The sequence below is a fragment of the Amycolatopsis mediterranei genome (genome assembly GCF_026017845.1).
GTDB classification, from domain to species: domain Bacteria; phylum Actinomycetota; class Actinomycetes; order Mycobacteriales; family Pseudonocardiaceae; genus Amycolatopsis; species Amycolatopsis mediterranei.
Genome location: NZ_CP100416.1, coordinates 92,722 through 206,005, shown reverse-complemented (window position 1 = coordinate 206,005; position 113,284 = coordinate 92,722). Strand labels below are relative to the sequence as shown.

The following is a 113,284-nucleotide window of genomic DNA, read 5'->3' as shown; positions in this document are numbered from 1 at the left end:
CACCAGGATGGCCGCGACCAGGGCGACCAGGCTGAGCAGAGACGACTCCCACGCGACGTCACGCAGGGTGTGCCAGAACTCGCCCCAGTTGGCCGCCAGCTGCTTCGCCGCGAAGCCGATGACCAGCAGGATCGCCACCCACCGGACGACGTCGAGAATCTTCGCCCGTGCGGACTTCGGCTGCTTGCCCGCAGCCGGCAGGTCCTCAACTGTCGTCATCGACGGCTCTCCTCAGGCCTGCACCGTGACCAGGCGGCTGAACTCGGACAGCAGATCGTAGCCGTCCCACACCGCGGAGAAGGTCAGGGCGGACCCGAACGGCACGATCCGGTCGACGCCGCGGCCGGCGAGCTCGTGCGCGAACGCCGTCAGCTCCTCGGCCGTGAAGCCGAACTGGCTGACCGTCTGGTCCTTGCGGAGCACGATCGGCACCAGGTCGGCCAGCGAGGGCACGCGGGCGTTGGCGAACGTGCCGGCGCCGAGCCACTCGCGCGGCAGCACCGCCGGGTCGGTCAGCTCGAGCGTGGCCAGGCCGTTGCCCTGGAACGCGATCTCCTTGACCAGTCCGTCGGCCGCCGCGCCGTACGCCGAGACGCGCTTCTGGACCGCCATCGCGGGCTCGGTGACGTGCTGCTTCGTCTCCAGCACGGCCGCCAGCAGCTCCCGGAACTCCTGCCCCGCGGCCCGGGCGCCGGGCTCGTCGCCGACCCAGAACACCGCGCGCGGGGACGAGCAGGCGGCCTGGTCGAACCAGTACGAGTCGTTGTAGAAGCCTTCGGCGGCCGCGCGGCGCTCTTCGGAGGAGGCCCGCTGCCAGCCCGCCACCGAGGCGACGGCGAAGGACGAGCGGTCCGGGAACGTCAGGTCACGCGCGTGCGGCGCGAGCGGGTACTGGCGCAGGGCCGCGACCGAGCCGTCGCCGCCCCAGATGACCCGCAGGTCGGCGGCCAGGGACAGGGCGCCGCTCACCTCGTCGCTGCGGTCGTAGGTCACCATGCGCTGCGTGGCCGTGATCGCGGCCGCGGTCGCGGGGTCCACTTCGGACAGTGCCGCATTCAGTGCTTCCAGCACCGCTTCGGCTGCCCCCGCCGAACGCGACGAGACCCGCACGACGTTGTGGTTGCCCGCCAGCGCGGACAGCGCCCACGAGTAGACGAAGATCGTGTCGACGTTCGCCGGCGGCACGTGGAACACCAGCCCGCGCGGGAACCGCAGCGCGGTGCCCGAAGTGTCCAGTGTGGACAGCGCCTTGGCGATTTCGCCCTTGCGCAGGAAGAAACCGAGCGACGCCAGCTCCGGGAACCGGCGCGCGGTGGCCGGGGCCAGCAGCTTGCGGGCGAACTTCGTGACGAATTCGACGATCCGCGGGTCGCCGACCTTCAACCGGCCGCCGGGCGGCTCGGCGCGCAGCTCGCCGACCAAGTCGTTCACGGAAACCGCCGGAGCGGTGGGGAACCGCTGAGTCAAGGACGTCATGCCGCCGCTCCCGAGAACGTGTCCGAACAGCCGCGGGCCTCGGCCTTCGGCAGCCGCCCGAGCACGGAGAAGTGCTTTCCCGGCCAGTCGCCGTCGTCGATGCCGTTGCAGACACCCAGGTCTTCGGTCAGCAGCACGTGCCCGGGGTAGGACCGCGGCAGCGTCGAGACGACCTCGATCACGCCCGGCTCCCCGACCGGCTGTTCTTCCCACGTCTCCGGGTTCCGGATCACGACGTCGGCGAAGTCCGGGCAGTACAGCGAGTTCCCGGACGGTCCTTCGAGGAACACGGTGCCGATCTGCTCGATCATCCCGTAGTAGTTGTGGATCCGGGTGAGCCCGGTGTCCTCTTTGAACCGCCGCCGGAACTCGGTGTTGTCGACCGCGCGGTCGATCAGCTTCTTCCAGCCACCGCTGTGGATCAGGATGCCGTTCGACAGGTCGAGGTCGTGGTCCCGCGCGACCTCGTAGAGATACAGCCACACCATGAAGGTGAAGCCGAAGATCAGGAACGGCTTGTCGCCGTACTCGGCGAGGAACTTCTTGACCGCTTCGACGTCCGGCTGGTCGTTCTCGTCGAGCACGTACGTGTGCTTCCGGCCGAAGTTCGCCATGCCCAGCACGCCCGCGCCACGCGCGGAGAACGAGCGGCGGTTCTTGATGATGCCGATGGTGTCGACCATCAGCATCGGCAGCCGCTCGCCGCCGAGGACCTCCTGCAGCGTCGCGCCCAGCTGCTTGGTCTGCGCGGCCGCCGCCTCCTTGTCCAGGTAGATCCGTGACGCGCCGGCGCCGGTGGTGCCCGACGACGTCAGCGTCTTGAACACCTCGCTGTCCGGGACCGACTTGAGGTCGTGCGTCTTGAACATCCGCACCGGCAGCCACGGCAGGTCGGCGATCGCGCCGAACGACGCGGAAGGCGCGATCCCCAGCGAGGCCAAAATCCGGTCGTACCCCTCGGAGTTCGCCCGGTGGTGGGCGGTCAAGGACACGAGCTCGGGCAGCAGCAAGGCCTCCCGGTCGCTCGTCGACCGAGTGAACACGCTCATACCTTCGCCTCCAATGACCGGTAGTCGATCTTGCCGCTGGCCAGCAGCGGCACGGTGTCGATCGGGCGGACGTCGAACCCGCTGACGTGCAGGTGCAACCGCTCGGACAGCGCCCGCGACGCGTCCTTGCAGATGTCCTTGTCCACCCCTTCGGCGAACAGCACGACCTTGTCGCCGGCGGCCACCGCGGCCACCACGTCGATCCCCACCGCCGCCGTGCGCGCGGCCTGCTCGAGGTCGTCGAGGCTGACGCGGTTGCCGAAGACCTTGCCGATGCGCTTGAGCCGGCCGGTGATGAACAGGTACCCCTCTTGGTCGAGGTACCCGAGGTCACCGGTGGCCAGCACGCCGCCGAATTCGTCGCCCTTGGCCAGTCCGGACTCGTCGTCCGCATAGCCCATCATCACGTTGGGCCCACGGTAGACGACCTCACCGACAATTTTCGGGTGCGTGGTCTCCGAGCCGTCGTCCCGGCGAACCGAGAACTTCCCGCCCGGCAGCGCCGGCCCGGCGGAACCGAGCTTTTCGGCCAGCCGCTCGGCGGGCACCGTCGTCATCCGCGGCGACGCCTCGGTCTGGCCGTACATGACGTACATCCGGCCGCCGACGGCGACCATCTTGTCGTTGAACTCGGCGATCAGCTCGTCGCGCAGCTTCCCGCCGGCCTGCGTCAACGTCCGCAGCGTCGGGTACTTCGCGGGGTCGAACTTGAGCCGCCGCAGCATTTCGTAGTGGTAGGGGACGCCCGAAAGCGACGTGACGCCGTGGGTGTTCACCGCGTCCCAGAAGCCGCGGCCGAGCACGCCCGACGGCTCGATCACGATGGTCGCGTCCCGCACCAGGTGCGAGTTCAGCACCGACAGGCCGTAGCTGTAGTGCAGCGGCAGGCAGGTCGGCGCGACCTCGTCGGCGTCGATGTGCAGCACCTGCGCGATGGCGTCGGCGTTGGTGAGGATCGCCTGGCGCGACAGCCGGACGAGCTTCGGGTTGCCGGTCGACCCGCTGGTCGGGAGCAGGACGGCGAGGTCGGGGTGCGGGACGACACCATCGGCCGAAGAGCGGACCCAGTCGTCGCCCCGGACGAAGTACCCGTCAGGCGCGTCCCCGGAGGCCGAGAGCACGGCCGCCGGGCGGAAGCGCGAGACGAGCCCGGCGAGCACGTCGGCGTCGAGCGCCGGATCGATCAGCGCGATCGCGCGTCCGGACTCGAACGCGCCCAGGTAGGTCAGCACGCTGTCCAGGTCGACCGCCATCCGCGCGAACACGACGCCGGCCGGCAGCGCCGCCAAGGCTTCCCCCGCGCGGCCGACCTCGGCCGACAGTTCCGCGCCCGCCAGCGTGCGGCCCCCGGCCACGTCCACCAGCCGAGCTCCCGCACCCAGCAACGTCACAGCACCAAGCCTCCGTCGATCCCCAGCACCTGACCGGTGATGAACGACGCTTCGTCGCTCACCAGGAACCGGATCGCGTTCGCGACTTCTTCGGGCCGGCCCAGGCGCCCGAGCGGCGTCCGGCTCGAGTTTTCGGCCTTCGCGCCTTCGCTCAGGCCCGCGGTCAGATCGGTCTCGATCACGCCCGGCGCGACCGCGTTGACGCGGATGCCGGACCGGCCGAGCTCCTTCGCCGCCGACCGCGCGATGTTCGCCACCGCCGCCTTCGACGCCGCATACACGGTCTGACCAGCACTTCCGTACTCGCCGACGATCGAAGCGAGCACGACGATCGAGCCGGTCTTCTTCCGCATCATCGCCCGGGCCGCGGCCTGGACGGTGTGCAGCGTGCCGGCGACGTTCGTGCTCAGCGTCGTGTCGACGAGCTCTTCCTTGATCATCCCGAGGAGCGCGTCCTCCATGATCCCGGCGTTCGCGACAACGATGTCCAGCTTGCCGTGCTCCTTGGCAACGCCCCTGACCAGCGAAGACACCGCTTTCGCGTCGGTGACGTCCAGCGCGAGCCCGGAGGCGCCCACCGAGGCAGCCGCTTCCTTGGCGCGAGCCTCGTCACGGCCGGTGAGAACCACCGTCGCGCCCGCCTCCACCAAAACGCGGGCGGTGGCCAGGCCGATCCCCCGCGTCCCGCCGGTGACGAGCGCGACGCGACCGGACAGCGGCAAATCAGTCATTCTTCGACTGCAGCTCGGTCACCATGTCGACGGCGACCTTGAAGCTCGACATGTCGATGACCTGGTCGGTGTCGAACTCGACGTCGAACTCGTCCTCGATGGCCGCGACCAGCGCCATGTGGCCGACCGAGTCCCACGCCTCGATGTCGCGGTACTTCAGGTTCTCGACGTCCACACCGCCGTCGAGGTCCAGCGCCTCGACGAAGACCTCGCGCAGCTTGGGGGCAAGCGGCCCCGCGGCCTGAGCGTTCAATTCAGCCGACATCAGACAGCTCCTACTAGTGCTCTTCGCGCGGGCGGGCGTCCCACGCCTTTACCAAGGTAGAGAGGTCGTGGGGCAGCGTGACGTCCGGGAGACCTTCCTTGCCCTTCAGCCACGGCCCGAGCGCCTCGATCGTCTCCTCGTCGAGGCCGCGGCGGGACAGGCCCACCACGTTGACGCCGGTGACGCGGGCCGGGTTGCCGACGGCGATGGTGAACGCGCCGATCTCGCGCCGCACCGCCGAGCCCATCCCGATCATCGCGCCCGGCCCGATCACGACCTTCTGGTGCAGGATGGCGCCCATGCCCAGGTTCGCGCCGTCCCAGATGTGGCAGTGACCACCGGTGACGGCGTTGGAGGCGATCGTGACGCCGTCGCCGACCAGGCAGTCGTGCGCGATGTGGGAGTTGCGGAGGTAGTAGCCGTCGCTGCCGACCGTCGTTGTCCGCCAGGTCCCTTGGTGGACACTCACGTACTCGCGGATCCGGTTGCGGCTGCCGATGACGACGCCGTGGCCGTCGTGGTCCGGGTCACCGGTCGGGGTGTCTTCCCAGGCCGCCGGGTGGGGGCGGCTGCGGTCCTCGCCGGGCGTGCCGATCGTCACGTGCGGGCCGATCCAGTTCCCGTCGCCGATCCGGACCGGCCCGGCGAGCACGGCGAAGGGCCCGATGACGTTGTCCTCGCCGAGCTCGACGCCTGCGCCGACGACGGCGGTCGGGTGGATGCGGTTGGCCACGGGCGGGTATCCGTTCGTCGGCGGCTGGGTACTGGGCGTGCCGTCGCGCCCGGTAACGTGTGGCCCGCGTTGTTGCAGGGCAGCCGGGCGCAGAACCGGCGGCTCACTGTACCGGACGCGCCGAAATCGCCTGCCGAGAGAGACTGCCCATGATCCCCATCACCGTGGTCGACGTCCGCGACGCGGAGGACCTCGTCGTCGAGGTGCTGCGCTCCGGCGCCATCGCACAGGGACCGATGGTCAAACGCTTCGAAGACGCCTTCGCGGCGGTCTCCGGGACCAAGCACGCGATCGCCGTCAACAACGGGACCACCGCGCTGGTCGCCGCGCTCCAGGTGCTCGACCTGCAGCCGGGCGACGAGGTCATCACCTCGCCGTTCACCTTCGTGGCGACGTTGAACGCGATCCTCGAGGCCGGCGCCACCGTCCGGTTCGCCGACATCCGGCGCGACGACTTCGCGATCGACCCCGACGCCGTGGCGAAGACCGTGACGGACCGCACGAAGGTCCTCATGCCGGTGCACCTCTACGGCCAGACGGCCGACATGGGCAAGCTCGCTCCCCTGGCCGCCGAGCGCGGCCTGCACGTGATCGAGGACTCGGCGCAGGCCGTCGGCGCGTCGTTCGAAGGCAAGCCGGCCGGTTCGTTCGGCATCGGCTGCTTCTCGCTGTACGCGACGAAGAACATCACCACCGCCGAGGGCGGCGTCATCACCACGGACGACGACGCGCTGGCCGACAAGCTGCGCGTGCTGCGCAACCAGGGCATGCGCGCCCGCTACCAGTACGAGGTCGCCGGCCACAACTACCGGATGACCGACCTGCACGCCGCCGTCGGCATCCCGCAGCTGGCCAAGCTCGACCAGCTGACCGCCGCCCGCCAGGCGAACGCGAAGCGCCTGTCGGAAGGCCTCGCGGGCACGCCGGGCCTCGACCTCCCGCAGGTGCTGCCGGGCCGCGAGCACGTGTGGCACCAGTACACGGTGCTGGTCGGGCCGCACGCGTTCCTTTCGCGCGACGAGCTCGCCGCGGCGCTGACCGAGCGCGGCATCGGCAACGGCATCTACTACCCGAAGATCGTCTTCGACTACGACTGCTACGCGGGTCACGACCTGATCCCGGGCGCGCGCGTCGAGGACTTCCCGGTGGCTCGCGCCGTTTCGGAGCAAGCGCTGTCGCTGCCGGTGCACCCGCACCTGACCGAGTCCGACCTGGACACCATCATCGAAACCGTTCGCGAGGTACTGGGCGCATGACGCATCGGATCGCTCTGGTCGGTACCGGGAACATGGGTTCCCTCCACGCCCGCGTGCTCGCCGGCAACGAGCGCGTCGACCTGGTCCGCGTGATCGATCCGCGCGAGGAAGCGGGCAAGGCCGTCGCCGAGCGGTACGAAACGCAGTGGACGCCGGAGATCGGCGAACTGTCCGATGTGGACGCCGTGGTGCTCGCGTCGGCCACCGAGGTGCACTACGACCTGGCGCAGGAGATCTTCCGCCAGGGCAAGCCGATGCTGGTCGAGAAGCCGGTCTGCAACAGCTTCGAGAAGTCCCAGGAAATCGTCGCGCTGTCGGCGAAGAACGACATCCCGCTGATGTGCGGGCTGCTGGAGCGCTACAACCCGGCGGTGATGACCGCGCGGGCGCTGGTGCAGGAGCCGATCCACCTGATGGCCCGCCGCCACGGCCCGTACGCGCCGCGCATCAAGACCGGCGTCGCGTGGGACCTGCTGGTGCACGACGTCGACCTGGCGATCCAGTTCTTCGGCGGCGCGACGCCGTCGCGCGTGACCTCCGGCGCGGGCTACTTCCACCCGCAGTCGGTCGAGGGCGCCGAGGACACCATCGAGACGGTGCTGTCGTTCCCGACCGGGCTGGCCACGGTGTCGGCCTCGCGGCTGGGGCAGCGGAAGGTCCGGTCGCTGATGGTGTCGGAACTCGACCGGCTGATCGAGATCGACCTGCTGCGCCGGGACGTCACGATCTACCGGCACATCTCGCACGACTCCGTCACCCCGGACGGCCTCGGCTACCGGCAGCAGACGGTCATCGAGATCCCGGAGCTCGTCACGGCCCGGGAGCCCCTCGCCACCCAGCTGGACCGCTTCTGCGACCTCCTCGAAGGCAAGATCGACGCCGACACCGAGCGCGACCTGATCCTGCCGTCGCACCACGTCGTCGAGCAGGTCCTGACGCAGGCGGCGGCCTAGCTCACCGGCGCCGGGAACGCGGCCGGGCTGCGGCGCCCGCCGGGGCCCACCGCGCGGACGCCGAAGAAGACGTTGTCCTTCGACAGGTCGATCTTCGCCGTCAGCGCCGGGCCCACGTCGATCGCGTGCGTCCAGTCCGGGGCAGTCGTCTCACGCCAGACGACCTCGTAGCTCGTGGCGCCCGGCGTGGCGTCCCAGAGCAGCTCGGAGTCGTTCGTCAGGGCCGTTGTGCGGATCTTCGCGCCCTTCGGCGTGCCCGGTGCGGTGGCGAGCGACCACAGCGCGGCGCCGTTCACCCGGGCGACCCGGGCGATGAACGGGAAGTCGCAGAACTCCGGCAGATCGCCGTACCGGACGCCGTTTTCGACGCGGACGTCCTGGTGCTGGTGGGCGTAGTCCTCGTTCGGCTCGGTGAACCGCGCCGCCGGATAACCCTGTTCCAGGAAGCCGATGTGGTCGCCGCCGCGGAGGTAGCGGTCGCGGCGGTAGATCACCCGGACGGTCATGCCGGTCGCGTCGTTCTCCGCCACGGCCTTCACGAACCGGGCCAGCTGGCGCGGCGGAGAGTCGTTTTCGCCGCCGATGCTGCGGCGCAGGCTCGCCTCGGCCGGCGTTTCCGCCGTCGGGACGCCCTCGGCGAAGAGGCGGATCGTGAACGGATCACGCGTGCCGTCGTCGGCGCGGCTGGAGCCGACGATGTCGTCGGTGAACATCGCCTGGACGTCGGTGCCGGCCGCCTTGAACTGCTGCGCCATGTACCGCGAGCCGTACAGGCCCTGTTCCTCGCCCGCGACGGCGGCGAAGACGATCGTCGCCGCCGGCTGCCGGGTCGAGAGCACCCGGGCCAGCTCCAGGGCGAGCGCGACGCCCGAAGCGTCGTCGTCCGCGCCCGGAGCGTCCCCGGTGAAGTCCATGACGTCGGTGCGGCGCGAGTCGTAGTGCCCCGAGACGACGTACACGCGGCCGAGATCGGTGGCCCCGCGCAGCGTCGCGACGACGTTGGTGATCTTCGTCGGCACCGGGATCCGGTCGGCGGGCGGCTGGACGTACGACTGCAGCTCGACGCTCAGCCGTCCCCCGGAAGCCGCCGCGACCTGCTGGAACTGTGCGAAGAGCCAGTCGCGCGCGGCACCGGTGCCGCGAACCGGGTCGTCTTGGGCGGACAGCGTGTGCCGGGTGCCGAACGCGGCCAGCCGCCGGACAGTCGCTTCGATCCGCCGTTCGTCGACCTGGCGGAGCAGGGCGCGCAGCTCCGCGTCGGGACGCTGCGGGCGGACCGGGACGCCGGGCCCGCGGTCGCCGAGTTCGGCAGCGCCGGCGGGAACGGCGGCCACCATGCCCAGCGCCGCCGACGCGGTGAGGAACGCTCGTCGAGAGGCCACGATTCACGTCTTACGCCCGCATCGGGTGGGCGGGTACCGCCTACCTGGTGAGCCGCTTGCCGTCGGTGTCGTACGCGACCAGCGGCGTCAGGACGGCGGAGTCGGGGACGGCGGCGGGGTCGAACCAGAAGATGACCACCTTCGGGTCGGCGGTCCACTTGGCCAGGTGCGCCTCGACGGTCTGACCGTGCACCGTGGTCGTGATCTTCGCCGCCGGACCGGCGAAGTAGCCGAAGACCGGGATGAGCTGGTCGCGGATCACCTCGCCGCCGTCGGTGGCGTGGAAGCCGAAGGACCGGTCGGAGCCGCGGACCTCGTTCGTCGCCAGCACGGACTGCAGCGACGTCCCGGACCGGAAGCCGGCCACCAGGCCGAAGCGGATGTCCGGCAGCTCCGGCGCGTCGACGGCCCGCGCGTAGAAGACGAGCTCGCCGGACTGCGTCCGGATCCCGGTGCCGATGACGTCCCCGATCGGCTGCTCCGCGGGCGGCGCAGCCGACGTCGTGGACACGGCCGGTGCCGGCGACGGCGGTTGCGCGACCGGCGCGGACACGGGTTGCCGCAGCTGGATGGCGAGCACCACGACGAGGACGACGGCGGCCGCGGCGGCGATCCCGGCGGTACCGGTCAGCAGGCGGCGGCGACGCCGCAGGCGCGTGCCGTCGGCCATGATCCTGGCCAGGTCGGGCTCGGCGAAGGGCTCGCCGGGCGGCTGCCGGAGGGCGGCGCGGAAGTCGTCGAGGTCGTTCACCGCCCGCTCCTCCCGATCAGCGTGTTCTCCGGGTCCGCGGCCACGAGCCGCAGCTTGGCCAGCGCCCGCGAGTTCGTGCTCTTCACGGTACCCAGGGAAACGCCGAGCTCACGGGCCACGTCGGCTTCCGGCAGGTCGAAGAAGTGCCGGAGCACGACGACCGCGCGTTCGCGGGCGGTGAGCGTCTTGAGCACCGCGGTGAGCCACGCGCGCTGGGTGACGGCCTTGTCGACGTCGAAGCGGTCCGGCCGCTCGGGCATGGCCTCGGTGGCGTACTCGCGGATCGGGCGCCGCCAGCCGTCGATGACGTGGTTGACCAGGACGGTCCGGGCGTAGCCGTAGGCGTCCTTGTGCCGGACGCGCGACCAGGCCGCGTAGGTGCGCGTGAAGGCGGTCTGGGCGGCGTCCTCCGCCTGGTGGCGGTCGCCGGTGAGCAGGAACGCGGCGTGCGTGAGCCGGGCCGACGACGCGCGGACGAACTCCGCGAACTCCTCGTCGCCACGCGCCATGCGTCACCTCGTCTCGTCCTTCCCAGCGACGGCCGACGCGCCGGAAGGTTGCTTCGTGGATCTTGCGAGCGTACGCCGAGGCGACCAAACGTTGTGTAACCGATATCTTGCGCTCGGTCACTGAGTACTAAATTGTCCAGCGTACGGACCGTGCGGATCCGTGCGTGGGACTTCGCCGCCGGGAGGATCGGGCGGTTTCACGACGGCGGCGCCGGCGTCCGGCGCCGGCGCCGCCGTCATCCAACTCAGCTGGCCCCAAGGGGGCTCATTCCGAGAAGTCGCCCGAGGGCGCACCCCAGCCGGACGCATCGGAGCCGCGTTCCTCCGCGATCGCCCGGCGGCGGGCGTTTTCCGCCCGTACCCGGTCCACTTCGGACTGGATGTACTCCTCGTCGTACCGCTGGAAGACCCGCGCCGGATTGCCCGCCACCAGCGTCCGCGGCGGGACGTCCTTCGCCACCACCGAGTTCGGCTGGACCGTCGCGAAGTCGCCGATCGTCACGCCCGCCATGATCACCACCAGGCCGCCGATGAAGCAGCCCTTGCCGATCTTCACCGGCTTGCGCTCGATCAGGTCGCTGCCCGAGTGGTTCTGCAGCGTCATGTTCGCCAGCCAGCTCGAATGCGTGAAGATCAGCGTGTTCAGGCCGATGCTGGTGTGCTCGCCGATCTCCAGGCCGCCGCTCGCGTCGAGGGCCGCGCCCTCGCCGATCCAGCAGTGCTCGCCCATCTTGAGGTTCTCGGGGCTGATGATCTTCACGCGCTCGCGCACGCGGCAGGTCGAAGGCAGCCCGTAGAACTGCGCGCGCTCGGCGTCGTTCATGTACTGCGAGACGAGCTCGGTCAGGATCTGCGGGCGCAGCCGGTGGCTGCGCTCGTCATCGAAGAACATCGGCTTCCGACACCAGCTTCTCGAACGTCCTCAAGTGCTCTTCCGCGACGACGTCGAGGCCGAAGTTCGACCGCACCAGCTCGCTCTCGCGCTGCGCGATCAGGGCCCGGCGAGCCGGGTCGTCGAGCAGCCCGATCACCGTGCGCGCCACGGCTTCCGCGTCGTCCGGGCGCACGAGCAGCACGTTCTCGCCGTTGCGCAGCTCGATGCCCGGGTAGTTGTCCTCGGTGACCGACGCGATCGTCGCCGTGCCGGACAGCATCGCCTCCAGGGACGCCGTGCCGCAGCCACCGTTGAGGTCGTGCGTGACGATGTCCGCCGCCGCGAAGTACGCCGGGACGTCCTCCTTCGGCACCGCGCCCGTGACGACCAGTGCGTCCGAAACCCCCAGCTCCGCGGCCCGCTTCAGGAACGCGTCGTGGTACACGCGGCCGACGACGACCACCCGCACGCCGGGGTGCTTGTCCAAAATGGACGGCAGCGCCTCGATCAGCGGCAGGCGGTTGCGCAGCGGGATGACGTGGCCGAGTGACACGATCAGCGGCGCGTCGCCGACCCCGTGCTCCGCGCGGACGTCCTTCGTCACCGGCTTCGCGAAGTGACCGGTGTCGACGGCGATCGGGAAGTACTCGGAGTTCGCGTCGCTGGTCCCGTAGCGGTCGACGCAGTAGTCGACGCCCAGCTTGTCGAGGATGACGTACCGCGGCTTCATGTAGGCGAGCATCGGCCGCACGAGCACCGCGTCGAGCAGCCGGAACACGCCGCCGTACAGCTTGTTGTCGCTGATCAGCAGCGTGTGGATGGTCAGCAGCGCCGGCACGTCGTGCCGCCGCGCCCAGATGCCGGCCAGCCACGACAGGTCGAAGAACTGGCCGTGCAGGTGGATCGCGTCCGGCTTGAACTCGTCCAGCAGCTTCCACAGCCGCCGCCAGTTGCCTGGCCGCAGCGACGCGAAGCTCATGTCGAAATCGATCGACAGGCCGATCTGCGGCATCTTCACCGCCGGGAGCCGCACGACGCGGTAGCCGTCGCGCTCCTCCTCGGCCGGGGCCTCGCCGTACGCGGCCGTGATCGCCAGGACCTCGTGCCCGGCCGCGGCGAACTGGCCCGCGAGCGAGGCCGCCATGTGCGCGCTGCCACCCACGCGCGGCGGGAAGAAGTTGTTCACCACCGCGATGCGCATCGCCCGCCCCTGGGCCGGCCCCGCGACGGAATTCACTCCGTTTCCCTGACCAGGTCCCGCATGCCGTCCTCGACGGTGATCCGCGGCTCCCAGCCCAGCACGTCCCGCGCCCGGCTGATGTCGGCGGCGCGGCGCGAGACCAGCACGTCACGCTCGTTGAACAGCGGCTCGACGTCGACGCCGACGGCCTCGATGAGGATCTTCGCCAGCGCGGCGATCGACGTGTCGATGCCGGTACCGATGTTGATCGGCAGGTTGGCCCGCTCCGACTCCAGCGCCGCGACGACGGCCTTCGCGAGGTCCGTGACGTGCACGAAGTCCATCGACTGGTCGCCGCGGCCATCGATGATCGGCGGCTGGCCGGCGCGCAGGCGCTGGATGAAGTGGTTGATCACCGACGTGTAGTAGGCCTCGATCTTCTGGCCGGGGCCGTACACGTTGAAGAACCGCAGCGCGTTCCAGGACAGGCCCTTCTGGCGCTCGTAGAAGCCGAGCAGGTCCTCGCCGGCGCGCTTCGAGATGCAGTACGGCGTGAGCGGGCGCAGCTCGTCGTCCTCGTGCATCGGCAGCCGCTTCGGGTCGCCGTATACCGACGCGGTCGAGGCGAACACCAGGCGCTCGACACCCTCGTCGGCGGCCGCGGCGAACACGTTGTGGTTGCCGATCATGTTGATGTCGATCGACTCGTGCGGGTCGGCGATCGACTTGTTGATCGACACCGTCGCGAAGTGGATGACGTGCGTGCAGCCGCGCATCGCCTCGCGCACCGCGCCGCCGTAGCGGACGTCCTTTTCGACCAGCTCGACCTGGCCGGTGGCGACGAACTCGTTGACGCGGGCGCGGTCGCCGCGGGTCATGTTGTCGAAGATCCGGACCGTGTAGCCGCCCTCGAGCAGCAGCGGGATCACGTGCGCGGCGATGAACCCGCCACCCCCGGTGAAGAGCACCTTCTTGTCGGACACCAATTTCTCCTCGGTCGGCGGCTTCAGGACAGGGACTGCACGGCTTCGCGCACGACCTCGGCGACGCGGGTGACTTCCGCGTCGGTCAAGTTGGCGTGCATCGGGATGGCGAGCTGACGCGCGAACGCGTCGGCCGAGACGGGCAGCGGGGCCTGAGGCCCGTAGATCGGCTGCAGGTGCGAGGCGTAGGTGCCGAAGTTGCACTGGACGCCCTGTTCGCGGATGCGCATGGCGACCGTGTCGCGGCTGACCGCGGGCGCCACCGTGAGCAGGTAGGCCTGCCACGGGTGCTCCCGATCGGACAGTGCCACCGGGACGGTCAACGCATCGACGTCGTCGAACGCCTCGTGGTAGCGCTTCGCGACCGAACGGCGGGCGGCGAGGAGGTCGGGGAGGCGGTCGAGCTGGACGTTCATGATCGCGGCCTGGACGTCCGACAGGCGGAAGTTGTAGCCGAGCTCGTGGAACTCCGGGATGGGCAGCGTGTCCGAGCCTTCGCGGCTGATCGCCGGCTCGATGCCGTAGGTGTGCAGCTTGCGGGCGTGCGCGATGAGGTCTTCGCGGTCGGAGACCAGCGCGCCGCCTTCGCCCGCGGTGATGCCCTTGCGGCCGTGGAAGGAGAACGCGGCGAGGTCGGCGAGGCTGCCGGCCGGGCGCGTCTTGTACGTCGCCCCCGCGGCGCAGGCGGCGTCCTCGAAGAGCCAGAGGCCGTGCTTGCCGGCGATCGCGCGGTATTCGTCGAAGTCACCGGGCTGGCCGGCGACGTCGACCGCGAGGATGCCGACCGTCTTCGGGGTGATCAGGGCTTCGACGTGCGCCGGGTCCGCGCTGAAGACGTCCGGGCGGATGTCGGCGAACACCGGCTTCGCGCCCGCCTGGACGACGGCGTGGCCGGTCGCCGGGAAGGTGTAGTCGCCGACGATCACTTCGTCGCCCGGCTGCACGCCGAGGACTTTCAGCCCCAGGAAGAGCGCCGAACCGCAGTTCGCGGTCGTCAAGGCGTGCGCCGTGCCGGTGACCTCGGCGAAGCGCTCCTCGAAGCGGCGGCACGCCGGACCCGCGCCGGCCAGCCAGCCGGACCGGAACACTTCGGCGACGGCAGCGAGCTCCTCTTCGCCCACGGTGGGTTGACCTAGGGCAATGCTCTCGGGCGACATACCTCTCCCATTGCGTGGGGACCCGGCGAAGTGTATAGACGCTCACTCAGGTGATTCACAGCCCCACGCCGAACTCGCATGTGGAGTGACGCTTCCCCCAGGTCGGGGACGTCCTACGCTGGGGTCCATGCGATTCGGGGTGCTGGGGGCCGTCGCCGCGTGGCGCCCGGACGGCACGCAGGTGGCGGTGGGCGGCCCGCGGTCGCGGACGCTGCTGGCGCTGCTCGCGCTCGACGCCGGGCGGTTCGTCCCGGCCGAACGGCTGATCGACGGCATGTACGGCGAACACCCGCCGGACGGCGCCGCGAACGCCCTCCAGTCGCAGGTGTCGCGGCTGCGGACGGCGCTGAAGGACCTCGCGCCGGTCGAGTTCACCGCGGCCGGGTACCGGCTGGCCGTCGCACCGGACGAAGTGGACGTTCACTGCTTCGAACGGCTCACCCGGGCCGGCCGCGCGCTGCTGAAGAACGGCGAGCACGGGCGGGCCGCGGAGGTGCTGGGTGAGGCGCTGGCGTTGTGGCGCGGGCCCGCGTTCACCGACCTGGCGGACGCGCCCTTCGCCGCCACGCAGGCCACCCGGCTCGAGGAGCTGCGCGCGGACGCCGCGGACGACCACGTCGAGGCCCGGCTGGCGCTCGGGCAGGCCGAAGACGTCCTCGCCGGCCTGCGGGAGACCGTCGCCGCGCAGCCGCTGCGGGAACGGCCGCGCGCGCAGCTCGTCCGCGCGCTGGCCGCCGCCGGACGGCCGGCCGACGCGCTCGCCGCGTTCGAAGACGCCCGCCGGACGCTGGCCGACGAACTGGGCGCCGACCCCGGCCCCGAGCTCGCCGAAGCGCACCTCGCGGTGCTTCGGGGCGAAACCGAGAAGCCGGTCTTGCCGGCGCTGCCCGCCCAGCTGACCACCTTCGTCGGCCGCGACGCCGAGCTGCGGCAGGTGACGGAGCTGCTGGCGCGCGCCCGGCTCGTGACGCTGACCGGCCCGGGCGGCACCGGCAAGACCCGGCTGGCGATCGAGGTCGCCGCGGCCCAGGCCGGCCCGGTGGCGTTCGTCGAGCTCGCCCCACACGGCGGCGCCGACGTCGCCGGCGCGGTGCTGGCCGCGCTCGGCCTGCGCGAGAGCTCGCGCGGCGGCCCTCAGGACCCGGTCGAGCGGCTGGTGCCGGCGCTGCGCGACCGCCCGGTGCTGCTGGTGCTCGACAACTGCGAGCACGTCGTCGACGTGGCGGCCCGGCTGGCCGCGCGCCTGCTCGCCGCGTGCCCGGGGCTGCGGGTGCTGGCCACCAGCCGCGAGCCACTCGGCATCACCGGCGAGCAGCTGGCGCCGGTGCCGCGGCTGGCCGTCCCGCCGCCCGGGACGGCGGCCGCGCAGGCCTCGGCGTTCGCGGCCATCCGGCTGTTCGCCGAGCGCGCGGCCGCGAGCGATCCCGCGTTCGCGCTCGACGAATCGACGATCGGCGACGTCCAGCACGTCTGCGCGGCTCTCGACGGCCTCCCGCTGGCCCTGGAGCTGGCGGCGGCCCGCGTCCGGACCCTGGACCTCGGCGAGATCGCGGCCCGGCTCGACGACCGCTTCCGGCTCCTGGCCCGCGGCAGCCGGACGGCCGCGGCCCGGCACCGCTCACTGCGCGGAGTCGTCGAGTGGAGCTGGGACCTGCTGACCGGCGAAGAACGTTCGCTGGCCAGGAGATTCGCGGTGTTCTCCGGCGGCGCGACCGCCGCGGCCGCCGCCGAGGTGTGCGGCGCGGACGTCGACCTGCTGCCGGAGCTGGCCGACAAGTCCCTGGTGGAAGCCGTCGGCGGCCGGTTCCGGATGCTGGAGACGATCCGCGCGTTCGGCGGCGAGAAGCTCGCCGAAGCGGGCGAAGCGGAGAAGTTCCACCGCGCGCACGCCGAGTACTTCCTGCGGTTCGCCGCGGAAGCGGACCCGATGCTGCGGACCGCGGAGCAGCTCGAGTGGCTGGCGCGGATCGACGCCGACTACGACAACATCCTGGCCGCACTGCGCTGGTCGACCGAAAACGACGTCGCGCTGGCGCTGCGGCTGGTGCCGTCGCTGGCGATGTACTGGTGGATGCGCGGGCGGCGGTTCGAGGGCGCCGGGCTGTCGCTGGCCGTGGTCTCGCGGTGCTCGCCCGAGCTGCGCGAGGAGTACGCCGAGGAGTTCCTGGTGTGCGTGCTCGGCGCGCTGGCCGGGCAGCGGCACGAGTCGCTGGAGCAGTACCTGCCGCTGGTCCGCCGGTACGCGACGGACGGTTCGTGGGCGCCCCGCAACCCGATGCTGGTGATGCTGCTGGGGGTGGTGGCGGGGCCGCCGGGCGACGACGCCGAGCGGCTCGGCCACGGCCTTCTGGCCGCCGGTGACGCGTGGGGCTGGGCGCTGCTGCCGATGGGCAAGGGGCTGCGGGCGATGATGTCGGGTGATCTGGCCGGCGCGGAGGAAGGCCTGCGCGAGGGCGCGGCGCAGTTCCGCGCGCTGGGCGAGCGGTGGGGCCTGTCGATGGCCCTCGATCACCTGTCCCAGCTGCTGACCTGGCGCGGCGAGTACGCGGCGGCGTTGCCGCTGATGGACGAGGCGCTGGGCCTGATGCACGAGATCGGCGCGACGGACGACGTCGCGGATCTGGTCTGCCGCCGCGCGTGGACGCACCTGCTGTCGGGAGACCACGCGAGAGCCCGCGCGGACTACGAACTGGCGGCGGCCACGGCCCGCCGTTCGGGCATGCCGGAATCCCGCGCGGCGGCGTACGTCGGCTCGGCGAACCTGGCCCGGCTCTCGGGCGACTTGGCCGCGGCGCGGGAGCTGTGCGAGCGCGCACTGGCGGAATGCCCGGGAGGTTCGTTCTCGTCGGAGACAGTCCGCGCGACGGCGCTGATCGCGCTGGGCTGGCTGGCGCTGGCGGAGGGCGATCGTTCATCGGCGGTCTCGTTGCATCGCTCGGCGGTGCTGATCGGACGCCAGTGGAACGCGAGTGACGTGGTGGCGTTCGCGTTGGAGGGCCTGGCGGGAGCGGCGCAGCCCGCACCGGCGGCGGTGCTGCTGGGCGCGGCGGCCGCGATCCGGGGGACGGAGATCAGCGGCCCGGACGTAACGGCGGTCCGCGGGCGGCTGGTGGCGTCGCTGGGCGTGGACGGGTTCGAGCGGGCGTATCGGACGGGGCTGGGGATGAGCGCGCAGAAGGCGCTGGAGCACTCGATCGAGGGCGAGGTGTCCACGAGTTCGGACACGTAAATTGCCACCATGCCGAAGACGGACACGGTCACCCCGCGCGCACGAACCCTCGCGGCCGCGATCCGCGAGGTCCGTACGGACGCCGGCTGCGGGTTGCGAGAGCTGGCGCGGCGGATCGGGATCCACTTCCAGCTGCTCAGCCAGTGGGAGTACGGCCTGCGTAATCCGCGGTTGGAGGACGTGACAGCCATTCTCGGTGCACTCGGGGTGGTCGGTGACCGGAAGCAGCGGATCCTCGCTCTCACCAGAGGCGCATCGGAGCCGGGCTGGATCACCTATGGCGCGGCCGGCATGCAGCTCGCCGCGGTGATCGAATGCGAGAAGGCGGCGAAGTCCATCGTCGAATGGTCGCCCATGGGCATTCCCGGTTTGCTTCAAACTCCGGGCTACGCCCGCGCAATGTTCACCGCCTACGGCAGGACTGCGGAGGAGGTAGATCGAAAGGTCGCCTTGCGCATGAAGCGCGCGGAGATGCTCGCGGCCGATCGCACCTTCGAGGCGATCATCGGTGAGGCCGCCTTGCGCGACCGGATCGGCACCCCGACCACGATGTTCGACCAGCTGCATTCGTTGATCGAGAAATCCACGCGGTCCGTCACCCTGCGGGTGGTTCCGGCCGCGTGTGGTTGGCATCCCGGCCTGGCCGGACCGTTCCTCCTGTATTCGCTGACCGACGGCACCTCGGTGGTCTACCTTGAACACCTGTCCTGCGGAGCATTCGTTCTCGACGGTCACGATGTGGGGGTGTACCGAGCCGGGCTCAAAAAGCTCCGTGCGCTTGCTATGAGCGCGACCGAATCCACCGCGTTCATCGCCCGGCTCGCCGATGAAATCGAAGGCGTTGAGCTCTCAGCACTGGCCGGCGAATAGCAGCACGCTTGGCGGGCCTTCGTCACGCACCTCGGCCGCTGACCAGCGGGACCGCCCGCCGGTCCCCTGACCGCACCATCGCCAGCAGCGGCTTCACCAACACCCCCAGCACCCGCGCCACCACCGGGCGGCCGTTCTCGCGAGCGAGGTCCGGCCCGAAGCGGTCCATCAACGCCACCAACCCCGGCAACGTCCGCACGAACAGCGTCGCCTCCTCGATCAGGCCGTCGTCGTTCAGCCGCACCAGCGTCGCCTCCTCGATCGGCTCGCCGCCGATGCGGGCGGTGTAGACCACCACCCGGGTCCGCGCGTCGCCGACGTCCGTGTGGAAACTGATGTCCTCCAAGTGCCGGTACGCCACCTCGATCAGCGGCCTCAACTCGGCATGCCCGGTGAAGCGCACCCGGGACGTCAGCGGCGAATGCAGCACCGCGTCCGGCGCGAACGCCGTCATCGCCAGTTCGACGTCGCGCGTTTCGGCCGCGCGGCGGTAGGTCTCCGTGCTCATCGTTCCCCCTTGATCAGCGTGGCGAGCCCGCGCCACAGCAGGTCGACCGTCAGCGCCACCACCTCGTCGCGCGGGATCTCGCGGTGGTCCCACCACCACGTCGCGATCGAGTTGAGGGCGCTCTTGCACGCTTCCGCCAGCACTTCGTCGGCCAGCGGACGCGGGATGCGGGACGTCAGCTCCAGCGGCACCCCGTGGAACAGCGACGCCAGCCGGTCCGTCGCGCGGGCCTGGCCGCGGCGGTGCACCGCAGCCACCGCCGGGTCCGACGGGGCCTCCGCGAAGATCATCCGCCGGCCGCGCTCGTTCGCCTCGATCCACTGGAAGATCGCCGAAACGCGGCTGCGCAGCAGGACCTCCGGATCGTCCGAGGCCGGCAGCGCGGCCCAGCCGGTCAGCAATCCGTCCACTTCGGACTCCAGGAGGGCCGCGTAAAGCTGCGCCTTCGCCGGGAAGTGGTCGTAGAGCACCGGTGTGCTGATCCCGGCGGCCGCCGCGACCTCCCGCATGCCGGCCGCGTCGTAGCCCGACGAAGCGAACACTTCACCGGCCGCCGCGAGGATCCGCTCGCGCCGCGCTTCCCTCGTCAACCGCTTACCTGACATCGGTTAGGTACCTTACCTGACCGACGTTAGGTAACGCCAGGAACACTACCTGCGAAGACTCGCGTAGCCTGATCGACCGTGCGCAACGTCGTAGTCGTCGGGGGCGGGATCGTCGGTCTGGCCGTGGCCTGGGAGCTGACCAGACGCGGGCTGGACGTCACCGTCCTGGAGAAGGAATCCCGCTGGGCGGCACACCAGACCGGGCACAACTCGAACGTCGTGCACGCCGGGCTCTACTACAAGCCCGGCTCCTTCAAGGCGCGGATGTCCGTCGCCGGCAACCGGTCCATCGTGGACTTCGCGCGGCAGTACGGCGTGCCCGTCGAGGTGTGCGGGAAGCTCGTCGTCGCGACCCACGAGCGGGAAATCCCCGCGCTGAACACGCTCGCCGAGCGCGCCGAGGCCAACGGCGTCCCGGCCAAGCAGATCTCGCCCGCCGAAGCGCGCGAGTACGAGCCCGAAGTCGCCTGCGTCGCCGCGTTGCGCGTCGAATCCACCGGGATCATCGACTTCCCGGCCGTCTGCCACGCGCTTGTCCGGCTGCTCGACGAAGCCGGTGTCGACCTCCGGCTGAACTCCCCCGCCGTGGCCATCCGAGCCGGCAGCAACGGCGGGGTCGAGGTCGCGACCGGCGACGACGTCGTCCAGGCCGACGCGCTCGTGAACTGCGCCGGCCTGCACTCCGACCGCGTCGCGCGGCTGGCCGGGCTGACGCCGTCCGCGAAGATCGTGCCGTTCCGCGGGGAGTACTACGAGCTCAAGCCGGACCGGCGGCACCTGGTCAAGGGCCTGATCTACCCCGTGCCGGACCCGACGCTGCCGTTCCTCGGCGTGCACCTCACGCGCATGCTCGACGGCAGCGTGCACGCCGGCCCGAACGCCGTGCTCGCGCTGCGCCGCGAGGGCTACCGCTGGGGCGACTTCTCCGCCAAGGACGTCGCCGAGGTCGCCGCCTTCCCCGGCGTCTGGCGGCTCGCGCGCAAGTACGCGTTCCCGACCGGCCTCGACGAGGTCCGCCGCTCGTTCTCCAAGAAGCGGTTCGCCGCGAGCCTCGCGCGGCTCGTGCCGGCCGTCACCGAGGACGACATCGTCCGCCACGGCTCCGGCGTGCGCGCCCAGGCGATGCGCCGCGACGGCTCGCTCGTCGACGACTTCCTCATCGAGACCGCGCGCGATCAGGTGCACGTCCTGAACGCGCCGTCGCCGGCCGCGACGAGCGCGCTGGAGATCGCGCGCCACATCGCGGACCAGGTTTCCGAGGGCTAACCGGGCAGGTTCGCGGTCACCAGCGGCAGGCCCTGCTTCACGAGGTCACAGGTCTTCGCCTCGTCGCCGATGAACCCGCTGACCACCTGCACCGACGAGGTGTCGGTGATCGCCAGGGTCGCCCCGCAGGTCACCCGCAGGCCGCCCATGTTCGGGAACAGGCCCCACTTGCGGCCGCCGACGTCGACGGTTTCGGCCGGGTTGACGCCCTTCGCGCCCGGCCACTCCCCGACCGGCGTGCTGGGGCCGAACCAGACCTCGAACGCCTTCTGGCCACCGTCGCCGTCGGTGTCGTCCCAGAGGCAGTACGACGCGTTCGGCACCGTGGACGAGGTGTCCTTCTCACCGGTCGGCGAGATGTCCTTGAGCTGGGCCACCTGCTCGGGCTTCAGCGCCGCGCACGGGTCGGCCGACAGCAGCGGGCCGCCCGGCTCGGGCTTCGCCGACGTCGACGGTGTGAGCGGCGGAGCGTCCTGGCCGCCCGGCAGGTGCGCCGCGACCTGCGGGATCACGGTCTTCGCCAGTTCGCACGACCTGTCGAGCTTGCCTGCCGAGACGCTGACGTAGGCGAACGACTTGGCGCCGAGCAGCGCGTAGAACGCGCAGTCGTCGGGCAGGATCGACGCGTACTGCGTCCAGTTCAGCCCGCCGACCGGCTGCGGCTCGGACTTCTTGACGGCGCCGGAGATGTACTCGTTGAAGTCCATGTCCGAGGCGAGGCCGACGTTGAGGACGGCCGACGGCTCGATGTCGTCCTTCGAGTTCCAGAGGCACATCGGCGGCTGGAGCCGCTCCTTGTTCTCCGGCACCGAACGGCCCGGCGACTGGTAGCCGAGGGCGTCGACCTGCGCCTGGTCGAGCAGCGTGCAGGCATCGACGGCCTGGGCGACCGGCCCCTGACCCGGCACCGGCGACGCCGAGCCGCCGACCGTCACCGTGCAGCCGGTCACCACGGTCACGGCCGCCAGCGCCGCCGCGACCTGCCACCTGTTGCGCATGAGTCCTCCCGTTCGGCCCGGACTGTACTGGGACGAACGGAGCAGCACCGCGGATCCAACCGATTCAGCGAGGCGTGAGGACTTCCTTGCCGCCGACGAACGGGCGCAGCGCCTCCGGCACGCGGACCGAGCCGTCCTCCTGCTGGTGGTTCTCGACGATCGCGACGATCCACCGGGTGGTGGCCAGCGTCCCGTTGAGCGTGGCGGCGATCTGCGGCTTGCCGTTGTCGTCGCGGTAGCGGATCGCCAGGCGCCGGGCCTGGAACGTCGTGCAGTTGGACGTCGAGGTCAGCTCGCGGTAGGTCTCCTGGGTCGGGATCCACGCCTCGCAGTCGAACTTGCGGTGCGCGGACGTGCCGAGGTCGCCGGTCGCGGTGTCGATCACCCGGTAGGGCACCTCGATCTTCGCGAGCATCTGCTCTTCCCAGCCGAGCAGCCGCTCGTGCTCGGCCTCGGCGTCCGCCGGCTTGGCGTAGACGAACATCTCGACCTTGTCGAACTGGTGGACGCGGATGATGCCCCGGGTGTCCTTGCCGTACGAGCCGGCCTCGCGGCGGTAGCAGGACGACCAGCCCGCGTAGCGGTTCGGGCCGTCGTTCAGGTCGAGGATCTCGTCGGCGTGGAACCCGGCCAGCGGCACCTCCGACGTGCCGACGAGGTAGAGGTCGTCGTCCGCGAGGTGGTAGATCTCGCTCGAGTGCTGCCCGAGGAAGCCGGTGCCGGCCATGATCTCCGGGCGGACCAGCGACGGCGTGATCATCGGCGTGAAGCCGTTCTCGAGCGCCTGCGCGATGGCCATGTTCAGCAGGCCGAGCTGCAGCTGCGCGCCGACGCCGGTGAGGAAGTAGAACCGCGAGCCCGAGACCTTCGCGCCGCGTTCCATGTCGACGCCGCCGAGCGCTTCGAGCAGCTCGAGGTGGTCCTTCGGGGTGAAGCCGAGCTTCGTCGGCTCGCCGACGTGCTTGACCACGGTGAAGTCGTCTTCGCCGCCGACCGGCGCATCCGGGTGGACCAGGTTCGGCACGGTCCGGAAGAGCTGGTCGAACTCCTCCGACGCGGTGTTCTGCTCCACCTCGGCCGCCTTGACCTGCGCGGCGAGTTCCTTGGCCGTGGCCAGGAGCTGCTGCTTCTCCTCGGGCGGCGCCTTCGGGATCTGCTTGCCCAGGAGCTTCTGCTCGTTGCGCAGCTTGTCGGCGGCCGCGATCGAGGACCGGCGCCGGGCGTCGAGGGAGAGCAGCTTGTCGACCACTCCCTCGTCTTCACCACGAGCGCGCTGCGACGCGCGCACGGCTTCCGGGTCATCGCGCAGAGTCCTGGGGTCAATCACGGGTCAGAGGGTAGTCCGTACAGACTGTGCGGCCCTACTGGGTTATCCCGACAGTCTGATCGTTGAAGCGCTGTTCACGGCGTCCCCATACTCCAGGAAACACGGAGGAGGCGCCCCGATGACCGATGAGCTGCTCGCCCGGCACCGCGCTGTCATGCCGTCCTGGATGTCGCTGCTCTACGAAGAGCCGATCGAGATCGTGCACGCGCACGACCGCCGGATGACCGACTCCCAGGGGCGCACGTACCTGGACTTCTTCGCGGGGGTGCTGACCAACTCGATGGGCTACGACGTCGCCGAGATCGGCGACGCGGTCCGCAAGCAGCTCGACACGGGCATCCTCCACACGTCGACGCTCTACCTGATCCGGTCCCAGGTCGAGCTGGCCGAGCGGATCGCCAAGTTGTCGAACATCCCGGACGCCAAGGTGTTCTTCACGAATTCGGGCAGCGAGGCCAACGACACGGCGCTGATGCTGGCGACGCAGTACCGCCGCAGCAACCAGGTGCTGGCGATGAGAAATTCGTACCACGGGCGCTCGTTCGCCACGGTCGCGATCACCGGCAACCGCGGCTGGTCGGCATCGTCCCTCAGCCCGGTGAAGGTCAGCTACGTCCACGGCGGCTACCGCTATCGCAGCCCGTTCCGCACCATGTCCGACGCGGACTACATCGACGCGTGCGTCGCGGACCTGGTGGACGTCCTGGACACGGCGACGGCGGGCGACGTGGCGTGCTTGATCGCCGAGCCGATCCAGGGGGTGGGCGGCTTCAGCCTGCCGCCGGACGGGCTGTTCCGGGCGATGAAGGAGGTCCTGGACGAGTACGGGGTGCTGTTCATCTCGGACGAGGTCCAGACGGGCTGGGGCCGCACGGGCGAGCACTTCTGGGGCATCGAGGCGCACGGCGTGACCCCGGACATGATGACGTTCGCCAAGGGCCTGGGCAACGGCCTGGCGGTCGGAGGCGTGGTGGCCCGAGGCGACGTGCTCGACTGTTTCCAGGCCCAGTCGTTCTCGACGTTCGGCGGCAACCCGGTCTCGATGGCCGGCGCAACAGCGGTCCTGGACTACATCAAGGACCACGACCTGCAGGCCAATTGCGCGGCCCGGGGAGCTCAGCTGCTGTCGGGCCTGCGGGCGGCGGAGTCGCCGATCGTGGCAGAGGTCCGCGGCAAGGGGCTGATGATCGGGGTAGAGCTGATCAAGCCAGGGACCACCGAGCCGTTCGTGGCCGCGGCGGCGAGGATGCTGGAGGAGACGAAGAAGCGCGGGTTGTTGATCGGAAAGGGCGGCCTGCACGGCAACGTGCTGCGCCTGGGCCCCCCGATGACGCTGACAGCGGAGGAAGCCCAGGAGGGTTTGGACATCCTGGTCGACGCACTGGCGGCAACGCACGCAGCGCTGAGCTGACCCAATAAAGGAGCGGGGTGGTCATCCCGTCGCCTGAGGCCGTGAAATCACTTTGAGCCGGGCCCGCAACACAGAGCGCAAGGCGAGGTGCCAGCGCAGGCTTGCGGGCCCGGCTCAAAGTGATAGGCCTCGATCAGGCGACGGGATGACCACCCAGCGGCCCACCTCGAGAAGGTGAGGGGGCAGCGAGAAGGGGTGGTCATCCCAGAGCCTGCCCGTCCGGCGAGGACAATCTTTTGCTTTTGCCGCGGCAGAAAGCCTGCCGCGGGTTCTAGAACGGCTTCTTCCGCGGCAGAAGCGAGTCCGACTCCCCCGGTAGGAGTCTCAGTCCCTGCTCAGTCAGCCCCGCACGAACCTCGCCACGTGCTCGGCCAGCTCCTCGCCCGCATCTTCCTGCAGGAAGTGGCCCGCCCCGGCGATCACCGGGTGCTCCAGACCCTGCGCGCCCTTCATCGAGCGCTGCAGGATCGGGGCCAGGGCGCCCGTGATCGGGTCGCCGTCGGAAAACGCCACCAGGAACGGGATCTCCAGCTCGGTCAGCGTCTTCCACGCCGCGCGGTTGGCCTCCGTCGCCGGGTTGTCGGGCCGGTAGGGCACCAGCCCCGGCATGGCCCGCGGACCGGCCTTGTACGACTCGTTCGGGAACGGTGCGTCGTAAGCCGCCCGCTCCGCGTCCGACAGCGATGACCGGCACCCCGACTGCACGAACCGGGCGACGTCCAGCACCGGCGCCTTCTCGACGGCCTCGCGAAAGGCGTGCCACACCGCCGGCATGTCGTGGTCGCCGCTCGGCAGGCCGGTGTTGGACGCCACCACCCGCGCGAACCGCGTCGGGTGCTCGGCGACCAGCCGTAGCCCGATCAAGCCGCCCCAGTCCTGGCCGACCAACGTCACGTCGTGCAGGTCCAACGCCTCGAACGCGAACCCGCGCATCCACTCGACGTGCCGGGCGTAGGTGTGGTCGGCCTGGTTCGCCGGCTTGTCGGACCGGCCGAAGCCCACCAGGTCCGGGGCGATCGCGCGCAGCCCGGCCGACGCCAGTACCGGCAGCATCTTGCGGTACAGGAACGACCAGCTCGGCTCGCCGTGCAGCAGCAGGACCACCGGGCCGTCCGCCGGGCCTGCCTCGACGTAGCCGACTCTGATCCGGCCGTCGTGCGGATCGTCGAGTTCGGCGTAATGGGGCTCGAAGGGGAAGTCGGGCAGGTCCGTGAACCGGTCGTCCGGTGTCCTCAGCAGGCGCACGATCCCCACGCTAGTGCGAACGGACGATCACAGCCACGCTCAGGAGATGCCGACCGCCACCACCAGGCCCAGGCCGATGTGCGCCGCCGCGACGACGACGCTCACCGGAGCGAACTTCTCGCTCTCGATGGTCGAGGCCACGTCGATGCGGGTCGCCCACTCCAGGAGCCGGACCGCGATGACCTGGACGGCGATCCCGAGGAGGCCGTAGACCAGCGAGGTGATCAAGCCCTCCGTCAGGTCGCTCGCCGAGTTGAAGATCGCCACGACGACGATGAACGACATCGCGAGCAGTCCGGACGCGGTCACGATCACCGCGTTCGGCAGGCCCGCGTGCACGAGCTTCGACAGCTTGCCCGGCGTGGTCCAGTCGATCGCGTAGAAGCCGGCGAACATCAGCAGCAGGCCGATGACGCCGTACAGCAGGATCGCGCCGATCCCCCGCACGAGGTCGGAGCCGAACGTGTCGGACAGCGCAAGGGTCGTGTTCACGAGTTGTCTCCCAGGGGAAAGAGCTGATCAGCGACGGTGTTGTATCACGACTCGACGATGCGATGTGGGACGAATGCCGCGCCGTCGTCGGTGACCAGGCCGCCGGTCTCGCGGATGCCCAGCCCGGCGGAGCTGTCGCCGACGATCCACGCACCGAGCGCCGGCCGGTAGCCGTCGAACTCGGGCAGCGGGTCGAACGCCTGGTAGACGAAGCCTTCGGCGCCGTAGACGCCGTCGGTCTGGGTCTCGTAGCCGGTCGCGACGATCTGCACGTTCGCGCCCTCGCGGCCCAGCTTCGGCTTGCGGACGTACTCGGTGAGGATGCCGGGGTCGTCGGCGAACGCGGGCAGCAGGTTCGGGTGGCCCGGGTAGTTCTCCCACAGGATCGCCAGCAGCGTCTTGTTCGAGAGGATCATCTTCCAGAGCGGCTCGATCCACAGCGTCCGCGGCAGCGACTCGACGGCGTGGCGGCCGAACTCCTCGTCGACCACCCACTCCCACGGGTACAGCTTCAGCACGGTCGCCATCTGCTGCTCTTCGAGGTCGACGAACCGCTTGAGCACCGGGTCCCAGCCGATCTCCTCGATCGCCAGGCCCACCGTGTCGAGGCCGGCCTCGGCCGCGGTCTCCTGCAGGTACGCCGTGGTGACGTTGTCCTCGCCGCTCGGGTCGGCCGCCGACCAGGTGAAGTGCAGCTCGTTGGACGGCAGCTTGTCCCGCAGGAAAGACCACCGCTCGACGAGCTTCTCGTGGATCGAGTTCCACTGGTCGTCGTCCGGGAAGACGTCGGTCTTCCAGTGCCACTGCAGCAGCGACGCCTCCAGCAGCGTGGTCGGCGTGTCCGCGTTGTACTCGAGCAGCTTCGCCGGCGACTTGCCGTCGTAGCGCAGGTCGAACCGGCCGTAGACGTGCGGGTCCTGCCGCTTCCACGACTCGGCGATGTGCGGCCAGACCCACTCGGGGATGCCGAACCGCTGGTAGCCCTCGGTCGTCACGACGTTGTCGACGGCCTCCAGGCACATCGAGTGCAGCAGCTCGACGTCGGCCTCGAGCGAGAGGACCTCGTCCATGTCGAAGACGTAGTGCACGGACTCGTCCCAGTACGGCCGCACCCGGCCGCTGCTGTCGCGGGCCGGCGTGCCGTAGACGAGTCCCTGCTCTTCGACGATCCGCTGCCAGTCTCGCCGCGGCTCACGCCGGTCGCGATACACCTACGATCCCCCGCTCTTGCCGCTGCCGCCGGTGCCACCGCTCTTGCCGCTGATGCCGAACCCGCCGCGCTGGACGGACTTGCCCGTCTTCGTCGTGACGTTGGCGCGCGTCGACGGCGGGTCGTAGGAACCACCGGACACGCGCTGCCCGATCGTGCCGTAGCCGCCGTAGTTGTAGCGGTAGCTGTTGAAGCCGCCGCCCCCGATCGGGAGGAACAGGAAGCCGCCGCTGACGTGGCCGCCGTGGCTGGTCACGTAGTTCTCGTCGCAGTTGTCGTCGTTCTGGACGACACCGTTCGAGTCGGTGCAGACGGCCGTGACTTCGGTCGGCTTCGCGACGGTGTAGAACGTCGCGACCAGGCCGACGAGCCCGACCGTGACGCCGCTGCCGATCAGGATCTTGCGCCGCGTCGCCGCCTTGGCGTCGGCCTGGCGGGCCAGCTCCTCGTCGCGCTCCTCCTGGACCAGCGCCTGCTGGCGGGCTCGCTGCTCGGCGAGCGAGGGCTCCTTGGGACGGGTGTTCGAGTCCTGGAACCTCATCGAGCCGCGCTTCGGCGGCTCGGGGGGCGGCTGGTCCCCAGTATTGTTGTCCTGCGTCATGTGCGCTCCGTAATCACCGGCCACCGCGAAACCGTGACCACCCTACTGTGCCGATTGTTGCTGATCCGACCACAGTCACGGCCGAACTGCTTTTTCGACCAAAGTTACGTGCCGCCGGAGGGGGGTCGGCCTGCTTTTGGCCGCATCAGCAACACCCGGACCGCGCACGTCATGCGCGGCGCGGGCATCATGGACTGCGATGTCTCCCAGCGCCGATCGGTTCCCCACCGCCACGCAGACGCTGCGCACCCGCGTCGTGATGGGCGGGATCTTCGCGGGCGCGCTCATCGCGCTCGCGCTCAGCGTCGTCTTCTCCTGGAGCGACGGCGTCATCGGCGGGGCCGGCGGCGGCGCCGGCAAGCTGTCCGCCGCGGCCCAGGAGGCGTTCCACTCCCCGCCCGGCAGCTGCCTGACCTGGGACAACCCGGACGCCAGCGACGCGCGCAAGGTGGCCTGCACCCAGCCGCACCTGTTCGAGGTGACCACGCTCGTGGACATCGGCGCCCAGTACCCGGCGGGCGCGCCGGTCCCGTCGCTGGACCAGTGGCAGCAGATCGCGCAGCAGAAGTGCACCGCGGACGTGAAGCCGTACCTCGGGCACAAGCTCGACCCGTACGGCAAGCTCACGACGAACCTGCTCCGCCCGACGCCGTCACAGTGGGAGGACGGCGACCGCCAGCTGCGGTGCGGCCTGCAGTGGGCGGCCCCCGGGGGCAAGCTGCTGCCGACGACCGGGCCGGCCAAGGAGCAGGACCAGTCGCTGGTCTTCGAGCCGGGCACCTGCCTGGCGCTGCGCGGCAAGGGCGTCGGCGATCCGATCGACTGCGCGAAGCCGCACTCGTACGAGATCATCGCGACCCTCGACCTCAAGACGAACTTCAAGGACGGCTACCCCGCCCAGGACAACCAGAAGTCCTGGCTCGACACCGAGTGCACCAAGGCGGCGGCCGACTACACCGGTGGCGCCGACCTCGAGGCGAAGAAAGTGATCCTGACCTGGGACCTGCGGGAGCAGGAGAGCTGGGACGCCGGCTCGACCAAGGTCAACTGCAAGGTGGCTTCGGTGCTGCCGGACAAGAGCGGCCTGCAGGCGGTGACCGGCAGCGTCAAGGCCGCCCCGGCGGCCCCGGACGGCGGCCAGCCCCAGGACGGCGGCCCGCCGTCGGACGGCGGCGGTGGCGCGGCCACGCCGAACCCCGCCCCGTCGACGGCGAAGCAGGGCGGCTGATGCCCGTCGAGATGAGCCGCGAGCAGTTCGAAGAGCTGGTCTCCGAAGCCCTCGACGAGGTGCCGCCCGAGTTCGCGCGCGCGATGGACAACGTCGTCGTGCTCGTCGAGGAGTTCAACGACGAAGCGCCGGACATCCTGGGGCTCTACCACGGGATCGCGCTGACCGAGCGGACGTCGTCGTACGGCGGGGTGCTGCCCGACCGGATCTCGATCTACCGGCAGCCGATCCTCGCCATGTGCGAGGACGAGGACGAGGTCGTCGAGGAGGTCCTGATCACCGTCGTGCACGAGCTGGGTCACCACTTCGGCATCGACGATGCCCGGCTGCACGAGCTCGGCTGGGGCTGAGCTCGCACTAGTAGTAACACCGTTACCACACAATCAGGCGACACCCCCTTATCCTGTTACCCGAAGTCATTGGGTGACTGCGACCTGTGCCGGGGGCCCCGATGGTCAACGCGCGAAGACTCACGTGGCTGCTCACGTCGAGCGCGGCGTCCCACCTGGGGGACGGCATCGGCAAGGTGGCCCTGCCCCTGCTGGCCACGACGCTGACCCGCGATCCGGTGCTCATCGCCGGGCTGTCCGCCACCCAGTTCCTGCCCTGGCTGCTGTTCGCCGCGGTCGCCGGTGCGCTGGTCGACCGGATCGACCGGCGTCGCGCGATGATCGTCGCGAACACCGCCCGGGCCGCCGCGGTCGGCGTGCTGGCCGTGCTCGTCGCCACCGGCGGCATGACGATCTGGCTGGTCTACCTGACCGCGCTGATCATCGGGACGGCCGAGACGATCGCGGACAGCGCGGCGAACGCGCTGATCCCGGCGGTCGTCGGCGACGGTTCGCTCGACGCGGCCAACAGCAAGCTGCAGGCCTGCGAGATCGTCGGCCAGACGTTCCTCGGCGGCCCGGTCGGCAGCCTGACCTTCGCGCTCTTCGCCGCCTTCCCCTTCATCCTCAACTCCGTGGGCTTCGCGATCGCGGCGGCGGTGCTGCTCGGGCTGGCCGGCACCTACCGCGGCCAGGCGGAGGCGCCCGTCGAGCCGGCGAAACTCCGCACCGAGCTCGCCGACGGCCTGCGCTGGCTGCGCCGGCGCCCGCTGCTGCTGCGGCTGGTCGTCGTCGCGGGGCTGCTCAGCCTGGTCAGCGAACTCGCGCAGGCGCAGCTGGTGCTGTACGCGCTGGAGGACCTCCACCTGTCCGACGCGACCTTCGGGTTCTTCGCCTTCGTCGGCGGGATCGGCGGCCTGCTCGGCGCCGGCGTCACCCCGCGGCTGGTGCGGGCGGCCGGCCGACTCGCCGTCGTCACCGGCGGGATCGTCTGCTGCGGCCTCGGCTTCGGCGGGATGGGCCTGGTGCGCTCGCCGGTCGCGGGCGCGGCGCTGTTCGGGCTGTTCGCGGCGGCGGTGGTGGCGGTGAACGTCGTGCTCGCGACGGCCCGGCACACGCTGGTGCCCGGCGAGCTGCTCGGCCGGGTGCTCGGGGTGTGGCGCACGGTGGTCTGGGGCGCGATCCCGCTCGGCGCGCTGCTGGGTGGCGTGCTGACCGAGCGGCTCGGCTCGGCCGCGCGGACGTTCGTCGTGTCCGGCGCGGCGATGCTGGCGATCGCCGCGTTCGCGTTCGGGACGCTGCGGCGCGGCCGGCTCGGTGACGAATCGGACTCAGCCGCGGCGCTGACCCACCACGATCCGGGTTTGTGAGCTGAAATAGCTCCTCACCCAGGTGGTGAGGAGGCAGTCATGCGCACCGTGGACCCGGGGACCGGCACCGACGCCGATCCCGACTTCGACGAGTCTCCGGCCGAGTCCGAGTCCAAACCGCCCCCGCCGGCACGCCGGTTGCTGGTGGTGTGCGCGGTGGCCGGGTTCCTGCTGGGCGGCGGCGTGCTCGGGCTCCTGTGGGGACTGTCCGGAGTGCACGCCGGCGCACTCGAAGACGCCGTCGCGGCGTGCCAGGCGCTCGACCGCGTGGGCGAGCTGCCCGACACGAGCCGGGACGCACAGCCGGCGCTGACACCCGGGCTCAGCTCGGAGCGGCTGCACCGGATGGTGGCCGCGCGCGAGCTGGCCGCGGCCGCCGCCCAGGTGAACGCCAACTACCAGCCGCTGGCCGACCAGATCGACGGCGTCAGCCGGATGGTGCTGAGCCTGCACTTCAACGACATCTCCGGCCAGCGGCACCTGACCGAGGCCAAGGAGATCTGCGGCCGGATCTGACCGGCGGCGGAGCGGGTCCGGGCTAGGCGGGGTGGACGGTCTTCACCGCGAGCTGGTTGCCCGGGATCTTCGTGCCGGCGCAGCCGGTGCCGTCGGCCGGGACGAAGTTCGACGCGGTCTCCTGCGGGAGGTAGATGCGCAGGCCCTTGACCGGCGTCGGCTGGCAGGTGCCCGGGTCGAAGTTGCGCACGTTGACGAACTGGATGTCGGCGGCCGCGGTCTGGCCGGGGTTCAGCTTGACGGCGTTGCCCTTGGTGCCTTCGCGGAAGGCGTCCTTGCCGACCTGGTGCCCGTCCGAACCGGCCACATAGGACACGCCGGGGAACCCCTGGATGGTGCAGGGCTTCCCGCCGGAGTTCGTGATGAGCAGCGGCCGGAACGTCGAGCCGGCGCCCGAATCGCCCTGGCCGAGCGAGAGCTTGACGTCCCCGGACTTGCACAGGCCGTCGTCGGCGGGCTGGGCGGCGGGCGGCGGCGCGACCGGCGTCGAGGTCGGGCTCGGCGTGGCGGTGGTGACCGTGGTGGTGGCGGTCGGCGTCGCCGAAGTCGACGGCGTCGAGCTGTTCGCCGCGTTCGTGGTGCCGCCCCCGCCGCAGGCGGAGAGCGCGAGGGCGCCCGCCGAAGCCGCGACGACCGGGAACAACCGTGAAAGCTTCATGTCCATCGCCTCCCTGGTGTGGTGCTACTGGGTAGACGTACCGGGTCGCGGGCGGGTTGGCTGCTCTCGTAAATTCCCCACCGGACGTGTTCTAAACGTGACAGGATCACACGTTCGGGGTCTTCAGAGCGGTGTGTCGACCCAGGTCAGGCAGCGCCACCGACCGTCCGGCTGCGCCACCAGCTCCACCAGACCGGTGTTCGGGATCAGGGCCGCGTTGGCGACGTCCGCGTGGACGTTCGGCGCCAGCCATTCGGCGGTCAGCCGGATCGCGCCGCCGTGGCTGACCAGGGCGATCACCCCGTCCGGATCGGCCTGCTCGTGCTTGGCGCGCAGCCGGCCGACCGCGTCCAGCATCCGGGTGCGCACGCTCGTGCCGCTCTCGCCGCCGGGCAGCGACGGCGCCAGCTCGCCGAGCGTCCAGCGCCGGACCGTGTCCATGTACGTCCGGATCGACGCGTGGTCCGTCGCCCCTTCGAGGTCACCCGCGACGACCTCGTGCACCCCGTCGACGACCTGCACGTCCACGGAGAACCGCGCCGCCAGCGGCGCCGCCGTCTGCTGGGCGCGCGTCGCCTGCGACGCGTACACCGCGACCAGCGGTTCCTCCGCCAGCCGCGCCGCGAGATCGGTCGCCTGGCGCCGGCCGAGGTCGGTCAGCGGCGGCCCGGGCAGGGCGGTGTCCAGCGCGCCGCGGACGTTCCCGTCGGTCTGCCCGTGCCGGATGAGCAGCAGCCTCACGCCTGGGCCCCCTTGCGGACGGCGTCGGCCCACGCGGCCGCTTCGAGGAAGTCGTCGTTGCCGAAGCCGGGCTCGATCGTGGTGGGGACGCCGTCGGCGCGCGGGTGCGAGCCGAGGAACCGCAGGTTGCGGCAGTGCCGGCGCAACGCCGTCAGCGCGTCGAGGACCCGGGGCTCGGCCACGTGGCCTTCGAAGTCGATGAAGAAGCGGTACTCGCCGAAGTTGCTGCGCGTCGGCCGGGCGTCGAGCCGGGTCAGGTTGATACCCCGGCTGGCCAGCTCGGTGAGCAGTTCGGCGAGCGTGCCGGTGCGGTTCGCGGCCGCGGCGACCACGGACGTGCGGTCCGCGCCCGTCGGCTCCGGCAGCTCGCCCGGTCGGCGGACCAGCAGGAACCGCGTGGCCGCGTCGGTGACGTCGGCGACCTCGGTGGCCAGCACGTCGAGTGCGTAGTGCTCGACCGCGACCGGGGCGCAGACCGCCGCGTCGAAGTCGCCCTCCAGCACGCCGACCGCGGCGGCGGAAGTCGACGACGACGCCACCGCGTTCGCGCCCGGCAGGTTCGCGTCGAGCCACTCGCGGACCTGGGCCAGCGCGTGCGGGTGGCTGGCGACGGTGCGGATCTCCGGGTTCCCGGGCCGGGTCAGCACGCTGAAGTGGATCGGCAGGATGGTCTCGGCGACGGCGACCAGCGGCGCCGACTCGCTGAGCGCGTCGAGCGTGGCGGGCACCACGCCTTCGACGGAGTTCTCGATGGGGACGCAGGCGGCGTCCGCCGCGCCCTCGCGGACGGCCGTCATCGCCTGCCTGATGGTCTCGACCGGGATCAGTTCTTCGCCGGGGGCGAGCACCCGCGCGGCCTGTTCGGTGAAGGTCCCTCGGGGGCCGAAGTATGCGATCCGTGACACAGCCCCCAGGCTACGGGGCCCGGCCGTGGCGACATTCACTCGGACAGCCGGTACGGGAACCGGTTACGCCGGGTGGCATTTTTTGCGATGCTGAGGGCGTGACCGCCGAATCGGGCACGCACGCCGGACGTGAGGGCGCCAAGCCGCAGGTCGCCCCCCGCGCACCCGAGCTGGTGCTGTGCGCCGTCGATGAACCACTCGCCGATGCCTGGACCGCCGCCGCGCAGAAGCTGGCCGGCCGGGTCCGGGTGCACCGCGGGTCGGTGCTCGACGTCGTCGCGCAGGCGGTGGTCAGCCCGGCCAACTCCTACGGCTGGATGCGTGGCGGCATCGACGCCGTCTACGCGCGGGCGTTCCCGGGCGTGGAACAGAGCGTCCGCAGCGCCGTCCTGGCGTTCCACGGCGGCGAGCTGCCGATCGGCGACGCCGTGGTGGTGCCGACCGGCGAAGCCGAACCGGCGTGGTTGATCAGCGCGCCGACCATGCGGGAGCCCGGCGAACTGCTGCCCGCCGACACCGTCCACCCCTACCTCGCCGCCCGCGCGGTGTTCCTCACCTGGCGCGACGGCCGGCTCGACCACGGGCCGGTGCGGGAGTTCGTCCACACGATCGCGATGCCGGGTCTCGGCACCGGCGTCGGCGGCGTCGCCCCCGCGACCTGCGCCCGGCAGGTCGCCGCGGCGTGGGACGAAGTCTTCGGAAATCGTGACGCTCGGTGATCAACCCCTGATGGGGCGTGGACTACGTCACAGCGCTTTAACCGGCCGCAAGCCCTACCGTTGAACACGCAGGTGAAACGCCCCGCCAGCGCAGGCGACGGAGGAGTGTGCGATGACCCGGGTCCGCGAACTCAGCCCGTATGTCGAGCTGCACCGGGAACAATGGAAAGAACTGCGGAGTTCGACTCCGCTGCCGCTGACCGCGGCCGAGCTGCTGCGGCTGCGCGGCCTCGGCGAGCAGGTCGACCTGGCCGAGGTGGCCGACGTCTACCTCCCGCTGTCCCGCCTGATCAACCTGCAGGTCGCCGCGCGCCAGCGGCTCTACGAAGCGACGACGACGTTCCTCGGTGACGATTCCCGCGGCACGAAGGTCCCGTTCGTGATCGGCATCGCCGGGAGCGTGGCGGTCGGCAAGTCGACCACCGCCCGCCTCCTGCGCACGCTGCTCGCCCGCTGGCCGGACCACCCCCGCGTCGACCTGGTCACCACCGACGGCTTCCTGTACCCGCGAGCCGAACTGATGCGGCGCGGGATCATGCACCGCAAGGGCTTCCCGGAGAGCTACGACCGCCGCGCGCTGCTGCGGTTCGTCACCGAGGTCAAGTCGGGCGCCGAGCGCGTCGCCGCGCCGGTGTACTCGCACCTGGCCTACGACATCCTGCCCGGCCAGGAGCAGGTGGTGCAGCAGCCGGACATCCTGATCGTCGAGGGCCTGAACGTGCTGCAGCCGGGGCCGCGGCTGATGGTATCCGACCTCTTCGACTTCTCGATCTACGTCGACGCGCACACCGACGACATCCAGCGCTGGTACGTCGAGCGGTTCCTCGAACTGCGGCACACGGCGTTCGCGGACCCGGCATCGCACTTCCACCACTTCGCCGGCCTGCCCGACGACGAGGCCCGCGCCGAGGCGCGGCACCTGTGGCACTCGATCAACGAACCGAACCTGATGGAGAACATCAAGCCGACCCGGCCGCGGGCGACGCTGGTGCTGCGCAAGGACTGCGACCACGCCATCAACCGGGTCCGCCTGCGCAAGCTCTGACCCGCTCGACTCATCGGGGGCTCCGGGTGGCGGAGCCCCCGGCCTGGGGCGAAGCCCAGAGGTCACAGTCACGCACCGCGTCACCCACATGCCGCGCATTCGCACACTGAGCGAGTGCGCGGCCACGAATTGTCGCGGGCTCGCGACTCTCCGCTCCGGAATCCGGCCGATCGGCCGAGGCGCGCCCGCCAGCCGTAACCGGTTGGCCGATACCCCCGGCCGCTTGTGAAAGCGACCCTGAAGAAGTCAGGAAAACAGCTCTGAGCTGGGGAGGAGGCCCACGATGTTCACGATGATCCTCACGTGGGTCGGTGCGGTGCTCGGTTTGGCCTTGCTGATCGCGATGGCCGCCGGAACGTTCGTCGTCGACTTCGACGACAAGCTGCAAGAGCGCCGTCGCAAGGCGAAGTCAGTCGAACCGGCGGGCCCCCTCCCCTAGCGATCAGAGCTCGGCCAGCGCTTCGACGTAGGCGTCTTCGTCGTATTCGAGGTTTTCCCCGTCCAGCAGGCTGTTTTCCAGCGTGTCGATCAGCTGCTCGAAGATTTCGTCTCGGTCGAGCTCGCCCTCCTGGAGGCGCTCGACGGCCGGCCAGACCTCGGCGGGCTCGTTGTCCCACAGCTGGTCGACGATCGTCGCGCGCAGGATCAGCCGCCGCTCTTCCTCGTCCTCGTCGGCCTCGGCGATGACGAGCGCGCGGCGCTGGTCGGGGTCGGTCGGGTCGAGGTCGACTTCTTCCTCGTCGATTTCCGTGGTCAGCGACGGCACGGCGAACATCCGGCGCTCCAGCGCGTCGGCCAGCTCGGTCGGCGACAGGTCGGCGGTGTCGGCGAAGTAGCGCTCCAGCGGTGAGTCGTCATCGTCGCCGTACTCGCTGAGGTAGTCGGAGACGGCCTCGTCGAGGGCGGCGATCGCGGTCTCGGTCAGGTGCGCCCGCTCGCCCGTCCACTGCACCCAGGCCAGCACGACCGGCTCGACGGCGTCCTCGTGGTCGGCGTCGAGCTCGTACTCCTCGCCGAGCAGGCCCTCGAGGAACCGCGCGATCTTTTCCGGCCCGACGCGCAGGGGGTTGCCCGGGTCGGTGCGCAGGCCGTGTTCGAGCAGCAGGCCACCGATCGCGCGGGCGGCGTCGGCGTCCTCGCCGCTCGCCGCGACGAACTGCTCGACGACGGCGGCGCGCTCGGTGTCGGACCACTCGGCCACCTCGGGCACGAGCGCGGGCTCCGGCAGCGCGCGGCACCACGTCAGCGCGACCGCGTGGAAGCGGGCGTAGTCCTCGCTGACGTCGGCCTCGTCGAGGTGGTCGGTGGCGGCGAGGCCGTCCGCGATCAGGCGGTGGGCCTCGGCGGGGTCGACCGCTTCGAAGAGGACCAGTTCCGGGTCGGCGTCGGACTGCTCCCGCATCTCGGCTATGACGTCGGCGGGCTGGTCGATCACGACGAGGTCCCGCACCCGGCCGCCCTCGGTGAAGTCGAGCAGCGCGAGCAGGCCGTACGCCTGGTCGCCGTGGGAGAAGACGCAGAGCAGGGACGACTCGTCGCCGTAGACGTCACCGGTCCGCCAGCACTCGCCTGCGGTGACCCGGCCCAGCCCGTCGGCCCACGGGGGCGCGGGGATGCCGCGGCCGAGCACGACCTGCAGCCCGGCGTCGGCGGCCTTCCGCTCGACGTCGGTCTCGGCGACGACCTTCAGCGCGGCCAGCAGCGCGGCGGCGCCCGGGGTGATCTTGCGCTGCGCGAAAGCGATGAGTTCCAGGCCGAGCGGCTCTTCGCCGTCCTCGACGGGCAGGTCGTGGAACTGGCCGAGCACCTCGGAGGCGAGCAGTTCGACGTCGGCAGGCGCGGGGTCGGCGCCCAGCGCGGAGAAGTCGTTCAGGACGTCCTTGAACAAGCCGGTCACGCTGTGGGTGACGGGCTGCGGGGCCTTCTTGCGGGCGCGACTGACCGGGCTCATGGCCTCATGGTTTCACTTCCCCCATTTCTTGCGGGGGTCCGGGTGGCGAAGCCCCCGGCCCGGGGCGCGGCCCCGGTTCAACACCGCGAGCCGGTCGCGGTGGCCCTGGCGCGGGTCCCGCCGAAGCTCGGCGGGGAGGCGCCGAGGCGGACGACGGAACTGGGCCACCGCGACGCCTGGCGCGCTCACGATGTCCCGGTGCACGTGTAACACCGGTTCACCTCGCTCAACGAGGGGTGCGCGGCGAGGTTACGGCTTTCGGCATGGCGATCCTGGCGGCCCGGATTTCCGTGATCAGCCGGGTTTTCCGCCGGTGGTTTTCCACCAGCGCGGCCAGGTAAGCGGTGAATTCGTCCGCCGTCTCGGCCCGCTTGTGCAAGGTGCGCAACAGCTTCAGCCGGCGAGCGGCCTCCTGGTAAGCCTGCGGGTCCTTGCGCTCGATGAGTTCGTCGACGTGCTCGCGGAAGACCGGGATCGTCTCGGCCGGGTGCTCGGCGGCCCGTTGTTCGGCCAGCTCGAGCTTGAGCTCCGCCGACGCCCCGAACCGGACACAGGCGCGCCAGGCTTCGTCGGGACGGCCGTCGTCGAGCAGGACCCGGACCAGCTCGTCGGCCTGCTGGACCCCTTCGGCGGCACGTTCGCGCAGGCACGCCAGCGCGTCCCGGCGCTGCACCGTCCACTTCCCGTCGGCCGTCGCGGCCTCGCGCAAGGCGGCGAACGTCTCGCGATCCGGTTTGGCGTCGAATTCCTTGCGACGGCGAGAGGTCTCGCTTTCCGGTTCGGGAGGCGACGGCTGCTTGTCGTGGGTGAGCGCGCGGGCGGCGTGCGCGATGGCCTCACTGTGCCGTCCGGCGGCCCGCAGCACCCGGACGATCTTGAGGCTGACGTCCACGCGCGGCGGCTTGGCCGACAGGATCGCCACCAGCTCGTCGACGTCGCCGAGCACCTCGGCCAGCTGCTCGCGCAGCCGTTCGGCCACGTCGCGGCGGTGGCCCGGCCCGTTCGCCGCCAGCACGTCGTCCACAGTGGACTTGATCCGCTTGAGCCCCGGCTCACCCAGCGCCGTCGCGAACTCGGCGAGGTCGATCACCGGGCGGCCGGGGCCGTCGAACTCGACCTCGAGGATCCAGTCGGCCAGCTTCTCCGGGTCCGGCGGCCGGGCGGCGCACGCGCGGGCGTACAGCTCGACGGCCCGGTCCAGCCGGTCGGCCAGGTCGCCGGCGTGGTCGCCGGACTGCTCCAGCACCTCGCTGATGTCGTCGACCGTGCGCCGGGCCAGCGGGGCGAGGTCGGCGCGGCTGCCGGCGTCGAGCATCCGCTGCAGCGTGTCGAGGACCGCGCCGATCTTGGCGGTGTACTCGACGTTCCCGTCGGTGACCGCGGTGTCCAGCAGCCGGTGCGCCGCCTCGGTGACGTCACCGGATTGGGTGGCCGCGCGCAGTTCGAGCGAGTGCCGCAGCTCGGGATCGCGCTCGGCTTGGGCGTGCAGCAGGTCCGCCAGCGTCTCCGCGTCCAAAGTGCGCAGGTAGGGGCGAAGATCCGAGGGGGGACTCACGCGCACCAGTGTGCCTGACGTCCACCACCACGCGTGTGGGCCAACCGCGTGCTCTTTTCGGAGTAATCCATCACGTTGCGTGAGCGGCTCAGCGGCGGCGCAGGTCGTCGAACACGGCTTTCAGCGGCCAGGGATCCGGGAGGCCCGGCCGTCGTGACCGTGCGTGGCGGGGTCGCGGGATGGCCGCGTGCACGGTCGGCACCATGATCGGGACGACCGGCACCGGAACCCGGGCCACCAGCCGCCGGACCACCACCATCAGCAGCCCGGCGAACAGCAGGAGCGCCGTGCCCGCCGCCAGGGCACCGGCGAGCGTGCGGCGGCCGTCGTCGAGCGTCAGCTGCACGGCGTACTGGCTCTGCTGCGTGTACAGCAGACCGAGCTGCGCGGACACCGCGTAGGAGGAACTGCGCCACGTCGGTTCGGGGACCGGAAGCGGTTCGGCGGCGGTGAACGCGTTCTCGGTGGCCGCCAGCCTGCTCCATTCGGCGCTACGGGTGAGCGAGTCGTACGCCATCCGGCCACTCTCGGTGAGTTGCGGGACGACCCGGGCCAGCTCGGTCCGGTAGGAGGCAACGGCGGAGGTGAATGATCCCCGCGTCACGTTGTCCAGCCCGGCCAGAGCGAGGGAATCGGAGCGATCCATGCCCTCGGCGACGGAAAGCAGCTCCACGGCGGTCGTCTGCTGGCAGGCGGATTCGGCGTCCGGGGCGTGGCGCGCGTAGTCGCGCAGGCCCGCGATGGCGGACTCGATCCGCTGTGTGTAAGTCGCATACGCGGCACTGCGCTGTTCGGGCACGGCCATCGCCGCGCTTCGCTCGGCCTGCAACGCGACCACCGCGCGGGCCGTGCGGTCCGCGGCCGCCGCCGTCTCCACGGCCGTGTCCCGCGTCCGAACCGCTTGGTGGATCAGGAGAATCGCGATCACGAGAGCCACGGCGACGAGCGCGCCACCGGGGATGAACGCGATGCCCAGCATGCGGCCGCGGACGGATCGCAGGTACTTCAAGACGTTCCCTTCCCAGCCTTGGTCCCCGCAAGCATCCCGACGAAGTTCAACCTATTGAGTGAGAGATTCACCGGTCAACGCCAATCCGCCATACGGCTGTTAGCGCAGGGTGACTACGCGGGGAGAATCGCGGCCGTGACTTTCGACGACGTGACCCAGCGCCTGCGCGGTTTCGCCGCGGCCCGCGCCTGGGAGCCGTACCACACCCCGAAGAACCTCGTCATGGCGCTTTCCGGTGAGGTCGGCGAGCTGACCTCGCTGTTCCAGTGGCTGACCCCCGAGGAGTCCGACGCATGGCGCGAGGATCCGGCGCTGGAGGGGAAGGTGCTGGACGAGATCGCGGACGTCACGCTGTACCTGCTGCAGCTGGCCGACCGGCTCGACGTCGACCTGGCCGCCGCGGCCCACGCGAAGATCGACCGCAACGAGGTCCGCTTCCCGCCGCCGGCCTAGCCCCAGAACACCCCGCCGGGGTTGCGGTCGATTTCGGCGAGCAGCGCGGGCGGTGTGCTGGCGACCGGCGCGTCCGGGTAGCTCAGCCACTTCCCGTTCCGGTCGGCCCACCACACCGACCAGATGCCGAACTCGTCGAACCGCAGCTGCGCGATCTTCTGCTCGCTCCAGTCGGGCCCGGCCTGCGGCGACCACGGCGCGCGGAGTTCGACGATGGTCACCGCGCGGCCGCGCGGCCGGCACTCGACGCGGATCCGGTCCTGGAGGTGCTCGGGGACGCGCTGCGCGCACCACCGTTCGATCTGCCGCAGCGCGAGCTCCGGAATTGCCGCCATGGTTCCAGTGAACCGGGTCCCGCTCGAGCCGGCCGCACGGGGGCACCGGACCGGCGACCGGCGCGGCCGACTAGCGCGGCGCGGGCTCGGCCAGCCACCACCCGCCGAGCAGGGCACCCACGCCGAAGACGGCGAGGAAGATCCCGGCGGCCAGCGGAGTTCCCGCGAACATCGCGACCACGACGATGAACATCAGCAGCAGCCCGATCCCCATCAGGACCCGCCCGCCGACGAGCTTCGGCATCCGGGCCGCCGTCGCGGCCGGTGGCGCGGGCGGCGGCTCGAAGCCGAGGGCCACCGGGGCGACGCCGACGTCGAGCAGGACCGCGCCCAGCTCGGCGGCCCGCATCAGCCGGGGCTCGTCCGCGGGCACGGACGCGTCGGCCACGAGGTGGGTGACGCTCGCGGTCAGCTTCTTGGCCAGCTGGACGCCCTCGGCGAGGACCCGGGCCCGCAGCCGGTCCGCCGCCACCGTGGTGCCGAGCACCAGCACCCGCGTCGGTTTCCCGGCCGCGGTGGGCTGCAACTCGCCGGCGTCGGCGACGCCGAGTGCGGTGGCCACCTGCCGCAGCTCGCGCGACTCCGCCGCGGTCACCACGCCGTCCCGTTCCGCGATCTCCCGCAGCGCGGTCACGAGCCGTTCGTGCGTCGCCCGCACGTGCCCTTCGGACATGCCGGCCTCGCTCGCCAACACGGCCAGGGCCGCCACCTCGTCGTGCGCGAGGTGCTGGTCGGCGACGACTCCGGCGAGCAGGTCGAGGTAGGCGTCCCCGGCCCCGCCGCCGGGGATCCGCTCGACGGCCTCGGCCATCCACCCCGGCTCGGCGGGCAACGCCTCGCCGCGGGGCAGCAGCCGGCCGTCGGCGAACCGGGGCAGGCCGGGCAGGACCGGTGGCGAGGCGAACGTCAGGCCGTACCGCCCGAACAAGCCCACCACCAGCTGGGCGACCGTCCGCGCACCGGACAACGCCGACTGCCCGGGCCGGGTGGGCACCCCGAGGGCGTGCGCCACGGTGGCCGGCCGGTAGTTCGGCAGCCGCACCACCGAACGGGCGGCCGCCTGCGTCGAAACGCCCGGCAGCACCGGCATCCGGACCCCGAGTGCCCCGATCTCGCGGTCGAGGAAGGCGCCGGCGGACGCGAGGTCGTGCGCCACGAGCACGCTGCCGGCGCACAGGTCGAGGAACGGCCCCAGCACCTCGCCGAACGACGGCGCACCGTCGAGTTCGCCGCGCGTGATGCCGTGGACGAGCGCCGGACCGGGCGGCACCCCGGGTCCGGGATCGACCAGCGTCGTCAGCTCCCCGCCGAACGAGCCGTCGGCGCTGACCCGCACCGCGGCGAGTTCGACGACGCGTCCGGAGCGCAGCCCGGTGGTCCGGATGTCCACGACGGTGAACTCGAGGCCGGCGGCGGAACAGCCGCCGGCGCCGAGCAGCGGGAGGGATTCGATCACGTCCGCAGGTCGTTTCCCGGCCGGCGCTTGTGACAGCTTTTCGGCGTGCGGCCGTGGTTCGTGACGTGATCGTGACGGCAACATTCCGCCGGATAACGACTGGTGGTCGATCACGAGCCACCGCGTAACGAGGGCGGCCGATTTCCCGAGTACACCCTCGGCACGTCGATCGAGGAACGAGGAAATCCCGCATGCAGCCGAAGAAGCGCTTTCCGAACTGGCTGAAGATCGTCCTGGCCGCCTTCACGGTCCTGTTCGTGCTCGGAGCGGTCTTCGGGAAGGCGCCCGAGCCGAAGCTCACGAGCGCCGCCGCTCCGGCGACCTCGGCACCCCGGCCGACCAGCACAACTGCGTCTCCGGCACCGACGCCGGCGGCCGTCGCCTACACCGTCGGCAGCGTGACGGACGGCGCGACCGTCGTGGTCAACGGCAGCGACGGCACCAGCAAAACGGTGCACGTCCTGGGCGTGATCGCCCCGGTCGCGAGCACCGGCTGCTACGCGGCGGAATCGCTCGCCTGGGCCACCTCGACGCTTTCCGGCAACGCGGTCAAGCTCGGCGCGGAAACTGCGCAAGGCATCGCCTTGACGCTCGCCGACGGGCAGGACTACGCGACTCTGGCGATTCAAAAGGGCTATCTCAAGTACGCGACCACCGCCGCTTTGCCCGCGCTCGCCGCCGGCGAATCCGCGGCGAAGCAAGCCGTCAGCGGGCTGTGGGGACCGCCGTGCCAAGGGACCATCGACGCGCCCGCCCCGGCCCCGGCGCCCACTCCGGCCCCGGCCCCGATCACGACTCCGAAGCCGGCCCCGGCCACCAAGGCCGCTCCCCCGCCGGCGCCCGTCGAGACCACCGAAGACGCCCCGGCGCCCGGCGTCTACTACGCGAACTGCTCGGCGGCGAAGGCCGCCCACGCGGCGCCGCTCCACCGCGGCGAACCCGGCTACCGGCCCGCGCTCGACCGCGACGGCGACGGCATCGCCTGCGAACGGTGATCTAGCCTGGGCCGATGACGACCGCCGACGAACTGCTCGGCAGGCTCGCGGGCCTGGACACGGCTGCCCTCGCGAAGGTGCTGGCCCACCGGCCGGACGTGCTGCAGGACCCGTGGCCGCGACGGCTGGACGTCGTGGCCGCCCGGCTCGCGGCCGCCGAGTCGATCGATGCCGCGCTGCTTGGCCTGCCGACGCCGCTGGTGCAGGTCATGCGGGCCGTCCAGCTGTGTTACGCGCTCGGGCAGCGGCCGGCACCCGTCGCGGAGGTCGCCCGGTTGCTCGGCACGGACGCCGGAGCCGTCGAGTCCATTGTGGACGACCTGGCCGAGCGTGCCCTGCTGTGGCCGGCCGCGGACGGCGTCGTCCTGCCGGAGCTGCTGCACCGCAACAGCTTCGCCGCCGAAGGGCTCGGCCAGCCCGTCGGCGGCCTGCTCGGCGAGCTCGGCACGAGCCGGCTGGCGAAGCTGTCGCGGGCTCTCGGGCTGCCCGACACCGAACGGAAGCCGCAGCTCCTGCTCGGGCTCGTGCAGTTCTTCCGGGACGGCGATGCCGTCCGCGACCTCTTCGCCACCGCGCCCGAGGAGACGCAGAAGCTGTTGCGGGACATGGCCGAGGGCGTTCCCGAGGTGCAGGGCCTGGCCCCCGCGGGCTGGGCGTTCGACCACGGCTTCCTGTACGGGACCTACTACGGCACGGTGGCCATGCCGATCGAGGTGTCGCTCGCGCTGCGCGGCCCGGACCACCAGCTGCCGTTCACGCCCGGGGAACCCGCGTACGCCGTGACCCACACCGGTGCCGAAGCGGCCGAAGCGGCGTCGGCGGCGGCGGCACTGCGGTTGCTCGACCGCGTGTCGGCGGTCCTCGACCTGGCCGCCGCGGAACCGTTGCCGCTGCTCAAGGACGGCTCGATCGGGACCCGGCTGGTCAAGAAGCTCGCCAAGGACACCGGGGCCACCCCGGCGGAGATCGAGCTGGCCATCGACCTCGCCGCGCAGGCCGGGCTGCTGGTGGCCGACGAGCCACCGCCGCCGCGTCGCGGGCAGAAGGCACCCGCGCCCACGCTCGCGCCGGATCCGGACCTCGCGCGCCCGGCGCCGGCGCTGTTGTACCGCTTGCTGCTGACGACCTGGTGGGACCCGGCGCCACCGGAGTTCGAGACCGACGTCGACGCGCTGATGCGGCGGCTGGTCCTGCGGCTGCTGGCGCGGCTCGCTCCCGGCGACGCGCTCGACATCGACGCGCTGATCCGGCTCGCCGAGTGGCACGCGCCGCTGCTGCCGACCGACGACATCGCCGGACACGTCCGGGACGCGCTCGGCGACGGCGAACTGCTCGGCGTCGTCGCGCACGGTGCCGTGACCGCGGCCGGACGCGCCCTGCTCGCCCCGGACAGGCTCGTCGAAGTCACCGGTGAACTGGTCTCCCGGGCCCGCACCACGGCGTTGTTCGGCACCGACCTGACGGCGATCGTGCCCGGCTCACCCGACGCCCGGCTCGCGGCGCTGCTCGACCGCGTCGCCGACCGCGAAGCGCAGGGCACCGCGACCAGCTGGCGGTTCTCCCCGGCGTCCGTGCGGCGGGCGTTCGACCAGGGCGCGACGACGGCCGGACTGCTCGACGACCTGCGGGCGATCGCCGCGGGCGACCTGCCGCAGCCGCTGGTGTACCTGGTCAACGACGTCGCGCGGAGGCACGGCGAGGCGCAGGTGTACGACGTCGCGAGCGTCGTCGTCGGCGAACCCGCCGTGCTGGCCGAGCTCGCCGCGCACCGGAAGCTCGCCAAACTCGGCCTGCGCCCGGTGGCGCCGACCGTGTTGACGTCCACTGTGGACGCCGCACGCACGCTGGAGGCGTTGCGCGACGCGGGTTACGCGCCGACCCGCCACGCCGCGGACGGCAGCATCGTGCTGCCCGCGCGTGACCAGGCCGAGCCGACGCTGGCCGTCCGCGACCCCGAACCCGGCGAGTTGCCACCCGATCCCGCCGGCCATGCCGAGCGGTTGCTGGCCGCCCCGGCGAGCGGCCCGGCCCTGCTGCGCGGGCAGCTCGCGCGGGCGATGAGCGACCGCTACGCGGGCCGGCTCACGCCGAAGCAGCAGCAGCTCTGCTGGCAGCTCGAAGCCGGGCTGCCGGTCGACATCGCGTACGGCGGCGAGCACCTGGTCATCGCCTACCCCGAGCTCGACGGCGACGTCCTGGACGTCTGGTCCCTCCGGGAGCGCACCTACCGGCGGCTCGAACTGAGCCGGATCGACCTGGCTCAGGCTTCGACGGCGGTGAGCCTCGCGTAGGCCACGACGTTGTCGAGGTAGTTGCCGCTCGCCCGGTCGAACGCCCCGCCGCAGGTGATGAGCCGCAGCTCGGGGTCCGGTGTGTCGCCGTAGACCTGGTCGGTCGGGAACGTGGCCTTCGGGTAGTGGTCGACGCGGTAGACGGTGAAGACCGCGACCCGGCCGTCCGCGCGGCCGACCTTGGCCTGCTCGCCGGGACGCAGTTCCTTCAGGCGGGAGAAGGCGCCGGGCACGTGCTTGTAGTCGACGTGCGCGGCCAGCACCGCCGGGCCGGCCTCCCCGGGCGACGGCGCGCCGGTGAACCAGCCCACCGTGGTGGCGTCGCCCGGGACTTCCAGCGCGCCCTCCGGCGTGAGGCCGAGGTCCTTGATCTCCTCGGCCCGCACGCCGATCGCCGGGATGGTCAGTGACGCCGGTTTCGCCGCGGGGAGGCCGTCGGCGGCCGTTGGCGAGGGATGCGCGAGGCTCGCGGTGCCCGCCGGGTTCGTGGCGGCCGGGCTCGGCGGGGCGATCTCCTGCGGCGCTTTCGGCGACAGGACGAGGACGAGGGCCACGGCCAGGACCACGCCGAACGCGGCGGCGACCGCCGCGACCGCCGGCCACAGGCGTGGGTGCCTCAACTCGGGCGCCGGCGCAGGTAGAGCACCATGCCGCCGGACACCGTCGCGGCGAGCAGCGTGCCGCTGAGCACGAGGAAGCCGGGGACCTCGTCGTCCGGCTCACCGCCGCCGGTGGCGACGCCGCCGGCCGGCTTGACCTTCACCTGGCCGCCGGTGGCGGGTTTCTTGGTGGTCGTCTTCGGTGCGGAATGCTTTGTGGTGGCCGGCTTCTCCGCCGTCGACGTGGTAGTGCTCGGCTGTTTCGGACGGTGCGGGAGCGTTTCGCAGGCGATGCCGTTCTTGTCGCGGTCCAGGTCGTTGGGGTCACCCGGCGTGGCGTCGAGAACTGCCTGGGCTTCCTCCTGGTACTGGAAGTTCTTGCAGTCCAGGTCGCCGACGAGGGGCGTCGCGAGCTGCGCGGAGGCGAAGGGGACGGGGCCGAGGAGAGCCAACCCGGCGACGGCGGCGGCCGTCGTCAAGGCACGACGAAACAGGGACAACGGAATTCCTTCCGAACGGAATCTGGGGCGATTGCGTGGTTACTATCGCCGCCTCGGCGGTGCCGTTACGGACTATTCCGGAATTCCGGAAATGCCAGCGTCCCACGAAGAACGGGCTGACTGGTGATTCTTCGCCGATTGCGCTTCGACCTGCGGTTTTGTGCCTCAGGAATGCCTACCGGGCGGAATGTTACGGGGTACGCGGTCACACCTTTGAGGTAATTCACGTGTGACGGTGCCGACCGGCCGCCACCGCGGGCTCCACGCACCCCGTAACCTCGGGGTATGCCGATCCAGGTACTGCTCGTCGACGACCACGAACTGGTCCGCCGCGGGCTCCGCGACCTCCTCGGCGACGAGCCCGACATCGAGGTCGTCGCCGAAGCGAGCAGCGTCGAAGAGGCCCTGGCGGTGGCGATGCACGTCGAGCCGGAGGTCGCGGTGGTCGACGTCCGCCTCGGCGACGGCGACGGCATCACGCTCTGCCGCGAGCTGCGGTCGAAGCCGAACCCACCGGCCTGCCTGATGCTCACCGCGTTCGACGACGAAGAGGCGATGGTCGGCGCGATCATGGCCGGCGCCGCGGGCTACCTGCTGAAGCAGGTGCGGGGGCAGGACGTGGTGAACGCGGTCCGCGAGGTGGCGGCCGGCCGGTCGCTGCTGGACCCGGTGAGCACCGCGCGCGTGCTGGACAAGATGCGGCACCCGCCGACGGACGAGCTGGCGACGCTCACCGAGCGCGAACGCGACGTGCTCGAGCTGATCGGCCAGGGCCTGTCGAACCGCGAGATCGCCGAGCGGTTGTTCCTCGCGGAGAAGACGGTCAAGAACTACGTCACGTCGGTGCTGGCGAAGCTCGGCATGCAGCGCCGGACGCAGGCCGCCGCCTGGATCGTGCGGCGCGAGAAGTAGCCGCTCGTCCGCAATCCGCCGTTCGCTGCAACCTTTCTCCGTCCGGTCACGGACCGCCATGTCGATCAGGCCGTTTCGGCCACAGATTCACTCGAACGTGAGTCGAATATATGTTCGACCAGCCGGTAAGATCAACGACGAGGGCGTGGAAGGGAGGACTGGATGACCCGAGAAGGGTGAGTCACAGGAGCAGGGGTCAGTCGAGAGGCAGATCGAACGCGACGAGCGTGCCGAGGCTGGGTGAGGAGTTCAGGAAGAACTTCCCGCCCGCGGCGTCCGCGCGTTCGGCGAGATGACGCAGGCCACGGGTGGCAACGCCTTGGGGAACGCCGGAACCGTTGTCCCGGACGCGGAGTTTCACTCCGCCGGAGTCCCTGGTCAGCGTCACGCGGGTTTCGCTGGCGCCGGAATGTCTGACCACATTGGACAGTGCCTCGCGCAGGGCGGCCCGGATGTGGTCGGCGCGTTCCGCGGGGACGTCGGCGAATTCGCCGGAAAGCTCCAGGGTCGGCGGGTAGCCGAGCAGCTCGCCGGCGATGCGGACCTCGCCGCGCGCCGACTCGGCAAGGTCGGCGGGCGTGCCGGTGTCGTGGCGAGGCTCCGGTGAGCGCAGCGCGCGCACCGTGCCGCGGATTTCTTCGATCGTCTGGTCGAGCTGGTCGATGGCGTCGGAGAGCCGGGCCCCGTCGGCTTGGGCGAACCGCTTGCGCATGTTGCGCCGGACGCGGTCCAGCTGCATCCCGGCACCGTAGAGCCGCTGGACGATGACGTCGTGCAGCTCACGGGCAATGCGCTCGCGCTCTTCGTAGAGAGCCACCCGGTGGCGGGCGTTGGCGCCCTCGGCGAGCGCGAGGACAACGCCGGCTTGCGCGGCGAAGGCCACGAGCATCTCGACGGTCCCGGCAGAGAAGGGCTCACGACCCCGCTTCCGGTAGACGGTGAGCGACCCGAGAACCCGCCCCCCGGACCCGAACGGCGCGGCCGCGAAGGGCCCGTAGCCATGAAGTTCGGCGGGCACATAGGGCGCGGTCCGCGGGTCGACGGTGAAGTCCGCGCTGGAGACGGGTTCGCCACCACGGGCCACCTGCCCGGCCGCGGAGTCGGCGGGAAGAGCCAGGCCGCGCAAGGAGTCTCCGGCGGAGGCTGGGCCAGGAAGTGGCTCCGGGCTGCCGGATGGCTGGGGGGAGTCGCCGCGTGCATCGCCCGCCGGTGCGCTGGGGGCGGTGGAAGCGGTCGCCTCACCGGCTGCCGAGGCTGTGGCTGCGGTGTCACGCCGGCCGCCGGTCGTCGGAACTGCTCCGGTGCCACTCGCGCCGTCGGCCAGCTTGCCGCCGCGGTCGGTATCCAACGCCGGGCCACTAACCGGACCATCGCCCGCCTGTCGGGCGGGGGCGAGCGGGTGGGCTATGCCCTCACTTGCCGGGTGGGCTGTAGCGTAGTGGGCGGCCTCGACCACCACTCGGCCGTCCTCGGTACTGACCATGGCCAGGCCCAGGTCGGCGTCGGCCAGCTCCGCCGCTCTTGCCACGACCGTGTCCAGCACCGCTCCCGGGTCGTCGCCGGACAGGGCGGTGCTCGTTATCTCGGTGGCTGCGGACAGTGCGCGCGCGGCAAGCGTCGGATCCATGAGTTCCGTCATTATCGCGCGGTGCGGGGGCGGCGCGGCAAGGACACAGCGGGAATCGATCACGACACCGGCACCCGGGTGACGACCCGGCCGTCGCGGATCTCGAGGACCACGTCCGCTCCGTCCGCTTCGTCCGCCCGGTGCGTCACGTGCACCACCGTGCGACCCGCCAGTGCCTCCCGCAAGTGCGCCCGTACCGCCTGAGCCGTCGCCTCGTCCAGGTGCGCGGTGGGCTCGTCCAGCAGCACGAGCCCCGCCGACGGCGCCCCGAGCAGCGCCCGCGCCAGCGCCACCCGCTGCGCCTGGCCGCCGGACAGTCCGGTGCCGCCGCTGGCGAGCACCGTCTCCGGTGAAACATCAGTCAGCGCCGCGCCGTGCAACGCCGACCGCAGCTCCTCCTCCGTCGCCGTCGGGCGGGCCAGCCGGAGGTTCTCGGCGATCGTCGTCGCCGCGAGCATCGGCTCCTGCGGGGCCCACGCCACCCCCTCCGGGACGGCGACCACCCCACGCCGCGGCGGGAGGAACCCCAGCAACGCGGCGACGAGCGTCGACTTGCCCGCTCCGCTCGGGCCGACCACCGCCGTGTACGTGCCCGGTGCGAGATCGACGTCGACGTCGTGCAGCACCACCGGTCCGCCCGGCCAGCCGAGGTCCGCTCCCCGCAGCTCGACGCGGTCCCCGCGCGAAGTGAGCACAGGCGCTTCCGGCACGTCGGCGAGACGGCGACGCGCGCGTTGCAACGTGTCCCAGTGCTGCGCCACCGGCGGCAGGAGCGCCAGGACCTCCGCCAGCGCGAGCGGCACCAGGGCCAGCAGTGGCGCCAGGACGGGGTCGAGCCGTCCGCCCGCGACCGCAGCCGCGGCGAGCGCCGTGCTGACGACCGCCGCCGCTCCGCACACCAGCGTGACCAGCGCTTCCGCCGCGCCTACGCCGAAGGCCTGCCGACGCGCTTGCGTGACCAGCCGCGTGTCGGCGGCCGCGAGCGCGCGGCGATGGTTCCCCTCGGCGCCGAACGCGAGCAGCTCGGCCGCCGCTTCGAACGTCACCAAGACTCGCGCCGCCACCTCGCGTCGGCCCGCCGCCAGCGCGGACGTCGCCCGGCGCTCGGCGCGCAGGGCGACCCACGGCGCGCACAGCCCGAGTGCCACGGCCGCCGCCAGCGTCACCCCCGCGGCCGGCAGCACCCACGTCTGGACGGCGATCGCCCCGGCCGCGACCAGCGCGACCACCAGCGGCGGCGACACCACGCGCGGCAGGAGGTCGCGCACGGTGTCGACGTCGCCGACCAGCCGGCGCTGCCCCTCGCCCGCGCGCAGGCTGCGCGCCGGCCCGAGCCGGACCAGGGAGTTCCACAGCCGCACCCGGACGCGGCCGGCGATGCGGAACGCGGCGTCGTGCGTGACCAGCCGTTCGACGTACCGGAGCCCCGCGCGGCCGAGCCCGAACGCGCGGACGCCGACGACCGCCACCGTCAAGGTCAGGATCGGCGGCTGCTGGGACGCCTTGGCGATGAGCCAGCCCGACGTCGCCGTCAGCGCGACCCCGGCGAGCAGTGCGAGCGCGCCCAGCGCGGCCCCGCCGAAGAGCCGGCCGTCGAGGAGCGCGCGCCACCTGAGCGGCGCAGCCGAAGAGTCCACTGTGGACGTCTCGGCAGGGGCCGCGGGCGAGGACGGCAGGTCGACCGCCGGGGTGCGCTCGTGGGCCGCGATGACGGCCGCCGCGCCGTGGTCGACAGCCCGCTCGACCGCGTCGAGCACCAGGCGTGCGCTCGCTTCGTCGAGGTGGGCCGTCGGCTCGTCGAGCAGCAGCAACCAGGCACCGCCCTGCACCCGGTGCAACGCCCGGGCGACGGCGACCCGCTGACGCTGGCCCAGTGACAGCTGGGAAACCGGCCGGTCGGCCAGCCCGGCCAGCCCGAGATCGGCGAGCACCGCACCGGCGGACCCCACCTCCTCGCGGACCGTGCCGCCGGTGAACACCGGCGACTGCGGCACCCACGCGACCTGTTCGCGCCAGCGCGCGAGGTCGGCGTCGGCGAGGTCCGTCGAGCCGACCGTGATGGCGCCGTCGTGCGCCGGGACGAAGCCGAGCAGGGCCGAGAGCGTCGTCGACTTGCCGCCGCCGCTCGGGGCGCGGAGCCAGACCGTCTCGCCGGGCCGGACCACGAATGACTCGCCGTCCGGAGCGAAGCCGCCGCGACGCGCGACGCGCAGGGACGACACGCGCAGCTCGCCGCGAGCCGGGATCGCGGTCCCCGCCGAGGGCACCGGCAGAGCCAGCAGGTCGGCGACCCGCCGGACCGCTTCGACGCCGTCCTCGCTGGCGTGGAACGCGGCGCCGACCGCGCGCAGCGGCTGGTAGCACTCCGGCGCGAGGATCAGCACGCCGAGCCCGATGGCCAGCGGCAGGTGACCGCCGGCGAGCCGGACGCCGATCACGACCGCGACGAGCGCCACCGACAGCGTCGCGAGCAGTTCGAGCACGAACGCCGAGGAAAAGGCGACTTTCAACGTCTTGAGCGTCGCGCGGCGGTGGCGCTCGGACAGCCGCCGGACGGTCTCGGCCTGCGCCGCGGCCCGGCGGAACGCGGTCAGCACCGGCAGCACGCGCACGAGTTCCAGCAGCCGGCCGGACATCCGGTGCGTCGCGTCGGTCGCGCCGGCGACCCGGTCGGCGGTGTACTTGCCGACGAGGATGGCGAACACCGGCAGCAGCGGCACGGTCAGCGCGACGATCACGCCGGACGGCCAATCGGCGAACAGGATCGCCGCGCCGGCGCCGAGGGGCACGACGGCCGCCGTCACCAGGGCGGGGAGGTATTCGCGGAAGTAGGCGTCGAGCGCGTCGAGGCCGCGGGTGGTGAGCGCGGTCAGCTCACCGTGGCCACGCTGGGCGATCCACTCGGGACCCAGGCGCAGCGCGTGGTCAACGGCCTTGGCGCGAAGCTCGCGTTGCGCGGTCGCGGCGGCGCGGGCGGAGACCGTGCGCACCGCCCAGCCGGTCAGCGCGCGCGTCGCGACGAGCGCGAGCAGCGCGGCCAGCTGGGCGGTGCGCCCCCCGGAACCTGCTCCGACGATCGTCGCGAGGACGCCGGCGAGCAGGAATGCCTGTGCCACCAGGGCGGCGGCGTTGACGAACGACAGGAAGCCCACCAGGGCCAGCGCTCGGCGCACGGCCGGCACGAGGGCCGGCAATGCGCCGAGCGGGCCCTTTCCCGGCCGCGCCGAGTCCATTGTGGACTCCGAGGCGGGAAGAGGAGCGCGGCCAGGAAGCTGTGACAACCGGGGACTCCGCCACCGGGAGCCCCCGAAATGTTTTGTCATGGCGCGTGGACCGCCGGGATGTGCTGGGTGCCGATACGCTTGCGGAACACCCAGTACGTCCAGCCCTGGTAGATCAGCACGGCCGGGGCGCCGAAGACGGCGACCCACGTCATCACGGTCAGCGTGTACGGGCTCGAGGCGGCACCCTCGATGGTGAGCGTGTTGGCGGTGTCGAGGGTCGAGGGCAGGACGTTCGGGAAGAGCGAGCCGAACATGACCACCGCGGCCCCGGCGATGACGACGCCAAGCGCGGCGAAGGCCTGACCGTCGCGGTCGGCGCGCAGCCGCAGCCAGGCGACCACCGCGGCGACCGCGCTGATCCCGAACGCGAGGAGCGTCCACAACGTGCCCGCGCGCCATTGGACGACCGAGAGGAAGGCGACCACCGGCACCATGGCAATCGGCAGCAGCCTCAGCGCCAGTGTGCGGGCACGTTCCCGCAGGTCACCGCTGGTCTTGAGGGCGAGGAACGCGGCGCCGTGGGTGATCGAGAAGGCGGCGATCGCGACCGCGCCGAGCAGGGTGTCCCAGCGGATGGCGGCGAACGCGGAGCCGACGCGGTTGCCCTCGGCGTCCAGCGGCAGGCCGAGGACGGTGGTGGCGAGGATGAGGCCGACGCCCAGCGGCGGGATCCACGAGCCGATCATGATGACGCGGTCCCAGGTGCGCCGCCAGCGGTCGGAGTCGACCTTCCCGCGGTACTCGAAGGCGACGCCGCGGCCGATCAGGGCTAGCAGCACCAGCAGGAGCGGCAGGTAGGCGGCCGAGAACAGGCCCGCGTACCAGGCGGGGAAGGCGGCGAACATCGCCCCGCCGGCGACGATGAGCCAGACCTCGTTGCCGTCCCAGACGGGCCCGATGGTGTTGACCATGACGCGGCGCTCGGTGTTGTCGCGCCCGAGCACCGGCAGCAGCATGCCGACGCCGAAGTCGAAGCCTTCGAGGAAGAGGTAGCCGAGCCAGAAGAAGGCGATGACGACGAACCAGGCGATTTCGAGGCTCATCGCGTTCCTCCGGTCAGCCGGTGGCTGTGAGTTATCCACAAGGAGTCGAGTTGTCCACAGACGAACTGTGGGTAACTCGCGAGAGTGGTCGCGTTGACACTCATCGTCAGCACCTCAGTAGGCGAAGGCGAGGGTGTCCTCGCCCGGTTTGTCGGAGTCGTCCGGCTTCTTCGGGGGCATCACCGCATCGACGCCGCCGCGGACGTACTTGCGCATCAGGTACAGCTCGACCACGCCGAGGGCCGCGTACACCGTGGTCAGGGCGATCAGGGAGGTCCACACCTCCCCCGTCGTCAACCGCGACACGGCTTGGGCGGTGAACATCCACACGCCGTCCACCCCGGTCGGGTTGGGGACGACCACGAACGGCTGACGGCCCATCTCGGTGAAGATCCAGCCCGCGCTGTTGCCCAGGAACGGCGTGGCGACGCCACCGAGGACCAGCCAGGGGAACCAGCGGCTGCCCGGGACGCGGCCCCGCCGGGTCAGCCACAGAGCCAGGACGCCGATGCCCGCCGAGACCGCGCCGAAGCCGATCATCATGCGGAAGCCCCAGTACGTCACCGGCAGGTTGGGCACGTAGTCGATCGGCTTGCCCGCCAGCGAACCCAGCGCCGGGTCGTCCGGGTAGTTCGTGCCGTACTTGGCCTGGTACTCGGTGATCAGGTCCTCGACGCCCTTGACCTCGGTCTTGAAGTCGTTGTGCGCCAGGAACGACAGCAATGCAGGCACGTTGAACGTCTTGACGTCCTCGCAGTTCGACCCCGCGACGTCACCGATGGCGATGATCGAGAAGCTCGCCGGCTGTTCCGTATGGCATAACGCTTCCGCGGAGGCCATCTTCATCGGCTGCTGCTCGAACATCAGCTTGCCCTGCGTGTCGCCGGTGATCGCGAGGACCGCGAACGCCGCCACGCCGACCCAGCCGCCCAGCCGCAGCGAGGAGCGCCACACGTCGGCATGGTCACCGCGGCGCCACAGGTGCCAGCCCGCGACGCCGACCAGGAAGGCCGCCGCCACCGAGAACGCGCCGGCCAGGGTGTGCGGGATCGCGGCCAGCGCCGTGTTGTTCGTCAGCACCGCCCAGATCGAGTTCATGGTCGGCTTGCCGTTCTCGAACGTCACGCCCACCGGGTGCTGCATCCACGAGTTCGCGGCCAGGATGAAGTACGCCGACGCCATCGTGGCCAGCGAGAACGCCCACGCGCACGCCAGGTGGACCTTCTTCGGCAGCCGGTCCCAGCCGAAGATCCACAGGCCGAGGAACGTCGACTCGACGAAGAACGCGACGAGGCCTTCCATCGCCAGCGGCGCGCCGAAGACGTCGCCGACGAAGCGGGAGTACGCGCTCCAGTTCATCCCGAACTGGAACTCCTGCACGATCCCGGTCACCACGCCCATGGCGAAGTTGACCAGCAGCAGCTTGCCCCAGAACTTGGTCATCTTCAGGTGCCGCAGCTCGCCGGTGCGGACCCAGCGGGTCTGCATCGCCGCGACCAGGATCGACAGCCCGATGGTCAGCGGGACCATCAGGAAGTGGTAGACGGTGGTGATGCCGAACTGCCACCGCGCTAGCTCAAGGACCTCCACGTGGTCCAGCCTGCTCCGGGGGCCCGGCCGCGGCCAGATCAACTGGTCCCGTCCGGGCCGGGACCAACGTCCTGGGTGACTACAGCTCGTCGAGCGCCGCCCGCGCCTCGTCCGCCACGACCCGCCGCGGGCCCGCGTCGCCGAGCTCGAGGACGTGCCGCAGGGCCAGCTCGTACGCGGTGTCGAACGCCTTGTCCGCGGCGACCGGGATGTCCGGCCGCACGCCGATGCCCTCCCAGTTCTCCCCCGACTTCGGGTCGTACGAGCGGGCGATCGACACCGTCACGTCCAGATAGATGTCCACTTTGTACTGTTCACGCGGGTGGGCGCCGCCCCGGGTGGACTCGCCGACGGTCTTCGCGCGCCCCTGCCGCTGCAGCGAGAAGGCGAGGTCTTCGCCGCCGGAGAACGTCGCCGGGCCGGTGAGCACCCAGATCGGCTTGGTGCCGCCGAACTTCGGGCCCGGGACGTACGGCAGCGTCCACATCTGGGTGACGAGGTCGCCCTCGCGCTCGTAGATGTCGAGGTAGTGGGTCCGCTCGTCGACGAGGTAGCTCTGCAGGAACGCACTCGTGTCGGGGGTGCCGCCCCGGTTGCGGCGCACGTCGAGCAGCAGCGCGTCGGCCGGCGCGACCAGCGTCATCGCCGCCGAGACCGCCGCCGCCGCGAGGTCGAGGGGGTAGAGCAGGGTCGTGTCGACGTAGCCGACGTTGCCCGGGAGCCGCCGCGCCGACGCGATCCCGAAGTTCTCCAGCTCGGCCGTCTGCCGGAAGTCCTCCGACGCGTGTTCCGCGTCACCGTCCTCGGCCACCGGGCCGGCGTGGTGGCGCAGCCGCAGGTGCTTGTCGTCGTTCACCGACTGGAGGTCCGCTGTGACGGCCGTCGCGAAGTCCGCGTCGCCGAGGTCGGCGTACGTGCCTTCGCCGAGGCGTGCGCGAAGGACCTCCGCGAGCTTGGCGGCGACGTCCGGGAAAACGTAGTGAGCTTCCAACCGGCGGATGACCTCTTCGACCTGCGCAGCACGCGCCTGTGACCCCATGCCGGTGAACCTACCGCAGGCCACAACCGGAAATTCGGCACACCGAAAAAATATGTGCGACTCCCCTGGATGCCAAATTCATGGCCGCCGATCAGGCAATTTCGCGCTCGCCATCAGCTTGCGGCTTTCCTGATCGCCCCTTTATCGTTGCAGTGAAAGGGGCGAAAAGTACTCATGACTCCCGCTGTGGTGACGCTGATCAGTGCGTTCGGCCTGGTCCTCGCCGTGGAACTGCCGGACAAGACGCTCGTCGCGACCCTGGTGCTGACCACCCGTTTCCGCGGCTGGCCGGTTTTCGCCGGGGTGTGCGCCGCGTTCGCCGTGCAATGCGTCATAGCGGTCGCGTTCGGCAGCGTGTTGACGCTGTTACCGGACGTGGTCCTTTCGCTGGTCGTCGCCGCGATGTTCGGCCTCGGCTCTTTCATGCTCCTTCGCGAGGGATTCAGCAAAGCCGACGAAGCGGGCGACGACGCGTCGCGTGTCGGGCCGGCACCGAAGTCCTTCCTCCGCTCCGCGATGACGTCGTTCGGCGTGCTGTTCGCCGCCGAGTGGGGCGATGCCTCCCAGCTCGCGACGGCGAGTCTCGCCGCCCGGATCGGCAACCCCTTCGCGGTCGGTGTGGGCGCCTTCACCGCGCTCGTCGTGGTGGCCGGGCTCGCCGTGTTCATCGGCGCCAAGATCCGCAGCCGGATCAAGCCGAAGCTGATCCAGCGCTGCGCCGGGTTCGCGTTTGCCGGTTTCGCGGCGTTCGCCTTGGTGCAACTGGCCTTCTGACCGATCTTTCACAGGTTCACCCGGTAACCTTTCGGAAACGAAAGGGAGAGCACCAGGTGAACAAGCCCTCGAACGCGGTCTCGCCGCTGCACGGCCGGGTCGCGCTCGGCGGCATCGGCCTCGCCGTGACCATCTCGATCGACCTGCACCTGCGGCTGTCCGCCCAGGTCAGCCCGATCTGGCAGACGCTCTCCGAGTACGTCTACGGCAAGCTCGGCACCTCCTCGGCCGCTCCCCTGTTCAGCGTGATGTGCCTGGCGCTGTCCCTCGGCTCGGTCGCCCTGCTCGCCGGGATCGCCAAGGCCCACCGCCCGGGCACCACCGCCGTCTGCGTGCTGCTCGGCGTCTGGTCGGCCGGGCTGCTGGTCTGCGGGCTGGTGCCCGTCGACCCGGACGGGCAGGCGCGTTCGCTCGCCGGGCAGGTCCACAACATCGCCGCCCTGACGGCGTTCATCACGCTGCCCGCGGCCGCGTTCGTGCTGACGAAGAAGGACCGCGAGCGCTGCCCGTGGGAACCCCGCCGGACGACGATCCGGCGCCTGGCCACGGCGAGCTTCGCCAGCGTCGGCGTGGTGCTCGGCGGGTTCGTGCTGACGCTCGTCCTCGGGCCGGCCCAGCAGGACATCACGCTGGGCCTCTTCGAGCGCCTCCTGTTCACCGTCGACGTCGCCCTGCTGCTGACGATGGTTCGGCCGCTGCTGGCGGTCTCGCGGCGCTAGGGGGCGTCCGTCTTCAGGATGTCGGCCAGCCGGGTGGCGGCCGCGACGACCTGCGGACCCACTTCGGCGGCCTTCAGCGGCTCCATCGAGACGACGCCGACGCTCGCCCGCAGCCCCGGCACCCCGCGCACGGGCGCCGCGACGCCGGACGCGCCCGCTTGGAGCTCGCCCGCCGACGTCACCCAGCCGTCGCCGCCGGGACGCAGGGTCATCGCCTTGCCCGCCGCACCGGCGGTCAGCTGGTGCCGGCTGCCGACGCGGTAGGCGACGTGAAAACTCGTCCACGACGGCTCGACGACGGCCACCGCAAGCGCTTGCGTCCCCTGGGCGACCGACAGGTGCGCGGTCGCGCCGACCTTCTCGGCCAGCTCGCGCAGCACCGGGCCCGCCGCGTCCCGCAGCTGCGGGAGCACCTGCCCGGCCAGCCGGAGCAGCCCGACGCCGAGCCGGACCTTCGTGCCGTCCCGCCAGACCAGGCCGCGTTCGGACAGCGGCACGAGCAGCCGGTAGACGGCCGCGCGGCTGGCCCCGATGGCCACCGCCAGCTCGGAGATGGTCGCCGCGTCGCCGCCGGCGTCGGCCACTGCCTGCAGCAGCGCCAAGCCGCGGTCGAGCGTCAGCGACCCCTCCCGGCTGGTCACAGCAAGCCGAGTTCGCCCATGTCGGCGACGGGCTGCTCGAACGACGCCGCCGCGTAGGACGCGAAGAGCGCCCGCACGGCTTTCGCGGCCGGCTCGGACAGCGCCCGGGCCTCGTCGGCCAGCGCCTGGGCGTCGGTCGACTCCAGCGCCGCCCGGACGTCGCCACCGGCCAGGCTGCGCGCCGAGGCGACGAGCAGGTTGAGGAAGCCGTGGTGCACGAAGCCGGTGCCCGGGTCGGTGTGCCGGACCGCGCGGTGCAGGCTGTTGGTCGCCTTGAACGACGCCCCGGCGGACCCGCTGACGACGGCGAGGAAGTCCGCCACCTCGTCGACGCTGGGGAAGTTCTCACCGGCCTGCCCGCCGCAGCGGATCTTCGGCCAGCTGCCGTGCTCGATCACCTTCCGGACGCCCTCGAGCCAGCCGACGCCGCGCCGCGGCTCGACCACCCGGATGACGTCCTCGGGGACGAACTCGGAGACGCGCTCCAGCCACACCTCGTCGACGTCCGAGGGCGCGGGCATCTCGACCATCCGCAACGCGAGCAGCTCACTGCGCGACTCGACGATCGAGATGGCCTTCGGGACACCGCCGAGGCCGGTGTCGATGATCAGCGAAAGCGGCAGCGGCTGCTTCGGTTTGATCTTGATCAGCTCGGTGATGAGCTCGGGCAGCCGCGACGCCTGGCAGAGGAAAACCCCCAGTACACCGGCGTGTTCGGAGTCCCGGCCGGCGAAGTGCGCGCGCAGCGCTTCGGGCATGGCCGCATCGCCTGGAGGGAAGAGCGCCGAGTCGTCGACGAGCCTCGCGAACAGGGGAGGAATTCCACGGGGGCCGGGGGGCGTGAGTTCCACAGCGCTTGACACGACTGACACGCTAGTAGCGTACGACATCAGGACAAAATCGTTCGCACAACGGACACGCCAGAAGGGGACGTCGATGCCTTACTACCGGCGAGTAGGCGAGCTCCCGCGCAAGCGGCACACCGCGTTCCGGAAGCCGGACGGCGGCCTCTACGCCGAAGAGCTGATGGGCGTCGAGGGCTTCTCCGCCGACTCCGCGCTGCTCTACCACCGCGGCCTGCCGACGGCGATCGTCGACGCCGTCGCGGTCGAGGAGGACCGCGGCTCGCTCACCCCGAACCACCCGCTCAAGCCGCGGGCGTTCCAGACCCGGGACCTCAAGTTCGGCGGCGAAGCCGACGCGGTGACCGACCGGCGCCGGCTGTTCGGCAACTCCGACGTCACCATCGGGTTCGTCACGGCGACCGCGCCCAGCCCGCTGTACCGCAACGCGGCCGGCGACGAGCTGTTCTACGTCCACGGCGGCTCCGCGACCTTCGAGACGATCTACGGCAGGCTGGAGGTCGGCGACGGCGACTACGTCGTCATCCCGACGTCCTGCACCTACCGGGTCGTCCCCCACGGCGAGGTCAACCTCTTCACCCTCGAAGCGCGCGGCCACATCGGGCCGCCCAAGCGCTACCTGTCGGCGAAGGGCCAGTTCCTGGAGCACTCGCCGTACTGCGAGCGCGACATCCGCGGGCCGTCGGAGCCGCTACTGGAAGACGGCGAGGACGTCGAGGTGCTCGTGCGCCACCGCGCCGGGCTGACCCGCTACACGTACGCGACGCACCCCTTCGACGTCGTCGGCTGGGACGGCTGCCTCTACCCGTGGGTGTTCAACATCGACGACTTCGAGCCGATCACCGGCCGCGTCCACCAGCCGCCGCCGGTGCACCAGACGTTCGAGGGCCCGAACTTCGTCGTCTGCTCCTTCTGCCCGCGGAAGGTCGACTACCACGAGGGCGCGATCCCGGTGCCGTACAACCACGCGAACGTCGACTCCGACGAGCTGATGTTCTACGTCCGCGGCAACTACGAGGCCCGGAAGGGCTCGGGGATCGGGATCGGCTCGCTCTCGCTGCACCCGTCCGGCTTCACGCACGGCCCGCAGCCGGGCGCGGCGGAGGCGTCGATCGGCGCGGAGTTCTTCGACGAGACCGCGGTCATGGTCGACACGTTCGCGCCGCTGGAGCTCGGCGAGGCCGCCGACGCGTCCGAAGACCCCGGTTACGCGTGGACGTGGTCCCGCCGCGGCCCTAAGACATAGTCAAGTTTCGGCAACGCGGCCCCGGCCCCGTTCCGCCGACCGGATAATGGCACTCCGGGTGGCGGAACGGGGAGGATTCGATGATCAATTCCCAACCAGCACGGCGCCGGAGAAAAATCCTCCCCTTCCTGGCCGCGATCGTGGTCGCCATCGCGCTGATCATCGGAATCCGGTACTGGACCAGCGGTTCGAGCGACGACGCCGACGCGCCGAAATGCTCGGGCGCGGACGCGATCGCGCTCAACGTCGCTTCTTCACCGGAAAAGGTCGGCATCGTCCAAGAAGCCGCGAAGGCCTACTCCGGGCGGTCCGTCGCCGGCCACTGCGTCGACGTGATCGTGAAGTCGAAGTCTTCGGGCGTGGCGATGCAGGCACTGGCGAACGGCTGGAACGAGGCCACGGACGGGCCGCGCCCCGATGTCTGGACGCCGGCCGCGAGCGGCTGGGTCAACCTGCTGCGCGTCAACGCCAAGGGCGATTCGGCGTCGATCGTGCCGGACGGCGACCCGCAGTCGATCGCGAACTCGCCGCTGACCATCGCCATGCCGAAGCCGATGGCCGAAGCGCTGGGCTGGCCGGCGAAGCCGCTCGGCTGGAAGGACATCACGGCGCTGGCCACCGACCCGGCGGGCTGGGCGAAGTACGGCCACCCGGAGTGGGGCAAGTTCCGGCTCGGCAAGACGAACCCGAACATCTCGACCGCGGGGCTGAACGCCACCATCGGCGCGTACTACGCGGCCACCGGCACGTCGTCCGACCTCACCGCGGCCGCGCTCGAGAAGCCCGAGGCCAAGCAATTCGTCTCGAACATCGAGCAGGCGATCGTGCACTACGGCGACAACACGCTGACCTTCTTGACCAACCTGCAGAAGGCCGACGACCGCGGTGCGGCGCTGTCCTACATCTCGGCGGTGACCGTCGAGGAGAGCTCGCTGATCGGCTACAACCAGGGCAACCCGACGAACGACCCGGCGAAGGTCGGCCAGCACGCGCCGCCGAAGGTGCCGATCGTCGCGATCTACCCGGCGGACGGCACGCTCAACTCTGATCACCCGTTCGTCACGCTGAACTGGGCCGACCCGACGCGCAAGCAGATCGCCGCGGACTTCCTCGGCTACCTGCGCGGGCCGGAGACGCAGCAGCGGTTCGCCGCGCTGGGCTTCCGGTCGTTCGACGGGAAGCCGGGTCCGCAGGCGAGCACCGCGAACGGCGTCCAGCCGGACGCGAAGATCAGCTTCCTGCAGCCGCCGTCGCCGACGGTGCTGGCGAAGCTGCTGACGACGTGGACCGACCTGCGCAAGAAGGCGAACGTGCTACTGGTCGTGGACGTCTCGGGCTCGATGGGCGACGAGGTGAAGGGCACCGGCAAGAGCAAGATCGACCTGGCCAAGCAGGCCGCGATCGACTCGCTCGGCCAGTTCGTGCCCCGGGACCAGGTCGGGCTCTGGCAGTTCGCCACCCACCTCGACGGCGACAAGGACTACCAGGAACTGCTCCCGGTGCAGCCGCTCGGCAGCAACGGCAAGGAGACGCTGGCGTCGCGGCTGAGCGGGCTGACGCCCCAGTCCGGCACGGGGCTGTACGACTCGTCGCTGGCCGCGTACGAGTACCTGAAGGCGCACCTCGACCCGTCGGCGATCAACGCGGTCGTGGTGCTCACCGACGGCCGCAACGAGGACCCCGGCGGCGTCGACCTCGACCACCTGGTGCCGCAGCTGCGGCCGGAGGGCAACGCGGAGTCGGTCCGGCTGTTCACGATCGCCTACGGCGGCGACGCCGATCAGAACGTGCTGAAGCAGATCGCCGAAGCGACCGCGGGATCGGAGTACGATTCGTCCAAACCGGACTCGATCAACCAGGTGTTCACCTCCGTGATTTCCAATTTCTGATGAAGTTCGCCCGTGAGCTCGCCGAACCGTGGGGGCTGCTGCTCGCCGCCACGTCGGCCGGGGTGGCGTGGGCCGTGCAGCTGCCGGTCGTCGCCGCCGTCGGGGTCGGGGTGGCGGTGCTCGCCGCGCGGGCGGGCGTGGCGGTGCTGGGCGGCGAAAAGGAAGAGCCTCCTGCGCGGGAAGCACGGGTGCTGGACGTCGCGCCCGGGTCGGCCGAGGAGAACTGGCTGCGCCGGGCCGAGAGCGCGGCCGAGGGATTCGGCTCGCTGAGCGCCTCCCTCGCCGCCGGCCCGCTCGCCGAGCGCGTCGCGGACATGGAGCCGGTGGTCCGGGAGACGCTCTCGACGCTGCGCCGGTTGGCCGGCCGCGCGTCCGCGACCGGCCAGGCGCTGGCCAGGGTCGACCTCGACGCCGTCGCGCACGAACGACGTCGGCTGCAGCGCGACTTGCGCACGGCGAATCCCGACGTCCGCGGCGACCTCGAGCAGGCACTGACGGCGGTCCAGGCCCAGGCGGACGTGCACGCCCGCCTGTCCGGCGCCCGGGACAAGCTGCTGGCCCAGCTGCAGTCCGGCGCGCTCGGCTTGGACAGCCTGGTGGCCAGGGTCGCGGAGCTGACAGCGGCGACGACGGACGTCACCGTGGACACCGGCGCGGTCCGGGAGCTGAGCGACCAGCTGGAGGGCATCCGGCAGGGCGTGCTGGAGACCGAACAGGCGACGCGCAAGTCGCTGGGTTAGGCGGCCACCGGCGTCCGGTCGCGGCGGGGCAGCAGCAGCGGCGTCGCCAGCACGAGGACCCCGGCGACGCCGATCGCCACCCGCGGGCCGGTGAGGCCGGCGAGCAGACCCCAGACCGCGGTCAGCGTGGCGATCGCCGCTTTCGTGCTGACCGACCACGCCGAGAGCGTCCGGGCGATGCGGTCCGGCGGGAGCTGCTCGAGCCGGTAGGTCGCGAGCACCGGGTTGAAGACGCTGCAGCTGACGATCACGCCGAGTTCGACGACCATGACGTACACCAGTCCGCCGGGGCCGGCCGGGATGAAGGCCAGCGCGAGCAGCCAGCCCGCCCGGACCGCGCCGGACGTCAGCAGGACGGGGTGTCTGCCGAACCGCTCGACGAGCCGCGGGGTCAGCCGCGAGCCGGCGAGCCCGCCGAGGCACGGGACGGCGAACGCGAGCCCGTACTGCCACGGCGTGAACCCGAGCTGGTTCAGCATCAGCACGGCCAGCAGCGGATCGATCGCCATGACCAGGCCGTTGAACACCATGGCGTTGAAGAGCAGCGGCCGCAGTCCCGGGTGGGCCAGCAGGAAGCGCCACCCGTCGGCGAGGTCGCGCAGGCGAGGCCGGCCGGCGGTGCGCGGACGCGGCTCGTCGTCCCCGCCGATCGCGCGGATCCCGAGCGCGGAGAGCAGGAAGCTGACGGCGTTGGCGACCACCGACGTCACCGGCCCGAACAGCGCGAACGCGGCCCCGCCGAGCGGCGGCCCGAGCGCGGTGGCGGTCCAGTTCGTGGACTCGAACCGGCCGTTCGCGACGAGCAGGTCTTCGGGCGGCACCAGCCCCTTGAGGAAGGCACCGCTGGCGGAGGTGAAGGTGATGTCCGCGGCCGCGACGACCACCGAGACGGCCAGGAGCTGGCCGAAGCTCAGCACGCCGAGGGCGTAGGCGGCCGGAACGCTGACCAGCGCGCCGAACCGGACCAGATCCATGCCCACCATGACCGGCCGCTTCCGCCGCCGATCGACCCACGGCCCCAGCGGCACGGCAACGAGCGCACCGACGGCCGGCCCGACGGCGGCGAGCGCCGAGACGCCCGCGGGCCCGGTGTGCAGGATGAGGATGGCGAGCATCGGGAAGGCCCCGAAGCCGAGCCACGTCCCGAACGCGCTCACGGCGTAAGCCGACCAGAGCCACCTGAACCGCGGCCCCAGCGACCGCCCGCGCATCACCGGGAGATCAAAGCGGCCAACGGCCACGCAGGGCAACCGACATGCCGCGACGCACCCCATATGCCGCGGCGCACCACAGTTGTCCACACGTGCCACCGGATGTGGACAACGTTGCTTGCGGAGTCGGCTTTTCGGCCTTCCGTCGGTATCCGCCGATAGACTGGACTTGGGGACGCCCCCCTGGGAGTGGCGGGGGATGTCTGGACCCTCTGAGGGCCGACTGGCGCAGCTGCTCGAGCCGCTCGCCGCCCGGCCGTTGGGTGATGCGCTGATCTACGCCCGCGAACTGCTGTCCGCCGAGCTGCGCGCGCTCGCCTCGGTGCGCGGCGGGCCGCTCCGGGTCGACGTCATCGGCCGGCGGCTGTGCCCGGCCACGCTGCTGCGTGGCTTCCACGAGACGCACCCGGCCGTCCCGTTGGAGGTCGCGACGCTCTTCGGCACCGCGATCGCCGCGCTCCGGAAGGCTCGATCGATGCCTCCTTCCGCGCGGTCGTCGCGGTGCCGGAGGACCTCGATGCCCAGTGGGTGCTCGACGAGCCGATCCAGCTGTTGTGCGGCTCCCGGCATCCGCGGGCCGGAGCGCCTTCGGTGGCTCCGGCCGAGCTCGCCGGGCATCGGATCCGGCTGCCCGGCGTGATGCCCGGGACCGAGTGGGGCGCCTGCTACGCCGCATTCGCGGCCGCGTTCGACCTGGGGATCGACGCGGCCAGGCCGAACTTCGGCACCGAGGTCGTGCTGGAGCGGAAGTGTGACCTTGGTCGGAGCGGGCAGCCGGGTGTGGTGGCCGCCCGGGCACGACCTGCGGCGCGTGCCGATCGAGGCGCCTGTGCCGGTGTACCCGCATTCCCTGCTGTGGCGCCGGGGCAACGCGCACCCCGGCCTCGCCGCCCTCGGCGGCACCTCGCGACGAGCGAGCGCGTCTCCGGCGCGTGGCAGCCGGGCTGGGCCGCTCAGCCGAGCCAGACCGTGCCCAGCACCGGGTAGCCCGGCAGGCCCGTCTTGGCCGCGCCCGGCCGCGGGGCACCCGCGATCCACAGGCGGCCCGTCGCCGCGATGTTCGCCGCCATCGACGGGTCCGCCTTGGGGAGGCGGAACGGGACCACGCGGCCGTCGGCCAGCATGGTCAAGCCGCTCAGCCTCGCCGCGCCGTGGCGGCTCATGCGGACCGGGCCGTCGAGGACCGCGCGCAGCTCCGTCCAGTGGTCCGCCGGGAGCGGACGGCGGTAGGCGATCGCGCGGAACGCGGTCACCGACGCACCGAGCAGCACGCCCACCCCGAACGGCCACGCGACCCAGCCCACGACCGGGAAGTCGAGCCCGACCCAGGCCGCGAACGCGGCCAGGACCAGCAGGAACGCCGCTGTCAGACGCAGGTCGCGGGCGAGCTGGTGGCGGTGGGCGGTCAGCACCGGATCGAGCCTCGGGGAACCGGAGCCGGCCGGTTCCGGGATCGGCGCCGCGCCCGGTGGCGGCCCGTCGTGGATGGCGGCGCGGCGCAGCCGCACCACGCCGGGGAAGCCGACGAACACCTTCGGGCCTCGCCCCAGCAGCCAGACCCGCCGGTGCCCGGCCACCAGCAGCCGGTGCGCTTCGTCGAGCCGGACGCGCAGCCACCGGCCGTCCGGTAGGCGCACGCCGACCGTCCGGCCGGCCGCGACCAGGCCGTCGGCGGTGACGTCCACCTGCCGGAAGGCTTCGCGCTTCAGCCGCCTCTCGGGCACCCGGTCGTACGCCCGGTAGAGCCACCACCCTTCGATCGCGCCGGCCAGCGCGAACGTGCCGACCGGCAGGGCGACTCCCGCGCCGGCGACGAACTGGGCGATGCCGAACACCAGGAAGAACCCGGCCACCAGCCGCCGGTTCGCGGTGTCGCCGAGGCGGTCGAGGTACTCGCCGAAGATCGGCAGCGCGCCGGACGGCATGGCGGGGTCGAGTTCGAACGCGCGCACGCGTTCGGGAAGCGGGACGATCGGCACGCTGAGCCCCCACCCGGGTCGGCACTGATACCCGCCTTTTCGACGAAGTGGGCACCGGCGTTACCAAATGCGCCGATCAGCGGAAAGGACGCGATCGCCACGACTATCCAGACCGGTTGATTCAGGTTAGGCTCACCTAAGTAGGAGGTGAGCCGTGACCGAGGCCCCCACATCCGTCCGCCGCCCGCCGGCACCGAACCCCGCCGAGCGCGCCAAGACGATCGCGACCCGCAACGGCCCCGCGTCGTTGCTGCCCACCTGCGACCGCGCCGACCTCAACGGCGAGCGCGTCGTCCCCGTCCTGCACCACGTGCACCGCAGTGGCAGCGTCAGCGTGCTGCTGGCCGACGACCACCCGATGGTCCGCGCGGCGAAGCAGGCCCAGCGCGGGGAGCTGGCCGTGATGGTCGAGGTCGCCGACCAGGCGCCGGTCGACCTGCGGGAACCGATCCGCGGGCTGTTGTGGATCACCGGCTGGCTGCGGCCGCTCTCGCCGGTTTCGGCCCGCGCGCGGGCCGTGGCGATCGCCGAGACGCGGCCGGACGAGCGGCTCCTCGACGTCGGCCACGGCGTCACGCTGCTGCGGCTCACCCCGGCTTCGCTCGTGCTCGCCGACGCCGAAGGAACGCACTCGCTGCGCCCGCACATGTTCAGCGCCGCGCCGCCCGACCCGTTCCACGACTACGAAGCCGGGTGGCTGCGGCACCTGGAGAGCGACCACTCCGACGTCGTCGAGCAGCTGGCGAAGCACCTGCCGTCGGCGTTGCGCGGCGGCCGGATCCGCCCGCTCGGGCTCGACCGGTTCGGGCTGCGGCTGCGCGTCGAATCCGACACGGGCGACCACGACGTGCGGCTGGCGTTCTCGAAGTCCGTCGAAAGCCCGGCGCAGCTCGCGTCGGAACTGCGCCGGCTGGTCGGCTGCCCGTTCCTGCGCGGGCGGTCAGGCTAGTTCGGCGGGGAAGCCACCCTTCGCGATCGGCCCCCAGCTCTCGATGGTGACGCGGATGATGCTCTTGCCCTGCTTGACCATGGCCTCGCGGTATTCGTCCCAGTCCGGGTGTTCGCCCGAAATGCTGCGGAAGTAGTCCACGAGCGGCTCGACCGAATCCGGGACGTCCAGCACCTCCGCGGTGCCGTTCAGCTGCACCCACTGGCCGTTCCACTCGTCGGACAGGATGCAGGCGGAGACGTCCGGGTTGCGCTTGACGTTCACGACCTTCGCGCGCTTCGGGTAGGTCGAGACGACCAGCCTGCCCTCGGCGTCCACGCCGCAGGTGACCGGCGAGAGCTGCGGGCCGCCGTCGGCCTTCGTGGTCAGCAGGATCGCGCGGTGGCGGGTCGACAGGAACTCGACCAGCGCGGCGCGGTCGACGGTTTCGTTGGTGGCGATGCTCCTCGGCATACCCCGAAGGTAGCGTGCGTCCATGACGTTCACCGCGCGATCGTGGCTGGCGCCGGACCGCCCCGAGTTCCCCGCCACGGTCGAGGACCCGGCCGAGCGCCGCGCGATCAAGCTCGAGCTGCTGATCGTCTTCGGCATCACGCTCGGCCTGTCCGGGGTGCGCAGCCTGCTGTCCCTTGTGGACTCGCTGCTGCAGCCGGTGCCGCTGGCCCAGCAGCAGGCGCAGCTGAACGTGCCGCAGGCCGCGGCCAGCCTGATCGACCTGCTCAAGCAGCTGCTGTCGGCGGCGCAGCTGGTCGGCTGGGGCGCGCTGGGGCTGTACCTGCTGTGGCGCGCGGGCATCAAGATCAGCCGGCTGGGGCTGGACCGCCGGTCGGCGGGCTACGACACGCTCCTGACGCTCGGGCTGGCCGCGGCGATCGGGATCCCCGGCCTCGCGCTCTACTTCGTCTCCTACCACCTCGGGTTCAGCCTGGCGGTACAACCGTCCACTTTGGGCGATACGTGGTGGCGGCCGATCACGCTGACCTTGTCGGCGTTCGGCAACGCCTTCGCCGAGGAAGTCCTGGTCATCGGCTACCTGCTGACGCGGCTGCGCCAGCTCGGCGTCCGGGAGAACAACGCCGTGTTCGGCGCGGCCGTGCTGCGCGGGTCGTACCACCTGTACCAGGGGTTCGGCGGGTTCGTCGGCAACTTCATCATGGGCCTGGTGTTCGGCCGGCTGTGGCAGAAGACGAACCGGCTGTGGCCGCTGATCGCCGCGCACACGCTGTTCGACTTCGTGTCCTTCGTCGGATATGCCCTGCTGAAGGGGCACGTTTCCTGGCTTCCCTGACTAAGATCCGGGGGGTGATCGACGAAACGGCACCTCCCCGGGTGGACAGCGAAGTCGGACCCCTGCGCGCGGTGCTGCTGCACCGGCCCGGCAACGAGCTCAAAAGGCTGACGCCCCGCAACAACGACCAGCTCCTGTTCGATTCGATCCCGTGGGTCGGCCGCGCCCAAGCCGAGCACGATGCGTTCGCCGAGGTGCTGCGCAACCGCGGCGTCGAGGTCCTGCTGCTGGCCGACGCGCTGCGGACGGCCCTGGACGACGACCGGGCGCACGCGGCGGGCGTGCACGCGGCGGTCGACGACCGGCGGCTCGGCGGGGACCTGGCCGACTCCCTGCGTTCGCACCTGTCGAGCGTCGACGCGGCCGGCCTCGCCGAGGTGCTGATGGCCGGGATGACGTTCGAGGAGCTGCCGTCGGCGGAGGGCGCGTCGCTGGTGCGGATGATGAACCACCCGCACGACTTCGCCGTCGATCCGCTGCCGAACCTGCTGTTCACCCGCGACTCGTCGGTGTGGATCGCCGACCGGGTGGCGATTTCGTCCCTGACCATGCCCGCACGCCGCCGCGAAACCGCGGTGCTCGACCTGGTCTACGCCTATCACCCGCAGTTCCGCCACGCGGCCCGCGCGTACGGCGCCCATTCCGCGCCGATCGAAGGCGGCGACGTGATGCTGCTGGCGCCGGGCGTGCTCGCCATCGGCGTCGGCGAGCGGACGACGGCGGCCGGCGCGGAGTCGCTCGCCCGGTCGGTGTTCGCCGACGGCATCGCGCACACCGTGCTGGCGGTGCCGATCGAGCAGTCCCGCGCGACCATGCACCTCGACACCGTGTGCACGATGGTCGACGCCGACGCGGTGGTGATGTACCCGCTCGCCCGCGACTCGCTGACGGCGTTCACGCTGCGCCCGACCGGCGACGGCGGGGTGAAGGTGGCCGGCCCGGCGCCGTTCCTGGTGGCCGCGGCCGAAGCGATGGAGATCGACCGGCTGCGCGTCATCGACACCGGGCTCGACCCCGTGACGGCCGAACGCGAGCAGTGGGACGACGGCAACAACACCCTCGCATTGGCGCCCGGCGTGGTCGTCGGCTACGAGCGGAACGCCGAGACGAACGAGCGGCTGGAAGCGGCGGGCATCGAGGTGCTGCCGATCGCGGGCTCCGAACTCGGCTCCGGCCGGGGCGGGCCGCGGTGCATGTCCTGCCCGGTCCGCCGCGATCCGCTGTAATGGGAGCCTTCCCTAAAGAGCGCAGGCTTTTAGGGAAGGCTTACTTAAATTAGGTGAGTCTTCTTTAGGAATGGTAAACCTAATAGGGGGAAGATCACCAGCCGGAAGTGGTCGGAAATCGAATTCTGCCGTATCGTGGTGGTCATGGCCCTCACCAAGAAGAAAGAGCCGCGCTCGAAGTTCTTCGAACTGCTGCAGGCGCAGATCCACAACGAGTTCAACGCGTCCCAGCAGTACATCGCGCTCGCGGTGTGGTTCGACGCCGAGGACCTGCCGCAGCTGGCGAAGCACTTCTACAAGCAGTCCGTCGAGGAGCGCAACCACGCGATGGCGCTCGTGCAGTACATGCTCGACCGCGATCACCACGTCGAGATCCCCGGCACCGGGGAGGTGCGCAACGACTTCTCCGGCGTCACCGAGCTCATCGAGCTCGCGCTGAACCAGGAGAAGGAGGTCGCCGCCGACATCTCCGCGATGGTCAAGGCGGCGCGCGCCGAAGAGGACTACATCAGCGAGCAGTTCACGCAGTGGTTCCTCAAGGAGCAGGTCGAAGAGATCTCGCAGATGAACACGCTGCTGAACGTCGTCAAGCGCGCGAACGGCAACCTGTTCGAGGTCGAGAACCACCTGGCCCGCGAGTCCGTCGGCGACAGCGGCACCGACTCCCAGATGCCGCCGGTGGCCGGCGGCAAGCTCTGACACACGAAGCACGAAACCCGGGCTCTCCCCCTGTGGACAGCCCGGGTTTCTGCATGCGGCCGGCTCTCAGCCGGCGCAGTCCTGGGTGAGGCTCGTCAGGCTCGTCTGCACGACGCCGGTCTGGTCGAGCCGGAAGTGGTATTCGGCGGCAGGGCCGGCCGGGGCGACCACGCCGCCGGTTTCTTCCTCGGCCGCGGGGTAGACGGCGAGGATCTGGTCCTTGGTGGACCTGGCGCCGATGCCCTCGGCGGTGTGCGCGGCCACGTCCGGGGTGACGACGACGAGCCCGGCCGCCTTCGAAATGACGACGCTCGCGGACGCGGGAAGCCCGCTGCCCTGTGCTTTGTAGACGGTGCAGCCGGCTCCGGCCTGCGCGTCGCTGAGCGTGATGGTCTGCGCGGCCACGTCGGCCTCGGACATGCCGAGCTTGAGCCTGCCGAAGCCGTCGGCCGCGAGCAGCGGTCCGCTGGTCACGGCGGCGAGCGTGGACGGCGACGGGGCGGACGACGGCCGCTTCGGCGGCGGAGACGACGTCGACGCTCCCGGCGGTGCGGAAGCCTGGATGCTCTGAGTTCCGGTCGGGCCGGGCGCCGAAGGCTCCGGCGGCCGGCCCTGCGTGAGGTTTTCGGGTGGCTTGGAGTCGGCTCCGGTGCCCGGGACGGAGATCACGGCGGTGCCGTCCTCGGTGTGGAGCCGGAACATGGTCAGCCCACCGGCGACGGCGACCACGGCGGCCGCCACCCCGGCCACGGCCTGCACGGTGTGGCGGCGGCGCCGACGGCGCCGCGCACCGGTGACGATGACGGTGCCGGCGTCCGGCGGCGGGGGCAAGTCCAGCCGCTCGTCGGCGAACAGCGCGCGCAGGCGCTGCTCCAGTTCGTCCTCGGAGATGTTCAACCCGCACCACTCCCTTCGCCTTCGCCGTCGACCGACTTCAGCTTCATCCGCAACGACGCGATCGCCTTGCTGGCCTGGCTCTTCACGGTGCCCTGGGTGATTCCGAGGACCCCGGCGATCTCCGCTTCCGAGAGACCTTCGTAGTAACGCAGCACCATCACGGCCCGTTGTCTCGGCGGCAGCGTTCGTAACGCACGCCACAGCGGCTCGTGCTCGAACGGGTCCGCCGGCACGTGCGGGCTGGTGTCCGGCAGGTCCGCGACGAGGTTCTCGCGGCGCGTCCGGCGCCAGCGGCTCACGTGCGCGTTCGCCATCGACCGGCGGACGTAGGCCAGCGGGTCGCCCGTCTTTTCGTGGACGTAGGTCCACCGCGAACCGATCTTCTCCAGCACGGTCTGCACCAGATCCGCCGCGTCGTGCGGGTTTCCGGTGAGCGCGTGGCCGTACCGCAGCAAGCCCGGCAAGGTGGCCTGCACGAAGTCGCCGAAGTCGACGAACTCGCCAGGCAACGTCGCGGCCCTCCCTCGGCCTGCGCTGGTCACCGGGGTGACGATCCGGCCGAAAGCAGGCGGACACGGCCCGGCGTCAATCCACTCACCGGTACCCGTTCCGCCGTGGCTGCCGGTCGGATCGTCACCGGTCGACACAGCATCTCCCCCGGTGAAGACGGGTGCCGCAGCGGTCACCGTATCGCCTCCCATCGGGGTCGGGTAGCCGGAAGCCGAACCGCTTTCCTCCCCAACACGCATCACAGCCCCCTCAGGTTGCCCGCGTTCCCAGCCGAGTTCGTGATCGCTCGGCCGGGTGATTGTCTGCCCACGTCAGCGGTGGGCGAGCGAGTCGGGCAGCCGGAAACCGCCGCCTTCGGACTCACGGAATTCGTGCACGCCGACGACCGCCGCGTGCGGGATCGGGCCGTAGACGTGCGGGAACCAGATCCCCTCCGGATGCGGCGGAACGCCGTCTTCCCAGCGGACCGGCGAGCCGACCTTCGCCGGGTCGATCTCGAGGAGTACCAGGTCGGTGCGACCCCGGTAGCGGATGTTGGCCGGCAGGTTGGCTGTGCCGAAGTCGGAACAGTGGATGAACCCGACTTCCCCCAGTGAAGACGGCCGGTACTCGCCGTCTTCAGCCACTTCGGCCCACTCGGCCGCCCCACAGATGTGAAGTATCACGCAGAGAATCGTCCCACCGCCGCGATCCGGCGGCGGTGTCTCGTGCGCCACATAATGCCTGGTTGAACGCTCATCGAGCGGGCGGAGGACCGCGGCGTGCACCGACGATCCGACGCTCGCCGACGGCGGCCAACGCGTTCGTCCGGCACCACCGACAGCGAGTCAGCCCGGTGGTCCGGCGCTCGCCGACGGCGGTCAGCGCAGGGTCAGCCGCGCGCCGGCAGCGGTCAACGCAAGGCCAGCCGCTCGCCAACGGCGGCTGGCGCGAGGCCAGCCGCTCGCCGGGGCGGTCAGCGCAGGGTCAGCTGCCGGCCGATGAGGCCGTCCCGCGCCCGGCGCTCGGTCGCGTTCAGCGGCTCGTCGTCGAGCGACTTCAACGCCGTCTCGAGCCGGGCGCCGAGGGCGTCCTTCGCCTCCGCCCACTCGCGGGCGTGGGCCTCGGGGTCGAGGTCCCAGACCGGGACGAGCAGACCGTGCGCCCGGAACGAGCCCGCGTAGCGCGAGCCCTCGCCGAGGCCGAGCTCGCCGGCCGCGGACAGCCGGGCGAGGGCCTGGAGCAGCAGGTTCTCCGGCTCCGGCCGGACCCAGCGCAGGTGCGCCTTCTCGCCGGCGAGGACCCAGTAGGCAGCCGAGCCGAGCCGTTCGGTGGGCATGATCGCGGCGTTGGCGCGCTCGAGGGAGACGGCGACGTCACCGGTGGCGTCCGCGTCCTCCGGCAGCCACCAGCCGAAGTCCTGGTGCAGCGTGACGTCGAGCTCGGCGCCCGGGGTCAGCAGGTCCTGGAGCCGCGCGTGCTCGTCGGCGGACGGCGGGGTGGTGGTGTCCGGCACGCCGAGGACGTCGCCTTCCTTGGCGTCGAGCAGCCACTTCAGCGACCGGCCGAGGTCCCGGCTGATGTCGGACGAACGGGTCTGCACCTGCAGGCCGAGGTAGCGCCGGCCGTCCGAGCGGACGAACGCGGCCGCCGCCATGGGCAGCACGGTCCCGAGGGTGACGTCACCGCCGTCGGCCAGGGTGAGCTGGGCCGTCGCGGACGGCACGAACTCGCGCAGCGCGATCAGCTCGGGCTCCGCCGCCAGCCCTTCGAACGGCTGGCCGACGAAGACGTCGCGCACCTTCGGCTTGCGGTCCGATGCCTGCTTGGGACCCTTCTTGCGCGCGCCCTTGCCCACTGCTGCCTCCTCTGGCTCGGCTTCAGACGCTATCGAAGGGTTAGTCTCCCGACGTGTTCGACCCCCGCGATCCCGCGTTCCTCGAAAACCCGTACCCGGCGTTCGCCGCACTCCGCTCACGTGGCGAGGTTCATTTCCACGACGGGCTCGGCCTCGCTATCGCGGTGTCGCACGCCGCGTCGTCGGCGGTGCTGCGCCACCGCGGCCTCGGCCGGATCTGGCAGGACGCCCAGCCGCTCGAGCGGTTCGCTTCGTTCAACCTGCTGCACCGCAATTCCCTCCTGGAGAACGAGCCGCCGGCGCACACCCGCCTGCGTCGCCTGATCGCGGGCGCCTTCGGCCGCGGCCACGTGCAACGGCTGCGTCCGATGGTCGCGACGCTCGCCGCCCACATGGTCGACGACTTGGCGGCCGCCATCGCCGCCGACGGCAGTGCCGACCTCCTCGAGCACCTGGCCCAGCCGCTGCCGGTCGCGGTGATCGCCGAGCTGCTGGGTGTCCCCGGCACCGACGGACCGCGGATGGTCCAGCTGTCCAACGCCATCGTGAAGATGTACGAGTTCGACCTGCCGGAGGAAGGACGCGACGCCGCCGAGCAGGCCGCGGCCGAGTTCGTCGACTACGTCCGCTCGGTCGCCGCGACCCGCGCGGACGCACCGGGCGACGACATCATCAGCGACCTCCTCCGCAGCGAGCTGACGCCGGACGAGCTGGTGGCCACCGCGGTGCTGCTGCTGATGGCCGGCCACGAGGCGACGGTCAACGTGCTCGGCAACGGCATCACGGCCCTGCTGACGCACCGGGATCAGTGGGAGCGCCTGCTGGCCTCACCTGCCCTTCTGGATTCGTGTGTCGAGGAGCTGATCCGGTTCGACGCGCCCCTCCAGCTGTTCGAGCGCACGGCGACCGAGGACGTGTCGATTGGCGGATATGTCGTTTCGCGTGGCGAGAAGATCGGCGCACTCCTGGGTGCCGCGGCCCGCGACCCGAAGGTGTTCGACGAGCCGGACCGTCTGGACATCGGCCGGACGCCGAACGCCCACCTCGGGTTCGGCCTGGGGATCCACTACTGCGTGGGTGCTCCTCTCGCTCGGGTGGAGATCGCCGCCGCGCTGAGTGCGCTGGCGGAGAAGCTGCCGGGGTTGCGCCTGGCCGGCCCTCCGCCGAGGCGGCCGGAGTTCGTGATCCGTGGGTTGCGGGAGCTTCGGGTCACCGTGTGACGGGGGCCGGCTCCGGTTTCGCGTGATTCCGGACGGCTCTCGCTTGATGCGGAGTGGAACTGGCGTGATCGAAGGCGGAAGTCACGTGATTGGGCGCGGATCTCGCGTGACTGGAGGGGCATCTCACGTGATTGGCGGGGCATTACGGGTGGTTGGTGGAGTGGCGGGGGTTTTATGGAGTTACTCCGGTGAAGAGGTCTTCTTCGAGGTGGGGGCCTGGGGCGGGGTGGGCGAGGTGGTAGTCCTCGTGGGGCCAGACTTGGCGCTCGATTTCGCGTGAGTGGGCGAAAAACGGGTGGGCCGGGTCTACCTGGGTGGCGTGGGCCAAGAGGGCTCGGTCGCGCGTGGCGAAGTGGGCCTCGCAGCGGATTTTGGTCGTTACCGGGAATTTGTCGGGTGGGAGTTCGTTCAAGACCTCGGCCATTGAGGATTCCAGGCCGGCGGCCAGGGTTGCCTCGTGCAGGGCCTGGAACCAGGCGCGGCTCAGAGTGGCCTGGTAGTACAGCTTTTGCGGCTGCCACGGCTCGCCCGTGCCGGGATAGCGGGCGGGGTCGGCGGCCGCGGTGAAAGCCTCGACCGTCACCTCGTGGGTGCGGATGTGGTCCGGGTGGGGGTAGCCGCCCGTTTCGTCGTACGTGATCACCACGTGCGGGCGGAACTCGCGGATCAGCGCCACCAGCGGCGCCGCCGCTTCCGAGAGCGGCAGGGCCGCGAAGCAGCCCTCGGGCAAGGGCTCGCCCTCGGCGGGGAGGCCGGAATCGACCAGTCCGAGGAAACGCTGGCGGACGCCCAAGATCTCGGCGGCCGCGGCCATCTCGCGACGGCGGATCGCCGGGAGGTCCGCCCACGTCTCGGGCGTGTCGAGGGCCGGGTTCAGGACGTCGCCGCGTTCGCCGCCGGTGCAGGTGGCGACCAGGACCTCGACGCCTTCAGCCGCATAGCGCGCCAGGGTGGCCGCGCACTTGCTGGACTCGTCGTCCGGGTGGGCGTGGACGCTCAACAGGCGGTAAGTCACCGGGTGCTCCTCTGGGGGAAGAAAAGTGCGGGGATCAAGGTCAGCGCCGAAAGCGCCAGTGCCCACGTGAACGTGGTGCCGAACGCCGCCGGGGCCGGGGCGGCCGTGAGTTCACTGTGGAGGATCGCGGCCAGCAGAGCGGTGCCCAGCGAGCCGCCGATCCGGTTGACCACGTTGAACGCGCTCGCCGCCCGGGGGATGTGGGACCGCTCCAGCGAGCCGTACAGCGTGGTCATGCCGGGTGCCGTCGCCGCGCCCAGCCCGGCGCCGCGGATCAGGAGGGACAGCGTCAGCAGGGCACCGCCGGGGGCCGAGCCAAGCTGGGTGAACGCGATCGTGCCCAGCAGGGACAGCGCGATCCCGGCCAGCATCGTGCGCCGCGGCCCGAAGCGGGCCAAGAGCCGGCCGCTCGCCAGCATGACTGCCGCCGAGCCGAGTGCCTGAGGCGCCAGCAGCAGGCCGGCCCGCAACGCGCTCGCCTGCTCGACCTGCTCGTAGTACAGCGGAAGCAGCAGCATCGAGCTGTACAGCGACGCTCCCAGCAGGAACGTGCTCGCGCTCGCGACCGCGAACCCCTTGTTCCGGAACAGCGCCAGCTCGAGCACCGGCGAAGCCACTCGGGACGCGTGGACGCCGTACGCCAGCAGCAGCGCGGCCCCGGCCACCCAGGCGACGACCACACCCTCGGCCAAGCCGTAGACGAACGCGCCGAGGCCGGGCGAGAGCAACGCGAGCCCCCGGACGTCCAACGCGGCAGGCACGCCGCCCGGCGCCGGAGCCGGGAGGAGCCGCCGGGCGCAGAGGAACGTCGCCACGCCCAGCGGGACGATGCCGAAGAACATCCAGCGCCACCCCAAGCCCGCCACCAGCGCACCGCCGAGCATCGGGCCCAGCACCGGGGCCACCGTGGCCGGCAGGGTGATCACGCCGATCATCCGGCCCAGCGCCGGACCCGCCGCCTGTGCGAACACCGCCTGCCCGACCGGCTGCATCAGCCCGCCGCCCAGCCCGTGCAGCACCCGGAACGCGATCAACGCCGGCGCGGACCAGGCGAAGCCGCACAGCAGCGTGCCCGCGGTGAAGATCGCCACCGCCGCCAGCCAGACCGCGCGGCCGCCGAAGCGGTCGGTCAGCCAGCCCGACAGCGGGATCGCCGCCGAGGCCGCGAGCAGGTACGCACTCGCCACCCACTGCACCGTGGTCAGCGGGCTGTCCAGGTCGTGGGCGATCGAGCCGATCCCGACGGTCACGATCGTCGCGTCGAGGATCGACAGCACCGCGCCCATGATCAGCACACCGCCGAGCCGCCACAGCGCCGCATCCGGCCGGACTGCCGTTGTCATGCACACCCCCAGGTGATTAGGTCGAACCTCAGATTAGGTCCGACCCACTCGTTGGGTCAAGCACAATCTTGGGTCCGACCCAGTAGAGTGACGCCATGAGCGAGGGACTCCGCGACCGGAAGAAGCACGAGACCAGGAGAACCATCTCCGCCGTGGCCACGCGGCTGTTCATCCGCAACGGCTTCGAGGACGTGACGATCGCGGACATCGCCGCCGAGGCGCGGGTCGCCAAGATGACCGTGACGAACCACTTCCCGCGCAAGGAAGACCTGGTCTTCGACATCCGGGAAGACTTCACCTCCTGGCCCGCCGCCCTGATCCGCGACAGCGTCTTCCACGACACGCGCGAGCTCTACTTCGAAGCGCTGGGCGCCGAACACGCGCTGGTCGGTTTCTCCGGCCCCGGCTTCGTGCGGATGATCAAGGAGAGCCCGATCCTGACGAACGCGCTGCACGAGATGCACCGCGAGCGCGAGACGGCGCTCGTCGACCTCCTCATCCGCCGCCACCCCGAAGAAGAACTCAGCCCCACGCTCGCCGCCGCCCACCTGGCGACGGTCCTGCGCGTGCTCTTCCAGGAGGTCTTCGACCGGACCCTCGAGAACGAAAAAGCGATCGTCGAGGAGCTCTGGCCGATCGCGGAACAGGCGTTCGACCAGCTGGAACCGGCCTACGGCGGCTACTAGCGCGCCGCGCCGGCCGGCCGCGAAGCCCGCAGCTCCGGCTCAGGCGCACCCCGGACCTTCAGCACGCGCATCTCGCGCACGGCAAGGGCCTCCGACGGCGCCAGCAGCGCGGAGAACCGCTGCACCACCAAGGCCGTCATCACCGCCAGCGCGGCCGCGGAAAGGTCGGTCACCGCGACCAGGACGACGCTGTCGGCCATCGACTGCACGTCGTCGCGGAAACGCCAGCAGATCGACACCCCCAGCAGAACCCAGTTGAGCAGCCAGGCGCCCCACCACACGAGCACCCGGCGCGACGGCTTCGGCCGGACGTCCCGCGAGCGGCCCAGCACCGCGTGCTCGAGTTCGCCGACGACCGACAGCGCCAGCGGCAGGTTCGCCACCGGCACGAGGACGCCGACCAGCACCTGCCACACCGGGCGGGGCGGGTCGTCGCCCGACACGTCCGCCGCCGCCTGGCGCGCGACCAGCAACCACCAGAGCGACAGCCCGGCGGGCAGCAGCGCGAGGATCGAGGCGAGCAGGCCCGCGGTGAGCACGAAGCCGTCGGAGAACGCCACCACCGAGCGGGACAGCGCGGATTCGCGGCCCTGGACGAGCAGCACGTACCGCCAGATCTCCGCGCTCGCCGCGGCCACGGCGAGCGCCGCGAACGCGAACAGGACGACGACCACGCTGCGGCTGAGCACCGGCACCCGGTCGATCGGGCGGACCTCGTCGGACGCCGTGCCGGGCACCGACGTCGGACGGCGCCAGACCAGGTTCGGGAACCCCCAGCGCGGCGGCACCGGGTACGACGGCGGGCCCAGGTACGGCTCGGGCGCCACGACGCGGCGGCGCGGCCACGCTCCGGGCGGCGGGGTGGCCACCCAGCGCAGCTTCGGCCGGTGCACCGGACGGCGGTGGTAGGGGTACGGCTCCGGCTGGGCGGCCAGCGTCCGGCCCTGCAGCTGCTGGGCCGTCGGCGGCGGCGCCTGGCGCGGCCAGTACCCGGGCGGGTACGGCTGCCCGGCGGGAGGCTGCCCCGGGTGCAAGGCTAGATCACTTCGGGTTCGATGCCGGGGTGCTCGCCGACCATCGGACGGCCTTCGCGCTGCCACGCGCCCATGCCGCCGGCGACGTTCACCGCGTCCCAGCCGCTCTGGTTGAGCCAGGCGGCCGCCCGCGCGGACCGGCCGCCGCTGCGGCAGATCACGTGGATCGGCTGGTCGTCGGGCAGATCGGCCAGCTCGTCGACGCGGACGGGCAGCTCTCCCATCGGGATGTGCACCGCGCCGGGCGCGTGCCCGGCGGCCCACTCGTCGTCTTCGCGGACGTCGAGCAGCACGAGGCCGTCCTTGGGCAGGTCGCGGACCTCGGCGGTCGGCAGTTCAGCAGGGCTCACCACGATTCCCATGCTGCCATGTGCACCCGTTGCCCGCGCGTGAGGTCGAGGTGTGAACACCGGATTCGGGCATCTCCCGTGATCAGAAAGGCATCACGCGTGATTGGGAGGGCATCTCGCGTGATCAGGAGGACGACACGGGGTTACTTGCGGTGCCGGCCGCGGCCGGCGATGCGGGTCTTTTCCTCGGCCTGGCCGAACCGGGCGACCGCCCTGTCCCGCATGAAGCCGAGCGGGTCCGGTGCGTGCAGCCGCAGCATGATGTCGTGGACGTGCTCCGGGCGGCCGTAGCCGGTCACGCGGCTGACCAGGTACGTCGTCACGAAGGCGGCCGGGACGGTGATCAGCGCGGGCTGGTTGACGAACCAGGGTGCCCAGCCGCCGGTGTAGCCGCTCACGACGTTGACGATCAGCGCGGCCAGCACCAGGCCGCCGCCGACGAACATCCCGGCCAGCGCGCCCGGCCAGGACAGCTTGCGCCACCAGATGCCCAGCACGAGCAGCGGGCTGAACGTCGACGCGGCGAGCGCGAACGTCAGCCCGATCGAGAGCGAGATGTCCTCCGGCCGCAACGCGACCGCCAGCCCGATCGGGAACAGCGCGACCAGCCCGGCCGCCACCCGGAAGTCGCGCACCCGGCCGGGCAGCAGGTCGGTCGACACCACCCCGGCCACGCTCACCAGCAGCCCGGACGTGCTGGACAGGAACGCGGCGAACGCGCCGGCCGCGGTGACCGCGCCGAGGAGCTGGCCGCCGACCCCGGGCAGGATCGCCGACGGCAGCTGCAGGATCGCCGCGTCCGTCTTCCCGGTCACCAGCAGCTCGGGGACGTACATCCGCGACAGCGCGCCCAGCAGCGTCGGGAACAGGTAGAACAGCCCCAGCAGCAGCAGGACGTGCACGGTCGTGCGGCGCGCGGCCTTGCCGTCGGGGTTGGTGTAGAAGCGCACCAGCACGTGGGGCAGGCCCATCGTGCCGAGGAACGTCGCGAACATCAGCGAGTACGTCTGGAGCAGGTCGGTGAGGCTGCCCGATGCCGGGTGCAGCCAGTTCGCGTTGTCCGCGCTCGCGTCACTGACCACCGGGACCGGCGTGCCGGCCACGAACTTCAGCTTGGTGCCTTCGGAAACCGTGTGCGGCGCCAGCGGGGTCCAGTGTGTCGGCCCGGCCGCCGGGCCGTTGTCGGTGCGGCCGTAGGCGTAGAGGTAGGTGTCCGAGGTGACGTGCAGCGTGACGTCGGTCTGCACGTCCACCGTGGTGTCGTTGATGAACACCGGCGGCGCGGGCGCACCGAGCGGCCGGAACCCGTCCGGGCCGCCGCCGGTGAAGAAGACCATGCACAGCACGAAGGCGGGCACCGCGATCGCGAACAGCTTGAGCCAGTACTGGAACGCCTGGACCACGGTGATCGCGCGCATCCCGCCGGAGATCACGTTGAAGGCCACGAGGATCATGACCACGATGGCGCCCGCCCACGCCGGCACCGGCACGACCGTCGCCAGGGTCAGGCCGGCGCCCTGCAGCTGCGGGGCCATGTACAGGATCCCGATGAACACGACGAACGCCGTGGAGAACCGGCGCAGGCCCTGCGAGCCGAGCCGCATTTCGACGAAGTCGGGCAGCGTGTAGGCCCCGGACCGGCGCAGCGGCGCCGCCACGAACAGCATCAGGGCGAGGTACCCCGCGGTGAAGCCGATCGGGAACCACAGCGCGTCGGCGCCGTCCTTGAGCACGATTCCGGCGATGCCGAGGAACGAGGCCGCGGACAGGTATTCGCCGGAGATCGCGGCGGCGTTGCGGCGGGACCGCACGGTGCGCCGCGCGACCAGGAAGTCGTGCGTGCTCGTCGCCGACCGCGAGGAGCGGTGACCGAGGTAGGGCGTCACCACCGCGACCAGCACGATGCCGGTCAAGGCCCACGGGTTCAACTGCACGGGAGGAATCCTCGCACGAGTCAGTGCGAAACTAGTTTTCGATCATGTCCACGAACGCGCGTTCGTTGCGTTCGGCCAGCCGGTTGTACCAGATTCCGACACCGAACAGGAATGGGAACGGCAGCACGCCGAGAATCAGCCAGGCCACCGGGATGCCGAGCAGGCTGGCCTGGGAGAACCCCGGCACCAGGTAGAACAGCACGGGCAGCGAGCCGAAGACGCCGACGACGAGCAACGCGAGCAGCAACGCCGTCCGCAGCTGCACCTTCACCAGGTGGTCGCGTACGAGCAGCTTCCCCCAGCTGGTCTGCTCCTCCAGCTCGACCCGGGCGCGCAGGCTGCCGGCGCCACGGCGCGGGTCGGCGAGGATCACGCGCTCCCGCTTGGGTTTCGCGTGGTGTTCCGGCTTCGGCGGCGGCTCGTTCTCCGGCGCCGGCGGCAGGGACTCGACGACGGCCCGGTCGGCCGGCTGCGGCAGCGGCCGGTGCCGGGCGCGCCTGCCGAGGGTCGGATCCGGTTCGCGGACGCCGTTCGAGCGGCGCTCGTAGAAGTCGTCGGTCATGGCCGGCCCCGGCTCAGCCGTTCCGGCCCGAACCGACCAGCCGGTCCTTCAGCGCACGGGTGTGCCGCCGGCTCACCGGCAGCACCTTCTCCTCGTTGCCGATGACGACCTGGTAGCCGCCCTGGCCCATGCGCAGCTCGGTGATCAGCGGCAAGGCGACCAGGAACGACCGGTGGATGCGGACGAAGCCGGCTTTCTCCCAGCGCTCTTCGAGCTGGGCGAGCGGGATCCGGACCAGGTGGCTGCCTTCGGTGGTGAACAGCCGCGCATAGTCGCCCTGCGCTTCGACCCAGCGGACCGAGGAGCGCGGGATGAGCTTGGTGGTGCCGGCCAGCTCGACCGGGATGACCTCGTCGTCGTTCTTGACCGGCTCACCGCCCAGCGCGCCGGGCGGGGGCGCCGCGGCGGCAGCCAGCTTTTCCAGCACGCGCGAGATGGCGCGATCGAGGCGATCCTGCTGGTACGGCTTGAGCACGTAGTCGAGGGCGCCGAGGTCGAAGGCGTTGACGGCTTCTTCGGCGTGCCCGGTGACGAACACCAGCGCGGGCGAGGGCCGCAGCGCGGCGAACACGCGCGACATCTCCATCCCGGACAGGCCGGGCATGTCGATGTCCGCGAAGACGGCGTCGACGATCGGCAGGCCACGGTCCTTGCGCTCGCGCAGCCGCGGGTCGTCGGTGGACAGCAACCGCAGCGCCTCGGAGGCGTCGATCGCCGGGAACACCTTCGCCACGTGCGGGCTGTTGCGCAGGCAGTGGACGAGTTCGTCAAGACCGTTGGGCTCGTCGTCCACAGCCAGGACCACGAGCTTCCGGGTGTCATCGTGAGCACTCACAGTGAAACGCATCCTGCCCATTGCCGAGTGCAATGTCCAGCCCCCGTCCGCCTTAAGTGAGGAGACCCGCGACCGGAGCCGCGGGCCTCCTGCTCTCAATGCACGAACGTGAACCAGTTGAGGTTCACGAAGTCGGCCGGCTGGCCGCTGGTGAAGGTCAGGTAGACGTCGTGCACGCCGGTGACCGCGCCGATGTTCGCCGGGACGGTCCGCCAGCTCTGCCAGCCGCCGGTGTTCGCCACCGCGAAGCTGCCGATGGGCGCGTTGGACCGGCTGTCGAGCCGCACCTCGACCAGCCCGCTGACCCCGCCCGCGGCCCCGGACGCCACGCGCGCCTGGAAGTTCGTCGCCGCGCTGCCGCCGAAGTCGACTCCCGGATAGAGGGCCCAGTCGCCGTTGGCCACCGCGGCGACGTTCTGGCCGCCGCCGGTGTCCGTGGTGGCCTCCGTGATCAGACCGGATTGCCGGCTGTACGACTCCGCCTGGATGGTGCGGTAGGCGCTGCTGCCACCGGACGGCGGAGTGGTGGTCGTGGTCGGCGGGGTCGTCGTGCCGCCGCCGCCGCGGGTGGTCACCGTGACGTAGTCGACGACCATCGGGTGCCCGGGCACGATCCCCGGCCCCGGCGTGGTCGTGCCGGAGTTGTTGTTGGGGAAGGCGCCGCCGATGGCGACGTTCAGCAGCACGAAGTAGCCCTGGTGCGTGGTCATGTTCGCCCAGGTCGTCGCGTCGAGCTGGTTCTGGCTCACCGAGTGGAACTGCTGCCCGTCGACGAGCCAGCGCAGGACCTGCGGGCTGCTGCTCGCGTCCCATTCGAAGCGGTAGGTGTGGAAGGCCGACTGGCAGCTGCTCCCGGGGCACGCCCGGTTGTTCGGCAGGCCGGTGGTCTCGTTGCACGGACCGCCCGGGTTGACGCCGCAGTGCAGGACGCCCCAGACGGAGTTGAGCCCGTTGACGTTCTCCATGATGTCGAACTCGCCGATGGCGGGCCAGTTCCACCAGTTGCCGCGGTAGGGGCCGCCGAGGGCCCAGAACGCGGGCCAGTAGCCGAGCGCGGCCGCCCCGGTCACGTTCGGCATCTGGATCCGGCTTTCGATCCGCATGACGCCGCCCGCCGGGGGCTTGAAGTCGGTGCGCTGGGTCTCGATCCGCGCCGACGTCCAGTTACCCGCGCCGTCGCGCAACGGCGTGATGCGGAGGTTGCCGCTGCCGTCCTGCGCGAGGTTGCCGCTGCTCGCCGTGTAGTTCTGGATCTCCCCGGTCCCCCAGTTGCCGGGGCCGCCGGGGTAGCTGTGGCCGGTGTCGACGATCCAGTTCGCGCTCGAGGGGAGCGAGCCGGCGCCGCCGGTGAAGTCGTCGGCGAACACCGTCGTCCAGCCCGGCTCGGGTGGCGGGATCGACGCGGCGGCGGGGATGGTCAGCGGGATGGCGATGAGCGCGGCACCCAGCACGGCACCGAGGGCGAGTCTGCGGGAGTGGGGCATCGGGGACGACCTCCTTGTCGACCGGATTTGTTGCCGTTCACAACAAAGCCCGTCGACAAGGAGACCTGACGCCCTGCGCCGATTCCAGAGGCGTTACACGAGATGAGTGATCCAGGTCACAAACTCTGCCCGGAAGTACCCGAACCGGACATCGACGTCAGAGGCCGAAGCGCGCCCAGGCCGCCTTCTGCGTCACCGCGTCCAGCACCGCCGACGCCGCCGCCGGTGCCCCGAGGCCGAGGCGCGCGAGCAGCGGCTTCTTCGGCTCGGCCACCGAGATCTCGGCGTCCGGGTAGCGCTCGGTGATGATCTGCCGGAGGCTGCCGAGACCGTCGATCAGGCCCAGGTCGAGCGCCTTCGCGCCGAGCCAGACGTCGCCGGTGAACAGGTCCTCCGTGTCGGTCAGCCGATCGCCGCGGCGCTCCTTCACCCAGTTCACGAACAGCTCGTGGAGCTGGGTGTGCATCTTCTTCAGCCACTCGACGTCTTCGGGCTTCTCCGGCGAGAACGGGTCCAGCCGCGACTTGTTCGCGCCCGCCGTGTGCAGCCGGCGCTCGATGCCGAAGCGCTCCAGCAGGCCGGTGAACCCGAAGCCGCCGCTGATCACGCCGATCGAGCCGACCATCGACGTGCGGTGCGCGTAGATCTCGTCGGCGGCGCAGGCCAGCCAGTACCCGCCCGACGCGGCGACGTCCTCGCAGAACGCCAGCACCGGCACGCCCTTCTCGTCGGCCAGCTGCCGGATCCGCTCGGCCACCAACCCCGACTGCGTCGGCGCGCCGCCCGGCGAATTCACCAGCAACGCGACCGCCTTGAGCCGATCGTGCCCGAACGCCCTGGTCAGCGCCGTTTCCACGGCGGCGAGGTTGATCGCGCCCCTGGCCAGCGGCGACGGCGACGGCGTGATCACGCCGTGCAGCTTCACCACGGCCACGACGTCCTTGCGCTCGACCCGGTCGGCGAGCACCGGGATCCGCGAAGCCAGTTTGTCCGTAACGCTCATGAAGCCAGGCTAGCCGGATTCAGCTCATGGGGAGGATGCCGGAGCGCGTGCCGTTGACGCCGTTCACCTCGGTGCCGTTCAGCTGAGCAGGGCCGCCCTGGGGCGGGACGTCGGCCTCGCCGGCGTCGGTCTCGGAGCTGTAGTCCGGCATGTTCGGCCGGACGCCCGGGACGAACTTCGGCACCCGCAGCGTGACCTTCATGCCGGCGCCGGGCGCGGTCTCGACCATCACCGCGTAGTCGCTGCCGAAGACCTGCTGCATGCGCTGGCTGATGTTGCCGAGCCCGACGTGCGCGCCGGTGCTGTGCGCGTTCTTGACGTCCTTCAGCCGCCGCGGGTCCATGCCGATGCCGTCGTCCTCGACGCTGATCAGCGCTTCGGTGCCGTAGTCCTGCGCGATCACCGTGACGCAGCCGCCGCTGGGCTTGCTCGCGAGGCCGTGCTTGACCGCGTTCTCCACCAGCGGCTGGATGATCAGGAACGGCACGACGACGCTGAGCACCTCGGGCGCGATCTTCATCCGCACCTCGAGCCGGCCGCCGAAGCGGGCGTTCTCGATGGTCAGGTAGCGGTCGATGTTGCGCAGCTCCTCGGCGAGCGAGGTGAACATGCCCGACGTCCGGAACGAGTAGCGCGTGAAGTCGGCGAAGTCCTGAAGCAGCTCTCGGGCCTCTTCGGGATCCGTGCGGATCAGCGCGGAGATCGTGTTGAGCGCGTTGTAGACGAAGTGCGGCGAGATCTGCGCGCGCAGCGCCTTGATCTCGGCCTGCTGGAGCTGCTGCTTCGACTCGTCGAGCCGGGACAGCTCGAACTGGGTGCAGACGAACTGGGCGACGGCGTCGGCCATCTGCACCAGCCGCCCGCGGGTGCGGCCGACGACGATCAGCGCCGCCTCGGTCTCGCCCTCCACCAGCAGCGGCACGATGACCGCGGTCTTCATCCGGCAGGTGCCGCGGTGGTTGCACGGCATCCGGTCGTGCGCCACGACCTCGCGGCGGTGCTTGCGGATCGCGTTGCCGATCGCGTCGACGAGGTCGACGTAGTGCTCGTTGGCCTCGCCGTCCCAGGACAGCAGCGTGCCCTCGCTGTCGGTGATGCCCACGGCGACGCAGTCGAGCATCTGCAGCAGCTGCGTGGTGATCTTGTCGGCGGCATCCTCGTCGAGGCCGGCGCGCAGGTTCGGCGCCGCCTTCGACATCCGGTGCACCGCCTGCAGCATGGCGTCCTCCACCACGCTGGCCGGCTTGCGCTGCCGCACCAGCAGCACGATCATCGCGGCGACGAGCAGCACCACAAGACCCCACGGGACGATCTGCGCAAGCGGGAACCCGGACACGGCGTCCATGCTCTGCGCTCGACCAACCGGGTGCAAGGCCTGTTCCCACTTTCTGTCCAACTGTGCTGACCGAGGGTTGGGACAACCCTACCGAGAGTCGGATTTACTCCTCTTCCGGCTACTGTGTGCTACCTCCGGGCAGCCGCTGCGTGACGCCGAGAGGCGCTACTTCAGCAGCCGCGACATCCGGCGGTCGGCGAGCGGCTTGCCGCCCGTCTGGCAGGTCGGGCAGTACTGGAACGACTTGTCGGCGAAGGATATTTCGCGGATCGTGTCGCCGCAGACGGGGCACGGCAGCCCGGTGCGCGCGTGGACCCGCAGGCCCGACCGCTTCTCCCCCTTCAGCCGGGCCGCCTTCTGCCCCACCGACCGCTCGACGGCGTCGGTCTCGATGTCGTGGATCGCCTCGGCGAGCGTCTCCAGGGCCCCCTCGTCGAGCTTGCCGATCGTGGCGTACGGCGAGAGCTTCGCGCGGTGCATGATCTCGTCGGAGTAGGCGTTGCCGATCCCGGCGAGGAGCGACTGGTCGGTGAGCGCCCACTTCAGCCGGGTGTTCTTGCCGGCGAACAGCTCACGCAGCTGGGCGGCGTCCACGGCGAGCGCGTCCGGACCCAGCCGCGCCACGCTCGCGATCTCCTGCGGGTCCTTGACGACCCACACCGCCAAGCCCTTCTTCGTGCCCGCTTCGGTGAGGTCGAAGCCCGGCCCGGTGGCGGACTCGAGGTGCACCCGCAGCGAGATCGGGCCCTTGCCCGGCTTCAGCGGGGCCGCGGCGAGACCGTCGGACCAGCGCAGCCAGCCCGCCCGCGCCAGGTGGACGACCAGGTGCAGGTCACCGGCCACGACGTCGAGGTGCTTGCCGTGCCGGGTCGCGCCGGTGATCTCGCGGCCGTGCAGCTCGGTCCACGGCGGGGTGGCCGTCTTCAAGACGCTCAGCGATGCGACATCGATGCGGAAGATCGTCCGGCCCACGGCGTTCTCGCGCAGGTGGTGAGCCAGTGCTTCGACCTCGGGTAGCTCGGGCATGGCACCAGTGTCCTACTCGACCGGGTGGAGTGGCCCGTCGAAGTCCGGCAGCGAATGCCGCTGGATGGTCTTGGAGATCTTCTTGACCTCGCCCTGCACCGTGAACATGCCGCGGATCGTGCCGACCCAGCGCTCGGACGGCCGATCGCCGGTCACGTCGCCCTCGGTCTCCGCGACCACGGTCCACGGACGGCGCAGGATCCACCGCAGCGGGAAGAACAAGACCACGAGCAGCAGCGCCAGCAGCACCCACGCGGGCACGTTGACCTGGTCGGGCGTCCACACGACGAGGATCACCGCCAGCAGCGTGGTGACGACGATCATCGCGATCCCGGGCCCGTAACTGCCCGCGACGTCGTGCTCGAAGTCGTCGGCCGTCGCCGGTGCGCGCCATTCCATCTGGGCACGGACCACCCAGTCGCGGCCGTCTTCGCCGCGTACCAGCCGGTTCATTCAGTTGCCTCCCGGGCGCCCGCAGGGTGAGCACCTCAACGTTACCGTGCCCGGGCTCACCCGCGCGAGGGATGAGCCGGGCCACTCGCCCGCCGGAACCCGATCACCGCTGATCAAGAACCCGATGGCGCGGCCGGAGCCGGATCCGCCGGTTCGCCCGACCCGGTGTCGGACGACGCGCTGCTCGGGCACGGCTTCTCCGAAGTGGGCGTCACCGTGGTCGACGGCTCGGTCGTTGACGGCTCGGTCGCCGGCGGCTCGGTCGCCGGCGGCTCCGTCGTCGAGGCGTCCGTCGGTGAGGTGTCGGTCGGCGAGGCGTCCGTCGGTGTCTCCGTGGCGCCGGTCTCGTCGTCCTTCGGCGCCGGCTTCTTCGGCTGGTCCGTGGGCCGGCCCGACGGCGGGACCGGCTTGCCGCCGGTCGGCGACAGCTCGGGCGCGCCGGCGTCCTCCGGCGCGGGTGCGTCGGTGGACTCGGTCGTCATCGTCATGGCGGGCCGCGACGAGTCCAGCCGCGGCGCCGACGCCGGGTGCTCGGACGCGACGAACGGCGAGGAGGCGAGGTCTTCGCGCGGGGCAGGCCGGTCACCGGCACCGCCGCCAACGGCCGCGACCGGGACGTCCCCGGCGACCGGCAGTCCGGGCACCTCGTTCGCGGCGACCTGCTGCTCGCCGCTCCGCGCGCGAGGCGGCACCGCGACCCCGGTGCCGCGGCCGTTGAGCACGCCGATGCCGATCCGCGGCTCCGGCGGCTCCTGCGGCGGCGGCTGGTGGTGCGTTTCGGACGGCGGCACCACGACGAGCTCGGGCGCCCCACCGGGCAACCCGATGTCCTGCACCGGCCCCGACCCGAACAGCACCGGCCCGGCCGCGACGCCGACGGCACCCACCGCGGCGGTCGACGCCAGCGCCAGCCCGATCTTCACCTTCGAACCGACCAGGACGCCCTTGACCGTCGCGCCCAGCCCGGCCAGCACCCCGCTGCCGCCCAGCGACGCGGCGGCCGGCACCAGCAGCACCAGCACGCCGGCGTGCGCCCGCAGCGACGAGCAGACGTCGCGAAGCTCGTCCTGCGTCGCCCGGCACGACGAGCAGCCGAGCAGGTGCGCCTTGATCCGCTCCGCCTCGGCGCCGGTGACGCTGCCCGCGGTGAACCCACCGAGCTTCTCGACGACCGCCCGGCACGAATCCGGCCCGCGGTTCACCGAAAGGTGGGCCTGCAGGTACGCCGCCCGCAGCCCCTGCCGGGCCCGGCGGGCCAGCGCCGCGGTGGCGTTCGCGCTCAACCCGAAGTGGGGAGCGACCATCGCGGGCTGCTCGCCCTCGACCTCGGTCTGCCACAACACCGTCCGCCACCGCTCCGGCAAGCTCGTGAACGCCGTCGTGATCAACGTGTGCTCGGCCGTGCGGGCGTGCGTGTCGGCCCCCGCCCCGGCGCGGAAAGTCAGTTCGTCGTCGGACACCGGCACGTCCCGGCGTGCCCCGTGCCACTCCCACGACACCCGGCGGGCGACGGTCAGCAGGTAGGCGCGAACGTAGTCACGGGGACCGGCGCCCCGGCGGAGAGCCTGCAACACGCGGAAGAACGTCTCCGCGGTGATGTCCTCGGCCTCGGACCGATCGGCCGCCAGGCTCTGCGCGAGCCGCCGGACCGCGGCGGCGTGCCGCTCGAACAGCTCCCCGAACGCGGCGTCCTCGCCGTTGCGAAGCCGTTGCAGCAGTGCCTGCTCGTCGGATTCCGAGGCCGCTGGTGGCGGCACCGTGCCCAGCTCGGTCATCCGGCCCGGCACCTCCTCCCCGAAGGTCTCCCCATTCGGTCGAATGGAGACACCATACGGAGGGAATCAGCCGTCGTCACCCCTTGTACGCCAGCTGTGACACCGAAGCACCGGTCCGGGCACAGGGGGACCCGGTCACCGGACCCCTCAGGGGTGGGTATAGAGTTCTCCCCATCAGCAAGGCAATGCGGATGTAGCGCAGCTGGTAGCGCATCACCTTGCCAAGGTGAGGGTCGCGGGTTCGAATCCCGTCATCCGCTCGGGGTTGAAGGGGTCATGTCGGCGGAAAGCGCCGACATGACCCCTTCGCCATTTCACCCGGGGGGCCGAGCCCCCCGGACCCCCACGGTGCCTTTGCCAGACCTTTGGGGGGTTCCCCGCCCTGCTCCGGCCAGACTTTTGCTGGTGCCCCGGCTTTGCCTGAATCAGACGTTGGTTGGGGCGGGGGTTGGGGTTGGGGAGAGAGCTGGGGTTGGGTCAGAGCTCGTAGGTGTCGAGGATTGTGGGGGCCACCGGGGTCAGGTGGGTGTCTTCGCGCTCGGTTACCTGGCCGCGGGCCATTCGGTAGACGCGGAAGTTGTTGTCGTTCTCCGTGTCCTGGTCGTCCCACGTGTGCAGCAGGCCGTACGAGCCTGGGGCCAATTCGCCCGCACGGGTGAACAAGTCCAGGATTTCGGGGGCCAGGTGGCCGCCGTGCTTGTCGAAACCGCCGAAGTGGAGCATGGGCATTCCCGCGCTCCAGCGGAGGTCGACCAGGTCGAAGTCGCCCGCGTCGCGGATTGCGCGGTGTACGCGGTCGACCAGGCGCTCCAGGAGCGCCGCGTCGTCATCGCCGCTCGCGGTCGCCTGGATGGTCACCCAGCCGTGATATTCGAACACCCGCAGAACGGTAGCAAGCGCTCGGCGGGCGGCTCAGCGGGCCAGCGCGGACGGCTTCCCGTCGCGTCGCAGCACGTTCGACAGCACGCCCTCACCCAGCCGCTCGAACGCCGGCACCAGCTTCTCGCCGAACACGCACAACGTCCGCTCCCACGGGTGCCCGAGCGTGCCGTAGGAGAAGTCCGCCGCCAGGAACAGGTGGTAGTCCGCGCGCGGGAACACCGGCACCGGCCACCGGGCGCTCCCGGACATCAGGTGCGGGCGGACGCGGTAGGACTGGTGCTGCCAGTGCAACGCCCACATCCAGTCGTCCGGACCGCAGACCTCGCGGAACGCGGCCAGCGCGATCGTCGCGACCTGGTGCTCCTCGACCGCGTACGGGCCGAGGCGGAACTCCGCCGAAGCGCGGTCCAGGTTCCCGGGCGAAAGGTCCCAGGTCCGCGACGGCGCCGGCTCCCGGAACCCCGGCCAGGCGTGCGCGTAGGTGCTCGGCCAGAACGCCAGCTTGTCGTACACCCAGTACCAGGCGGGCTCGTCGACAACGCGGGAGACGGCTTCCCAAGCAGCATTCACGGTTTGAGACCTCGAGTCGGCCAAGCGCGGAAGAACACGCGAAAGCTTCGTGTTCGGCCTCCGGTTTGTCCAGTCCCCGTCCGCCGACCGCGAACTGTGTCACTCATCCGGGTGGGTTCTGCCAAGTTGTCACCATGCGGGTCCTCTTCGTCCACGGCGCGTTCGTCCGCGACGGCGCGTGGTGGTGGCAACCGACGGCCGACGTACTCGCCGGGCACGGTCTGCGCAGCTCAGCGGCGGTGCTGCCCAGCTGCGAGAGCCAGCCGCGCGGCGACCTCCACGCCGACGCGGAAGCCGTCCGCGTCCTGCTCGACGCCTCCGACGAGCCCGCGCTGGTCGTCGGACACTCCTACGGCGGCATGGTGATCACCACACTCGGCGCCCACCCCGCGATCCACCGGCTCGTCTACGTGACGTCGTTCCTGCCGGACGTCGGCGAGGCGCTCGCGGACTTCGGGACCGGCGAGCCCCCGGTGCACATCAGCCACGGAGACGGGACCGCGAGCGTCCGGGAGGAGCTGGTGCGGCCGCGGTTCGCCCAGGACTTCGACGACGCCACGTACGCCGCGGCCGCCGGCCGGCTCGCCCGCCAGAACGAGGCGGTGTTCGGCCAGCCGGCGACCCGGGCGGCGTGGCGGGACGTCCCGTCGACCTACGTCGTCTGCGGCGAGGACCGCGCGACGCTGCCCGGAACCCAGCGGGCCCAGGCGGCGCGCGCCACCGACGTCGTCGAACTGCCGGTGGCGCACCACCCCTTCGTCACCCGGCCGGACCTGGTGGCCGGGGTGCTGCTCAGGCCGCGTCCCACAGGGTGAGGAACGCCGACGCTTCGCTGCGGGCCCAGGGCCGCAGCCGGGCGCGGTCCCGGGCGGAGAGCTGGTACTCCTTCCCCCGGCGGACGTCGATCACCAGCGCCTCGCCGCCGGGCAGGATGTCGGGCATCGCCTGCTCCAGCACCCACAGCGCGAGCTGGGCCGACGCCTTCGCCAACGGCTCCTCCTTGAAGTAGAGCCAGGTCGCGTACCGGCGCCCGTCGCTCTTGCGCAGCCCCATCTGCGGGCTGACGCCGATCTCGAGCTCGCCGATCCGGCACCGGCCGCGGCCCACTTCGACCAGCTTCGGCGACTTGCGGCCGAGGTACCGCAGCCAGCCCTCGGCGATCGCCGCGTAGTGCGGTTTCGTCCGCTCGTCGGCGGCGTTGACGAGCGCGCGCAGCGCCACCTCGTCCTGGTTCGCCGCCCGGCCGGAACGCACCGCGTTGGCCGCCCGCCGGTAGTAGTTGAACGCCGCCCGCGCCGGATCTTCGTACTGACGGCGCTGCCGCCGGACGAACGACGACCGCGACGGCCCGGAACTCGCGCTGTAGCCCACGAATGTGGACAGGGTGATGTAGGCCATGGCCCTGCCTTCCTCCATCACGCCACCCACCGACGCGGGCGGCATCTCCCCTGGACAACGCCCATTTTAGAACATATGTACGACAGTTTCCGGGGCCTGACGGGTGACTAGCGCAGGGTGAAGGTGACGAGGTCCGCCGATTCGGAACGGGTGAGCGGCAGCCCGTCGAGCTGCCGGGTGAGCGCCGCCTCGTACGGCGTGCCGGTGGCGCCGACCTTCAGCACCAGCACCTGCTGGATGCCGTACTTGCGCAGCACGTCGACGCTGTGCGCGTCCGGGAAGGTGGTGGCCGCCGCGAGGATTTCGCCGTACTGCGGGGGCAGGAGCCCGTTGTGGCCGTTGGCCAGCGGCGGGAAGCCGTCGGTCGACCAGAACTGGTAGACGAACTCGCTGAACGGCGTGACCTCCTGGCTGATCGGCAGGATCAGCGCCGGCTTCGGGTCGTGTTCGAAGGCCTTGGCGACGTCCGGCGGGATGCCCGGCGGCGACGGGTGGGGCTGGTCGGGAATGCCCTCCAGCAACGCGAACAGCACCGGCACCACGAGCAGGACCTGGAGGAACCGGCCCTGGTCGTAGGTCGTGTCGCGGGTGCGCAGCCACTCGGCCGTGCGGGTGAGCGCACCGGCGGCCAGCACGGCCAGCAGCAGGAGCACCCAGAGCATCAGGCGGCCGGGCGTGCGCAGGGCGTCCCAGCCCGGGAGGTACCGCCACAGCACGTAGTAGGTGTAGTCGCCGCCGAAGAACTCCGAGCCGAGGGCGAACACCGTCACCACGACCGTCGCGATGCCGAGGCCCACCCGGGCCCGGACCGACCAGACGCTGAAGAACAGCCCCGCGAGCGCGACGAGCAGCAACGCCAGCCCGGGGAACAGCAGCTTCTCCGACGCGCCCGGCAGCGACACCCAGGCCGGGTCGGCGAAGGCACCGCTCCACAGGTTGAAGGGTCCCTTCTGCCAGAGCCAGGTCGAGTCGGGCGCGGCCAGCAGGCCCTGCGGCGGCGGCGAGTAGAGCTGCACCTCCTTCCAGGCGCGGGTGAAGCCGTACTCGTCGACGACGCGGCGGTAGGGGATCGTCATCAGGTACGTGACGGCGAGGAAGACCGCGATGCCGGCGCCGTCGGCCACGGCCAGCCGCGTACCGAACCGCGGCCACCGCCGCACGGCGGTGATCAGGATGAGCAGGCCGGCCACGCCGAGCAGGTAGATGAACGGCATGCCCACCGCGAAGCCGAGGGAGACCTGCCAGGCCGCCACCACCCAGCCGACGAACGCCCACCACGGCCTCGACAGCTCCGGGCGACGACCGTGCCGCAGCGAATAGCCGTGCCCGCGGGCGATCGCGAACAGCGCCAGCGCGATCCCGCCCGCCGACAGGATGTTGAGGTGGCTGGCGTGGGTCAGCCGCCAGGGCGCCCAGGCGAACGCGGTCCCGGCGAGGGCCGCCGCCTGCCAGTTGCCACCGAGCTGCCGGATGAGGACGTACGCCCCGGCGAACGCGAGCGCGAAGGAAATCAGGAAGACGGCGTTGTACCGCATGATCGCGGTGTACGGGCCGTCGCCGAACAGCCCCAGCGGCAGGTAACCGAGCAGGGAGTCCGAGAAGGCGTAGCTGTCGGGCGCCGGGTACAGGGTGTTGCCCGTCCACAAAGCACCCCCGGACGTCACGAAGTGGTGCTGCCACGCCAACTGCCAGGCCTGCAGGAGCGGGTCACCCAGGTCGCCGGTGACCAACGACTTCGGGTGCAGCACGACGGGGTAGTTGAACAGCCCCGAAATGACGAAACCGGCGAGCAGCGCGAACAGGCCCTCGCGGGCCTTCGGTGTCGGGCGAAGACGACCGAGCGCTCGTTCCGGCCTGGGTGGTGCTTCGGTGCTCAAGCGGGCTCCCCTCATGAACGCCGGTCCGGCTCTCTCCCACCGCCGTGACCAGGGCAGCCGGACCCTACCGGACCGTCCCCACGGCCCGGCGGCACGTTGTTCACCGCGAAGGACTCCCGAAACCGCGGCACTTGCGCTACGTTGCCGATCAACCTCAAACCGCAACCTCGCAGGTCGGCCGTACGTGCCAGACTGATGCCCCGAACGGCTGGATGGGGGTCGAAGGATGAGCTGGCAGGAAGATCTGCGTCGACTCGACGCGGACCTGGCGGCCGGCCGGATCGAGCCGGCTGCGCACCGGAAACAGCGTGACGAGCTGCTCGCGCAGGCGTCGGGCTCGACCGTGCCCTCGCCCGTCGCCTCCCCGCTCCGGCGCCCGGCCGCCTGGCACAGCACCAATCCCGCCAACCGTGCCAATTCCGCCAATCCCGCCAACGCCACCGATCCCACCCGCCCCGCCATCCAGCCGGTCGACCCGCGGACGGCGCCGCCCCAGCGCGTCGACACGCCGTCCTCCGGCCACCCCACGCGGGCCCCGCACCCGGCGCCGCCGTGGCAGCGGACCGACTCGGGAACGCAGAAAACGCTCTCCCACCCCGTCGTGCCGCCGGTCCCCGACCACCTCACGACCGCGCCCAGTCCCGCCGACATCAACCCGACCCGGTACCTGCGGGTCGAAGGACGGGTCCCGGGCGGCCAGGTCAGCCGGTTCCCGGAGGTCTGGCCCACCGGCGACCGGCCCGAGCCGCCCCGGCCGGAGGAGAACCCGGAGCCGGCGGGACGGCACCGCGACGGCGACGGCTCGCGACGACGGCCCACCTGGTTGTTCCTGGCCGCGGGCGTGCTGGTGGTACTGGTGATGATCGTCGGCGGGACGATGTGGCTGGGCTCCGGCACGGACAACCCGCCCCAGGCCGGGCCCCCGCCGGGCGCGCCGTCGACCGCGGCCGGGGCGCGGTCGGACCCGCTCGAGGAGCGGCTGCCCGCCCTCCCCGGCGTCCCCAACCCGAACAACTCGACGATGTCCGTCGCGAAGGGCCGCGACCTGGGGCTCTACCTGCCGAAGACGGCGGAGCTGTTCACCGGCAACGGCGCGACGCAGGTGATCTTCCGCGGTTCCGGCGACGGCGCGGTGTCCTACCTGGTCGTGGTGGTGCCGACGACGAGCGCCCCCAACGCCCAGTCCGTCGTCGAAACCCTGTACCAGCAGGCGCTGGACGCCGGGTTCAAGCCGGTCCAGTCGCCGGTCCGGACGGTCTCCGGCAGCGACGGCGCGAAGTTCCTGAACACCACGTGGTACGGCTCGGGCAACAACGTCGTGATCGTCGGGACCGCCCAGCCCTACCGCAGCCAGCTGGGCCTGAGCGGCGAGCAGGACCGGGCCGTGAAGGCGTTCGAAGACGTGCTGCCGGCGGGCTGAGCGGCAAGTCACGAATCGACCCTCTGGACTTCGGCGAGGGGCCCTGAGTGCACAATGATGCGTGAGCTGGCTCGGCCGGCAACGCTGACGAGAAGGGGGCCGGGTTTGTCCTGGCAGGAGGAACTGCGTCGGTTGGACGAAGAGCTGGCCGCCGGCCAGATCTCGGCGGACGACTACCGGGTGCGCCGGGACAGTGTCCTGTCCGCGGCAGTCAACGCCGAACCCCAGGCCGCACCGCCCGCGGACAATCCGGCGGAGAGCACCCAGATCATCGCCCCGGTGACCCCGCCGCCCGGGCAGCCGCAGGCGGGCGGGACGCCGTCGGCCGAGCAGACCCAGATCGTGAACGCCTCGTTCGGCGACGCCGAACGCACGCAGGCGGTCAACCAGGGCGGAGCGCCGCAGGGGTGGGCGCCGGCGGGCCAGGGTGACGCGGAGCGGACCCAGGTCGTGCCCGGCGTTCCCCCGCAGTCGGTCTCCGGCGCGTACCGGCGGCAGGGCCAGGGTTCCGGCGGGTTCCCGGCCCAGCAGCCGCAGTACCAGCACCCGCAGGGCCAGCAGATGCCGTGGGCCGTGCCGAGCCAGGACACCAGCACGCCGTGGGGTGGCTCCGAATTCCCGGCCGACACCAACTGGGTCGGCCAGGGCCCGGAGCCGTCGTTCGAGACGACGTCCCGGAAGGGCGGCGGCGGCAAGAAGATCGTCGCGATCGTCGTCGCGGTGGTCGTCCTCGCCGGTCTCGGCGTCGGTGGCTACTTCCTGTTCTCGGGCAACGACTCCGGCAACCCGACGCCGCCGGCCGCCTCGTCCGGCCCGGCTCCGACCCCGCAGAAGCCGAAGGACGACCGGGAGATCGCGAAGCTGCCGGGCACCGTGCAGTGGAACACCGACTTCCCGACCTTCGACGACCTGAAGGCGGCGAAGGTCCTCACCGACGAGGAGTACGACGCCCTCGCCGGCGCCAACCCGACCGTGTCCCGCGGATCCGCGTCGACGCTGCCCTCCGGGGCGACGATCGTGGTCATGACCGTCAAGACCGCCGGCAGCTCCGCCGCGAGCGAGGCGGTCGACAAGCTCGTCAACCTGCAGGCGAAGTACAAGCTGACGAAGTACACCGGCACCACGCCGCCCGGCGTCGAGGTGATGCAGCTCGTCCGCGAAGACGGCAAGGCTCTCGTGCGCGCGCACTACGTGCACAAGCAGACTGTCGTCCGGGTGCACGTGGACGGCGGCGACATGGCCAGCGTGTCCCAGGTGTTCGACGAAATCCTCGCGAAGCAGCTGGCCGAGCTGCCCGCCAACGGCTGACATGCCGGGTCGCCGTCCCGGGCGGCCGGGGCCCCGCTCGGCCGCCTGCACCGTCGTCACCCGGGATCGGCTGGCCGCGGCCGAGGTGCTCGCCGCGTCGTACCGCGCCCACCACCCGGGGCACGACTTCGTCCTGCTGGTCGCCGACGGCGACACCGCGGCCGGCGACCTCGGCCTCGACCCCGACGAGTACTTCCGGCTGGTCACCTGCCACGCCGGCGCGGACCTCGCCGACGTCCTGCGCCCGCTGCTGCTCGCGAAGCTGCTCGACCGCTTCGACGTGGTCGTCCTGCTCGACCCGGACATCGAGGTCCACGCGCCGTTCGAGGACGTGAGCCTGCTCGCGGGCGACCACGGCCTGGTCGCCGCCGCGGCCCTGCTCGCCCCGCTGCCGCAGGACGGCCTCGAACCCGAAGACGTCCCCGGTGTGTTCGACGGCTTCCTCGCCGCCGGGCAGGCCGCGCGGCCGTTCCTCGAGCACTGGGCCGGGCACGCCCGCCGCCGTCCGCCGCACCGGACCGGCCCCGACCGGCGGTGGCCCGAACTCGCGGGCGGCCTGTTCGACCTGTTCGTCGTGCGTGATCCCGGGCTCGCGGTCGGCTACTGGAACCTGCACGAACGGCGCCTGGCCGGTGACCCGCCTGCCGTGTCGGGGCAGCCGCTGCGGTTCTTCGCCTTCCGCGGCTTCGACCCCGGACGGCCGTGGCTGCTGACCGGCGACTACCCCGAGCGGCCGCGCGTGCGGCTGTCCGCCGAACCGGTCCTGCGCCGCCTGTGCGAGGCGTACCGCGAACGCCTCGGCTCGGCGAAGCCCGTCGAGAACCGGTTCGCCGCCCTGCCGGACGGCTCACCGCTGACTGTCCCAATGCGACAGCTCTACCACGAGGCGTGGCTGCGCACCGAGCGTGCGCAGCACACCCCCGGCTCGCTCGACGTCGTGGCCGACAAGGTGCCGCCCCACCCCTTCGGCGACGACGACGGCCGCGCGTTCCGCCAGTGGCTGGCCGAACCCGCGTCCCCGCTCGACGCCGCCGCCGGCCTGACCCGGCTGGCGGCCGCGGTGTGGCTCTCCCGCGTCGACCTGCAGGCGGTGTTCCCGCACCCGCGCGGCGAGAACGCGGCCGGCTTCCGTGAGTGGTGCTCGACCCACGGCGTCCAGGAAGGACTGCTGCCGGCCTGGGCACTGCCGGCCGCCCCGCCGCCACCGGTCCCCCCGGTCCGCGACTTCGGCGTCAACGTCGTCGGCTACCTGACGGCCGGGCTCGGGCTCGGCGAGATGGCCCGGGTCGTGCGGCGGGCGATAGCGGCCGCCGGGGTGCCGATGGTGTCGGTCGTCGAGGAGCATTCGCTGGCCGGCTCGGCCCCCACCGGCCTGGCCACCCCGGACGACGTGGGGGCGCCGCGGTTCGGCGTCAGCCTGCTGACCGTGAACTCCGACTTCACCCGGCTGATCCTCGACAGCCACCCGGACGCCGGCGCCGGCCGCTACCGGATCGGCCTGTGGGCGTGGGAGCTGGAAGACTTCCCCGTCGCGATGCACGACGGGTTCGCCCTGGTCGACGAGGTCTGGACGCCGAGCGAGTTCGCGACGAGGGCGATCGCCGCGCACTCCCCCGTCCCGGTCCGGACCATTCCCGTGCCGGTGCCCGATCCCGGCCCGGTGGCGCGCGAGCCGGGTGCCACGACGCAGTTCCTGTTCATCTTCGACTTCAACTCCACCGGCGGCCGGAAGAACCCCTGGGGAGTTGTCGACGCGTTCCACCGCGCCTTCCCGGACCGCGACGACGTCCGGCTCGTGCTCAAGGCCACGGGCGGGCACCGCAACGTCCCGGCGGTCGAGCGGCTGCGCCGGGTGATCGGCGACGACCCGCGGATCGAGCTGCTGGAGCGGTACCTCACCGTCGCCGAACTCGACGACCTGTATGCCAGGACCGATGCCTACGTGTCACTCCACCGCAGCGAAGGGTTCGGGCTCACGGTCGCGGAGGCGATGGCCAGGGGGTTGCCGGTGATCGCGACGGACTACTCGAGCACGACCGAGTTCTTCGGGCCCGGGCACGGCTGGCCGATCCCGTGCACGATGACCGACGTCGGCCCGGACTGGCCGCCCTACCACCCCGGCGGGCGCTGGGCCGAGCCCGACCTCGACGCCGCCGCGGCCGCGATGCGCGCCGTCGCGGACGACCCCGCCGAAGCTCGCCGTCGTGGCCAGGCGGCCCGCGAGCACGTGCTCCGGACCCGCTCGACCGAGGTGGCCGCGTCATGGATGCGGGACCGGCTGGCCTCCGCACACCGGACGTGGCTGGCCAGCCAGTCCGCCGGACCGCCGCCCCGGCATCCGCTGGTCGCGCGCGCCCGTCGCCTGCTGCGCCCGGTGCGGGCCGCGGCGCGCAAGTTCCGGGGGGCGACGTGACCACGACCGGACGAGGACCCCGGCCGGCGCTGCCGCCGGTCTACGAGGCGTTCCTCCCGCGCGAACACGCCTTGTACCGGCCGCGCCACGGCCGCAGCCAGCTCGTCGCGCTGATCTGCGCGATCGTCTTCCTCGCGACGCCCGGCCTGTCGGCCGTGGCCGGCGCGCGCCCGAGCCAGTTCGAAAACCGGGCACTGACGCCGTTCCCGAGCTTCGGGCAGGGCTGGTCGTTCTTCCCGCAGTTCACCCGGTGGGCGACCGACCACCTGGTGTTCCGCGAGCAGGCGGTGCACGCGGCCGACGGCATCAGCCGTGGCGTGTTCGGCGAGCCGCCACCGCTGAACCAGGAGAACCAGCAGAACCCGCTCCAGGTCCCGGTGCCCGCCCCGGACAGCCCGAAGTACGACCGGCGGCAGTTCCCCAACGTGATCGAGGGCAAGAGCGGCTGGCTGTACCTCGGCGACGAGGTCACCAGCCACTGCGTGCAGGCGTCCAACCTCGACACGACGTTCGCCCAGCTGCGCAGCTTCCGCGACGGCATCGAGGCGTCGGGACGGCAGCTGGTCGTGGTGGTCGCGCCGGACAAGGTGGGCATGGTCCCCCAGTACCTGCCCGACAACTACGTCGGCAAGGACTGCCACGACGCGATCGAAGGCGACTTCTGGCGCCGCGTCGACGCCGAGAACTTCATGATCGACCCCCGCCGTCCGATCCAGGACTGGGCGAACCGCAAGGGCGCGCCGGTGTACGGGCCGCAGGACGCGCACTGGAGCGACGAAGGCGCGATCAGCGCGGTGCGGGCCGTCGTCGAGAAGCTGCGGCCGGGCATCAGCGCGGGCTGGCGGATCCAGCCCAAGGAAGACTGGCAGGTGCCGGCCGACCTGCCACCGCTGATCGGCCGGACCGGGCAGACCGAAGGCACCCACTACGCGCTCATGCCGGATGGCACGACCGACCGCACCCGGCCGATGCCCGCCGACTACATCCCGCCGGTGCACACCGACACCGCCACCGGCGAGGGCACCTACGGCCTGCGGACGGCCTGGCTCGGGGACTCGTTCACCATCCGGACCCTGCCGTACCTGGCCGCGACCTTCCGCGATCTGACCGCCCTGCACACCAGCACGGCCGACCACGACGGCGGCGCCGCGGCCGCGGACCTGCTGCAGCGCAGCGACGTCGTCGTCATCGAGCTCGCCGAGCGCGGGCTGGTCGTCGGCTCGGTTTCGATGCTGTCGCCCGCCGTGCAGCAGAACATCTTCACCAAGCTCGCCCGCTGACCGCACCGACCGGGGGAACGACGAATGGCTCCTGACCGCTTGGCCGCCGCACTGGCTCGCCTCGACGAACACCGCGAGCTGCACCTGCCGCTGCGCCGGACCGACCTGCTCGGCCGCCTGGCCCTGCGGTTCCTCTGGAAGCGCCAGGTGAAGTGGCAGGTCGAGGCCAACCTCGCCGTCCGCGACGCGCTGGTGGCCGTGCACGAGCTGGTCCGCGCGCACCACGAGCAGCTGGGCGAAGCCGGTGGCCACGGTGTCGTCCGCGTCGACCACCTGGCCCGCGAGCTCGACCAGCTCCGGCAGCAGGACCAGACGATGACGGCCGGGCTGAACCAGCGGCTGTACTCCGGGCTCGGCCGGCTCGAAACCCAGCTCAGCGACCTGCGGCTGCAGCAGGCGCAAACGGCCGAAGCCGAAACGGACGCCGAGCAGCGCCTGAAGTCGCTGGAGGCCCAGGTCGCGGCCCTCAGCTCGACGGCGGCCGACGTCCGGCTGCGGCACGCCCAGCTGGACGTGGCGCTCGACCGGATCCGCGCCGGGCAGCCGGTGCCCGAGGTCGCCCCGGCGGTCGCCGACCGCGAGTCGTTCCTCGAGCTCGCGCTGTCCGAGCTGCTCGACGGCCCGGCCGACCACGTCCGGACCGCCCGCCGGGCCCACCTGCCGCTGGTTTCGGCGGCGCGGGAGGCCGGCGCGACCGGGCCGGTGTTCGACGCCGCACCCGCCCGCGGGGAGTGGCTCGAGGTCCTGCGGTCCGCCGGTCTGCCGTACCGGGCGGCGTCGGGCAACTCGCTCGTCCGGCAGCACTGCGCGGGACTCGGCCTCGACGTCGAACCCGCGGAGCCGCTCGCCGCGCTCGCCGCTGTTCCGCAGCGTTCGCTGGGCGCGGTCACCGCGTTCCGGTTCGCCGAGCGGCTCACGCCCGGCGCCTTCGCCCGCTTCGCCGACCTGGCCGCGACGGCGCTGCAGCCGGGCGGGGTGCTCCTCGTCGAGCTGCCGGGCGACGGCGAAGCCGGGCTGGACCCGTTCGCCGTCACCCCGCCCCACCCGATCTACCTGCGGTTCGTCGCCGAGTCGGCGGGCTTCGGCGACGTCGAAGTCCGGGCGTCGGAGCCGGTCGGCGGGCTCGGCGAGCGCCGCTGCCTGATCGCCCGCCGATGACGGGCTCGCGCGCGCACGTCGCGATGTGGACCCCGCTGCCCCCGCAGACCAGCGGCATCGCCGACTACAGCTACCGGCTGCTCGCCGCGCTGGCCGAGCTCACCGACGTCGTCGCGGTGACCGACGGTCCCGGCGCCCGCTCGCCCCGCGGCGTGTCCATCGTCAGCCGGGACGAGGTCCAGGCCGACCTGCACATCTACCACATGGGCAACCACGCGGGCGTGCACGAGTGGATCTACCGCCGGGCACTCGCCGTGCCCGGGCTGGTCGTCCTGCACGACCCGTCCCTGCTCGACTTCCACGACGGCATCTTCGGCGGTTTCCACACGCCCGGATTCGAAGCCGAGGTGCGCTACGCCCACGGCCCGATCCACGGCCGCAAGGACGATCCCACCCTGCTGCACGGCATGCCCGTGCTCGAGGTCGACGGCGTGCCGACCCTGGACCGCGCGACACTGACGATGGAACGCCGGCTCGTGACGGCCAGCCGTGGCGTCCTGGTGCACGACCCGCACACGGCGGAGTTCCTGAACGCGCGCTACCCGGGTGTCCCGGTGTTCGCGGTACCGCTCGGCGCGACCCTGCTCGACACCTCCCGGCGGGACGAGATCCGGACCGGCCTCGGCTGGACCGACGACCAGGTCGTCTTCGGCGTGTTCGGGGGCCTGGGCGGGCACAAGCGGGTGCCGGCCGCGGTGCTGGCCTTCGGCGAGCTGCGGCGCCGCTGGCCGAACGCCCGGATGATCATCGCCGGGCACGCCGCCACCCCGGCGCTGCTGGCCGACCTGCGCCGGACGATCCAGGAGACCGGGGCCGCCGGGTCCGTGCACCTCGAGCTGTCCCCGGACGAGGACCGGTTCGACGAGCTGATCCTCGCCTCGGACGCCGTGATCAGCTTGCGCTGGCCGACGGCAGGCGAGACGAGCGCGACGATGATGCAGGCACTCGGCGCGGGGCGCGCGGTGATCACGAGCGACCTGCCGCAGCACCGGCACTTCGACCCGGCGTTCTGCTTCACCGTGCCCACCGATCCGATCGGCGAGGCGAAGGGGCTGTACCGGATCCTCGAACGCGGGATGTGCTGGCCGGAGGAGCTGCGCGCGGCCGGCGAGCTGGCCCGCAAGTGGGCGGCCGACCACGCCGACTGGCCGATCGCGGCGCGGGGGTACGCGGCCGCGGTCGAGGGGACGCTGGCGGCCCCGACGCCGTCCTCGCCTCCCGAACGGCACGGCGTCAACGTGTTCGCCGACGTCCGGGCCACCACGGGGCTGGCGGAATCCGCACGGCGGCTGACCAAGGTGCTCGCCGCGTCGGGCACCGGGCTGACGCTGACCGAGGTCGACAGCCACGCCCCCTACCGCACGGTCCCGGTCCCGCCGGAGCTCGCCGGGCTGCGGCGCGGCAAGGAGTTCGACGTCGACCTGTGGCTGCTCAACGTCAACGAGTGGCAGCTGATCCCCGAGCACGCGCTGGACCGCTACACGATCGGGCTGTGGGCGTGGGAACTGCCGTCACCCCCGGCCCAGGCGCGCCCGCACCTGCCGGGGATCGACGAGCTGTGGGTGGTCTCGTCGTTCGTCGCGGACGCCTTCCGGACCATCACGGACAAGCCGATCACGGTCGTGCCCAACGTCGTGCCGCCGGCCCCGGACGCGGCCGGCGACCGCGCGCGGTTCGGCCTGCCTGAGGACGGCTTGATCGTGCTGTTCACCTTCAGCGCGTCATCGAGCGACGCCCGGAAGAACCCGTGGGCGGTGCTCGAGGCGTTCCGGCGGGCGTTCCCGCCCGGCGACCGCGGCCCGCGAGCCCACCTGGTGCTCAAGGCGAACAACCTGGAGCTGTTCCCGGAGCTGGACGCGGCGCTGAGCGAAGCGGTCGCCGGGGTCGGCGGCACGCTGATCCGGCGCGAGATGTCCCGCGCCGACATGGACACCCTGCTGGCCACGTGCGACGTGTACGCGTCGCTGCACCGCTCGGAAGGCTTCGGGCTCGGCATGGCCGAAGCGATGGCCATGGGCAAGGCCGTGGTGGCGACCGGTTTCGGCGGCAACACGGACTTCATGCCACCGGGTTCGGCCGCGGTGGTCGGCTACGACGTCCGTCCGATCACCGCCACCGACCACCGGTACGGCGGCGCCGGCTTCGGCGACTGGTACCCGGTGGGCGGGCTGTGGGCGGAACCGGACGTCGATCAGGCCGCCCGCTGGCTGCGGACGCTCGCCGGCTCCCCGCGGCTGCGTGCCGAAATGGGGCGCCGTGCGGTCCGCGCGATCGAGGAGTGGTCCGGTCCGGAAGCCGTCGGCCGGATCGTGACGGCCAGGCTCGCGCAGCTGGCCCGGGAGCGTCACTGACGCTGCCGGGCCTCCAGCTCGGTGACGCGGTGTTCGAGGGCGGCGGCCCAGCGCCGGGTCTCCTCGGTGGTGCGGCGCGCCCGCTCCAGCTCGCGCCGCGCCTCCTCGAGCTGCTCGCCCAGCTCGACGCGGGACTGCTGGACCTGCGCCACCGTCTCCTCGAGGCGGCGGATGTACCCGACCTCGCCCGGGCGGGCGGCTTCCGAAGCGGTGAACTGCGCACGCAGCTTGGCCAGCGCATACGGCTCGAAGTCGTCGAAGACGTTGGCCGGCGCCGAAAGCAGCTTCAGGCCCTCGGCGTCGTCGGCCTGGGCGTAGAAGCGGTTGAGCCCGTCGAACAACCCGCACCGGTAGCCGGCGTCGAGGAGCATCGGCTCCCATTCGTGGTGGGTCGGCGTCGGCGAGCCGGGCGCGGTCGCCTCGATCACGAGCACGCGCGGGCGGTGCCGCCGCCAGTCCGCGCCCTCGATCACCGCGCATTCGGCGCCCTCGACGTCGATCTTGAGGAAGTCGAGCTCGCCCGGGTGCTCGTCGAGGAGCGCGGCCAGCGTCGTGACCTCGACCTCGATGTCCCGGATCGCCCAGTCCTCGCGGTACTGCGCGGCGAGCGAGCCCTCGATCGTCGACCGTCCCCATTGGCCGTCGACCGCGTGCAGCACGGTCGTCCCCGGCTTCGCCCCGACGGCGACCCGCAGGTTGACGTCTTCCGGGCGGTCGCGGTCGAGCTCGGCGGCGAGCGTCGGTTCCGGCTCGACGTTGATCCCGCGCCAGCCCAGGTCGTAGAAGTGCTTGGTGACCGAGTCCAACGTCGGGTACCCGGCACCGAGGTCGACGTAGCGACCGGTCGACTGGCCGGCGAAGACCCGGGCCAGGACGACGTCCTCCCCGTTCTGCGCGTAGGAGATCACGGCAGCGGGATCCCGGCTTTTCCGGCTTCGAACCGGACGTCGTGGTCGACCATCATGGCCACCAGGTCCTCGAACCCGACCTCCGGCTTCCAGCCGAGCTCGGTGTGGGCCTTGGTGGCGTCGCCGACCAGGAGGTCCACTTCGGCGGGCCGGAAGAAGCGCGGGTCCTGCTCGACGAACCGCTCCCAGTCGTCGAGGCCGGCGTGCTTGAACGCGAGGTCGACGAAGTTGCGGACGCTGTGCGTGCGGCCGGTCGCGACGACGTAGTCCTGCGGCTCGTCCTGCTGCAGCATCTGCCACATGGCGCGGACGTAGTCGCCGGCGAAGCCCCAGTCGCGGCGCGGGTCGAGGTTGCCCAGCACCAGCTTTTCCTGCAGCCCCAGCTTGATCCGCGCGACCGCGTTGGTCACCTTGCGGGTGACGAACTCGATGCCGCGGCGCGGGCTCTCGTGGTTGAAGAGGATGCCCGAGCAGGCGTAGAGGCCGTAGCTGTCGCGGTAGTTCACCGTGATGTCGTGCCCGAACACCTTCGCGACGCCGTAGGGCGAGCGCGGGTAGAAGGGCGTGGCTTCGGTCTGCGGCGATTCGCGGACCTTGCCGAACATTTCGGAGCTCGAGGCCTGGTAGAAGCGGATGGGGTTGTTCTGGCTGCCGCCGACCATCCGGATGGCTTCCAGGATCCGGAGCACGCCGAGCCCGGTGACGTTCGCGGTGAGTTCGGCCTGCTTGAAGCTCAAGGCGACGAAGGAAATGGCGCCGAGGTTGTACACCTCGTCCGGCTGCACCTGCTCCAGAACCCCGACCAGGCTGGACAGGTCCTGCAGGTCGCCCTCGACGATCTCGACGAACGGGTACCCCGCGCGGATCATGTCGATCCGGGGATTGTTCTGCCCCTTGACCAGGCCGAAGACCTCGTACTGCTTCTCATGGAGGAGCTCGGCGAGGTATTGGCCATCTTGACCGGTGATACCGGTGATCAACGCACGACGCACCCGCTGAGGATAGCCGGGTGACCATGCGTCCGAGCAGGTTAGCCCGAAGGTGTGACTTCCGCCGTGTCGGTGAACGCCTTCCCCCTCCCGGACGCCCTCTGAGCAGAGCATCGGCCGGGAGAGGAGGCGCCGTGATCTGGATCGGCCTGGTCGGCGTCCTCGCCGTCGTGTTCCTGGTGCGGGCGGTCCGCGTGGTGCGCCGGGTCAGGCGGGGCGACGCGGTGTGACGAGCCCGGACTCGTAGGCCAGCACCACCAGCTGGGCGCGGTCGCGCGCGCCGATCTTCGTCATGATGCGGCTGACGTGGGTGCGGGCCGTCGCCGTCGAGATCACCAGGTGGGCGGCGATTTCGTCGTTCGACATCCCGCCCGCCACCAGGCCGAGCACCTCGCGCTCGCGGTCGGTGATCTCCCGGACGGCGCTGGTGTCGATGCGCCGGTTTTCGGGACGGCCGACGAACTCCTGGATCAGCCGGCGCGTGACGGTCGGCGCCAGCAGCGCTTCGCCGTTCGCGACGACCCGCAGCGCGCGCAGCAGCTCGACCGGCTCGGTGTCCTTCAGCAGGAACCCGCTGGCGCCCGCACGCAGAGCTTCGTAGACGTACTCGTCGACGTCGAACGTGGTCAGCACCAGCACTTTCGTTCCGGCGAGGTCCGGGTTCGCGGTGATCCGGCGGGTGGCTTCGAGGCCGTCGACGCCGGGCATCCGGACGTCCATCACGACGATGTCGGGGTGGTGCTCGATCGCTCCGGCGACCGCTTGCTCGCCGTCGCCCGCCTCGCCGACGACCTCGAAGCCGTCTTCGGTCTCCAGCAGCACGCGGAACCCGGCGCGGACCAGCACCTGGTCGTCGGCCAGCAGGACGCGGATCATGCTTCCCCCTCGATCGGTAGCTCGACGCACACTTCGAAACCGCCGTCGACCGGCCCGGCGGTGCACCGGCCGCCGAGCGCCGCGGCGCGTTCGCCCATGCCCCGCAGGCCGTGGCCCGGGGTCGGCTGGGCGGTGCCACGGCCGTCGTCGCGGACCCGGAGCGTGACGGCCCCCGGTCGCCGCTCGAACCGGACGTCGACGCGGTGGGGCTGGTCGGCGTGCCGGACGACGTTGGTCAGCGACTCCTGCAGGATCCGGTAGGCGGCGGCGTCGACCGGGGCCGGGAGGTCGCCGGGTTCGCCGTGGACCTCGACCGTGAGCCCGGCGTCGCGGGCGTGGTCCAGCAGCTCGCCGGCCTGCGCGAGACTCGGGGCGGGCGCCTTGTCCTCCCCGGACCGCAGCACGGCCAGGGTGGCGCGCAGGTCCTTCAGCGCGGACGCGCTCGCCGCCTTGATGTTCAGCAACGCCTCTTTCGCCTGCTCGGGCCGCCGGTCGGCGACGTGCGCGGCGACCCCCGCCTGGACGTTGATCATCGCCAGGCTGTGCGCGACGACGTCGTGCACCTCGCGGGCGATGCGCAGCCGTTCCTGCTCGGCGAGCCGGTGGCGGTGCTCGTCGGCCTGGCCGCGGCGGGCGGCGAGCGCGTCGAGCTGGTACCGGACGGCGGTCCCGACCCCGATCACGGCGGTCAGCCAGACGACGAGGAACGCGGCCCCGGTTTCCAACGCGAAAGACCTGGTCGTGATGACGTGCACGACGTAGGCGGCGGCGAGGGCCGAGGCACCGGTGATGCCCGCGGTGAGGGGTCCGCGCTGCCGGGTCAGCACGAACAACGCGATGGTCGGGACCACGATGACCGGGCCGCCGGGCAGGCCGGAGGTGTAGTAGCCGAACGCGGAGGCGGCCGCGACCAGGAAGAGCGTCAGCGGGAAGCGGTGGACGAGCAGCAGCGTGAGGACGGTCGCGGCGAGCCACGCGAAACCGATCGGCGTCAGCGGCGACGCCCCGGGCTGCCACCGCGACGACGCACTGGTCGCCCCGATCACGAAGACCCCGACGACGACGGCGCGCGCCACGCGTCCTGCCCACGGAGGCCTTCTCATGCCGCGAAACTACCTGCCGCGGCCAGGCTGCGCGTCCGTCTCGAAGCGCACTGCGGACGTACGCCGTCAGTCGAACACCAACGGCAGCTTCGCCGCCGTTTCCTCGTCGGCCGGGGTGTAGGTCGACACGGTGATCTCGGACCGGCGGCCGTAGTAGAGGTAGGTGAAGTTGAACTGCAGCAGCCCGACGTCCGGGTGCAGGTACCGCTTGGTGCGGATCGGCTCCGAGTTGACGTCGTGGTGCGGCCACAGCTCGGCGAACAGCGGCGACTCCGCCTTGAGCCGCTTCACCAGCTGTTTCCACGCCGGCTCCGCGACGTGGTCGGCCATCGCCGCGCGGAAGGACGCGATCACGCGCGGGATGTTCGCCTCCCAGTCGAGCATCCGCTTGCGCCACTCGGGGTTGAGCAGGCACTGGACCAGGGTGTTCCGATCGCCGAACGGGATGGCGTCGACGTCGCCCATCAGCCAGGTGTACCCGCGGTTGTAGGCCAGCAGGTCGCAGCGGGCGTTGCGGACCGCGACCGGGTACGGCTCGAGCTTCTTCAGCATCAGCTCCATCGCCGGCGTGATGACCTGGTTGTCCTTTTCGTTCTCCGGATCGGGCGCGCCGGCCAGCCGGAAGAGGTGCGTGTGCTCGTGCGGGTCGAGCCGCAGCGTGCGGGCGATCGCCTGCAGGACCTGCTCGGACGCGTTGATGTCGCGACCCTGCTCGAGCCACGTGTACCAGGTGACCCCCACGCCGGCGAGCTGCGCGACCTCTTCGCGGCGCAGTCCCGGCGTCCGCCGGCGTCCCACGATCGGGAGGCCGACCTGCTCGGGCGTGATCCGTTCACGCCGGCTCCGCAGGAACCTCGCCAGCTCCTGGCGACGGAGTCCGGATTCGACAACGGTGGTCATGGTGCCAGGATGGCACGCTCTCGAACCTGGTACCAGGTAGTGACAGTACCCGGATAAACAACAACTGGTACCAGGTTAAAGCCGGGTCGATCGTAGTACCCATGAGCACGACTGAACTTGCGCCGAGCACCCCCGGCGCCGAATTCCGGCCGGGACTGACCCCCGCCGGCCTGGTCACGGTGCTGCTGGGGGCGGCACTGCCGATCATCGACTTCTTCATCGTCAACGTCGCGCTGCCGACGATCGACGCCGACCTCCACGCGTCCACCGCCACCCTGGAGCTGGTGGTGGCCGCCTACGGCATCGCGTACGCGGTGCTGCTGGTGGTCGGCGGGCGCCTCGGCGACTCCTTCGGCAGGCGGCGGCTGTTCTTCGCGGGCCTCTGGCTGTTCACGCTGACGTCCCTGGCCTGCGGCATCGCCCCGACGGCCGGCACGCTGGTGGTGGCCCGCGCCGCGCAGGGGGCGGCGTCGGCCCTGCTGCTGCCGCAGGTGCTTTCGATCATCCAGGCGACCACGTCCGGCGAAGAGCGTTCGCGGGCGCTGGGGCTGTTCGGCGCGACCGGCGGCCTCTCGACGGTGGTCGGCCAGCTCCTCGGCGGCGGCCTGGTGGCCGCGGACCTGTTCGGCACCGGGTGGCGGCCGATCTTCCTGGTGAACGTGCCCATCGGCCTGGTGGTGCTCCTGCTGGCCCGCCGCCTGCCGGAGAGCCGCGCGCACAACCCGCTGGGCGTCGACCGCCTCGGCACGCTGCTCCTGGCGGTCACGCTGCTGTCGCTGCTGGTCCCGCTGATGGAAGGCCGGGCGCTGGGGTGGCCGGCGTGGACGATCGCGCTGCTGGCCCTGTTCCCGGTTTCCGCCGCGGCCCTGGTCCACGTCGAACGGCGCCTGGAGCGGACCGGCGGCACGCCGCTGCTGCCGCCGTCGGTGCTGCGGCTGCCGAGCGTGCGGCGCGGGCTGATGGTGGCCGTGCCGTTCTTCGGGGCGTTCGGCTCGTTCATGTTCGTGTTCGCGATGACGCTGCAGGAAGGCCTGCACTTCGGCCCGCTGGGCGCGGGTGGGGCGCTGACGCCGCTGGCGGTCGCGTACTTCACGGTGTCGATGCTGAGCAGCCGCCTGGTGACCCGCTACGGCCAGAAGGTCGTCCCGCTCGGTGGCGCGATCACGGCGGTGGGCATGGTGGCGCTGCTCTGCACGACGTTGTCCACCTGGCCGCACGTGACGATCCTCGACCTGGCGCCGTCGATGGTGGCGATCGGCGTGGGCAACGCCCTGGCGATGACGACGCTGTTCCGGATCGTGCTCTCCCACGTGCCGACGGACCTGGCCGGCGTCGGCTCCGGCGTGATGACGACCAACCAGCAGACGTCGCTGGCGCTCGGCGTCGCGACGCTGGGGAGCCTGTACGCGGCACTTTCGGGTTCGCTGGGGAGCCGGGACGCGTTCGCGCTGGTGATCGGCCTGGTGGCGGTGCTGGCGGCGATCGTCGCGATCACCGGCCGGCGGCTGCCGGATCCGCGCGCGTAGAAATCCGGGATTCACCCGTCGGAAAAACCGGGCGCCGGACGACTATGGAGGTGTGACGGAACCTCGGGTACGACCGGACCCGGCCTTCGCGCTGCTCGGGCTGTACGAGACGGCCCTGCCGGAGGTCTACGGGTACCTGCTGTCCCGCTGCGGCGACCGCACGCTCGCCGAGGAGCTGACGTCCGAGACGTTCCTCGGGGCGGTCGCCGCCTGTCGCAAGGAGTACGCACCTCCAGTGAGCACCGGGTGGCTGATCGGCGTCGCCCGGCACAAGCTCGCCGACCACTGGCGGCGCAAAGAACGTGAGGAACGCGGACTGCGGCTCGTCCACCACAGCGAGCCGGACATCGAGGACCCGTGGGACGAGCAGCTCGACGCCCTGCGCGCGAGACAGGTGCTCGAGTCGCTGGGGCCGCACCACCGGGCGGCACTGACCCTGCGTTACGTCGACGGCCTCGGCGTCCCCGAGGTCGCCGGCCACCTGGGGCGCAGCGTGCACGCCACGGAGGCGTTGCTCGTGCGGGCCCGCGCCGCGTTCCGGCGCGCTTACGAGGAGAAGGAGGGTCGCGATGCCTGAGCCTTTCGACGCGCTTCGCCGTCCCTCCGAGCGGGTCGCCCCCGACCCGGACTTCGCCGCCGAACTACGCGACGACCTGCGTCGCGCGATCTTGAACGGAGCCGATATGACGACCACCGCAGTCCCAGCCACTGCTGCCTCCCTGCGTTCGCTGACGCCCTACCTGGCGGTTTCCGACGCCCGCGCGGCACTCGACTTCTACGTGGAGGTGTTCGGCGCGGTCCGCCGCGGCGACCCGATCCTGATGGACGACGGCCGCGTCGGGCACGCGGAGCTGGCCATCGGCGACGCGGTGCTGATGCTCGCCGAGGAGTACCCGGAGATCGGCCACGTGGCCCCGCGCGAGGGTGGCGCGTCGGTGCGGGTCGAGGTCCCGGACGTGGACGGTTCGGTGGCTCGCGCGCTGGAGCTGGGCGCAACGCTGATCCGCGCGGTGAGCGATTCGCCGTACGGCAGGGGCGGCTCGTTCCGCGACCCGTTCGGCCAGCGCTGGCTGGTGTCCCAGGCGGCGACGGCGGCTGCCGGCCCGCGGCCGGCCCGCCACGGCGAGGCCATGTACTTCACGTTCCAGGTCCCGGAGGCTTCGCCCGCGAAGGCGTTTTACGGCGCGGTGCTGGGCTGGCAGTTCACCCCGGGCTCGACGACGGACTCGTGGGGCTTCTCGGGGCCGGGTCTCGAAGGCGGGCTGTGGGCCGGGGACCGGCAGGTGGGCTGGAAGCTGATGTACGCGGTCGACGACCTCGAGTCGGCGATGGCGCGGGTGCGGGAGCAGGGTGGGCGGGCTGGGGAGGTCGAGCACCACCCGTACGGGAACACTGCTGACTGCACGGACAACCAGGGGATCGAGTTCTGGCTGTGGGAAAAGCCGGGCCAGTAGCGCCCCTTGCCCCAGCTGTGGCGGCCTGTCTGGGTCACCTCTCAAGCCCCCACCCTCTCCGGCACGGCTCCGGCAAAGTCTTTGTGCTGGTCAGGTGGGTATTCCGAGCAGGGTGAGGGCTCGGGTGGTGTTGCGGGCGGTGTGGCGGAGTGCTTGGGCGATGTTGGTGTGCCCGGCTTGTCGGTGTGTGCTGGTGGCGAGGTTGCGGAGGCTGGCCATGACTCGGGGTGCGGTGCCTGTGCGGGTTCGGGATTGGTCTTCTTTGTCGGTGACGTCGCGGACCCAGTGGAGTTTGTTTTCGATGTGCCAGTGGCTGCGGACGTAGCCTCCGATGTGGGCGGGGTGGGCGTAGCGGCCGGTGAGGCTGGTGAGGCCGAGAGCGGCGTGGGCGGAGCGTTTCTGGCTGGTGTGGTGGGTGGTGTAGCGCTCGATGAGGAACGCGTGCGTGGCGTGCGGGAAGTCGATGGCCGGGTAGCCGAGGAAATCGCCCAGGGGTGCGAGCTGGACGGTGCGGCGTTCGCTGCGGCCGTGCCCGCTGCCGCTGGTGATGTGGGCGGGAATCTCGTGCCAGGGCAGGGTGTCGAGCAGGCCGTGGAGCCGGTGTTGGTTCTCCTTGACGGTGAACACGTAGTATGCGCCGCGTTGATGCAGGTAGCGGGCGTGTTCGACGGTGGTGTGCAGGGCGTCGGCGGTGACCACCCGCCCGGTCAGGTCGATGGTGTCCAGCAGCGGTTGGAACCAGGTG

108 protein-coding genes and 1 tRNA gene (1 of these 109 cut by a window edge) are annotated in these 113,284 nt (G+C 71.4%); 40 read left to right on the top strand and 69 right to left on the bottom strand.

Annotation, left to right across the window (positions count from 1 at the left end; translation table 11 throughout):
• The 7 genes in view from ISP_RS01005 to ISP_RS00975 are tightly spaced (at most 13 nt apart) and all read right to left on the bottom strand, a layout consistent with a single transcriptional unit that may run on beyond the window.
• Positions 1-219, bottom strand: the 5' portion of a protein-coding gene (locus ISP_RS01005) for a lysylphosphatidylglycerol synthase transmembrane domain-containing protein (protein ID WP_013222165.1). 750 nt of this gene lie to the left of the window's left edge; the window shows 219 of its 969 coding nt (coding positions 1-219); it begins with the start codon at positions 217-219; its stop codon lies off the left edge, out of view.
• A 12-nt stretch (positions 220-231) separates the two neighbouring features.
• The gene (locus ISP_RS01000) at positions 232-1,476 is read right to left on the bottom strand and encodes an acyl-CoA reductase (RefSeq protein WP_013222164.1); all 1,245 of its coding nucleotides are present in this window, start codon (positions 1,474-1,476) and stop codon (positions 232-234) included.
• The gene (locus ISP_RS00995) at positions 1,473-2,525 is read right to left on the bottom strand and encodes a LuxE/PaaK family acyltransferase (protein ID WP_013222163.1); all 1,053 of its coding nucleotides are present in this window, start codon (positions 2,523-2,525) and stop codon (positions 1,473-1,475) included. Before ISP_RS00995 ends, ISP_RS01000 begins: the two co-directional genes overlap by 4 nt.
• Positions 2,522-3,916 (bottom strand): AMP-binding protein, encoded by a 1,395-nt coding sequence (locus tag ISP_RS00990; protein ID WP_037374226.1) that lies wholly within the window; start codon positions 3,914-3,916, stop codon positions 2,522-2,524. The genes ISP_RS00995 and ISP_RS00990 overlap by 4 nt, the downstream gene beginning before the upstream one ends.
• Positions 3,913-4,647, bottom strand: a complete 735-nt coding sequence (locus tag ISP_RS00985; protein ID WP_034284930.1) for an SDR family NAD(P)-dependent oxidoreductase — start codon at positions 4,645-4,647, stop codon at positions 3,913-3,915. The genes ISP_RS00990 and ISP_RS00985 overlap by 4 nt, the downstream gene beginning before the upstream one ends.
• Positions 4,640-4,912 (bottom strand): acyl carrier protein, encoded by a 273-nt coding sequence (locus ISP_RS00980; protein ID WP_013222160.1) that lies wholly within the window; start codon positions 4,910-4,912, stop codon positions 4,640-4,642. Before ISP_RS00980 ends, ISP_RS00985 begins: the two co-directional genes overlap by 8 nt.
• Positions 4,913-4,925: 13 nt before the next feature.
• Positions 4,926-5,645 (bottom strand): acyl-ACP--UDP-N-acetylglucosamine O-acyltransferase family protein, encoded by a 720-nt coding sequence (locus ISP_RS00975; protein WP_013222159.1) that lies wholly within the window; start codon positions 5,643-5,645, stop codon positions 4,926-4,928.
• 149 nt (positions 5,646-5,794) lie between these two features.
• Between ISP_RS00975 and ISP_RS00970 the strand changes: the two genes are divergently transcribed.
• On the top strand, positions 5,795-6,901 hold the full coding sequence (locus ISP_RS00970; RefSeq protein ID WP_013222158.1) for a DegT/DnrJ/EryC1/StrS family aminotransferase: 1,107 nt from the start codon (positions 5,795-5,797) through the stop codon (positions 6,899-6,901).
• Positions 6,898-7,854, top strand: coding sequence for a Gfo/Idh/MocA family protein (locus ISP_RS00965; RefSeq protein ID WP_013222157.1), 957 nt, complete (start codon positions 6,898-6,900; stop codon positions 7,852-7,854). The genes ISP_RS00970 and ISP_RS00965 overlap by 4 nt, the downstream gene beginning before the upstream one ends.
• On the opposite strand, the gene ISP_RS00960 is transcribed toward ISP_RS00965, so the two are convergent.
• The 7 genes from ISP_RS00960 to ISP_RS00930 all read right to left on the bottom strand — a co-directional run bounded on the left by ISP_RS00960 (position 7,851) and on the right by ISP_RS00930 (position 14,690).
• Positions 7,851-9,191: a M20/M25/M40 family metallo-hydrolase gene (locus tag ISP_RS00960; RefSeq protein ID WP_014466519.1), complete on the bottom strand. Its 1,341-nt coding sequence runs from the start codon at positions 9,189-9,191 to the stop codon at positions 7,851-7,853. The two genes, ISP_RS00965 and ISP_RS00960, sit on opposite strands and share 4 nt — an antisense overlap.
• A gap of 85 nt (positions 9,192-9,276) precedes the next feature.
• On the bottom strand, positions 9,277-9,987 hold the full coding sequence (locus ISP_RS00955) for a hypothetical protein (protein ID WP_013222155.1): 711 nt from the start codon (positions 9,985-9,987) through the stop codon (positions 9,277-9,279).
• Positions 9,984-10,496: a SigE family RNA polymerase sigma factor gene (locus ISP_RS00950; RefSeq protein ID WP_013222154.1), complete on the bottom strand. Its 513-nt coding sequence runs from the start codon at positions 10,494-10,496 to the stop codon at positions 9,984-9,986. The genes ISP_RS00955 and ISP_RS00950 overlap by 4 nt, the downstream gene beginning before the upstream one ends.
• A 265-nt stretch (positions 10,497-10,761) precedes the next feature.
• Positions 10,762-11,388 (bottom strand): acyltransferase, encoded by a 627-nt coding sequence (locus ISP_RS00945; protein ID WP_013222153.1) that lies wholly within the window; start codon positions 11,386-11,388, stop codon positions 10,762-10,764.
• Positions 11,375-12,571 carry a glycosyltransferase family 4 protein gene (locus tag ISP_RS00940; protein ID WP_013222152.1) on the bottom strand — a complete coding sequence of 399 codons (1,197 nt, stop codon included), beginning with the start codon at positions 12,569-12,571 and terminating at the stop codon, positions 11,375-11,377. The genes ISP_RS00945 and ISP_RS00940 overlap by 14 nt, the downstream gene beginning before the upstream one ends.
• 32 nt (positions 12,572-12,603) lie before the next feature.
• The gene (locus ISP_RS00935; RefSeq protein WP_013222151.1) at positions 12,604-13,533 is read right to left on the bottom strand and encodes an NAD-dependent epimerase/dehydratase family protein; all 930 of its coding nucleotides are present in this window, start codon (positions 13,531-13,533) and stop codon (positions 12,604-12,606) included.
• A gap of 23 nt (positions 13,534-13,556) precedes the next feature.
• Positions 13,557-14,690: a DegT/DnrJ/EryC1/StrS family aminotransferase gene (locus ISP_RS00930; RefSeq protein WP_049878081.1), complete on the bottom strand. Its 1,134-nt coding sequence runs from the start codon at positions 14,688-14,690 to the stop codon at positions 13,557-13,559.
• 127 nt (positions 14,691-14,817) lie between these two features.
• Between ISP_RS00930 and ISP_RS00925 the strand changes: the two genes are divergently transcribed.
• On the top strand, positions 14,818-17,919 hold the full coding sequence (locus tag ISP_RS00925; protein WP_013222149.1) for a BTAD domain-containing putative transcriptional regulator: 3,102 nt from the start codon (positions 14,818-14,820) through the stop codon (positions 17,917-17,919).
• 9 nt (positions 17,920-17,928) lie between these two features.
• Positions 17,929-18,789: a helix-turn-helix domain-containing protein gene (locus ISP_RS00920; protein WP_037374223.1), complete on the top strand. Its 861-nt coding sequence runs from the start codon at positions 17,929-17,931 to the stop codon at positions 18,787-18,789.
• A gap of 22 nt (positions 18,790-18,811) precedes the next feature.
• On the opposite strand, the gene ISP_RS00915 is transcribed toward ISP_RS00920, so the two are convergent.
• Both ISP_RS00915 and ISP_RS00910 read right to left on the bottom strand, forming a co-directional pair.
• On the bottom strand, positions 18,812-19,297 hold the full coding sequence (locus ISP_RS00915; protein WP_013222147.1) for a nuclear transport factor 2 family protein: 486 nt from the start codon (positions 19,295-19,297) through the stop codon (positions 18,812-18,814).
• Positions 19,294-19,902: a TetR/AcrR family transcriptional regulator gene (locus ISP_RS00910; protein WP_013222146.1), complete on the bottom strand. Its 609-nt coding sequence runs from the start codon at positions 19,900-19,902 to the stop codon at positions 19,294-19,296. The genes ISP_RS00915 and ISP_RS00910 overlap by 4 nt, the downstream gene beginning before the upstream one ends.
• 78 nt (positions 19,903-19,980) lie before the next feature.
• Here ISP_RS00910 and lhgO point away from each other — a divergent pair, with 78 nt between their 5' ends.
• On the top strand, positions 19,981-21,168 hold the full coding sequence (gene lhgO / locus ISP_RS00905) for an L-2-hydroxyglutarate oxidase (protein WP_013222145.1): 1,188 nt from the start codon (positions 19,981-19,983) through the stop codon (positions 21,166-21,168).
• Here lhgO and ISP_RS00900 read toward each other — a convergent pair.
• Together ISP_RS00900 and serS are read right to left on the bottom strand one after the other, a co-directional pair.
• Positions 21,165-22,166, bottom strand: coding sequence for a DUF3558 family protein (locus ISP_RS00900; RefSeq protein ID WP_013222144.1), 1,002 nt, complete (start codon positions 22,164-22,166; stop codon positions 21,165-21,167). The two genes, lhgO and ISP_RS00900, sit on opposite strands and share 4 nt — an antisense overlap.
• A 64-nt stretch (positions 22,167-22,230) precedes the next feature.
• The gene (serS, locus tag ISP_RS00895) at positions 22,231-23,493 is read right to left on the bottom strand and encodes a serine--tRNA ligase (RefSeq protein WP_071831496.1); all 1,263 of its coding nucleotides are present in this window, start codon (positions 23,491-23,493) and stop codon (positions 22,231-22,233) included.
• A gap of 118 nt (positions 23,494-23,611) precedes the next feature.
• Here serS and ISP_RS00890 point away from each other — a divergent pair, with 118 nt between their 5' ends.
• Entirely contained in the window at positions 23,612-24,904 is a 1,293-nt protein-coding gene (locus ISP_RS00890; RefSeq protein WP_013222142.1) for an aspartate aminotransferase family protein, read from the top strand.
• A gap of 339 nt (positions 24,905-25,243) precedes the next feature.
• Here the strand turns inward: ISP_RS00890 and ISP_RS00885 are convergent, their stop codons facing one another.
• From ISP_RS00885 to ISP_RS00870, 4 genes are read right to left on the bottom strand one after another with little or no spacing between them, the layout of a single operon-like run.
• On the bottom strand, positions 25,244-26,149 hold the full coding sequence (locus ISP_RS00885; RefSeq protein ID WP_014466516.1) for a haloalkane dehalogenase: 906 nt from the start codon (positions 26,147-26,149) through the stop codon (positions 25,244-25,246).
• Positions 26,150-26,188: 39 nt separating this feature from the next.
• The gene (locus ISP_RS00880) at positions 26,189-26,641 is read right to left on the bottom strand and encodes a DUF350 domain-containing protein (RefSeq protein ID WP_013222140.1); all 453 of its coding nucleotides are present in this window, start codon (positions 26,639-26,641) and stop codon (positions 26,189-26,191) included.
• A gap of 44 nt (positions 26,642-26,685) precedes the next feature.
• The gene (locus ISP_RS00875; protein ID WP_013222139.1) at positions 26,686-27,852 is read right to left on the bottom strand and encodes a glutathionylspermidine synthase family protein; all 1,167 of its coding nucleotides are present in this window, start codon (positions 27,850-27,852) and stop codon (positions 26,686-26,688) included.
• The gene (locus tag ISP_RS00870; protein ID WP_230468674.1) at positions 27,853-28,452 is read right to left on the bottom strand and encodes a hypothetical protein; all 600 of its coding nucleotides are present in this window, start codon (positions 28,450-28,452) and stop codon (positions 27,853-27,855) included.
• A 199-nt stretch (positions 28,453-28,651) separates the two neighbouring features.
• Here ISP_RS00870 and ISP_RS00865 point away from each other — a divergent pair, with 199 nt between their 5' ends.
• From ISP_RS00865 to ISP_RS00850, 4 genes are all read left to right on the top strand, one after another.
• The gene (locus ISP_RS00865) at positions 28,652-29,680 is read left to right on the top strand and encodes a septum formation family protein (RefSeq protein ID WP_013222137.1); all 1,029 of its coding nucleotides are present in this window, start codon (positions 28,652-28,654) and stop codon (positions 29,678-29,680) included.
• Positions 29,680-30,030, top strand: a complete 351-nt coding sequence (locus ISP_RS00860) for a metallopeptidase family protein (protein WP_013222136.1) — start codon at positions 29,680-29,682, stop codon at positions 30,028-30,030. Before ISP_RS00865 ends, ISP_RS00860 begins: the two co-directional genes overlap by 1 nt.
• Positions 30,031-30,131: 101 nt before the next feature.
• On the top strand, positions 30,132-31,379 hold the full coding sequence (locus tag ISP_RS00855) for an MFS transporter (protein WP_013222135.1): 1,248 nt from the start codon (positions 30,132-30,134) through the stop codon (positions 31,377-31,379).
• A 39-nt stretch (positions 31,380-31,418) separates the two neighbouring features.
• A complete protein-coding gene (locus ISP_RS00850; protein ID WP_013222134.1) occupies positions 31,419-31,895 on the top strand; it encodes a hypothetical protein in 477 nt (158 codons plus the stop codon).
• 22 nt (positions 31,896-31,917) lie between these two features.
• Here the strand turns inward: ISP_RS00850 and ISP_RS00845 are convergent, their stop codons facing one another.
• The 3 genes from ISP_RS00845 to pheA form a co-directional block, all read right to left on the bottom strand.
• Positions 31,918-32,559, bottom strand: coding sequence for a DUF4232 domain-containing protein (locus ISP_RS00845; protein WP_013222133.1), 642 nt, complete (start codon positions 32,557-32,559; stop codon positions 31,918-31,920).
• Positions 32,560-32,676: 117 nt separating this feature from the next.
• On the bottom strand, positions 32,677-33,294 hold the full coding sequence (locus ISP_RS00840) for a histidine phosphatase family protein (RefSeq protein WP_013222132.1): 618 nt from the start codon (positions 33,292-33,294) through the stop codon (positions 32,677-32,679).
• Positions 33,291-34,199, bottom strand: coding sequence for a prephenate dehydratase (gene pheA / locus ISP_RS00835; protein ID WP_013222131.1), 909 nt, complete (start codon positions 34,197-34,199; stop codon positions 33,291-33,293). The genes ISP_RS00840 and pheA overlap by 4 nt, the downstream gene beginning before the upstream one ends.
• Positions 34,200-34,297: 98 nt before the next feature.
• Between pheA and ISP_RS00830 the strand changes: the two genes are divergently transcribed.
• From ISP_RS00830 to ISP_RS00820, 3 genes are all read left to right on the top strand, one after another.
• Positions 34,298-34,918 (top strand): macro domain-containing protein, encoded by a 621-nt coding sequence (locus ISP_RS00830; protein ID WP_013222130.1) that lies wholly within the window; start codon positions 34,298-34,300, stop codon positions 34,916-34,918.
• Positions 34,919-35,030: 112 nt separating this feature from the next.
• Positions 35,031-35,963 carry a type I pantothenate kinase gene (gene coaA, locus ISP_RS00825; protein WP_013222129.1) on the top strand — a complete coding sequence of 311 codons (933 nt, stop codon included), beginning with the start codon at positions 35,031-35,033 and terminating at the stop codon, positions 35,961-35,963.
• 283 nt (positions 35,964-36,246) lie between these two features.
• Entirely contained in the window at positions 36,247-36,402 is a 156-nt protein-coding gene (locus ISP_RS00820) for a hypothetical protein (RefSeq protein ID WP_014466515.1), read from the top strand.
• Between the two features lie 3 nt (positions 36,403-36,405).
• Here ISP_RS00820 and ISP_RS00815 read toward each other — a convergent pair whose 3' ends face one another.
• From ISP_RS00815 to ISP_RS00805, 3 genes are all read right to left on the bottom strand, one after another.
• Positions 36,406-37,914, bottom strand: coding sequence for a hypothetical protein (locus ISP_RS00815; RefSeq protein WP_013222128.1), 1,509 nt, complete (start codon positions 37,912-37,914; stop codon positions 36,406-36,408).
• 226 nt (positions 37,915-38,140) lie between these two features.
• Positions 38,141-39,469: a DUF6880 family protein gene (locus ISP_RS00810; RefSeq protein WP_338000726.1), complete on the bottom strand. Its 1,329-nt coding sequence runs from the start codon at positions 39,467-39,469 to the stop codon at positions 38,141-38,143.
• A gap of 88 nt (positions 39,470-39,557) precedes the next feature.
• Complete coding sequence (locus tag ISP_RS00805; protein WP_013222126.1) at positions 39,558-40,478, bottom strand: nitrate- and nitrite sensing domain-containing protein; 921 nt, start codon at positions 40,476-40,478, stop codon at positions 39,558-39,560.
• A 135-nt stretch (positions 40,479-40,613) separates the two neighbouring features.
• Here ISP_RS00805 and ISP_RS00800 point away from each other — a divergent pair, with 135 nt between their 5' ends.
• On the top strand, positions 40,614-40,931 hold the full coding sequence (locus tag ISP_RS00800; RefSeq protein ID WP_013222125.1) for a nucleotide pyrophosphohydrolase: 318 nt from the start codon (positions 40,614-40,616) through the stop codon (positions 40,929-40,931).
• On the opposite strand, the gene ISP_RS00795 is transcribed toward ISP_RS00800, so the two are convergent.
• Complete coding sequence (locus ISP_RS00795) at positions 40,928-41,266, bottom strand: DUF3024 domain-containing protein (protein WP_013222124.1); 339 nt, start codon at positions 41,264-41,266, stop codon at positions 40,928-40,930. The two genes, ISP_RS00800 and ISP_RS00795, sit on opposite strands and share 4 nt — an antisense overlap.
• A 70-nt stretch (positions 41,267-41,336) precedes the next feature.
• Positions 41,337-42,722, bottom strand: coding sequence for a 3'-5' exonuclease (locus ISP_RS00790; RefSeq protein WP_265049894.1), 1,386 nt, complete (start codon positions 42,720-42,722; stop codon positions 41,337-41,339).
• Between the two features lie 191 nt (positions 42,723-42,913).
• On the opposite strand from ISP_RS00790, the gene ISP_RS00785 reads away from it, so the two are divergent.
• Together ISP_RS00785 and ISP_RS00780 are read left to right on the top strand one after the other, a co-directional pair.
• Positions 42,914-43,717, top strand: a complete 804-nt coding sequence (locus ISP_RS00785; protein ID WP_013222122.1) for a thermonuclease family protein — start codon at positions 42,914-42,916, stop codon at positions 43,715-43,717.
• 14 nt (positions 43,718-43,731) lie between these two features.
• Positions 43,732-46,008, top strand: a complete 2,277-nt coding sequence (locus ISP_RS00780) for a helicase-associated domain-containing protein (RefSeq protein WP_013222121.1) — start codon at positions 43,732-43,734, stop codon at positions 46,006-46,008.
• Here the strand turns inward: ISP_RS00780 and ISP_RS00775 are convergent.
• Entirely contained in the window at positions 45,978-46,628 is a 651-nt protein-coding gene (locus ISP_RS00775) for a class F sortase (protein ID WP_013222120.1), read from the bottom strand. The two genes, ISP_RS00780 and ISP_RS00775, sit on opposite strands and share 31 nt — an antisense overlap.
• Entirely contained in the window at positions 46,625-47,107 is a 483-nt protein-coding gene (locus ISP_RS00770) for an excalibur calcium-binding domain-containing protein (protein WP_013222119.1), read from the bottom strand. Before ISP_RS00770 ends, ISP_RS00775 begins: the two co-directional genes overlap by 4 nt.
• A gap of 285 nt (positions 47,108-47,392) precedes the next feature.
• Between ISP_RS00770 and ISP_RS00765 the strand changes: the two genes are divergently transcribed.
• Positions 47,393-48,019: a response regulator gene (locus ISP_RS00765; protein ID WP_013222118.1), complete on the top strand. Its 627-nt coding sequence runs from the start codon at positions 47,393-47,395 to the stop codon at positions 48,017-48,019.
• 196 nt (positions 48,020-48,215) lie between these two features.
• On the opposite strand, the gene ISP_RS00760 is transcribed toward ISP_RS00765, so the two are convergent.
• From ISP_RS00760 to ISP_RS00740, 5 genes are all read right to left on the bottom strand, one after another.
• Entirely contained in the window at positions 48,216-49,658 is a 1,443-nt protein-coding gene (locus ISP_RS00760) for a GAF domain-containing sensor histidine kinase (protein ID WP_230468673.1), read from the bottom strand.
• Between the two features lie 47 nt (positions 49,659-49,705).
• Positions 49,706-52,879, bottom strand: coding sequence for a thiol reductant ABC exporter subunit CydC (gene cydC / locus ISP_RS00755; RefSeq protein ID WP_013222116.1), 3,174 nt, complete (start codon positions 52,877-52,879; stop codon positions 49,706-49,708).
• A gap of 86 nt (positions 52,880-52,965) precedes the next feature.
• Entirely contained in the window at positions 52,966-53,973 is a 1,008-nt protein-coding gene (gene cydB / locus ISP_RS00750) for a cytochrome d ubiquinol oxidase subunit II (RefSeq protein ID WP_013222115.1), read from the bottom strand.
• 114 nt (positions 53,974-54,087) lie between these two features.
• Complete coding sequence (locus tag ISP_RS00745) at positions 54,088-55,563, bottom strand: cytochrome ubiquinol oxidase subunit I (protein WP_013222114.1); 1,476 nt, start codon at positions 55,561-55,563, stop codon at positions 54,088-54,090.
• Positions 55,564-55,642: 79 nt separating this feature from the next.
• The gene (locus tag ISP_RS00740) at positions 55,643-56,602 is read right to left on the bottom strand and encodes a S41 family peptidase (protein WP_013222113.1); all 960 of its coding nucleotides are present in this window, start codon (positions 56,600-56,602) and stop codon (positions 55,643-55,645) included.
• Positions 56,603-56,788: 186 nt separating this feature from the next.
• On the opposite strand from ISP_RS00740, the gene ISP_RS00735 reads away from it, so the two are divergent.
• Positions 56,789-57,376 carry a TMEM165/GDT1 family protein gene (locus ISP_RS00735; RefSeq protein WP_013222112.1) on the top strand — a complete coding sequence of 196 codons (588 nt, stop codon included), beginning with the start codon at positions 56,789-56,791 and terminating at the stop codon, positions 57,374-57,376.
• A 56-nt stretch (positions 57,377-57,432) separates the two neighbouring features.
• Positions 57,433-58,095 (top strand): DUF998 domain-containing protein, encoded by a 663-nt coding sequence (locus tag ISP_RS00730; RefSeq protein ID WP_013222111.1) that lies wholly within the window; start codon positions 57,433-57,435, stop codon positions 58,093-58,095.
• Here the strand turns inward: ISP_RS00730 and ISP_RS00725 are convergent.
• The gene (locus ISP_RS00725) at positions 58,092-58,736 is read right to left on the bottom strand and encodes an IclR family transcriptional regulator (RefSeq protein ID WP_013222110.1); all 645 of its coding nucleotides are present in this window, start codon (positions 58,734-58,736) and stop codon (positions 58,092-58,094) included. The genes ISP_RS00730 and ISP_RS00725 overlap by 4 nt on opposite strands.
• The gene (locus ISP_RS00720) at positions 58,733-59,587 is read right to left on the bottom strand and encodes a hypothetical protein (protein WP_063606955.1); all 855 of its coding nucleotides are present in this window, start codon (positions 59,585-59,587) and stop codon (positions 58,733-58,735) included. Before ISP_RS00720 ends, ISP_RS00725 begins: the two co-directional genes overlap by 4 nt.
• Positions 59,588-59,672: 85 nt before the next feature.
• Here ISP_RS00720 and ISP_RS00715 point away from each other — a divergent pair, with 85 nt between their 5' ends.
• The 3 genes from ISP_RS00715 (at position 59,673) to ISP_RS00705 (ending at position 63,474) form a co-directional block, all read left to right on the top strand.
• Positions 59,673-60,845, top strand: coding sequence for a homogentisate 1,2-dioxygenase (locus tag ISP_RS00715; RefSeq protein WP_013222108.1), 1,173 nt, complete (start codon positions 59,673-59,675; stop codon positions 60,843-60,845).
• A gap of 80 nt (positions 60,846-60,925) precedes the next feature.
• Positions 60,926-62,734, top strand: coding sequence for a substrate-binding and VWA domain-containing protein (locus ISP_RS00710; protein ID WP_013222107.1), 1,809 nt, complete (start codon positions 60,926-60,928; stop codon positions 62,732-62,734).
• On the top strand, positions 62,734-63,474 hold the full coding sequence (locus ISP_RS00705) for a hypothetical protein (protein ID WP_013222106.1): 741 nt from the start codon (positions 62,734-62,736) through the stop codon (positions 63,472-63,474). The genes ISP_RS00710 and ISP_RS00705 overlap by 1 nt, the downstream gene beginning before the upstream one ends.
• Here the strand turns inward: ISP_RS00705 and ISP_RS00700 are convergent.
• On the bottom strand, positions 63,471-64,688 hold the full coding sequence (locus ISP_RS00700; protein ID WP_013222105.1) for an MFS transporter: 1,218 nt from the start codon (positions 64,686-64,688) through the stop codon (positions 63,471-63,473). The two genes, ISP_RS00705 and ISP_RS00700, sit on opposite strands and share 4 nt — an antisense overlap.
• A 196-nt stretch (positions 64,689-64,884) precedes the next feature.
• Between ISP_RS00700 and ISP_RS00695 the strand changes: the two genes are divergently transcribed.
• Positions 64,885-65,325 (top strand): hypothetical protein, encoded by a 441-nt coding sequence (locus ISP_RS00695; RefSeq protein WP_161790924.1) that lies wholly within the window; start codon positions 64,885-64,887, stop codon positions 65,323-65,325.
• A gap of 313 nt (positions 65,326-65,638) precedes the next feature.
• Here ISP_RS00695 and ISP_RS00690 read toward each other — a convergent pair whose 3' ends face one another.
• On the bottom strand, positions 65,639-66,664 hold the full coding sequence (locus ISP_RS00690) for a hypothetical protein (protein WP_013222103.1): 1,026 nt from the start codon (positions 66,662-66,664) through the stop codon (positions 65,639-65,641).
• Positions 66,665-66,818: 154 nt separating this feature from the next.
• Here ISP_RS00690 and ISP_RS00685 point away from each other — a divergent pair, with 154 nt between their 5' ends.
• A complete protein-coding gene (locus ISP_RS00685; RefSeq protein WP_013222102.1) occupies positions 66,819-67,613 on the top strand; it encodes a DUF2470 domain-containing protein in 795 nt (264 codons plus the stop codon).
• Here ISP_RS00685 and ISP_RS00680 read toward each other — a convergent pair.
• On the bottom strand, positions 67,605-68,066 hold the full coding sequence (locus ISP_RS00680; RefSeq protein WP_013222101.1) for a PPOX class F420-dependent oxidoreductase: 462 nt from the start codon (positions 68,064-68,066) through the stop codon (positions 67,605-67,607). The two genes, ISP_RS00685 and ISP_RS00680, sit on opposite strands and share 9 nt — an antisense overlap.
• A gap of 22 nt (positions 68,067-68,088) precedes the next feature.
• On the opposite strand from ISP_RS00680, the gene ISP_RS00675 reads away from it, so the two are divergent.
• The 3 genes from ISP_RS00675 (at position 68,089) to ISP_RS00665 (ending at position 70,826) form a co-directional block, all read left to right on the top strand.
• On the top strand, positions 68,089-68,901 hold the full coding sequence (locus tag ISP_RS00675; protein WP_013222100.1) for a CPBP family intramembrane glutamic endopeptidase: 813 nt from the start codon (positions 68,089-68,091) through the stop codon (positions 68,899-68,901).
• 41 nt (positions 68,902-68,942) lie between these two features.
• Complete coding sequence (locus tag ISP_RS00670) at positions 68,943-70,127, top strand: arginine deiminase (protein WP_014466510.1); 1,185 nt, start codon at positions 68,943-68,945, stop codon at positions 70,125-70,127.
• Positions 70,128-70,271: 144 nt separating this feature from the next.
• On the top strand, positions 70,272-70,826 hold the full coding sequence (locus tag ISP_RS00665; RefSeq protein ID WP_034284940.1) for a ferritin: 555 nt from the start codon (positions 70,272-70,274) through the stop codon (positions 70,824-70,826).
• A gap of 66 nt (positions 70,827-70,892) precedes the next feature.
• Here the strand turns inward: ISP_RS00665 and ISP_RS00660 are convergent, their stop codons facing one another.
• The 4 genes from ISP_RS00660 to ISP_RS00645 form a co-directional block, all read right to left on the bottom strand.
• Positions 70,893-71,723 (bottom strand): hypothetical protein, encoded by an 831-nt coding sequence (locus tag ISP_RS00660; protein ID WP_013222097.1) that lies wholly within the window; start codon positions 71,721-71,723, stop codon positions 70,893-70,895.
• On the bottom strand, positions 71,720-72,232 hold the full coding sequence (locus ISP_RS00655; RefSeq protein ID WP_013222096.1) for a SigE family RNA polymerase sigma factor: 513 nt from the start codon (positions 72,230-72,232) through the stop codon (positions 71,720-71,722). The genes ISP_RS00660 and ISP_RS00655 overlap by 4 nt, the downstream gene beginning before the upstream one ends.
• 312 nt (positions 72,233-72,544) lie before the next feature.
• Positions 72,545-72,898 (bottom strand): DUF952 domain-containing protein, encoded by a 354-nt coding sequence (locus ISP_RS00650; protein ID WP_071831628.1) that lies wholly within the window; start codon positions 72,896-72,898, stop codon positions 72,545-72,547.
• Between the two features lie 290 nt (positions 72,899-73,188).
• A complete protein-coding gene (locus ISP_RS00645; protein ID WP_013222094.1) occupies positions 73,189-74,070 on the bottom strand; it encodes a DUF5926 family protein in 882 nt (293 codons plus the stop codon).
• 53 nt (positions 74,071-74,123) lie between these two features.
• Between ISP_RS00645 and ISP_RS00640 the strand changes: the two genes are divergently transcribed.
• A complete protein-coding gene (locus ISP_RS00640; protein ID WP_013222093.1) occupies positions 74,124-75,290 on the top strand; it encodes a cytochrome P450 in 1,167 nt (388 codons plus the stop codon).
• A 172-nt stretch (positions 75,291-75,462) separates the two neighbouring features.
• Here ISP_RS00640 and mca read toward each other — a convergent pair whose 3' ends face one another.
• Together mca and ISP_RS00630 are read right to left on the bottom strand one after the other, a co-directional pair.
• Positions 75,463-76,305, bottom strand: coding sequence for a mycothiol conjugate amidase Mca (mca, locus tag ISP_RS00635; RefSeq protein ID WP_013222092.1), 843 nt, complete (start codon positions 76,303-76,305; stop codon positions 75,463-75,465).
• The gene (locus tag ISP_RS00630) at positions 76,302-77,648 is read right to left on the bottom strand and encodes a DHA2 family efflux MFS transporter permease subunit (RefSeq protein ID WP_230468672.1); all 1,347 of its coding nucleotides are present in this window, start codon (positions 77,646-77,648) and stop codon (positions 76,302-76,304) included. The genes mca and ISP_RS00630 overlap by 4 nt, the downstream gene beginning before the upstream one ends.
• 95 nt (positions 77,649-77,743) lie before the next feature.
• Between ISP_RS00630 and ISP_RS00625 the strand changes: the two genes are divergently transcribed.
• Positions 77,744-78,334 (top strand): TetR/AcrR family transcriptional regulator, encoded by a 591-nt coding sequence (locus ISP_RS00625; RefSeq protein ID WP_013222090.1) that lies wholly within the window; start codon positions 77,744-77,746, stop codon positions 78,332-78,334.
• On the opposite strand, the gene ISP_RS00620 is transcribed toward ISP_RS00625, so the two are convergent.
• From ISP_RS00620 to ISP_RS00570, 11 genes are all read right to left on the bottom strand, one after another.
• Positions 78,331-79,368 carry a DUF4328 domain-containing protein gene (locus ISP_RS00620; RefSeq protein ID WP_013222089.1) on the bottom strand — a complete coding sequence of 346 codons (1,038 nt, stop codon included), beginning with the start codon at positions 79,366-79,368 and terminating at the stop codon, positions 78,331-78,333. The two genes, ISP_RS00625 and ISP_RS00620, sit on opposite strands and share 4 nt — an antisense overlap.
• A 2-nt stretch (positions 79,369-79,370) precedes the next feature.
• Positions 79,371-79,730: a rhodanese-like domain-containing protein gene (locus tag ISP_RS00615; protein WP_013222088.1), complete on the bottom strand. Its 360-nt coding sequence runs from the start codon at positions 79,728-79,730 to the stop codon at positions 79,371-79,373.
• Positions 79,731-79,861: 131 nt separating this feature from the next.
• Positions 79,862-81,652 (bottom strand): sodium/solute symporter, encoded by a 1,791-nt coding sequence (locus ISP_RS00610; protein ID WP_013222087.1) that lies wholly within the window; start codon positions 81,650-81,652, stop codon positions 79,862-79,864.
• 31 nt (positions 81,653-81,683) lie between these two features.
• On the bottom strand, positions 81,684-82,214 hold the full coding sequence (locus tag ISP_RS00605) for a hypothetical protein (protein ID WP_013222086.1): 531 nt from the start codon (positions 82,212-82,214) through the stop codon (positions 81,684-81,686).
• A gap of 13 nt (positions 82,215-82,227) precedes the next feature.
• Positions 82,228-83,061 (bottom strand): LytR/AlgR family response regulator transcription factor, encoded by an 834-nt coding sequence (locus tag ISP_RS00600; protein ID WP_034284934.1) that lies wholly within the window; start codon positions 83,059-83,061, stop codon positions 82,228-82,230.
• An 83-nt stretch (positions 83,062-83,144) separates the two neighbouring features.
• Positions 83,145-84,533 (bottom strand): carbohydrate-binding protein, encoded by a 1,389-nt coding sequence (locus tag ISP_RS00595; RefSeq protein WP_013222084.1) that lies wholly within the window; start codon positions 84,531-84,533, stop codon positions 83,145-83,147.
• Positions 84,534-84,690: 157 nt separating this feature from the next.
• A complete protein-coding gene (locus tag ISP_RS00590) occupies positions 84,691-85,536 on the bottom strand; it encodes a S49 family peptidase (RefSeq protein ID WP_013222083.1) in 846 nt (281 codons plus the stop codon).
• A 19-nt stretch (positions 85,537-85,555) separates the two neighbouring features.
• Entirely contained in the window at positions 85,556-86,881 is a 1,326-nt protein-coding gene (locus tag ISP_RS00585) for a histidine kinase (RefSeq protein ID WP_013222082.1), read from the bottom strand.
• A gap of 156 nt (positions 86,882-87,037) precedes the next feature.
• Positions 87,038-87,898, bottom strand: a complete 861-nt coding sequence (locus tag ISP_RS00580; protein ID WP_013222081.1) for an Fpg/Nei family DNA glycosylase — start codon at positions 87,896-87,898, stop codon at positions 87,038-87,040.
• Positions 87,899-87,910: 12 nt separating this feature from the next.
• On the bottom strand, positions 87,911-88,351 hold the full coding sequence (locus tag ISP_RS00575) for a hypothetical protein (RefSeq protein WP_013222080.1): 441 nt from the start codon (positions 88,349-88,351) through the stop codon (positions 87,911-87,913).
• Between the two features lie 113 nt (positions 88,352-88,464).
• Positions 88,465-90,126 carry a sigma-70 family RNA polymerase sigma factor gene (locus tag ISP_RS00570; protein ID WP_013222079.1) on the bottom strand — a complete coding sequence of 554 codons (1,662 nt, stop codon included), beginning with the start codon at positions 90,124-90,126 and terminating at the stop codon, positions 88,465-88,467.
• Between the two features lie 187 nt (positions 90,127-90,313).
• Here ISP_RS00570 and ISP_RS00565 point away from each other — a divergent pair.
• Positions 90,314-90,386: transfer RNA gene (locus ISP_RS00565), tRNA-Gly, on the top strand.
• Positions 90,387-90,603: 217 nt separating this feature from the next.
• Here the strand turns inward: ISP_RS00565 and ISP_RS00560 are convergent.
• Both ISP_RS00560 and ISP_RS00555 read right to left on the bottom strand, forming a co-directional pair.
• Positions 90,604-91,005 (bottom strand): immunity 7 family protein, encoded by a 402-nt coding sequence (locus tag ISP_RS00560; RefSeq protein WP_014466505.1) that lies wholly within the window; start codon positions 91,003-91,005, stop codon positions 90,604-90,606.
• Positions 91,006-91,038: 33 nt separating this feature from the next.
• A complete protein-coding gene (locus tag ISP_RS00555; protein WP_071831626.1) occupies positions 91,039-91,578 on the bottom strand; it encodes a DUF2716 domain-containing protein in 540 nt (179 codons plus the stop codon).
• 134 nt (positions 91,579-91,712) lie between these two features.
• On the opposite strand from ISP_RS00555, the gene ISP_RS00550 reads away from it, so the two are divergent.
• Positions 91,713-92,393 carry an alpha/beta fold hydrolase gene (locus ISP_RS00550; RefSeq protein WP_013222076.1) on the top strand — a complete coding sequence of 227 codons (681 nt, stop codon included), beginning with the start codon at positions 91,713-91,715 and terminating at the stop codon, positions 92,391-92,393.
• On the opposite strand, the gene ISP_RS00545 is transcribed toward ISP_RS00550, so the two are convergent.
• Both ISP_RS00545 and ISP_RS00540 read right to left on the bottom strand, forming a co-directional pair.
• Positions 92,371-92,994 carry a hypothetical protein gene (locus tag ISP_RS00545; RefSeq protein ID WP_230468671.1) on the bottom strand — a complete coding sequence of 208 codons (624 nt, stop codon included), beginning with the start codon at positions 92,992-92,994 and terminating at the stop codon, positions 92,371-92,373. The genes ISP_RS00550 and ISP_RS00545 overlap by 23 nt on opposite strands.
• Before the next feature lie 89 nt (positions 92,995-93,083).
• Positions 93,084-94,853 carry a hypothetical protein gene (locus tag ISP_RS00540; RefSeq protein WP_013222074.1) on the bottom strand — a complete coding sequence of 590 codons (1,770 nt, stop codon included), beginning with the start codon at positions 94,851-94,853 and terminating at the stop codon, positions 93,084-93,086.
• A gap of 226 nt (positions 94,854-95,079) precedes the next feature.
• On the opposite strand from ISP_RS00540, the gene ISP_RS00535 reads away from it, so the two are divergent.
• From ISP_RS00535 to ISP_RS00510, 6 genes are all read left to right on the top strand, one after another.
• Positions 95,080-96,273, top strand: coding sequence for a hypothetical protein (locus ISP_RS00535; RefSeq protein ID WP_013222073.1), 1,194 nt, complete (start codon positions 95,080-95,082; stop codon positions 96,271-96,273).
• A gap of 105 nt (positions 96,274-96,378) precedes the next feature.
• Entirely contained in the window at positions 96,379-97,581 is a 1,203-nt protein-coding gene (locus ISP_RS00530; protein ID WP_230468670.1) for a hypothetical protein, read from the top strand.
• Between the two features lies 1 nt (position 97,582).
• The gene (locus ISP_RS00525; protein WP_013222071.1) at positions 97,583-99,994 is read left to right on the top strand and encodes a glycosyltransferase; all 2,412 of its coding nucleotides are present in this window, start codon (positions 97,583-97,585) and stop codon (positions 99,992-99,994) included.
• Positions 99,991-101,274, top strand: a complete 1,284-nt coding sequence (locus ISP_RS00520) for an alginate O-acetyltransferase AlgX-related protein (protein ID WP_013222070.1) — start codon at positions 99,991-99,993, stop codon at positions 101,272-101,274. The genes ISP_RS00525 and ISP_RS00520 overlap by 4 nt, the downstream gene beginning before the upstream one ends.
• A 24-nt stretch (positions 101,275-101,298) precedes the next feature.
• On the top strand, positions 101,299-102,432 hold the full coding sequence (locus ISP_RS00515; RefSeq protein WP_013222069.1) for a hypothetical protein: 1,134 nt from the start codon (positions 101,299-101,301) through the stop codon (positions 102,430-102,432).
• Positions 102,429-104,783 (top strand): glycosyltransferase, encoded by a 2,355-nt coding sequence (locus tag ISP_RS00510; protein WP_013222068.1) that lies wholly within the window; start codon positions 102,429-102,431, stop codon positions 104,781-104,783. The genes ISP_RS00515 and ISP_RS00510 overlap by 4 nt, the downstream gene beginning before the upstream one ends.
• Here ISP_RS00510 and ISP_RS00505 read toward each other — a convergent pair.
• The 5 genes from ISP_RS00505 to ISP_RS00485 form a co-directional block, all read right to left on the bottom strand.
• Positions 104,777-105,691, bottom strand: a complete 915-nt coding sequence (locus tag ISP_RS00505) for an FkbM family methyltransferase (RefSeq protein WP_013222067.1) — start codon at positions 105,689-105,691, stop codon at positions 104,777-104,779. The genes ISP_RS00510 and ISP_RS00505 overlap by 7 nt on opposite strands.
• Positions 105,688-106,683 carry a GDP-mannose 4,6-dehydratase gene (gmd, locus tag ISP_RS00500; protein ID WP_034284917.1) on the bottom strand — a complete coding sequence of 332 codons (996 nt, stop codon included), beginning with the start codon at positions 106,681-106,683 and terminating at the stop codon, positions 105,688-105,690. Before gmd ends, ISP_RS00505 begins: the two co-directional genes overlap by 4 nt.
• A gap of 204 nt (positions 106,684-106,887) precedes the next feature.
• A complete protein-coding gene (locus ISP_RS00495) occupies positions 106,888-107,556 on the bottom strand; it encodes a response regulator (protein WP_013222065.1) in 669 nt (222 codons plus the stop codon).
• A complete protein-coding gene (locus ISP_RS00490) occupies positions 107,553-108,659 on the bottom strand; it encodes a sensor histidine kinase (RefSeq protein ID WP_176742181.1) in 1,107 nt (368 codons plus the stop codon). The genes ISP_RS00495 and ISP_RS00490 overlap by 4 nt, the downstream gene beginning before the upstream one ends.
• A gap of 66 nt (positions 108,660-108,725) precedes the next feature.
• On the bottom strand, positions 108,726-109,559 hold the full coding sequence (locus tag ISP_RS00485; RefSeq protein ID WP_013222063.1) for a helix-turn-helix transcriptional regulator: 834 nt from the start codon (positions 109,557-109,559) through the stop codon (positions 108,726-108,728).
• A 101-nt stretch (positions 109,560-109,660) separates the two neighbouring features.
• Here ISP_RS00485 and ISP_RS00480 point away from each other — a divergent pair, with 101 nt between their 5' ends.
• From ISP_RS00480 to ISP_RS00470, 3 genes are read left to right on the top strand one after another with little or no spacing between them, the layout of a single operon-like run.
• A complete protein-coding gene (locus tag ISP_RS00480; protein WP_013222062.1) occupies positions 109,661-111,085 on the top strand; it encodes an MFS transporter in 1,425 nt (474 codons plus the stop codon).
• 52 nt (positions 111,086-111,137) lie between these two features.
• Positions 111,138-111,662 (top strand): RNA polymerase sigma factor, encoded by a 525-nt coding sequence (locus ISP_RS00475; protein ID WP_013222061.1) that lies wholly within the window; start codon positions 111,138-111,140, stop codon positions 111,660-111,662.
• On the top strand, positions 111,655-112,539 hold the full coding sequence (locus tag ISP_RS00470) for a VOC family protein (RefSeq protein WP_013222060.1): 885 nt from the start codon (positions 111,655-111,657) through the stop codon (positions 112,537-112,539). The genes ISP_RS00475 and ISP_RS00470 overlap by 8 nt, the downstream gene beginning before the upstream one ends.
• Positions 112,540-112,629: 90 nt before the next feature.
• Here ISP_RS00470 and ISP_RS00465 read toward each other — a convergent pair.
• The coding region (locus ISP_RS00465) for an ISAs1 family transposase (protein WP_265049893.1) at positions 112,630-113,284 on the bottom strand (655 nt) is incomplete at its 5' end.

What these genes read in the sequence shown, in the direction of transcription:
- ISP_RS01000 (WP_013222164.1), bottom strand. Translation starts at nt 1,476, where the DNA reads ATGACGTCCTTGACTCAGCGGTTCCCCACCGCTCCGGCGGTTTCCGTG.
- ISP_RS00995 (WP_013222163.1), bottom strand. Translation starts at nt 2,525, where the DNA reads ATGAGCGTGTTCACTCGGTCGACGAGCGACCGGGAGGCCTTGCTGCTG.
- ISP_RS00985 (WP_034284930.1), bottom strand. Translation starts at nt 4,647, where the DNA reads ATGACTGATTTGCCGCTGTCCGGTCGCGTCGCGCTCGTCACCGGCGGG.
- ISP_RS00980 (WP_013222160.1), bottom strand. Translation starts at nt 4,912, where the DNA reads ATGTCGGCTGAATTGAACGCTCAGGCCGCGGGGCCGCTTGCCCCCAAG.
- ISP_RS00970 (WP_013222158.1), top strand. Translation starts at nt 5,795, where the DNA reads ATGATCCCCATCACCGTGGTCGACGTCCGCGACGCGGAGGACCTCGTC.
- ISP_RS00965 (WP_013222157.1), top strand. Translation starts at nt 6,898, where the DNA reads ATGACGCATCGGATCGCTCTGGTCGGTACCGGGAACATGGGTTCCCTC.
- ISP_RS00960 (WP_014466519.1), bottom strand. Translation starts at nt 9,191, where the DNA reads ATGGTGGCCGCCGTTCCCGCCGGCGCTGCCGAACTCGGCGACCGCGGG.
- ISP_RS00950 (WP_013222154.1), bottom strand. Translation starts at nt 10,496, where the DNA reads ATGGCGCGTGGCGACGAGGAGTTCGCGGAGTTCGTCCGCGCGTCGTCG.
- ISP_RS00945 (WP_013222153.1), bottom strand. Translation starts at nt 11,388, where the DNA reads ATGTTCTTCGATGACGAGCGCAGCCACCGGCTGCGCCCGCAGATCCTG.
- ISP_RS00940 (WP_013222152.1), bottom strand. Translation starts at nt 12,571, where the DNA reads ATGCGCATCGCGGTGGTGAACAACTTCTTCCCGCCGCGCGTGGGTGGC.
- ISP_RS00930 (WP_049878081.1), bottom strand. Translation starts at nt 14,690, where the DNA reads ATGTCGCCCGAGAGCATTGCCCTAGGTCAACCCACCGTGGGCGAAGAG.
- ISP_RS00925 (WP_013222149.1), top strand. Translation starts at nt 14,818, where the DNA reads ATGCGATTCGGGGTGCTGGGGGCCGTCGCCGCGTGGCGCCCGGACGGC.
- ISP_RS00920 (WP_037374223.1), top strand. Translation starts at nt 17,929, where the DNA reads ATGCCGAAGACGGACACGGTCACCCCGCGCGCACGAACCCTCGCGGCC.
- ISP_RS00915 (WP_013222147.1), bottom strand. Translation starts at nt 19,297, where the DNA reads ATGAGCACGGAGACCTACCGCCGCGCGGCCGAAACGCGCGACGTCGAA.
- ISP_RS00910 (WP_013222146.1), bottom strand. Translation starts at nt 19,902, where the DNA reads ATGTCAGGTAAGCGGTTGACGAGGGAAGCGCGGCGCGAGCGGATCCTC.
- ISP_RS00900 (WP_013222144.1), bottom strand. Translation starts at nt 22,166, where the DNA reads ATGCGCAACAGGTGGCAGGTCGCGGCGGCGCTGGCGGCCGTGACCGTG.
- ISP_RS00890 (WP_013222142.1), top strand. Translation starts at nt 23,612, where the DNA reads ATGACCGATGAGCTGCTCGCCCGGCACCGCGCTGTCATGCCGTCCTGG.
- ISP_RS00870 (WP_230468674.1), bottom strand. Translation starts at nt 28,452, where the DNA reads ATGACGCAGGACAACAATACTGGGGACCAGCCGCCCCCCGAGCCGCCG.
- ISP_RS00865 (WP_013222137.1), top strand. Translation starts at nt 28,652, where the DNA reads ATGTCTCCCAGCGCCGATCGGTTCCCCACCGCCACGCAGACGCTGCGC.
- ISP_RS00860 (WP_013222136.1), top strand. Translation starts at nt 29,680, where the DNA reads ATGCCCGTCGAGATGAGCCGCGAGCAGTTCGAAGAGCTGGTCTCCGAA.
- ISP_RS00855 (WP_013222135.1), top strand. Translation starts at nt 30,132, where the DNA reads ATGGTCAACGCGCGAAGACTCACGTGGCTGCTCACGTCGAGCGCGGCG.
- ISP_RS00850 (WP_013222134.1), top strand. Translation starts at nt 31,419, where the DNA reads ATGCGCACCGTGGACCCGGGGACCGGCACCGACGCCGATCCCGACTTC.
- ISP_RS00845 (WP_013222133.1), bottom strand. Translation starts at nt 32,559, where the DNA reads ATGGACATGAAGCTTTCACGGTTGTTCCCGGTCGTCGCGGCTTCGGCG.
- coaA (WP_013222129.1), top strand. Translation starts at nt 35,031, where the DNA reads ATGACCCGGGTCCGCGAACTCAGCCCGTATGTCGAGCTGCACCGGGAA.
- ISP_RS00820 (WP_014466515.1), top strand. Translation starts at nt 36,247, where the DNA reads ATGTTCACGATGATCCTCACGTGGGTCGGTGCGGTGCTCGGTTTGGCC.
- ISP_RS00815 (WP_013222128.1), bottom strand. Translation starts at nt 37,914, where the DNA reads ATGAGCCCGGTCAGTCGCGCCCGCAAGAAGGCCCCGCAGCCCGTCACC.
- ISP_RS00795 (WP_013222124.1), bottom strand. Translation starts at nt 41,266, where the DNA reads ATGGCGGCAATTCCGGAGCTCGCGCTGCGGCAGATCGAACGGTGGTGC.
- ISP_RS00785 (WP_013222122.1), top strand. Translation starts at nt 42,914, where the DNA reads ATGCAGCCGAAGAAGCGCTTTCCGAACTGGCTGAAGATCGTCCTGGCC.
- ISP_RS00780 (WP_013222121.1), top strand. Translation starts at nt 43,732, where the DNA reads ATGACGACCGCCGACGAACTGCTCGGCAGGCTCGCGGGCCTGGACACG.
- ISP_RS00765 (WP_013222118.1), top strand. Translation starts at nt 47,393, where the DNA reads ATGCCGATCCAGGTACTGCTCGTCGACGACCACGAACTGGTCCGCCGC.
- ISP_RS00760 (WP_230468673.1), bottom strand. Translation starts at nt 49,658, where the DNA reads ATGACGGAACTCATGGATCCGACGCTTGCCGCGCGCGCACTGTCCGCA.
- cydC (WP_013222116.1), bottom strand. Translation starts at nt 52,879, where the DNA reads ATGGACTCGGCGCGGCCGGGAAAGGGCCCGCTCGGCGCATTGCCGGCC.
- cydB (WP_013222115.1), bottom strand. Translation starts at nt 53,973, where the DNA reads ATGAGCCTCGAAATCGCCTGGTTCGTCGTCATCGCCTTCTTCTGGCTC.
- ISP_RS00740 (WP_013222113.1), bottom strand. Translation starts at nt 56,602, where the DNA reads ATGGGGTCACAGGCGCGTGCTGCGCAGGTCGAAGAGGTCATCCGCCGG.
- ISP_RS00715 (WP_013222108.1), top strand. Translation starts at nt 59,673, where the DNA reads ATGCCTTACTACCGGCGAGTAGGCGAGCTCCCGCGCAAGCGGCACACC.
- ISP_RS00710 (WP_013222107.1), top strand. Translation starts at nt 60,926, where the DNA reads ATGATCAATTCCCAACCAGCACGGCGCCGGAGAAAAATCCTCCCCTTC.
- ISP_RS00705 (WP_013222106.1), top strand. Translation starts at nt 62,734, where the DNA reads ATGAAGTTCGCCCGTGAGCTCGCCGAACCGTGGGGGCTGCTGCTCGCC.
- ISP_RS00695 (WP_161790924.1), top strand. Translation starts at nt 64,885, where the DNA reads ATGTCTGGACCCTCTGAGGGCCGACTGGCGCAGCTGCTCGAGCCGCTC.
- ISP_RS00680 (WP_013222101.1), bottom strand. Translation starts at nt 68,066, where the DNA reads ATGCCGAGGAGCATCGCCACCAACGAAACCGTCGACCGCGCCGCGCTG.
- ISP_RS00675 (WP_013222100.1), top strand. Translation starts at nt 68,089, where the DNA reads ATGACGTTCACCGCGCGATCGTGGCTGGCGCCGGACCGCCCCGAGTTC.
- ISP_RS00665 (WP_034284940.1), top strand. Translation starts at nt 70,272, where the DNA reads ATGGCCCTCACCAAGAAGAAAGAGCCGCGCTCGAAGTTCTTCGAACTG.
- ISP_RS00630 (WP_230468672.1), bottom strand. Translation starts at nt 77,648, where the DNA reads ATGACAACGGCAGTCCGGCCGGATGCGGCGCTGTGGCGGCTCGGCGGT.
- ISP_RS00625 (WP_013222090.1), top strand. Translation starts at nt 77,744, where the DNA reads ATGAGCGAGGGACTCCGCGACCGGAAGAAGCACGAGACCAGGAGAACC.
- ISP_RS00615 (WP_013222088.1), bottom strand. Translation starts at nt 79,730, where the DNA reads ATGGGAATCGTGGTGAGCCCTGCTGAACTGCCGACCGCCGAGGTCCGC.
- ISP_RS00605 (WP_013222086.1), bottom strand. Translation starts at nt 82,214, where the DNA reads ATGACCGACGACTTCTACGAGCGCCGCTCGAACGGCGTCCGCGAACCG.
- ISP_RS00600 (WP_034284934.1), bottom strand. Translation starts at nt 83,061, where the DNA reads ATGCGTTTCACTGTGAGTGCTCACGATGACACCCGGAAGCTCGTGGTC.
- ISP_RS00595 (WP_013222084.1), bottom strand. Translation starts at nt 84,533, where the DNA reads ATGCCCCACTCCCGCAGACTCGCCCTCGGTGCCGTGCTGGGTGCCGCG.
- ISP_RS00590 (WP_013222083.1), bottom strand. Translation starts at nt 85,536, where the DNA reads ATGAGCGTTACGGACAAACTGGCTTCGCGGATCCCGGTGCTCGCCGAC.
- ISP_RS00585 (WP_013222082.1), bottom strand. Translation starts at nt 86,881, where the DNA reads ATGGACGCCGTGTCCGGGTTCCCGCTTGCGCAGATCGTCCCGTGGGGT.
- ISP_RS00580 (WP_013222081.1), bottom strand. Translation starts at nt 87,898, where the DNA reads ATGCCCGAGCTACCCGAGGTCGAAGCACTGGCTCACCACCTGCGCGAG.
- ISP_RS00575 (WP_013222080.1), bottom strand. Translation starts at nt 88,351, where the DNA reads ATGAACCGGCTGGTACGCGGCGAAGACGGCCGCGACTGGGTGGTCCGT.
- ISP_RS00570 (WP_013222079.1), bottom strand. Translation starts at nt 90,126, where the DNA reads ATGACCGAGCTGGGCACGGTGCCGCCACCAGCGGCCTCGGAATCCGAC.
- ISP_RS00550 (WP_013222076.1), top strand. Translation starts at nt 91,713, where the DNA reads ATGCGGGTCCTCTTCGTCCACGGCGCGTTCGTCCGCGACGGCGCGTGG.
- ISP_RS00545 (WP_230468671.1), bottom strand. Translation starts at nt 92,994, where the DNA reads ATGGAGGAAGGCAGGGCCATGGCCTACATCACCCTGTCCACATTCGTG.
- ISP_RS00535 (WP_013222073.1), top strand. Translation starts at nt 95,080, where the DNA reads ATGAGCTGGCAGGAAGATCTGCGTCGACTCGACGCGGACCTGGCGGCC.
- ISP_RS00525 (WP_013222071.1), top strand. Translation starts at nt 97,583, where the DNA reads ATGCCGGGTCGCCGTCCCGGGCGGCCGGGGCCCCGCTCGGCCGCCTGC.
- ISP_RS00515 (WP_013222069.1), top strand. Translation starts at nt 101,299, where the DNA reads ATGGCTCCTGACCGCTTGGCCGCCGCACTGGCTCGCCTCGACGAACAC.
- ISP_RS00510 (WP_013222068.1), top strand. Translation starts at nt 102,429, where the DNA reads ATGACGGGCTCGCGCGCGCACGTCGCGATGTGGACCCCGCTGCCCCCG.
- ISP_RS00495 (WP_013222065.1), bottom strand. Translation starts at nt 107,556, where the DNA reads ATGATCCGCGTCCTGCTGGCCGACGACCAGGTGCTGGTCCGCGCCGGG.
- ISP_RS00490 (WP_176742181.1), bottom strand. Translation starts at nt 108,659, where the DNA reads ATGAGAAGGCCTCCGTGGGCAGGACGCGTGGCGCGCGCCGTCGTCGTC.
- ISP_RS00485 (WP_013222063.1), bottom strand. Translation starts at nt 109,559, where the DNA reads ATGACCACCGTTGTCGAATCCGGACTCCGTCGCCAGGAGCTGGCGAGG.
- ISP_RS00480 (WP_013222062.1), top strand. Translation starts at nt 109,661, where the DNA reads ATGAGCACGACTGAACTTGCGCCGAGCACCCCCGGCGCCGAATTCCGG.
- ISP_RS00470 (WP_013222060.1), top strand. Translation starts at nt 111,655, where the DNA reads ATGCCTGAGCCTTTCGACGCGCTTCGCCGTCCCTCCGAGCGGGTCGCC.